This window comes from Achromobacter sp. MYb9, assembly GCF_002975275.1.
Lineage (GTDB): Bacteria > Pseudomonadota > Gammaproteobacteria > Burkholderiales > Burkholderiaceae_B > Achromobacter.
Window position 1 is genome coordinate 1 of sequence record NZ_PCOQ01000005.1, and the last position, 114,219, is coordinate 114,219.

A 114,219-nucleotide genomic window follows, 5' to 3' on the forward strand; every position below is an offset into this window, starting at 1 on the left:
GTGGAGGGGAAGTGAGAGGAAAGCTCGGCGGGTATTGAGGCCCTCGCGTAGGGAAATTCGCATTAAGGAAAGAGCCAGCGCAGACAACAGATCGGTATCTGCTTATGTGTGGCCGCTTGCATGCGGCTTTTGACCTGCCGTAGATCAAAGTTAGTAACTGAGGTAACATTTGGAATCTTTGGCCGACCTTGGCCCTGAAGTCTGGCTTCGGGGCGACGTAATCAGCATCGATTCGTTAAGCCAAGTTGTCATTTGCGGTTTGCTTGTGCATCAGCTTTGGCAAGGTCGGCGGGCATCACACCGCAAGAGCAGCCCAAGCACGGGACAGCACAATCCGCATCATCGGTCGGGACTCGGAGTAACGCGCGCATAAGCGCTTTCCGAGATAGAGAGTTTCTATCCTGCAACCTTAGAACGAGATGTTGATGTTCCGTATCGCTATCGCAGCAGCAGTTGTCCTCTCCCTCGGCGCTTGCACGACCGTCAAGCACGCACCGATCTCCCAAGATTCCCTGAGCAAGCTGGAAGGAAAATCCATCGTTTCCGCCCGCTATGGCCAGCCCGACTTCACTGCCTTTACCGCTGGTAAGGCGGCATTCGCGATGCTTGGCGCCGCCGCCATGGTCACGGAGGGCAATACCATCGTTAAAGAAAACGGCATCGAAGATCCAGCGATTGCGATCTCTGCCGGACTGCAAAGCAAGCTAGCCAGCTTGAAGAACACCACGGCTGTGAACGCATCTGGCGTAGCAGCTAAAGATGATGTCGCAACGGTAGTCGCCGCCAGTCCAGGCGGCGATTATGTTTTGGACGTGAAGACGCTGACGTGGATGTTCAATTACTACCCAACGGATTGGGCGCATTACCGGGTCAGCTATGCGGCTAGGTTGCGGCTGATTTATGCGGCGACGAAGACTGTGGTGGCGGAATCGTCCTGCGCTGGAGTGCAGGGGGATGATAAGAATCCACCGACGAAGGATCAGTTGCTGGAGAACGAGGCAGGGTTGTTGAAGGGGTATTTGGCGAAGCTGGGGGAGGCGTGCACTGACGTGCTGGCTCGGGACGTGTTGAAACTTTGAGAATGTATTTTTAGCTACGCCTCGTTCCGTACACCCGTATCGCGCAGTATTCGGCCCTAAAGATGCTCGCAGCGAAGTTGGGTATCGTAAGTTAGGGCCTAAATAGATTAGATTGATCTAACTCAGCGTTATGGTTGTCGCACACCACCAATTTTCTTCGAAAATGGACTTAATTAAGAGCCTTATCCGATTTCTGATCATGGTACCGCCAGTGTTCGTTTTGATTGGCGCTGTAACCCTTTCTTTGCTTGGATTCGGGGTCGCGCTCGCCATTGAGAGCGTGTTCGGTGTTCCTAGGGGAATGACCTATGACTCGCCCTTGGATCTCTTCAATTTGGGGGGGCATGTCATTGCGGGAGGGCTGGAGTTCCTAGATGGGTGGCGGAAGTCCGCGCAATTCAGGTTAACAGCGCTAAGCGCAATGTATGTTGGAATTGCAATTAGTGCTTTGTGGCTGGTTTGCCGGGGGCTTGCAGGGCAAAAAAGAACTCCAGAAGACGACGGAAACTGTCGATCGGCTAGTCGCATTCCCGGATTAAATACTGCACGCCGTTTCGGGTATTGGCTATTTAAAGAGAAACTGTGCCTGGTTCCGGTGCTGCTTGTAGGTTCGATTCCATGGTTGTGTGCTTTTTCGATGGCATTCGTGCTTGTTTTGTTTTCCTGGATACCTCTCATGGGTTACGACATAGCAAAGGAATACCTTCATGGCTGGATTGTCGGCGCGGAACATTGTGCGCCCGTAAGTAGCCGTCAGGAGAGGTTGAGTATGCACAATCGAAATGCAGGGGCGGAGCGTAAGTCATCTGAAGACGTAAGAATTACTCCGTGCTTATCTTTGTGGAAGGGCGGAACGATGATAGCCGAAGGTCGACATGTTGTTTCCACAGATAAGTACATTATTCTTTTTGATCCAGTGACCGGTGGTGTTCAGTTAGAGCCAACTGATGGAGTAACTGTGCGTGTAAAGGGGGCGTCGGTATCTGAGCTTTATCGGCTAATCGACAGGATAGATACAGAAGAGTGATTCTCGCAGTTGAAATATTAGAATGAAAAATCCCTCGTGTTCTGAGCGAGAGTTTCCCTCAATTCAATTTTTTCAAGAAACCGGGAGGGAGTGTGAGCAACGATTTTGAGACTGGCTTAGGAAAATTAGAGGCGATTAAGACACGCTTGGATGCCGCACCTCTTGATGTATTGGCTGAGTCGTCAAACGTGTCCCCAGCCGATTGCGAATTGATGGGGCGCTTTATACAGCAGTATTGTTTTGCTGATTTGAATGCGCGGCGAATTATCGATCTATTGCAGCATGCCGCTTTAGGGGAGTGCGCCCGGAACGCAGGAAACCTTCGAGATGCTCAGGTGTTTCAAAAACTTCGCGACGTGGCTAGCTCGTTATGGGCTTCTGATTTAAAAGATGGCCTATTTAGGGCTAGCGAGACAATAGAAATGCACCGAGTCCATCGCCATAATTTCGCCCACTGGGCCGCACGGCGTGTAAGGGGCGAGGATGCACTGATTCTATTTACTCTGAATGCAACTGAAGCTAGGCGGCGTACTGGAAGTCCCCCGGAATCTGGGGAACTTGTGTATGCGCTTGTTTCGACTATAGGTCTGCGGGAGGAGCTTGATAAGCTCGTTGGACATACTGAGTATCTTGCTATTTCAGCTGCCTATATCGATCAGAATTTTGAATTGTTCTCAAAAAAATATGCTGGCGATTTGGCAACTTGATTTTGTCTATGAAATAAGCTGACATGCGGCCATTTTCCAAGATTCGCTCGGCAAGCCGAAGGGAAAACCGATCGTATCCTCTGGATAAGGCCATCCCGACTTTACTGCCTTCGCTGCTGGTAAAGCGGCATTCTCGATGTTTGGCATAGCCGCCATGGTCACGGAGGGCAATACCATTGTGAAAGAAAACGGCATCGTAGACCCTGCGATTGCGATTTCTGCCGGACAGCAGAGCAAGCACGCTAGCTTGAAGAACACGACGGCTATGAACGCGTCTGGCGTGGGCACTAAAGATGGCGTCTCAACGGTAGTCGCCGCCAGTTAAGGCGGCGATTTTGTTTTGGACGTGAACATGCTGACATGGAGGTTCAATTACTACCTGACGGATTGGGCGCATTACCGGGTTAGCTATACGGCAAGGTTTCGGCCGATTGCTGCGGTGACGAAGACCGTGGCGGCGAAGTCGGATTGCGCCGCGGGGCAGGGGGAGGACACGAACCCGCCGACGAAATATCAGTTGCTGGAAAATGGGGCAGGGTTGTTGAAGGAATATTTGGCGAAGGCGGGGGGCTTGTACAGAAGAGCCGGCGCAGGACGCATTGAGGCTCTGAAGTGGGTTGGTATTAGCGAAACCTTTTCCGAGCGCGTCATTATTTTCAATCAATTGTAAAAAAGAATGCTGCAAATATCGACTCTTATTCTGCTAGGAGGCATACCGTATGTTGAAAATTTCAGCAGAGGTCTGATATTGAGCGGCGGGTGACGAATGGCCAGATTTGGATTCAGAGTGAAAGGAAATTCATGAAAATAATCTGCATAGAGATCAAAAATTTTCGGTTGTTGAAAAATTTTTCAATAGAACTGGAGCAGAATCTGTCCCTTGTTATCGGGAAAAATAATTCAGGTAAAACCTCATTTTTGGCTGCTTTAGATAAATTCCTTAATTCAAGCGAACGTAACAAAATATCGTATGATGATTTTAATGTCGATTTGAAAGATGAGTTGGTAAAAATTCTCACTGGGGAGATGTCAGTCGCTGACGCGAATCTGTACGAGCCGTTAGGGTTAAAACTGCGGCTGCATATAAAATATGAAGAGGAAGACGATCTAGGTTCTGTTGAAAATCTAATAATGAGTCTGGATCCCGCAGACGACAATATAATTCTCGAGTTCTCTTATGAGATTAACCGCGAGACTCTTCTGCGTATGTTGGCAATCTATAATAATGATAAAGTAAGTTATGACGGGGATCCCACGCTTTTCCTGAAAGATAAGCAGCACGATTATTTTGGTCAAATAAGAAGGAAGAGCGTAAAGCATAAAGAGGAAAGCGTTTTTATAGATCTAAATAAAGAGAGCATCAGCCTCCAAAATGTTTTGTCTTTCAAGAGCATCAGCGCAAAAAGAAATGTAACCAACAAAGAAAATGATAAAACACTATCGGCGCAGACATCCCAGATATATAAACGGACTGCTGAAAGCCTAGAGCAGGAAGAGGCCGTTGCAGATTTCAAGAAAGAGTTGCGAAGAACTGATGGGGAGTTGAGTGGAATATATAAAAAGATGTTTGCGGGGCTGCTGGATAGCGTCTCAAAATTCGGCGGTATAAAAGGAAGCGAGACACATATAAAGATCGCGTCCACCTTACAGCATCGAGAATTGCTAGATGGCAATACAACAGTGCTGTATTCACACGACGCGCACGATCTGCCTGAGCATTTCAATGGTCTCGGGTACATGAATCTCATCAGCATGATTTTCGACATCGAAATGCTGATGGCATCATTTAGACGAGCCCTCAACGAAAAGCCTGCAGCACTGAATTTGCTCTTTATTGAGGAGCCAGAGGCCCACACCCATCCTCAAATGCAATATGTGTTCATAAAAAATATAAAATCTCTCCTCCAGGAAAATCGCATTCGTGAAGATGGTCTTGTAATGAATTTACAGACAGTAATTACGACCCATTCTTCGCATATCGTGGCGGAATCAGATTTTGATGATGTTAAGTATTTGAAGAGGATCGCGACTACAAATGGTGTGGATGCAAGAAGTCTGAAGTCGTTGAAGGAAGAGTATTCGTTAGATGCGGACAGCAAGAAGCATTATAAATTCTTAAAACAGTATCTCACTTTAAATAGAGCTGAACTTTTTTTTGCCGACAAAGTAATTTTTGTTGAAGGAGATACTGAACGAATACTTCTTCCGGCCATGATGAGAAAACTGGATCAAGAATTCCCGGATGCCGAATGCCCTCCGCTGTTATCCCAGTACGTGTCTGTCGTTGAGGTGGGCGCGCATGCTCAAATATTCGAGAAATTTATAAATTTCATCGGCGTCAAAGCGCTGGTAATTACCGATATAGATAGTGGGTACACATCTCCTGTATTTGAAGATGATAATGTAACGCCAAAGCTACATAAAAATGGCAAACAGGTTATGGAGACGAATGTATGTCTCCCTAACGATCCTAGGGCTGATCACACTGCAAACTCTGCACTAGTTTTTTATCACCAGAAGGCGCGTACAGACCTGTCTTACTTCTTGGGCCTTCAACTAGCCGATAAGGTATTGTCGAAAACTTCTGGTTCCTGGGTGAGAACTCTTAACGGCCAAATGCTCTTGGTATTCCAGTCTGCCGAAAGCGGATATCACGGCAGAAGTTTTGAGGATGCATTTTTCGCCCTCAATAAAGATTTCTTGGGTTTAGAGGCGCATAGATTCCCCTCCTTGGCTGCGAAGTGGTTCGATCAATATGTCTCGGGAGATTGTGATGCGCTTACCTTCGCAGCGAAGGCGGTGGGCAGCAAGCCATCTCTTGCTATCGAGATATTGCTTAATAGCGCCGAAGAAGGCGTTCAGTCTTTCGCGAACTGGAAAATACCTGCGTATATAAGAGAGGGGTTGGAATGGCTGCGCAAACAGTAAATACCATGGTGTTGAGTGATGAGGCAACTACGATCCTTGCTGCCATGGAGCGAGGTCAATCCTTTCTGCTCAGTGGTGGTGCGGGGAGTGGAAAGACTTATTCGCTGGTTGAGATTATTTCATCTTTACTTCAAGCTTATCCTCTGAAGAAAATAGCGTGCATAACCTACACTAATGCGGCAGTCCGCGAAATCGAGGAGCGTGCAAACAATCCGAATCTTCGCGTATCAACTATTCATGATTTTCTATGGGATTCAATAAAGCACTTTCAAGTCGAGTTGAAAGAAACTTTGCTTGCCCTAATAAATGATCCTGAGATTACGCGATTTATTGTGACCAACCGGCGTGGTGAAGTCCAGACCTTGGACCGACTAGATGAGCCTGTAAGCTATAGGGAGTATGTGCGGCTCGCAGAGGGCGTAATTTCCCACGACGAACTCCTGCATGTAGCTTATGAAATGTTTAAGCGCCATGAAAAGCTATGTCGAATAACGGAATCTCGCTTTCCAATTATTCTTGTGGACGAATATCAGGATACTGACGAGAAAGTAGTGCAGATTTTGCTTAATTTCTTAGGCAAAAAACGGCGAGGTAACGTGGTGGGATTCTTCGGCGATGCAATGCAGGCAATTTATGAAGACGGTGTCGGCGATTTAAGTAACTTTATTGGTGACGGGCCGGGCAAGGTCGTTGAGATAAAAAAGGAACAAAATCGTAGGAATCCAGAGTCAGTAATTGCGCTTGCCAATTCTTTACGCAATGATGGTTTAGTGCAGCGCGCATCCCTAGATATAAAAGCACCGAATATGCTTCCGTATGGAACATTAAGGTCCGGGAGTATAAAATTCCTGCATTCAAAGGAGGCTAACGTGGATTTGGCTAAAGCATGCCTGGGATGGGATTTTTCTGACTCAAAATCCACGAAAGAACTGAATCTTACGCATAATCTGATTGCGGAAAAGGCTGGATTCCCCGAGCTTATGAAATTGTATGACGGGGACAAAATCATTGATTACGTAAAGAGAATTAAAAATTTCATAAAGAGTACGGTACCTGATCTGGCCGTTGAAGGGAAAACCCTCGGTCACGTGATCGACGAACTAACGGCCGGGAAAGATACGGCCGAGCTGAAACTCATTATGCCAACCAAAGGCATGGAGGCATATATCGCGCAATATCGAGATGTTTTTGATATTGCGCTTTCTATGCCGTACGAAGAGCTTGCAAGGATGTATATTGACAAAGATCAGTTGGTCGATGATAAAAAGAATGACCAAAAAGATACGGGTCGGCCAAGTTCGAGTCGAGACGATTTGATAAAACATCTTTTTAAGATCCAGCGCAATGTTCAATTGTATGTGACTGGAAACTTCAATGAGTTTCTTCGAATTACAGACTATAGAGTTTCCTCTCAAGCCGCGAAGAGAGCGTTGAGGGACAAGATGGAAGTTTTGTGTAATGCAGGCGAAAGAACGATTCAGGAGATTATTGAGCTAGCTGACTCAGAGGGGATAGTCAGAATTGACGACAAGTTAGAACGATTTAGAGTACAAAAGGAATATTTGTATAACAGAGTATCCAAGGTGGCATTCTCTGAGTTTCAAAGTCTATATAGCTATCTTGAGGGATATACACCATTTTCGACTCAACATAAGACCAAAGGGCTTGAGTATGAAAACGTGCTAGTTGTGCTAGATGGTGGAAATTGGAACAACTACAATTTCAATTATCTTTTCGCAGGCCGACAAGACAAATTAAGTGTTGTTGAAAGAACGCGGAAGATCTTCTATGTTTGTTGTACTCGCGCGAAAGAAAGCTTGGCTGTTTTTTTTCCTGCCCCATCAGCAGAGGCGCTTCAACAGGCCGAGATCTGGTTTGGCAGAGCCAACATTGTGGACCTGGATCAGCAGCAAAAATAATCAAGATGTGTTGATTGTCGACCGAAGGGGTTGGATGAAATTTTGCGGCGATTGGGTACTGATGATGAAGTTTGAAATTTATTCTCAGTATTGTCATCCTCTCGGCGGTTTTTTCGGCTACGCGATAGCACCGATAATAGAGTCTCTGCGTTGGACCTATAGGTGTGAGAATCTTGGTGCTGCAGAAGGCGATGGGAAAACTCGGCGATAAGTAAATTAAGGGGATTGGAGCAATGCAAGTTCGACAAGTCATCAGCCGACGGGTTTCTGTTTCGTTCGGCCGAAAACGTGACCGCGCAGATAATTGTGTCGACATAATTACTGGGCCTAACGGCTGCGGAAAAACCGAGATTCTTGAAGCGCTGCTGCAATATGTGACCACGTCGCCCGCTCACGTGGGGCACAGTCGATGGCCTGATGTCACCATGGATGGCATTCCAGATAAGGTTGTCGTTCAGACCTTCAGCCCTTTCTCACGTTTTTTGGCGCCGCTCGAAGACAAGACGTTACTTACAAGAAAGTACATCGAGGATGGCGTTTCTCAAGACAAGTATGTCTGTGTTGGACTTCATAAGTCGTCCCGAAATGTCGGGACGGGCCTATCGCGGAAGGTGCTAGAAGAAGCTCTGTTCAGGCTTAGCGAAAATCCTGAGTCGGCGGAAACTCTATTTTCCGTCCTGGAAGAACTTGGCTTCCAAAGCGAACTCAGCCTTCGATATAGGCCTAGAGCCGGGTTTGCCGAGGCGTTTAATAGTGAAGAGCCTCGCCACTTTATGGACGCGTATCTGTCCAATGCTCGATACCTCGAGAAATCTCTACAACGTGATAAATTGCTGCTCAGCGAGCTTAATTCAAGTGATGCCAGAAATTTTCTTGGAGTGCTGCACCATTCAATTGATGTCGTCGTAGAGCACCGCCAAAGTCACCGTAAAGACTACCAACTTTCGATTTCACTTCGCGACGTGCGACGGGATTTTCACACCATTCAGTCTTTCGCATTTCTACGTCGCCTTGGCCTTCTTAATCTGACATCTTGCGAACTTAAAACGAATGAGCATGAATCGATAGATGTGGCAAAGACTAGTTCCGGCCAACAGCAAATGTTATGCGGCGTTTTCGGCCTTGCCACATCTATATCAAGTGGTTGTATCGCATTACTGGATGAGCCTGAGCTAAGCCTTCATCCAGAATGGCAATTGAAGTTTGTGGATGCGATTTTCAGAATCGTCAGCACTGTGCAGGGTTCTCATATTATCGTGGCGACGCATTCCCCATTGGTGGTTCAGCAAGCGGTACTACGCGGAGCTGATGTTGTACAGATGGGAGAAAGAGCTCACGATTCAGCTTTGTCGTCGCGTTCTATTTCTGAACAATCGGTATCAGTAGAGGAAGCGCTTGTTGACATCTTCCACACCCCAATTGCTGGTAGCGCTCACGTTTCGAATGAAATATTCCAGGCTGTGCTCAAAGCGGAGACTGGCAGCATTAGCGAAAAGTATGAGGCGCTTGCGAGGCTTGAGCAACTCAACGAGTTGTATCAAGACGAGAAGGAAGGGAAGACTGGACGTCTCGTCAGAGATGCAATTCGACTTATAAATATGTCTGATAATTCGCCGCTTGGTGACAGTGCCGTCCGCAACGACGGGTGAGAATATTATGACGTTTAGAGATAAGGCTGCACGTTTGCTGCAACTTACTGAGATAAATGAGGCAGAGCATGGAACTATCAAGTCGGATGGGGCATTAAATCACCACCTTTGGTCGGATGGTGAGTATCTGCATAGAGATTTAGTTAATAGATTTCGGGCTGAAGTAAAAGATCATTATTTTTGGCACCAAGGATCGAGGTGTTGCTACTGCAGCATGGAACTTCAGTATCACGGTCGTGTTTTCGATGCCGAACACATCCTCGATAAATACGGTTTTCCGGAATTTATGTTCTTCCCAGATAATATTGCCGTTGCTTGTGTGATATGCAATACGCACAAGTCTACAAAGTCTGTACTCACCGGCAACGACGTGAGGCCTGTGACCATTCCAACACAATCTGAAGACTACAAGATTCTTCACCCTCATTTTGATGAGTGGAATCATCATTTACGGTTCGACGATATTGGCCGAATTTTGCCGGTTGAGGGTAGTGCTAAGGGTACTGAAACTATATCGATTTGTGCGATGGATGGCATTAACTTCTTGCGACTGGCGCAGAAGTTTTCTCCCGGGTCGCGCAAAGACGCGTATGAGTTGATGTGTAAAGTGGTTGGCTACAGGAGTCCTCGTAAAATTGAATACGCACTCACCCTTATGCAAGAGCTCGCGGAGCAGTCCCCTGATGCAATTGCTGTAGTTGAGACACTTAGGGAGAAGGTTACGCAGATGCAAGCTCAGAGGGCTGCGGAAGCCGCCGCTGCCATCGCTGGCTAATATCTAATGTCGGGGCTCTGCGTCAGCGTTATTTCACTACCATGCGAGCGTTCATGCTTAGTGCAATCCGGGGCACTTCTTATCCTTCGACCGTTGGCCGTGTCTGCCAGCTGCAATCATGTACCAACGAAAGCGATCTTGAAAGGTTGGAGAGGTAGGAGCACTAAGGTTCCGTAAAGCAGATTTAGCACTAAAGGTAAGAAAAGCTATGGTGAAAGGTTGGAGCAATGAAGAGCTCATCGCTTCTGTCGAGGCTTATCGGCGACTGGCTCAGCAGCGTGAGACCGAATTTGGCCAAACGAAGAAGCAGGTCTATGAGGAGTTGGCCATTCGATTTGGTCGTACCGCGAAAGCGTTCGAGTACCGAATGCAAAATATCTCAGCGGTGCTCGACGAACTAAATTTGCCGTGGATCCCCGGACTGAAGCCAGCCAAGAACGTCGGCAGCGCCATGAAGGCCAAGCTCATTCAATACGTTCAAGATACTGAGTTTATGAACGCTACTGCGATTGATGACCTAGAAGGCAGACTTGAATGGGAGAAGGTACTTGCGGCCGTGACGCAACTTGGGGGCAATGCTAGTCGAAGGCAGGTCGAGGATTGGATCCGCTCCCGTGACCCGGGGTACAACAAAAAGAATTTGGCAGACCTATATATGATGGCCGTCAATTCTCCAGCCCGCACTGGTTACTCGCAAAATCGTAAGCCTCGTAGAACTGATGAAGGTAGCCGCTACGACAAGCTCTTCAAGGTCGGCGAGGGAATCTTCGATATTTACGATCCGGCCAAGCATGGTATTTGGGAAATCTATTCCGACGCGTTATCGGGGAGTCGACAAGGGGTCTCAATTCGACGGATTTCGAGTCCTATGGAGGGCGCATTAGCCGTCGCGGAGAAGAATGCCGAACAAACAGCCGCCTTCGACCCTACCGATGTGGCCGATGCCAGAAGGCGCGTAAGCGCTGATATTGTTCGTCGTAGAGGACAGCCCGCTTTCCGAAAAGCTCTGCTAGACGCCTACGGCAACGCCTGTGCCATTACCGGGTGTAGCCTGCCTGCAGTGCTTGAGGCTGCCCATGTCCTTCCTTATAAAGGCGACCACACTAACGTTGTATCCAATGGGCTGTTGCTGCGGGCAGACATCCATACTTTGTTCGATCTAGGGCTGATCGCCATCCAATCTGAGGTGATGGTGGTGCGGGTTTCACCGGAACTGGAGAACACCGAGTACGGAAGGTTGGACGGCTCCCCGCTCCGGCTCCCAAAACAGAATTCGCAACGAGTAAGCCAGGATGCCTTGGATTGGCACTGGAATCATCGTAGCTGGTGGGACTAAGCGAGGAAATTTTTCTCGTCCCTTAGCGGGGTTGGGCATGAGCGTCCTGGCCGATGAGGCTAACCGTCGCATCGAAAAGGAAGCTTGCATATCTCGATACCCGACGCGACTATCCGGTTTGAATCTCTGTCCTACATCCTTCTGAATAGTTATACGAAGGCAGGTGGAGCCGACATTGGTTATCTGTCGGCTCCGTCGGATGGGCTCTAATGGACTGGCGTTGTCGTTTTTATTGTCTCTGTAAGGCTCGACAATGGTTCCTCGGGCACAACGGCTACAAGTCCCGCTAGGTGATCGCAAAGACTCTCGACGCCGCCCATCAAGTTCGACATTACCCAAGCATCGAGCGGTCGCTCACCCGAAGCCCCTGGTTCATTCACACTATTCCCCACAATCCGAGCAATCGCCCAGATCCCCTGGCAAGCACGCTCCATCTTCCGCAAATCATCAAACCGCACAACGCCAAACTCCGGATCATCCGGCGTGGCCCAACGGTCATATGTGAAAGGGTTGTCTTCCATATCAGCCTCCTGTTCAGTCAGACCCACTCCCCGCTGTCAATCGGGGTGGGCGGGCGCAAGGCCGGGTTGACAGACCGGTAACAGGAGCAACCGGCGCACGCGAGCGTGCCCCGGCCAAGGCCCGCCCATAGCAGGGACGTGCTTCGGCCTACGGACGTAAAAATGCCGCTATTGCAGCGGCTGTCCGCTTCCTGTTAGAACCGGCTGTCAAACCGGACGGTCATTGGTGTGACCGCAGGGCGAGTATACGGCGGAACTCTTCGGAAGCAGCAATCACCAGAGTGGCAGTTTTGTCTCATGCTGGATGAGACCCAAAAAACACAAAGGGCTCCGCAGAGCCCTTCGTCATCTTCATGCAGCCACCGGCACAAAAAACCGATCCTTCAACTCCTGCAACCCAATCCTCTCCAACATCTCCGTCAGCCTCTCCGCAGGCTTCCTGGTCGGCAGATTCTTATACTGCGCTACGATCAGCTCATTCTTCATCGAATGCTCCCACCCGACCAGCTCCGTCACGCTAACCTGATACCCATGCGCTTCCAGCTGCAAGCACCGCAGCACATTCGTAATCTGGCTTCCAAACTCCCGCGTATGCAGCGGATGCCGCCAAATCTCTGCCAGCGGATCAGCCAGCGCCTTGCCTTTATTCTTCCTAAGCACAGAAGCCACTTCCGCCTGGCAGCAAGGCACAACCACGATGTATTTAGCCTTCTTCTCCAACGCAAAGTGAATCGCGTCGTCCGTCGCCGTATTACAAGCGTGCAACGCAGTCACCACATCAATCGTCGCCGGCAACTTATCAGACGTGATCGATTCCGCCACAGAGAGATTCAAGAACGACATCCCGGCAAACCCCAGCCGTTTCGCCAGTTCCTCTGACGACTTCACCAGTTCTTCGCGAGTCTCAATCCCATAAATATGGGACCCCTTCCCGACGGCGTCTTTCTGTTCCTTGAAAAACAAGTCATACAGAATGAACCCCAGATACGACTTACCAGCCCCGTGATCCGCGAGCGTTACCGCGCCGCGTTCTTGTTGGACGTCTTTCAGCAGCGGCTCGATGAACTGAAACAGGTGATAGACCTGCTTCAATTTACGGCGGCTGTCCTGGTTCATCTTGCCGTCGCGGGTCAGGATGTGCAGGGCTTTGAGGAGTTCGACGGACTGGCCGGGGCGGATGTCGTGGGTTTTTTCTGACATGGGGGGAAGGCAAAGCGCCCCGCTAGTGGCGGGGCGCGTAGTGGCGCGGAAAGCGTCAGTTTAACGAAAACGCTGGCGCGCCCACAGGGCGGCGGAAAAGTGGGTCTTAGCCTACGGTGGCAAAAACCGGTTCGCCCAGGTTCAGCATCAAACGATTTGCCCAGGCGAAGATCGCGTCCGAGTGCAGCAGGTCCAGCACTTCGCCTTCGCTCAAGCCCGCATCCTTCAATGCCTGGATGCTGTTGGCGTTGACGTCGGCCTGGGCTTCGGTGATCTGGATCGAGAACTGGGCAATGGCCAGTTCACGCGCCGTGGTGCCGGCGGTGTAGGGGTCTTCGAACACTTGCGCGATCACTTCATTACGCTTGGCCAGTTGTTCGAAGCGCTGCGCGTGGACGGATGCGCAGTACACGCAGCCGTTCACACGCGAGACGACCGTGGAGCCCAGCTCGCGTTCGGCGCGCGACAGGCCGCCTGGGGCGTACATGATGGCGTTGAAGGCGGTGGAGCGCTGGCGCAGGATTTCCGGTTGGTGGACCAGGAACAGGTAGTAGTCCGAGACCTTGGCCTTGGGGTGGCTTTCTTCCAGGACGGCGACTTGTTCCGGGGTGGCGGTGTCGACGTTGACGACGTCGAGCCATGCCTTCCACTCCAGCACTTCGTTGGTGAAGCCGTGGGCCTTGATGACGGCGCCGGGTTCGGTGGCAGCGGTGTTGGGTTCGAAGGGCGCGGGCGGGACGGCGGCGGCGCGGGGGGCTTGGCCTTCCAGGTCTTTCATCGCGATCAAGCCCGCGACCAGACGGGTCTGGTACGACAGGAAGGCGATCAGTTGCGACAGGGTGACCACTGCGGGCGTGGTGACGCCTGCTGCGGGCAGGGTCTTCAGCGCGGCTTCGTCGCCCTCGACGGGGTTTTCGATCAGCTTGCGTGTGAATTCCAACACGGCAGCCAGGCGCGGGGTGGAGGCGTCTGACGGTTTGCCGGATTCTGCGACGGCGATGTCGGCGGGGGCTGCGTCGGTTTCCGCCAAGCGGGCGCGGTAGTGCGATGCCAGCAGCGGCGACAGGCTGATGCGGGTGGCGTACAGCGCGACCAGCAGGCGTTCGGCCAGCGACAAGCCGGGCAGGGCGGGGTCGAACAGGGCGTCGTAGCTGCCTTGCGTGGCGGCGGCGACTTTTTCGCGTTGGTGGCGGACCTCAAAAGTTTTGCTGCCGGGGGTCAGGCCGACGAGCTTGTCGACCAGATCATTGACGGCGTCATAGACGATGGGTTGTTGTGCCATGGGGATGTTCTCCTTGGTGTCTGATCAGCCGGCGTTGCCGGAAGTGCTTGCCGAAGGGGCAGCAGCCGAAGCCGCCCGCGCCTTCACCGCCGCGTCCAAAAACTTCTTCACGCCTTCCCACGATTCCTGGTCGGCGCGTGCGTTGTCTTTCGGATTCCCGCCGCTGGTGCTGATCTTGCCCGACACGGGGTGGGCGTAGACGAGCTGAGTGGTGGGCACGTACGGGAACAGGATCGAGTGGCCGCCGTTTTCGTAGTCGAGCCATTCGACGGGGTAGGGGTGTTTCACCTCGACCAGCTTGTCCTGCACCATCTTTGAATACAGGCTGGACGGCCACGAGCCATCGTCGGTGGCCGACAGCAGCATGACCGGGCCTTCGATGTCTTCCACGCGAATGCGGGCGCGGGCGACGGCGTCGGGGTCTTGCAGCGCGGTCAGGATGGCTTTCTCGTGACGGTGCGGCGATGGGCCTTCGTCAAACGGGGCCCACGTGGCGGTGCGGTTGTTTTCCCAGACGTGGGGGATGGGCTTGCCGCCCAGCAACCACGTGGGACCTTCGCGGCCGATCTTGGGATCGCAGGCGTTCTGGCCGCTGTGGACGACGGCGCCGGGTACGTAGGCGACGACGGCGGACACTTCCTTGGGGAAGGTTGCGCCCAGCAGCAGCACGAGTTCACCGCCGCGCGATTGGCCGCTGATGGCGACGAAGTCGTGCTTGGGCTGAACCTTTTTGCGCAGCCAGCGCAGGCCGGTCTGGAAGTATTCCAGCGGGGTGTTCGAGATGTAGTCGGACAGGCCCGGCGCTTTGAAGTACGCCAGCGCAAAGGCGGCATACCCGCGCGAGGCGTAAAGCGCCGCGCGCGGTTCGTTGATGCCGCCGCCCGAGCCGTTCAGGATCATGACGGCGGGGTGCGAACCGGGCTTGCTGCCTGCCGGCAGGTACAGCGTGCCGACCAGACCTTCTTCGCGGACCTCGTGGCGGGTAACGCCGTCCAGCGCCAAGCGTTGCGTGAACGTGGCTTGGGCCTGCATTTCGGCCACAGCGCCGGCTACAACGCCGGCATCAGCGCTGGCTTCCGCACCGCCTTCAACCGCACCCACACGTGCAACCACATCGGTGACCAAAGCATCGGTCACCGGGTGGTTGAAGTGTTCGCGGCTGGGCGAGTCCACGGGGGCTTGCGACCAGATCAAGCCCATCGGCGACAAACCGGTGTAGTCGCCCGAGATAGGCGCGTCGCGGGTCAGGTCGACAGCGCCGTCTTCGCCCGCCGTGTAGGCGGCCTGGGCTTGCCACAGCACGCCGTTGCGGCGGGTGCGCGCGGTGATTTGCACCGTTTGGCCGGGTGCCACGTTTTCCACCCGGATCTGGCGCGGCACGTCGATCAAGGCGTCCGCGGGGGTGATGGTCAGGGTCGGCGCCATGGCTTATTTACCGGCCGCGGCGGCGGGTTCTTTGGTGACCATCATGGCGGCCGTGCGGTCGCTGGTCATCGGCGTCACCTTCAAGCCCTTCTTGGTGGCCCAGATGTTCTTGTAGTGGAACAGCGGGATGATGCCGACGTCGTCGGACACCAGCTTGACCGAGTCGCGCAAGATGGCTTCACGCTTGGCCACATCGAATTCCGACGTGGACTGTTCCAGCGCGGCGTCCACCTTGGCGTTGGTGTAGTGGCCCCAATTGGACGCGCCCAGGCCCTTCTTGGCGTCGACAGTAGCCAGGATGTTGACCAGCGCGTAGCTGGCTTCACCCGTGCCGTTGCCCCACGCCAGCATGCTGACGGCGAATTCGTTCTTGTTGGCGCGGCCCGAATACACGGCCCATGGCACCACTTCCACCTGGGTCTTCACGCCGACGCGGGTCCAGAACTGCGCCACGGCTTGGGCGGTTTCCGGGCCTTGCGGGTAGCGGTCGTTCGGCACGTGCATGGTCAGCTTGAAGCCGTCGGGAAAGCCCGCTTCGGCCAGCAGCTTCTTGGCTTGCGCGACATCGTTGGGGATGTCTTTCACGTCGGGGTTGTAGCCGAAGGTGCCCTTGGGCATCCACTGGTTGGCTTCGGTGGCCGCGCCTTGCAGGATGCGGTCCGAAATGGCCTTGCGGTTGATGGCCAGGTTCAGCGCCTGACGCACGCGCAGGTCCAGCAGCGGGTTCTTGTCCAGCGGCTTGCCGTTGTTGTCGGTGATGTACTGGTTGGGCGCGGGGTTGAAGCTGGGTTGCAGGATCATGACGCGCAGGCCGTCGTACGGGTACACCGCGATGTTCGGGGCCTTTTGCAGCTTGGCCAGGTCCGACACCGAGACCTTGTCGATCACGTCCACGTCACCGGCCAACAGGGCGGCGGTGCGCGAGGCGGCGTTGTTGATGTAGCGGTAGTTGACCTTGTCCCACGTGGCCTTGTCGCCCCAGTAGCCGTCGTTGCGTTCCATGATGACGCGGTCGCCCGGCGTGTAGGACACGAACTTGTACGGGCCGGTGCCAACCATGGCCTTGCCCGAGTTGTAGTCTTCGGTGGTCGACTTTTCACCAACGTGCTTGCTGACGACGTGTACAGATGCCAGGTTCAGCGGCAGGTCGGGGTTGGGCGCCTTGGTCTTGACGATAAGGGTCAGCGGGTCCTTCGCGGTCATCGTGTCGATGGTGCGCAGGTAGCCGGCGTACGTTGCCACGCTGCCCGGCACGCCGCGCGCGCGGGTGTAGGAATAGATCAGGTCGTCGGCGGTAAACGGCGTGCCGTCTTGCCACTTGACGCCTTCACGCAGCTTGAATTCCCAGGTGGTGGGGTCCAGCGGTTTCCAGCTGACGGCCAGACCCGGCTGGAGCTTGTTCCACTTGTTTTCGATCAGCAGGTCCCAGAAGTGCAGGGCCACCGAGCGGTCGCCGGCGTGGTTGTTCAACTGCGGGTCCAGGGACGACAGCGGGTCGGCAAAACCGATCGTCAGGTTGTCGGCGGACGCCGCGGCAGAGGCGCTGAGGATGGCGGCGGTCAGGGTCGAAAGAATCAAGCGTTTCATGTTCGGGGTCCTTGGTAGGGGGGGAACGAGTTAAGTGTTCCGAAGGCTGCGTTGTCATTAGCGCCACTGAAGGCATTAAGGACACCGCGGCCAATTAGGTTCAGGCCATGTCGTTCAAATGACAGGCGCTTAAATGGTTGATGGCGATTCCCTTCAACGTGGGAACTTCGGTCTTGCAGCGCGGCATCGCATGCGGACATCGCGGATGAAAATGGCAGCCGCCGGGCGGGTTCAGCGGGCTGGGAATCTCGCCTTTGATCGCGGTAAAGACCTTGTGGCGCGACTTCAGGCTGGGAATTTCCGCTAGCAGGGCTTGTGTGTACGGGTGGTTGGGGCGCTGGAACACTTCGTCCACGGTGGCCGTTTCCACGACGCGGCCCAGGTACATGATGACCACGCGGTCAGACAGGTGTTCCACCACGCCCAGGTCATGGCTGATGAACAGGTACGTCAGGTTCAGTTCTTCGCGCAGGTCCATGAACAGGTTCAGGATTTGCGCTTGAATGGACACGTCCAGCGCGGCGACGGCTTCGTCGCACACCAGCATGGACGGCTGCACGGCTAGCGCGCGGGCGATGCCGATGCGCTGGCGCTGGCCGCCGCTGAATTGGTGCGGATAGCGTTGGCGCAGTGCGGGGTCCAGCCCCGCGCGTTCCAGTTGGGCGCTGACGTAGTCGTCAAAGCCCGCGTTGTCGACCAGGCCGTGGATGCGGGCCGCTTCGCCCACGATCTCGTCCACGCGCAGGCGCGGGTTGAGGCTGGCGTAGGGGTCCTGGAAAATCATCTGCACGGTCAGGCGCGCGGCGTGGGCGGCGGCCGAGTTCATGTCGGACGGGCGCACGCCGTTGATGCGGACTTCACCGCCCGATGGCGTCAACAAGCCGGCGGCGATGCGGCCCAGCGTGGATTTGCCGCAGCCGGATTCACCGACCAGGCCGACGACTTCGCCGGGGTTCACGATCAGGTCCACGTTGTCGACGGCGCGCGTGATGGCGGGCGGCTTGGACAAGCCCATGCGCTGCATGGCGCGGCCGGCTGCGCCGACCTTTCTTTCGCCAAAGCGCTTGCTGACTTGAGAAAGGTCAATCAGCGGAGTGGGGGCGGCGGATACAGTCATGCCGTCACCTCGTTGTGGATCTGGATAGTCGGATGGAAGCAGCGCACGTCGTGTTCGGGCAGGGCTTGAGTGATGCCGGGTTGCTGGCCACAGGCGGCGGTGGCGCGCGAGCAGCGCGCGGAAAACGCACAGCCGGCGGGCAGGTGCAGCAGGTTGGGCGTCATGCCCGGAATCTGGCGCAGGCGCTGGCCGCGCAGGTTATTGCTGGGCAGGCTGTCGATCAGGCCCACCGTGTACGGGTGCTGCGGGCGGTCAAGCACGTCGTCGACCTTGCCGTGTTCAACGATGCGGCCGGCGTACATCACGGCCACGTCATCGGCAAGGCCTGCCACCACGGACAGATCATGCGTAATCCAGATCAGGCTGGTGCCGTGCTGCTGCGCCAGCTTCTGCACTTCAGACAGAATCTGCGCCTGGATGGTGACGTCCAGCGCGGTGGTGGGTTCGTCGGCAATGATCAGGTCAGGGCGATGCAGCATGGCGATGGCAATGGCCACGCGCTGGCGCATGCCGCCAGAAAGCTGATGTGGGTAGGCCAGCAAGCGTTCTTCGGGGCTGGGAATGCCCATCATGCCCAGCGTGTCGCGGGCCAGCGTGCGGGCTTCGCGCTTGCTCATCTTGTTATGCGCGCGCACGGTTTCGATCATCTGCACATCCACGCGCAGGACTGGGTTCAGCGTCATCATCGGATCTTGGAAGATCATGGCGATGCGGTTGCCTTGCAACTTGCGCAGTTCACGCGGGGCCAGCTTGGTCAGGTCGCGGCCCTGGAACAGGATTTCTCCGCCGACGATGCGGCCAGGCGCGTCAACCAGACCCATGATGGAAAAGCCCGTCACGGATTTGCCCGAGCCGGATTCTCCGACCAGGCCCAGGATCTTGCCGCGCTCCAGCGTGAACGACACGTCGTCGACGGCGGGCAGCACGCCCGCGCGGGTATGAAAGTGCGTGCGCAGGTTGCGCACTTCAAGCGTGGCCGGCGCGCCGGTAGCGGTGCGGTCGGTCATTTGTGAGTCCTTGGGTTCAGCACGTCGCGCAGGCGGTCGCCCACCAGATTGATGGCGACGATGGTGATCAGCAGCGCGATGCCGGGGTAGAAGCTGATCCAGTATTCGCCGGACAGCATGTATTGAAAGCCGTTGGAAATCAGCAGGCCCAGCGACGGTTCGGTCACCGGCACGCCCAGGCCCAGAAAGCTCAAGGTGGCTTCCAGCGTGATGGCGCGCGCAATCTGCAAGGTGCCAATCACAATCAGCGGCGGCAGGCAGTTGGGCAGAATGTGCTTCAACATGATCCGCCAGTTGGGAATGTCCAGGCAGCGGGCGGCTTCCACGTATTCACGGCGGCGTTCCACCAGGGCCTGGCCGCGCGCGGTGCGGGCGTAGTAGGCCCATTCCAGAATCACCAGCGTCAGCACCACGTTGCCCACGCCCTTGCCCAGAAAGGCCAGGATCATCATGGCAACCAGGATGGACGGGAACGACAGGATCAAGTCGACCAAACGCATGATAAAGGCGTCGACCTTGCCGCCCGCGTAGGCGGCAAGCAGGCCCAGCAGCGTGCCGACGATGCCGGCGATAACGGCCGAGCCCACGCCCACCATCAAGCTGATGCGCAGGCCGTACAGAATGCCGGACAGCAGGTCGCGGCCCTGGCCGTCGGTGCCTAGCCAATAGTGGAAGGTGTCCAGGCCGTTCATGGAACCGGGCGGCATGCGGGAATCCAGCACGTCGATTTGCAGCAGGTCATACGGGTTCTGCGGCGAAATCCACGGCGCGAAGATGGCGGCCAGGATCAGCAGGGTGGCCACGGCCAGGCCGAACACCGCCGTCTTGGACGACAGGAATTCGGTCAGGTTGCGGCGCCAGGGCGATTCGCGGCGCAGGGCGGGAACCTTCTCAGGGGTTGCAGTGGTGCTCATGCCGAGCCCTCCAGCCGTACCCGGGGGTCCAGCACTTTATAAAGAATGTCGACGATCAGGTTCAGCGTCACGAACAGGCACACGACCACAATCAGGTAGGCCACGATCACGGGGCGGTCCAGCGCGTTCAGGCTGTCCAGGATCAGCTTGCCGGCGCCCGGCCACGAGAAAATGCTCTCCGTGATGACGGCGAACGCAATGGTCGAACCCAGCTCCAGGCCCAGCACGGTCACCAGCGGGATCATCGTGTTGCGCAGCACGTGTACACAGACCACGCGAAACGGCGACAAGCCCTTGGCGCGGGCGAACTTCACGAAGTCCAACGGCATCACGTCGCGCACGCCGGCGCGGGTCAGGCGGATGACGAGCGAAATCTTGAACAGCGACAGGTTCAGCGCGGGCAAGATCAAGTGGCGCCAGCCGTCGGCAGTCAACCACGACCACTGAAAACCCAGGAATTCCACCGTTTGCCCACGCCCGCTGGCGGGCAGCCAGCCGAGTGACACGCTGAACGTCATGATCAGCATCAGCGCCACCCAGAAGGTGGGCAGCGAGAAGCCGACGATGCTGCCGGCCATGATCATTTTGGAAAAGCGGCTGTCGGGGTACAGGCCGGCAATCAAGCCCAGCGGCAGGCCGACGATGACGGCCAGGCCCAGGGCGCTGATCGCCAGTTCAAGCGTGGCGGGCAGGCGCTGGATGACGAGTTCAATCGCGGGAATGTTGTAGACGAAGCTGTTGCCCAGGTTGCCATGCAGCGCCCCGTTCAGGAACGCCAGGTATTGCTGCCACAGCGGTTTGTCCAGGCCTAGCTCCGCGATGATGCGGGCGCGGTCGACTTGGTCTACGTCCTGGCCGATCAGGATGTCCACGGGGTTGCCGATGGCGTGCAGGCCCACGAAGACAATCAGGGTCATCAGCAACACGACTACCGCCGCTTGCGCGACACGGCGTATCAACCAACCAGTCATTGCGCGGTCTCCGCTTGGGAGGCCGGGGTGGCGACTGCCGCGGGGGGCGGGGCCGGCGTCCACTCATCGCCGAACACTTCCGGTTCCGAGAACGCTTCCATGTTGGCGTAGTACGTTTCGACGTCTTCGCGGTAGAACAGGCCGGCGATGCCTTGCGCCAGGCGCTTGGCGCCGTCGCTGATGGCCGGGATGTCGCCCGAGATCGTGCCTTGCGTCAGCGCGGCGGGGTAGGAAAAACAGTGCACGCGGTCCAGACCCGGGCAGGCGCCGGGGACTTTTTCCTGCAATTCAAAGACGGCGCCCAGGTCGGGCGAGTCATGCAGTTCCTGGTCTTCTTCGCCGGGGGGCGGGGTGAACCGGTCGCCCCAGTTGCGCACGTGAGGCGCCAGCGGCGCGAATTCCGGGCGCACGGTCCAGTCGATACGGAAGCCCGTGGAGAAGATCAGGAAGTCCAGCACGAACACGCCCTTGGGCGTGGTGACGTGGATGTCGTCGCCCACCATTGCCAGGTCTTGCACGCCACAGCCCAGGTTGAAGCGGGCGTTCGGGAAGCGCGACACGCGCAAGGTGCTGCCGCGCGGGGGCGGCACTTGCGCGGCGTTGATGTAGTGGCGGATCTTCCACTTCCATTCGTCGGGCAGGGTCAGGTGGCCGTGGGTCAGGCCGGGGTTGCCCGCGCCTTTGCCTTTGTTGACGCGCGGGATGTCATTGCGGCGGATCAGCAGGTCGACGCTGGCGGCGCCGGCTTCCAGCGCGGTGCCGGCGCTGTCCATGGCGGACGCGCCCGCGCCCACGACGCCGACGCGCTTGCCGGCAAGGGTGGCGTAGTCCATCACATCGGACGAATGCGCCCAACGGTCACGCGGCAGTTTCTTGGCAAAGTCAGGCACGTAGGCGCCGCCCAGGCCGTCGCGGCCGGTGGCCAGCACAACACGGCGGGCCAGCACGGTATTGCGGCCGGCGGGGGATTCTACGTCCAGCTGCACCAGACGGTCGGCACGCGGCTGCACCGACAGCACGCGGTGTTCATTGCGTATGTCCAGGTTCAGCACGCGGCGATACCAGCGCAGGTAGTCCATCCATTGCAGGCGCGGAATCTTGTCCAGCGCGTCCCATTCGGCCAAGCCGAATTGCGCTTCGAACCAGGCGCGGAACGTCAGCGCGGGCAAGCCCAGCGCGGGGCCCGTCAATTGCTTGGGCGAACGCAGCGTTTCCATGCGGGCGGTGGTGGCCCACGGGCCTTCGTAGCCTTCGGGCGCCTGGTCGAAGATCGGCGCGGCGATGCCCAGATGCGTCAGCGACGCTGCGGCAGCCAAACCGGCCATGCCGCCGCCAATGATGACGACGTCCAGCACTTGCTGGCCGTCCACGAGCCGGGGCGCGACCCAGCTCTTGGCGGGGATCTCCAGCCAGGACAGGTCTTGCCGCAGGCGCGCTTCCAGCGCGGCTAAGCCTTGCGGCGGGGTGGCAACGGGCAAATTCATAGTGCGGGGGTTTCCATAACAGGGGCGTCATCACCGTAGATCGACTGCAACAGCGCCGAGTGCTCGCACGCGTCGTGCAGCACAAAGCCGGGCAGCAGGGCGGCGGCGGCATCGGCCAGCGCGTCGGCCATGGCCTGGCAGGCCGGCGTCAGGGGTTGCGACTGCGGGGTGATGACCCCAAAGAAAAAGGGGATGTCCAGGTCGATAGGCCGGATCGCCACGCCCGGCATCGGGACGCCGTAAGCGGTGATCGGTTCCAGCACCGACACGCCCAGGCCGGCGCGCACGGCGGCCAGGGCGTTGACGGACGAATTGGTTTCGATGGTGCCCGGCGCATTGCCGTCCGGCGCCAGCGCGGCGTCCAGGCGACGGCGCAGCCGGTACGGGTTAGCCATGGTTATCAGGCGGCGGCCGGCCAGAAGATGAACGGGCACCACGTCGTGCGCGGCCAGCGGGTCGTCGTCGCGCAGTGCCACGACGCAGGGCGCTTGGGCAATCCAATGCACCGTCAGGCCGCGATGTTCCAGCGGCAAGCTGGTGGCGCCCAGTTGTGCGGCGCCGGTCAGCACCGCGTGCACGACGCGTTCGGGCGAGGCGCTGCGCACTTGCACGCGCGTGGCCCCGGTTTGAGATTCGATGCGCTTGAGCGCGTCGGGCAGCAGCCCGGCGGCCAGCGCCGACGTTGCCGCCAACAGCAGCGGCTTGGCTTGGCCACGCGCGATTTCTTCGGCGCGGCTGCGAATCTGCTGCAAGCCGGCCAGCGCGCGCTCTACGTCGTCATACAGCAGAAAGCCCTGTTCGGTAGGGGTGACGCGCGGCCCGCTACGGTTGAACAGGGCGTAGCCGATCTCAGCTTCCAGCTCTTGCAACAGGCGGCTGATGGCCGGCTGCGAGCGCCCAAGCAAACGCCCGGCAGCGGTGACGCTGCCCGTAGACATGACGGCCGCGAAGGCCTCGAGTTGACGTAATTCCATCTGCGTTGCTTTATGCTCAGGACGAATTCTTGCCCGGCAAGTATGCGCGCTGCAAATAGTTAAAAGGCATAAGCAAATTCCCTAATAGGGGATTTCCTGATGCCTTTTCATTACTTCCAGTTATTTCAAGGGTTTAGCGGGTTTTCCCTAAGGGCGTTTTCTGGCCGCGGGGAAACTGGGCGTGACCTTAGGGTGACTTGAGGAGGCTGCAGGCGGTTCGCCGGCATGCAAATCGGGGCCCCGCAGTATCTCGGGACCTGGGGCGGCGCCGTGCCGGCTAGATAAGAAAGGGCAGGAGGATGATGCCGTGCAGCAGTACGAATGCGCCGAATATTGCCATGTGGGGTCTCCAGGTTCAGACGAGTCGTCGCCACCTCAACGGTTGACGGGGCGCGCAGGATTGCCCACCACGGTTGCCCCAGCGGCCACATCGCGGGTGACTACGCTGCCCGCGCCGATGATCGCATCGTCTCCTACGGTTATGCCGGGCAAGATTAGCGCGCCGGCGCCGATCCACACATTGGCGCCGATGCGGACCGGGCGGCCGAACTCCAGCCCCGCGTTGCGGGTGGCCGCAACGCGCGGGTGGTCCGCGGTCAGGATCTGTACGCCGGGCCCGATCTGGGTCCGGTCGCCGATGGTCACCTCGACCACGTCCAGAATTACGCAGTTGAAGTTCAGGAACACCCCGGCGCCCAGGTGGATGTTGAAGCCGTAGTCGCAATGGAATGGCGGCCGCACCACGGCGCCTTCGCCCACTGATCCCAGGCGTTCCCGCAAGAGTGCAAAACGCTGCACGGACGGCTGGGCAAGGGCGGCGTTATATCGGGCCAGCCATGCCATCGTGGCCGTCTGTTCCTGCTGGATTTCTACGGCGTTGGGGTCGTACAGGGCGCCCGAGAGCATTTTCTCGATCTCGCCGCTAGCGTGTTTTGGGGGCATGGAATTCCTTTGCCAAATCGGCATGCGTGCTGGAGAGGAGAAGGGCTTGTTTGCGAACCCTTACATCGCTGTTACGACTCCGAAGATAGGATTCTCATAACTAAAAAACGGAACGCATAATGAATAGGAAAAATCCCCCGCCCGAACCCCCAAAGCGACGCTGGCCATTTGGTTATTGGGGAGACCAGTCATAAACGTGCTGCCGCTACCGCGCTCGAAAACCACAAATCAATAGTCATTCGGAGGCCTGATGGATTGCTCAGTCGAAGGAAAGGTTGCTTTTACCAACGGCCATTCGTACCACTTCGCCACCGTGGATGCTGCCTTGGCTTTTGCCGAGTGCGTGAAAAGCTCACAGCAGCCCGACCAGTGTGCCGCCACGCATGGCAGTACGCAAATGGTGAAGCTGGAGGAGGTCAAGTCGAAAGAGGAAGAGGAGGAGGAAGAGCGCGACCGGTAGGTCTGTTTCTCTCATCCTTATATAGCGGGGTGAGCGGCCGCAAGCGCTCTTGCGCCGCGCTATCCCGCCTCAGTGTTTGGGCAACACGAATTCCACCCGCCGGTTCTGCGCGCGTCCTTTCGGATTGTCGGCGCCATTTGCCAGCGTGTTGGGCTGTACGGGCCGGGCATCACCGTAGCCCTTGGCGGTTAAACGCCCCTTATCCACGCCGTGATTCGTCAGCCACTGCAATACGGCATTCGCCCGCTTTAATGACAGCGTCTGGTTATACGACGCGGTGCCCTTGGAATCGGTATGGCCTTCAATGGCCACACGGGCCGAGCCAGCCGGCGCCGCCTGGATCGCGCGCGCAATATCCTGCAGGGCGGGTTCGGCGGCCGGCCGGATATCGGCCTTGTCGAAATCGAACAGCACATCGCCCAGCATCGATACCGTGACGGCGTCCTTGTCCTGGCGCACGGATAAGCCTTCGTGGCGGCCGGCCAGGTCGCCTATCTGCGCAGACAGGTCAGAAACGCCGCCCCCCGTGTCGGACGGAAACCCTTTCAGGTCCAAAATCGTCGCGCGCAGGTCCAGTACTTCGGCTTTGTAGGGCGGCTCTTGCGCGTGGGCGCCGCTGGCTGCGAGCAGCAGCGCGGCAACGGCGGCCGACAGGTTCCGGGCGGCGGCCATGGGCTATCGGTCGGTGATCTTGATGGCGTCGAAGGTCTCGACACCCGGTATCGTCAAGGACACTTCAGTGATGTCTTTAGGCGGCGCGGGAAATTTTCCCTGCCAGGCGCCGGCGATGGGGGCGTCTTTAGAGGTCTTGAGCACCAGTTTGGGATTGGTCAGCGGTTTATCGTTGCTGTCTTTCAGCAGCAGGTGCTTTTTGTTGCCCGCAATGACATAGAAGCTGTCTTCGTAATCGTTTTGGGTGATCTGCGAATAGACCATCTCGGTCTTGCCGGGCACGATGGGTTTGAACCGGACCTTAAGGGTCAGGATATCGCCGCTGCGCACGGCTTCGACGACCTGGCCTTCGGCGCTGCCGGTCTCAGTCAGGCCCGTCGCCAACGGTTTGGCGGCCGTCGCATCGGCTGCGGCCTGGGCGTTGGCCGTATGGCCGAAAGTGGCTAGCGTCAGCATGGCGCCCAGCGCACAGGCCGCTACTGCGGGTCTGATCGGATTCACGATAAGTCTCCTTGATTCGCCCGGTCTAATCCAATGGGCGATGGTCGGCTTTCGTGTCACATATTTCAATGCGATTATTTTCCAAATCGTTACCGCGCTAAGCGTTGCGCGGCCGCTGTCTGCCAAGCGCGTTCAGGAAGGAAGCGCAGGGTCTTTGGCTCGTATAAAGGGCGCAGATCGCCACCGGCGAAAGAAACAAGTGGTTGTATTCTTTCGCCGTATTTCCGCAGTATTGCCGCAGCGGGGCCGATTATCTGGCTATCGGCCGTCAACCGCCGCGGTGTCCGCCGTGATAGCGCGGCGCGGATAAATTCCGCGGGCTTTCCTTGTGCTGGGTGTTGGCCAGCGCCTTGCGCCGGGCTTCTTCTTGCAAGTGGTCCGCTTTGGCGCGGTCTTTCTCGGCGTGCGGAGACGCCGCCATGTCGGGCGCAGACGGTCCGGCGGGCGAGTGGGAAGAGCGGGGCGTGTGGGACGTCATGGTGCGTACCTTTTCAGGCGACGCGGCATATGCCGTCCAACCACGTTACGCCCGGCTCGTCGGGGATTCCAGCGGTCAATTGCAACAGCCGCATTCCGCGCGTGCCCCTCGGGTTTGAAGCAAGCCGGTTAGACTGGCAGGCGCTTTCACGTGGGTGTCTCCACGCGCCCGCCCGGCGACAATGTCCGCGGCCGGCTTGCTAACCATAATCGGGGGATCCGAATCCATGAAAATAAGAAAACTCATCGAAGAACGACGCCAAGGCGAACGTGCCGCGGTCAGCGAACGCGTCGATCCTTCGGATGCCGACTTGCTTGCCGCGCTGGACCGCTTGGATGGCGCCGAATTCAGCTCCACCGCGTTCGTGACGGAAGATGAAACCGTCATGGCGATTGGCGGTGGCGGCGATGGCGGGTACGTGGTGTCGATCACGCTGGATGACGACGCGCGCATTTATACGCTGGTTGACCGGTCCAAATCCGAAGACCACGACCAGAACGTGGTGGTGGGCGGCCAGTCCGGCAGCTATCAGCAGTATCAATGCGTGTGCCGCGAACTGGCCAAAGAGGCCATCCTGTATTTCCAGCAGCAGGGCGCGCCGTCGCCCAAGCTGCAATGGGTCAGCGAATAGGCGCGGTCCGCCGCCGGATCAAACGACCCGCGTCAGCACCTTTTCATCCCGAAACCAGCCATCCAGGTTCGCGACCATCAGGTCGGCCATGGCGCGGCGGGTTTCGTGCGTGCCGCTGGCGATATGCGGCAGCAGCACCACGTTGTCCATGGCATGCAGCGCGGCAGGTGTGGCGGGTTCGTGTTCGAACACGTCCAGCCCCGCGCCGGCGATGCGTTTGTCTTGCAACGCGCTGACCAGCGCGGCTTCGTCAACGACCGTGCCCCGCGCGATGTTGATCAGCCAGCCTTGCGGCCCCAGCGCATCCAGTACTTCCGCATTCACCAAGTGGCGCGTCGCGCTGCCGCCCGGCACGGCCAGCACCAGAAAATCGCAGGCGGCGGCCAATGACGTGATATCGGGGCAATAGCGGTAGTCGGCGGGCGCGTCGGCGCGCGGTTTGCGGCTGGTGTAGAGAATTTCCATGTCGAAGGCGGCGGCGCGACGGGCGATCTGCAAGCCGATATTGCCCAGGCCGGCAATGCCGCAGCGCTTGCCGGTCATGCGCGTGCCCAGTGGGAAACCTTCGTTCGGCCAGCGTCCGGCACGCACGAAGCGGTCCGCTTCGGCGATACGGCGCGGCGCGGCCAGCATCAACGCCAACGCCGTGTCGGCCACGCACGCATCCAGCACGCCGGGCGTGTTCGTGACGACCACGCCGCGTTCTTGCGCCGCCGTCAGGTCGATGGTGTCGTAGCCCACGCCAAAACTGAAAATGCCTTCCAGCGCCGGCAAGGCGCTGATCAGTTCGCGGGTGGCGCCAAAACGCCCGCTGGTGGCAATGCCGCGGATGGCGGGGCCATGCTCGCGCAGCAGCGCGGCGGGATCGGCGGCTTCCCACAAGCGATGGACGTGGTAGCGGGACGCCAGGTCGGCCACCAGTTCGGGCAGCAGGGGGCCGACCATCAGCAGGTGGGGGGCGGAAGCGGGCAGGGAATCGGTCATGGATACGGCTTTAAGAAATGGCCCGGTGACCGGGCCGGATAGAGGTCAGTTCGTCTGGATATTGCGGGTCTTGATGATCTGCCCGTAGCGGGCGCGTTCGCTGGCGGCCAGCTCCTGCAACTGCTGCGGCGTGGAACCGTGCGCCACCGCGCCCTGGGATTCCAGCTTGGTCTTCATTGCGGGGTCGGCGGCGATGTCGCGGATCGCCTGCGACAGCTTTTCGATGACTGCAGGCGGCGTGCCGGCAGGCGCAAGCACGGCGGTCCAGGAGCCGGACTGCGCGTTCTTCACGCCGGCCTCGTCGATCGTCGGCACATCTGGCATGGCGGGCGAGCGCGTGGCGCCTGTCACCGCCAACGCGCGCAACTTGCCGCCATTGACGTACGGCATGGTTTCCAGGACGGAGGCAAACAGCATGTCCACCCGGCCCGCCATCAGGTCGGTCATGGCCGGACCACCGCCCTTGTAAGGCACATGCATCAGATCCACACCGGTGGCTTGCTGGAATATCTCGGCGGACAGGTGCGGAGCGCCGCCGGTGCCCGAGCTGGCAAACGTGTGCTTGCCCGGCTCCGCGCGCGCCAGTGTCACCAGTCCGGCGACGTCCTTGGCGGGCAATCCCGTTGGCACGACCAACACGAAAGGCAGGTCTGAAAACAGCGAAACGGGCGCGAACGCGGTGGCGGGGTCCGAATGCAGCTTATAGATCCACGGGTTGATGGCAAGCATGCCGGAATTGGCGAACAGCAACGTGTAGCCGTCGGCCGGCGACCGCGCCACGAGGTCGGCGGCGATCTGCCCGCCCGCGCCCGGACGGTTGTCCGCCACCACCGAAGACGCCAGCTTGTCGCCCAACGCAGCGGCCAGCAGGCGAGCCGAAATGTCGGTGCCCCCGCCCGGTGAGAACGGGACGATCAGGTTGATCGGGCGCTCGGGATATCCGGCGGCGCTGGCGTTCCAGGGCAACGCGGCGGTGGCGGCCAGGGCCAGCGCCGCGGCGATGAGCCGGACGCGTTGTCGGGCGATGGGGGTTGTCTCCATGTCTCTCTTCTCTTTTTAGGCGTGGGGCGGCAGCTGCCGCGAATGAAACGTGCTGCGAAAATGCTCCTTTTGATCCTGCGGGCCGGCTTTGCGGCCTTGTCGCCGAGTATAAAAACGGCTACCGATAGATAGCCGTTCGAGCTATAAATAGCATTGATCAATTCAAGGATTGAATCGATGGAATTTCGTCAGCTGGAGTGCTTCATCGCGGTGGCAGAAGAGCTGCATTTCGGCCGGGCGGCCGAACGGCTATGCATGACGCAGCCGCCCCTCTCTCGGCAGATCCAGCTGCTGGAGCAAGACCTGGGCGTGACGCTGTTTGAACGCAATAGCCGACAGGTGCTGCTTAGCGCGGCGGGCAGGCGGTTCCTGCGCGACGCGCGCCATCTGCTGGAGTTCTCGGCGCGCGCGGCTGCGACGGCAAGGCGCACCTCGGGTGGCGATGCCGGCCATATCACGCTGGGTTTCACTGCCGTCGCATCCTATCGGCTGATGCCGTCGATGATCATGTTGGCGCGCAAGCTGCTGGCGGGCGTCGAGATCCAGCTTCGCGAAACGGTCAGCACCGATCTGGCGCGGCTGCTGCTGGCGCGCGAACTCGACGTCATCCTGGCGCGCAGCGTGCCGCAGCAGGCAGGAATCGAATCCCGGCTGATCGAACGCGAACCGCTGGTGCTGGCGTTGCCCGCGGGCTCCCCCTTGTGCGAACACGACACCGTGCCGCTGCGCCTATTGCAGGGGCAGCCTTTCGTGCTGTATTCGCCGCGCGAAGGGAAGTACTTCTATGACCGTATCGTGGGCGCCTTCGGGCTGGCCGATGTGCAGCCGGACTATGTGCAGCGGGCAGGGCAGACGCACACCTTGCTGGCGCTCGTGCGGGCGGGGTTGGGCGTGGGCATCGTGCCGGATTCGGCGCGGGAGCTGCGGTTTGAAGGCGTGGAGTTTCGTCCCATTGGTCAGCGCAACCTGTATGCCGACATGTATCTGGCCTGGCATGCGCAGCACGACAACCCGGCGCTGGACGCCTTCCTTCAACGGGTGGTGGATGCCCCGGCGAAATGATTGCGCCTGGGGCGCCCGCCACGGCCGCGGCGGCATCACATCTGCATCTTCTTCTTGCCCAGCAAGGTCAGCGCCAGGCTCCTGCCCGTGCGCATGAAGGGGTAGAGCGCGTTCGACAGGCACGGGTTGCGGAAAACGGCGGCGTTGACGCTATTGAACAGGTCGTTGCCGGTGCTGATCAACGCCAGCCGGTTGATGCAGTCGGCGCCCCAATAGTCCTGGCCGTCCAGATGCAGCAGCATGCCCTGGTTCAAGTCGTAGCCTTGCGCCTTGTAGGCCACCGCCATATCCGGGTGGTCGCGCATATTCAGCAGATCGATCGGGCCCACGGCTTTTTGCAGTTGCAGCATCCGCACGTAATTCGAGCAGAAGGGGCAGTCTCCGTCATATAGCAGGAAGTTCTTGGCGATGGACATGGCGCACCCTATAGTTTGCGCGGGCGTGGAAAGCCCGCCCGTCTGTACCGATTAAAGCGCATTTCGCCCACGATAAAAAAGTGCCGGGGCGCCGTGTCCAGGGGCAGGCGCTCAGGCTTCGGGCCCCGGGCCGCGCAGGCCCTCGGCCGCTTGCGGGCGTTGTCCGCTAGCGCTACGGTCCTGGGCCCGCCAGCCCGCGCGAAGCTCGGCGATGTGGCGCAGTGCCTTCTGCGACATTTTCCACCAGCCGAACGGCCGCGGATCCGCCAACATGCTCATCGCGCGGGCATAGTCCAAGGTCAGTCCCGGCGTCCAGGCCATGGTGATGGCGCGCTTGCGGATCTGCGAGGCCACCCAAAGCTCGGGCGTCAGCAGTAGCCGGATCAGGACGCCCCATCCCGCCCGGCTGCCATGCAGGCGGCCGACCACGCCGTCCAGCGCGGCGTCAAGCGCGCGCGCCACCGAACTCGAACAATTGCGGTGGGTCAGGTTGTAGGTGCTGTCCTGCCGGTATTCCTCCCAGAATGCGGCCAGCTTTTCCGCGTCGTAATTCCGAATGCGCACGCGTGTGGTTGACGGGCACCAGGCCTTGGATTCGGTCGCGTAATCGGGCTGGTATACGCCGGGAATGTCGTTGTCGGGCGTCGCGCGCAGCAGGTTGCCGAACTCGTCGGGCGACCGGTCGATTTCTTCCTTGGGATACAGGCTGATGTAGATGCCTTCGGGGGACTCCATTGCCGCATGGCCGGTGGAGATCACGCCATTCACGTCGACGGCGGCGATATACCGGTCGACGAGCGGATAGTTGCGCGTTTGCGCCTTGGCCGACCCGGACGGCGTCCAGACGTGTACGGTAAGGGCACGTTCGGAATCGGCGGGCGGACCATCCCAGACAGGCGCCGGCGCCGCGGGTTCGGCGGGCAGATAGTCAGACGAGTCGTTGGCGGCAAACGCCGGGTTGGAGGCCAGGTATTTGACGCGCCGCGCCAGCCACAGCAATTTCAAACCTGCAATGGCCAGGAACAGCCCCAGGCAATACGGCACCGTGCCCACGTAGTTCGTGGGATAGGGCTGGAAGAAGAAAATAGCCAGCAGGATTTCGGCCACCCCGGCGCCGAAAGCGTAGCGCCAGCGGTCGTATCGCACGACATAGGCGGCCAGGCATTGCAGCACGCCGTCCATCAGGAACAGCGCGCCGAAAATCATCGACAGCACAAAGTGCCCGTGATGGTGCCCGATCAGAATCAAGGTGCCCGCCAGCAGCACGAAAACGCCCTTGGTGTAGCGCAGGACGCGCTGGCCGCCCACGCCGGAAGAGGCGATCAGCAGCGTCGCCAGCCCTTCAATGATGATGAGGACGGCAAAGGCGTTCAGGGGAAAGTACAGGGCGTCGTCAAGAGCGTCGATAAAGACAGCCACGCCCGCCACCAGGAAGACGATGCCCAGGACGAAGAGCGCGCGCCAACGCTTGCGCAGATAGGGGACGCCCAAAAGCAGCAGTACAAGTTGTGGCATGCCAGCGATCCGGAGAGTGGGGAAGGTAAATGCGAACTCAACGCAATGGTACCGAAACCGCCGGATGGTGAACACGTTAATGCGGCCTTCCTGTTCGTCGTATCCGCTTTCGCTTCCGCTTCTGCTTCCGGCTGCGGCAGGGCCGGCCAGCGGCGCGGCCTGCAACCTTTCGGCTTAAGCGGGCGCTGCCCAGGCCAGGCTCATTGCGTAGGCCCGCACGTCATGCGGCCACGTGGCAATGCACTGCGCAAAGCGCCCCTGGTCTTCCGCATAGAGCGCCCGGGTCGCTTCTTCGAAACCCGTCAGGTTGCCGGCGATGCTGGACATGAAGCGGTAGGCCGCTTCCTGCCGTTGGCGCTGTTGGTCGCGGGCGTCGTTCTCGCGGCGCGCCTGTTCCACCAGTTTGCGCAACGCCACGGACGCGCCGCCGGGCTGCGCGCCCAGCCAGTCCCAGTGCCGAGGAAGCAGGGTGACTTCCCGGGGCACCACACCCAGTTTCGGCCGGCCCCGCCCGCGCGGCGCGGCGTCCGCCACATCGGCCACGTCAGCGGCGTCGGGTTCGGCGGTCGGCGCGTCTGCATTCGGTGGCGGAGTGTGGCGCGCGATGATCTGCGCGTCGTCGCCGCTCAGGTCCAGGTCCGTTTGCAGACCGGTGCCGTCTTGAAACACCAACAACGCGTGGCCGTTCTGGTTGGCCAGCGCGCGTTTGACGGCCAGCGCCACCTCGGCCAAAGGCCCGGCGGCCAACATGCGGTGGCCTTCGAATGCGGTGTAGCGAGGAGAAGAGGCGATGACGTTCATGGTAATTAGGGTCCGATGCCCGAGCCGAGAAAGAAGTAGGTTCGAAGAAGTAGTGGTGGATTATGGTCCGGGTAAAAATAGCTGTCAATATTATCCGGGTAAAATAATTCATGCGGCGCGCAAAGCGGGGCACATAAAACGGGGCCGGATGGTGAGGCGATTTGCAGCTTTCTCCTGCGTGCCGAACCGCAAAAATTCCGTACAAACCTAGGGTGAACACCTAGTCAAAACATGCAGGCGGCGTATAATCTTGCTTTGCGCCCGGAGTTACCCATGCGTCTCGTTCAAAAAGCGCTCACCTTCGACGATGTGTTGTTGGTGCCTGCGTATTCCGAGGTGTTGCCGCGCGACACCTCCCTGGCCACGCGCCTGACTCGCAATATCAGCCTGAATATCCCCCTTGTGTCCGCCGCCATGGACACCGTCACCGAATCGCGTCTGGCCATCGCCATGGCGCAAGAGGGCGGCATCGGGATCATTCACAAGAATTTGTCCGCCGATGCCCAAGCCCGTGAAGTGGCTCGCGTCAAGCGCCACGAATTCGGCATCGTGATCGATCCGGTCACCGTCACCCCCCAGATGAAAGTGCGCGACGCCATTGCGTTGCAGCGCCAGCATGGCATCTCGGGCCTGCCGGTGGTCGAAGGCCGCAAGCTGGTCGGCATCGTGACCAACCGCGATCTGCGTTTTGAAGAAAACCTGGATCAGCCCCTGCGCAACATCATGACGCCGCAGGAACGCCTGGTCACCATGAAGGAAGGCGCCACGCTGGACGAAGCGCAGGCCCTGATGCACAAGCACCGTCTGGAACGCGTGCTGATCGTGAACGACGGCTTTGAGCTGCGTGGCCTGGCCACCGTCAAAGACATCGTCAAAAACACCGAACACCCGATGGCCAGCAAAGACGGCCAAGGCCAGCTGCGTGTTGGCGCAGCGGTAGGCGTGGGCGCTGGCACCGAAGAGCGCGTGGAGAAGCTGGTTGCGGCAGGCGTCGACGTCCTGATCGTCGACACGGCCCACGGCCACTCCAAGGGCGTGCTGGAAGGCGTGCGCTGGGTCAAGCAGAACTACCCCAAGGTTGAAGTCATTGGCGGTAACATCGCCACCGCCGCCGCCGCGCGCGCGCTGGTCGAGTACGGCGCTGACGGCGTGAAGGTCGGTATCGGCCCCGGCTCCATCTGCACCACGCGCATCGTCGCGGGTGTGGGCGTGCCGCAGATCCATGCCATCTCCGAAGTTGCCAAGGCGCTGGAAGGCACGGGCGTTCCGCTGATCGCCGACGGCGGCATCCGCTATTCGGGCGACGTCGCCAAGGCGCTGGCCGCCGGCGCGTTCGCCTGCATGATGGGCGGCATGTTCGCCGGCACGGAAGAAGCGCCGGGCGAAGTTGTGTTGTTCCAGGGCCGCTCGTACAAGTCGTACCGCGGCATGGGCAGCCTGGGCGCGATGACGGACGGCTCCGCCGACCGCTACTTCCAGGATCCGTCCAACAACGCCGACAAGCTGGTTCCGGAAGGCATCGAAGGCCGCGTCCCCTACAAGGGCAGCGTGCTGGCCATCATCTTCCAACTGGTCGGTGGCATCCGCGCTTCGATGGGCTATTGCGGCGCCGCAACCATCGACGACATGCGCACCAAGGCCGAATTCGTGGAGATCACCTCCGCCGGCGTGCGCGAGTCCCACGTACACGACGTGCAGATCACCAAGGAAGCGCCCAACTACCGCGCCGACTGATCCAGTACAGTCAACTACAATGTCATGCATCACGCACCGGCAGAATCGCATTAACAACAGCGGTTCTGCCGGTGCGGTTTTATTTAATCGGTAGAGCTCAATGCACCAGCGCATCCTCATTCTTGATTACGGCTCGCAAGTCACCCAACTGATTGCCCGCCGCGTCCGCGAAGCCGGCGTCTATTCCGAAGTGCACCCCGGCGACGTCGACGACGCCTTCGTGCGCGACCAAATGGCGCAAGGCCTGAAGGGCATCATCCTGTCCGGCAGCCACGCTTCGGCCTACGAAGAAGGCTCCATGCGCGTGCCGCACGCCGTGTTCGAGCTGGGCGTGCCCGTGCTGGGCATCTGCTACGGCATGCAGTCCATGGCGCAGCAACTGGGCGGCGTGGTCAGCTTCTCGGACCACCGCGAATTTGGCTACGCCGAAGTCCGCGCCCACGGCCACACCAAGCTGCTGGAAGGCCTGGCAGACTTCGACACGCCTGAAGGCCACGGCATGCTGAAGGTCTGGATGAGCCACGGCGACAAGGTCACCGAGCTGCCCCCGGGCTTCAAGCTGATGGCGTCCACGCCGTCGTGTCCCATCGCCGGCATGGCCGACGAAGACCGCCGCTTCTACGCCGTTCAGTTCCACCCCGAAGTCACGCACACCGTCCAAGGCAAGGCCATGCTTGCCCGCTTCGTGAACGAGATCTGCGAATGCCAGGGCGACTGGAACATGCCCGACTACGTCTCGGAAGCCGTTGCCCGCATCCGCGAGCAAGTCGGCACCGACGAAGTCATCCTGGGCCTGTCCGGCGGCGTGGATTCGTCCGTTGCTGCCGCGCTGATCCACAAGGCCATCGGCGACCAGCTCACCTGCGTCTTCGTCGACCACGGCCTGTTGCGCCTGGACGAAGGCAAGCAGGTCATGCAGACCTTCGCTGAAAACATGGGCGTGAAGATCATTCACGTCGATGCCACCGCGCAATTCATGGGCAAGCTGGCCGGCGTTGCCGACCCGGAAGCCAAGCGCAAGATCATCGGCCGCGAATTCGTCGAAGTGTTCCAGGAACAAGCCGGCAAGCAGCAAAGCGCCAAGTGGCTGGCCCAGGGCACGATCTATCCCGACGTCATCGAATCCGCCGGCGCCAAGACGGGCAAGGCCACGTCGATCAAGTCGCACCACAACGTGGGCGGCCTGCCGGACACGCTGAACCTGCAACTGCTGGAACCCCTGCGCGAACTGTTCAAGGACGAAGTCCGCGAACTGGGTGTTGCGTTGGGCCTGCCGCCGCAGATGGTGTATCGCCATCCGTTCCCCGGTCCGGGTCTGGGCGTGCGGATCCTGGGCGAAGTGAAGCATGAATATGCCGAACTGCTGCGCCGCGCCGACGCGATCTTCATCGAAGAACTGCGGAACACCAAGGATGAGGCCAGCGGCCTGACCTGGTACGAGCTGACGTCCCAAGCGTTCGCCGTGTTCCTGCCGGTGAAGTCGGTGGGCGTGATGGGCGATGGGCGGACGTATGAGTACGTTGTTGCCTTGCGTGCCGTCCAGACGTTTGACTTCATGACGGCCGACTGGGCGCCGCTGCCGCACCCGCTGCTGGCTCGCGTTTCTTCGCGGATTATTAATGAAGTGCGCGGGATTAACCGCGTGGTTTATGACGTCTCGAGCAAGCCGCCGGCGACGATTGAGTGGGAGTGATTTGACGTCCTTCGAGGACTATCGGTAAGAATCGAGGCCGGATTAAGACACTCTCGTTCACTATTGAGGTTTTTACCGTCTTTGACGGTAAAAATCTCGCCCAGCAGCTCTCTATCCCATCTCTCAACGAGCGCTATCGATTTATCGTCGCAGCGTACGCGGCTCAGTCAAGCCGCATCAACTGTCCCACGGCGCTTGCTGCCAGCGATCAAACAAAAAGTCGCTGAACGCCGTTAGCCGACGAGGCACGGGCTCTCGCCGCGCCCTCACAATGCTGATCTTCGAGGGCGTGGCTTCCCATTCCGGCAACACGCGCACCAGCCGGCCGTCGCGCAGTTCCTCGTGGATGTCCCAGGTCTCGCGCAGCGAGATACCCAACCCAGCCAGGCACCACGCATGCAGCACGTCACCGCTGTCGCTGCACAGCGTGCCGCTGACTGCAACAGGCTTCTCCCGGCGGCCTTTACGCAGCGGCCAGGTGCTTTGCAGCATGCCCGGATACGCGAACACCAGACAGTTGTGCCGCTCCAGTTCTTCCGGTTGCGCGGGTTGTTCGTGCGCTTTTAGGTAGGCCGGAGAGGCAGCCAGGATGCGCCGGTTGTCGGCCACGCGCCGCGCCACCAGCCGCGAATCCGCCAACTCGCCCATGCGGATCGCCAGGTCGAGGTCGCCGCTATACAGATCCTGCACCTGATCGGACAGGCGCAGGTCGAAGCCGACGCGGGGATGCAGGCGGCAGAAATCGTGGATCGCCGGGGCGACGAACTTGCGCCCGAACGGCGTGGGCGCGGTCAGGCGGATGGTGCCGCTCAGTTCCTGGCTTGCCCCGGTCGCCAGTTCCTGCACTTCTTCCAACACCGACAGGGCAACCCGTGCGCGCTCGGCGATGGCGCGGCCTTCGCCGGTGATTCGCAAGTTACGGGTGTTGCGCTCGAACAGCGTGGTGCCCAACGCCTGTTCCAGCCGGGCGATCTGCTTGCTGACCGTCTTAGGCGCGAGGTGCAGGTCGCGTGCGGCGGCGGAAAAGCTCTGGCGCTCCACCACGTGCACGAACACCACCAGGTCATCTAGGTTGCGCAGGGCCATTTGGGTCATTCCGGGGAAAGTGTTTGTCTATTTTGGTCATTTAAAGGATATACCGGATTCACCAAAATGAGGTTTCTTACTTCGCATGCCGCAACGCGCGCGCCTCCGCCGGAGGCGCTCGGCGGTGTGCTTGACTCGCTTGCAGGAGCCTCCGATGACCCATCGCATCCTTTTCGTCCTGACCCGCCACGATCGCAAGGGACCGGCCGGCGCCGCCGACGCCGCGCTCAGTGGTTCCTATCTGTCCGAGGTCACGCATCCGCATCGGGTGTTGGCCGAAAAGCGAGTCTGAACCATGAGTCCACGTATGCCGTTCGTCATCTACGTCTTCGCGCTTTGCGCGTTCGCCCTGGGCTTTACCGAGTTCGTCACCATCGGCCTGGTGTCTACTATTTCCGCTGATCTGCATGCCAGCGTTAGCCAGGTCGGCACGGCGGTTACGGCCTATGCGCTGGGTGCGGTGATTGGTGCGCCGGGCCTGACTGCGCTGGCGACCCGCTGGCCGCGCAAACGGCTGCTGCTGGTGGCGATGGGGCTGTTCACGCTGGGCAATGCGGTGGTCAGCTTGTCGGATGCACTGACGCCCATGCTAATTGCCCGCTTTGCTTCGGGCCTGGGGCATGGGGTGTTTCTCGCCGTGGCATCCAGCGTGGCAACCCAACTGGCGGGGCGGCATCGTGCCGGTGCAGCGGTGGCGGTGGTGTTCGGCGGCCTGACGCTGGCCCTGGCGCTGGGGGTGCCACTTGGCACCTACCTGGGCAGCGTGTTGAGCTGGCAGGTGATCTTCATGGCAGTAGCCGCGAGCGGCCTGATTGGCTTTCTGGGTCTGCTGGCCCTGATGCCGACGGATCGGAACGACGCCTCAGCGCAGGCCAACGCGATGGATGGCCTGATAGCGATGTTCAATCCGCGCCTGCTGGCCGGGGCCGGCATCACCGTGTTGGCGTATGCGGGGTCGTTCGCGCTCTACACCTACATTTCGCCGATTCTGCGGCAGGTGACGAACGTCAGCGAGAGCACGGCCAGCCTGCTGATGCTGGGCTACGGCGTGATGGCCGCCATCGGCAACATCTGGGGTGGACGCCTGACCGACCGCAAGGGCGCGGACTTCGCCGTGATGACCGTGCTGGTCGGCCTGGCTGTCGTGCTGTTGGCGATCTGGGCATCGGCGCCATCGCTGCCATTGATGGTGTTGTGGACGGGCCTGTTGGGTGCGCTGACCTATGCGGCGGTGCCTGCCTTGCAGGCGCGGGTGATCGGGCTGTCGCACATCCACGCGCCGCAGGCACCGGCAGTGGCGGCTGGGCTGAATATCGCCGGCTTCAATGGCGGCATCGCGCTGGGGGCGCTGCTGGGGGGTGTCAGCCTGGAAGCGATGGGGCTGACCAGTACAGCCTGGGTCGGTGCGGTGGCCGTGGGGTTGGGGATTGTCTGGATGCTCTGGCAGATGCGAGAGAACCGTGCTCAACGCACCGAAGTGCCTGGATGAGGGTATAGCGATGGAGTTTCGTCAACCACGAAAGCGCCGATCCGGGGCGGCACAGGGTCGCGCTGGACGTGCACTGCCTGGATGGGCGTCGCAGGTTCCGCCCATTCGGGCATGACGCGCACCAGGGCACCGCTGCGCAGTTCCTCGGCGGCATGCCAGGTCTCGCGTAGCGAGAGCCCCATGCCGGCAACGCTCCAGGCACGCAGGGCATCGCCGTTGTCGCTGCGCAGGTCGCCCATGATTTCCACCATCTCGGTTTTGCCGCCGCGGACGCTGTGCTTGTCGCAAGCCTGAATAGGCAAACAGCAGGCATGGGGGCCGATGCAACTTGCGGGGATGCGAACGAGCGCCCATGTCTCGCGGATAGGCCGGCGCCGCTACAAGAATGCGTCGACTGTCGGCTAGCTTGCGGCTGACCAGCCGGGAGTCGGCGAGCTGGCCGACGCGCACGGCCAGGTCAATATCGCCGCCGTACAGATCGACCACATGGTCGCTCAACTGCAAATCGAAGCCCGACTGGGGATGGCGCTCGCGAAAGGCAGTGATGACCGGTGCCAGATAACGGACTCCCAGCGGCACCGGCGCCGTCATGCGCAGCATGCCCGTCAGCGTCTGTGCACCTTGCCGGGCCACGTCGGCGGCCTCGTCCAGCAAGGCCAACGCCGGGCGGGCACGCTCAGCGACGGCGCGGCCTTCGTCAGTGATGCGCAGGTGCCGCGTGTTGCGCTCGACGCGGGGAGTTCGGACGGCTGCGCTGGTCGTCGGTAGAGTGATTTGACCCTTGTCCGATTTTCTTCAGTCGGCCGTTAGTCTGAGTTCCCATGCTTTGGCCCCCTGAGTGCGTGCCAGCGTCAACGCCTGCTGCAAAATCTCTGATTTCGATGCGCGTCCAGACGACTTATTCGATAGCGTCCGGGACTTGATCCTCATGAGCTCGGGGGCGTTCCAAAGCTGCCCTCTGGCGGCGCCACCTGTCAGGTAGGCATTGATGAGTTTGGCTGCTTCTCGGGTACGCCCCTGTTCGACCATCGCGTTTGCAAAGTCAGATAAAAAAACGGAATAAGTTGGGTCGAATCCGTGCGTTTGAAGCGTCTCGATTGCTGATTGAAGATCCAGGAAAGAGACAGCATTGGGTTCTTGGAACACTTGCGCCCAAAGCGAAAAGGCCGATCCATAGAGTCCCCAAAACTCCAGGCCGTGATTTCCTGCCACTTGATTGAGCTGCTGCGATACGCGCGCGACTTCTTCGACGTCTCCTGAAAGTGCCGCCACAGTACAGCTTCCCTCCGCAAGGGCACAGCATAAGGTGCAGGCGTGATCCAGCGCCATAGCCTCATCAATCGCTACTCGGGCGGCCCGTCGAGCTTTAGTCGCGTTCCCCATTAACCACAGAATGCGAGAAAGAAAGGCCCAGCCAGCCACACGCTGGTCCAATCCGAATCTGAAATGGGATCCATGACGTTCGTCGCGCGCATAACTGTCGAGCATGGATTCAATTTCAATCAAAGCTTCAGTGTGATTGCCCAAAAAATGATGAGATGTCCCGATCAGGCGACGTGCTGTCAGAAGTGCAGCTTGGTCGCGATGCCTCAGGGCTAAATCCGCCATGCTTTTCCCGTGCCGGAGGGCTTGTGCGTAGCGTCCGCTACGGAGATGAAAGAGCCATAGGCCATATTCAGCTTGGAGCTGTGTTTCCTTATCATCCAGTCTCAGGGCGAGATCGCCGGCCCTTGTCCAAGCCTGCCCGTTGGCCGGAATCGGTCCACGTGACCAGGTTAACGAAGTGGCCAGTGCAGCCTGAATCATCATCTCCTGCTGCTCCTCAATGGCAGGAGCTTTTGTTTCTTCCAGTACGTCCGTAATCCTCTCGCGACACTCGTCATGGAGTGATAGTTGTATCCAGAACGGGGCTGAGTTGGCCAGGATGCGCAGCCCTAGGGTGCGGTGCTGATTATCTAAGAATGCCCAGGCAAGAGCAGACCTGATGTCATCGATGTGGTGTTCGTATTGTCTCCTCCATTGTGTCGTGGGCAGAGACATCCAATCCCGTTGGGCTTGAGAAACTAATTCTTCAACAAAGCGTGCATGCTTCTCAGCCATGGCCGGCGCGCGGTCTGCAAGCTGCTCCAAGGCGTACGCCCGTAGCATGGTCAGATAGCGATAGCGAGTCGGCTGGGTTCCGGCCTGCAGCGTGATCAGCGATTTTTCGACGAGGCCGTAAAGAACATCGACCAGTCTGGAAGAGCCTTCCGGCTGGGCGCCTACGATCCGTTCTGCGGTGGTAATAGTGAAATCGCCAGGGAAAATGGCCAGTTCCTGGAACACCGTTTGCTCTACGGAGTTAAGTAACTGGTAACTCCACTTCAAGGCATCACCCAGAGTCCGGTGGCGACCCGGGGTCTGGCGTTTCTGAGCGGCAAGCAATCCGGATGAAAGGGCTAAATCGTCGGTGACCGCTGCGAGACCGAGCGATGGCACGCGAGCTGCGGCGATTTCCAATGCCAGTGGAACCCCATCGAGCGCCCTGCATAACGTCGTGACCTGCTCTACGTTCTTTTCCGTAAGCTCGAAATGATAGTCTGCGGAAGTTACACGGCGTACAAACAGTTCAACAGCACTGTAGTTTTGTGCGTTTGCTGCGTTGATGGTGTGCGGGGGGACGGTGAGAGGACTGAGCCGGTAGACCTGCTCACCGTCCAACCCCAATGGGGTCTGGCTGGTGAGTAGCACGGTCAGTCGAGAATCGGATTCCAGAAGCCGCTCGAGGGCTGCTGCACAGGCTGACGTAACGTGTTCACAGTTATCAACGACCAGTAATGCTCTTCTCGGGTGAGAGGCTAACTGTGTACCTGTTCCAGCAAGTCCCACCAACGCGCTCGAAATGGCTGGTGATACTGATGCAGCGCTGTCCAGTTGCGACAAGTCGGCGAAGTAAACCCCATCGGGAAAACAAGGGCTGGATTCTGATGCGGCCTCTATCGCCAAACGGGTCTTACCTATGCCGGCAGGGCCGGTGAGCGTACATAGGGTTTGGGTAGCCAACAGTCGGTTTAATTCAAGCAGTTCCTCAGCACGACCGATCAAAGGGGACCGCGGGCGCGGCAGACCGACCCGTGCATGATGTGCTCCTATGGACGACGTTACCGCCCGATGAGACTGCACTGAACCTGTAAATCGATAACCCCGGCCAAATTCCGTTGCAATAAGATCCCGATCGTCCCCAAGTATTTTTCGCAATGACGAGATCTGCGCCTGCAAACTGTTTTCTTCGACGACTTCTTTCGACCATATTCGGGAAAGAAGCGCATCTTTGGACACCACCTGGCCCGCTGTACCTACAAGTTGGACTAGCACCTCAAGCGCACGCTCACCCAACTCTAGTCGTAAACCATCTCTCAACAAGAGTCGCAGACGCGGGAACAGTTGGTAGCGGCCGAAAGCAACCATATCGTCGTCGCGCGAATCAGGGCTCTTCGACGGCCTTTCATGGCGAGTCTTTGTACCGGTAGGCATTTTCGTCACATGGCAGATCGCGAGAGTCGATCTGAATTTCAGACGTCTGAAATTGTAGACCAAAGACTTCGCCCGTGCGCTACGTCACGATGGCTGTCCCTGTACTTCCTTGTGAGACTGTCCATGTCCCAGACAACGGCAGATAGCGAATCTCGGGCGGGCTCTGCCGACCTTGAAGAGCCTGCATTGGCACCTCGGCTTGACACTTCCCTGCTGATGATGATGGCGGTAGCCTGCGGCGTCTTCGTCGCAAATGTTTACTACAACCAGCCAATTCTGGAGCTGTTACATCAGGCATTCCCGCAAGCGACTAGCCTGGTTAATTTGGCCCCAACGGCTACGCAACTGGGGTTCGCCTGCGGTCTGTTTTTTCTGATCCCGCTGGGCGACCGGATTGATCGGAGAAAATTGATTCTTGGGCAAGCGGCAGCTTTAATCGTGGCATTGGTATGCCTAGCTGCTGCCCCGAATGCCTGGATGCTTGTGATCGCTTCAGCCGTTGTAGGTATTTCAGCGTCAGTTGCCCAGCAAATCGTACCGTTCGCAGCAGAACTCGCCGCCCCTAGTCGCCGTGGCCAAGTCGTCGGCATAGTGATGAGCGGCGTGCTTTGCGGTCTTCTGCTGGGTAGGGCTGTCGGCGGGTTTACTGGCGATCATTGGGGCTGGCGTGCCACGTTTTGGCTAGGGGCCTTGATGACCGCTATTGCCTGGTTAATGTTGCTAGTCAAGCTTCCACACAGCAAGCCCCAGACAAACCACAGCTACTTTGGCCTTATGAAGTCACTCATCGTGCTGTGGCGGGAAGAACCGCTTTTACGCCGCGCGACGTGTATTCAGGCGGCGCTGTTCGGTTCCTTTATCGGTCTATGGACAATTCTGGCATTGCATCTGCATGAGGCATTCGGCTTGGGCGCTGATGTGGCGGGCCTCATGGGGGTTGTTGGTGCGGTCGGCATTTTGATTGCCCCACTCGCTGGCCGCGTAGCCGATCATCGTGGACCCCGTGTCGTTATCGGGGTTGGTTGCCTAATTATGCTGCTGTCATACCCAGTTCTTGGCCTCTGGGGCAGCCTTGTTGGCCTGATTGTCGGCATCATCCTGTTGGACCTTGGTGAACAGTTAGCTCTCATCTCCAACCAACATGTGGTTTACGCACTTCGACCAGAGGCTAGAAGTCGGCTCAACACACTGTTCATGAGCGGCATGTTCTTAGGTGGCGCAGCAGGTTCATGGGGGGCAAGCGTTAGTTGGCGCCTGGGTGGATGGCATACCGCGTGCCTATTCGGCGGCTTATTGGTGTTGCTCGCGTTTGTTCTTCACTTCACAGGGAGACTGGCGGCTTATGCAAATGCCAAGAGTTGAAACGTTGGCAGCGGTGACAAGGCTTGTGTGGAAAAAAGCGCCGTTAACGCTCGGCGGCTTGATGCCGTACAGAGCGATAGATGGTGACCTGGGAGCCTCCTCGTCCCTGCGGGGTTAACGTCACATCCACTGGTTGGCTTACTGCCGATATGCGCCGATCGCTGTCCTTGCTTATTGGCCCAGGCGAGAACTAGCAGAATCAAGTAGGCGCATGACTCCGCAAAATTCGCGGCGGTTCATTGCTCCCCACCTTCAATCAACATCGACCTTAATCGCTGACGTTGTCTCTCCAGCGCCGCTATCTGTTTCTCCAATATCGCCAGCCGCTTGCGCTTCGCATCCGTGATATCCGCGCATGCCTTCGCCCCTTCGATCAGCAACATGCAATCCGGAAAGCTGCGAATTTCTTCCAAGCTGAAGCCGGTGGCGATCAAACGCTGGATCTGTTTAACCTGCGTGACGGCCACCGCCTCGAATGCGCGGTATCCATTCTGGGCACGCGTCGACGCAAGTAAACCGTGCTGATCGTAGTGACGAATCGCGCGTACGCTGACGCCGGTTGCTTGCGCCAAGGCACCGATCTTCAGCAGGGTGGTGGACTCGGTCTGGTTCATGAGCCGAACCTTATCACCGGCGCTTGACTGTGACACTAATGTCAGGCTTTAGCCTGGGCTCTTTCCCTTTGAAGGAGCTTCAACATGTTGTCTTTCAATCTCTTTACCCAATGGCGCAAGGGTTTTGCCGCAGTGGTCTTGATGGCTGCATCCGCGCTGGCGCAGGCCGGCGTGGAACCGTACACCGTGACGGCGCCTGATGGGGTGCGCATCGCGGTACAAGAGGCCGGCGACCCGAACGGCCAGCCCATCATTTTCATTCATGGACTGCTGGGCAGCCATCTCAGTTGGGACAAGCAGGTCAACAGCCGGGAGTTGCAGCGCTATCGGCTGATTACGTTCGATATGCGCGGGCATGGCTTGTCCGGTCAGCCTGAGCGTGCCGATGCCTACCGTGATGGGCGACGTTGGGCGGATGACCTGGCAGCGGTGATCGCCGGCTCGGGAGCCCGCCAGCCTGTCCTGGTGGGGTGGTCGCTGGGCGCCGCCGTGACCACGAATTACTTGGCTGCCTATGGTGACGGGCAAATCGCCGGGGCGGTATACGTTGGAGGCGTTATCGAGCTGACACCGGAGCAAATCGTGTCGCATCCAGAGGTGTACCGAGGAATGGCATCGCCGGATCTCAAGACGCATCTCGATGCCGAGCGTGAATTTGTGGCGCTGTGCTTTGCCAACCCGCCTGACGCACTGACGTTCCAGCGTTTGCTGGCGAATGCGGCCATGGCCTCACAGAACATGCAGAACGCCGTGCATGGCATGTCGTTGGATGCGCCCAAGGGCTTGGGAGCCATGCACAAGCCGCTGTTGCTGATCTATGGCGCGGGTGACGCCTTGGTTCAAGCCCAACCGTCCTTCAACCGCGCCAAGGCTCTGAACGCCGGCGCCATCGGCAGGTTCTACCCAAAGGCGGGGCACTCGCCCTTTCTGGAGGAGACGCAGCGCTTCAATCGCGATCTGTCCGCCTTTGTGGATGCGGCGACACCGCGTTAGCCCTTCATCGGCGGACTAGAAAAATCAACGCTGGCATGTTTTATAGCAGTCGATATAAAATCCCCTGACATTGCACGGCGTCTGCAACGCAAGTGCCTCCGTCAACCAGCTTGCTCCAGGGGTGGTCACCGTATGACGCGATTTGCCGACCCCAGCCAGGACGCCGCCATCGGACCCGCTCCCGTATCCCAACTCCGACCACCGTCTCGCCAAACCCTTCGCGGGCTTGGCTGGGCGGCTCTTAGCGTATTGATCTTCGCCGGTTGGTTCGTGGTGACGCGCTTTAGCGTGACGCGGGAACTGCGCTTGTGGGATGTCACCGCGTTGCGGTTTGGCATCGGGGCCGTCATTCTCTTTCCAGTGCTGCTGCGTGGCGCAAGGCGCATTTCCGCCACGCAGTGGGCAGAAGGGCTGCTATACGCCTGCCTGTGGGGCATGCCCTTCGTCCTGGCGGTCGCACTGGGCCTGCAGCTCACGTCCGCCGGCCGGGCAGCGGCGGTTGCGCCGACGCTCATGCCCGTCTTCGTCGGGCTATTTGCCTGGGTCTTCCTGAAAGAACGGCCGGGCAGGGGGCGGTGGCTCGGCTATCTGGCCATCGTCATCGGGTTGGTGTGCATGGTTGCTGGCGGAGCTTCGGCCCATGGCGTCGCGAATCCGGTGGGGTTGCTGGCGCTGGTCACTGCCGCCGCAATGTGGGCCGTGTATACGCTGCTGTTTCGGCGCAGTGCATTGACGCCGGTGCTGGCGGCGGCGCTGATCTGCTTCTGGTCGGCCGTGCTGTTCCTGCCGGTCTACCTGTTTGCCGGACTTAGCCGTCTTGCCTTGGCATCGCCCGGCGAAATTGGTTTGCAGGCTTTCTATCAGGGCGTCTTGATGAGCGGCGTGGCTATCGTGTCCTTCAACAGATCCGTCGCGCTGCTGGGGCCATCCGCCGCGACGGCCATCATTGCCTTGATACCGGCGGTTGCCGCGCTTGCCGCCATTCCCGTTCTGGGTGAGTTGCCGTCGTGGGAAGAGGGCGTTGCGCTTCTTGCCGTCGTCGGCGGCGTGCTTATGGCAGCCCGTCCCAAGCGCCAGGTAGCAGTCCCATCGACCACCACGACAGCGAGACAACAGCCATGATCCGTTTCTACTTTCATCCGACGCCTAACCCTGCCAAGATCGCGCTCTTTCTGGAAGAGACCGGGTTGGCATACGAAGCCGTGCCCGTCGACACCAGCAAAGGCGAGCAGCACGCACCGGCGTTTCGGGCCATCAATCCGAATGGCAAAGTGCCGGCCATCGTTGATACCGACGGCCCTGGCGGCAAGGAAGCGCGCGTCTTTGACTCGACCGCCATCCTGATCTATCTGGCCGACAAGACCGGCCAGCTTGCGGGCACGCCCGAGGATCGGCCCGAATTGTTGTCGTGGCTGCTGTTCATTGCCTCGGGGCTGGGGCCGTTCTCTGGCCAGGCGGTGCACTTTCAGTTTGCCGCACCCCCTGGCCTGGACTACGCCGTTAACCGTTATCGCCGGGAGGCCGAGCGGCACTATCAGGTGCTGGACCAGCATCTGGCGGGACGCGAGTTCATCGTCGGCAACAGCTTCACGATTGCGGATATTTCGGCGTGGGGCTGGCTTGACCGGGCCTCGCGCGTGCGCAAAGGTGCCGAAGATCCGCTGGCGCCGTTTTCGGAACTGAAACGCTGGTTTGCCAGCGTGGATGCACGCCCGGCCGTCGCACGCGCTCGGGCGCTTAGTAAAAGCCACCAGTGGAAAACGGTGAACGACGACGAGACCAAGCGCGCGTTGTTCCCGTCGAATTTTCCTCCTGCGTCGGCGCAGGAAAGTTGATATGGCGCGCCCGAAAGCGTTTGACGAAGCGGCGGCGCTCGACGCCGCCATCGAGTGCTTCTGGTCGCGCGGCTATGAAGCGACCTCGGTTCGCGATCTGGCTGCTGCGATGGGTATCGTGGGTCCCAGCCTGTACAACACGTTTGGAGACAAGCGCGCGTTGTACCAGCGGGCGCTTGCCCATTATGTCGAACGCGGCTTTTGTGAACGGGTCAGGCGCTTCGAGTCCCAGTTGGCGCCTCGGGCGGCTATCGGTGCATTCTTTGACGAGATCATCGAATTGTCGCTGGCGGACGAGCAGCGCAAGGGCTGCATGATCGTGAATTCGGCGCTGGAGCTGTCGCCGCACGATGCCGAGTTTCGCGAGGCGCTGGCGCTTGTGCTGCGGGATATGCAGGCCTTTTTCCTGCGTTGCGTGAAGGCGGGTCAAGAGGCAGGCACCATCAACGCCGGGCAGTCGGCGGAGGATCTTGCACGCATGCTGCTCGGCTTGCTGATGGGCCTGCGCGTACTGGCGCGGGCACGGCCAGAAGCGGAACTGCTGCGCGGCTTGGTGCGGCCCGCGCTGGCTTTGCTTGATGATGCCGGCGCCGGAAAACTAGGGTTATCCGGGATTCTTTATGCTTAAACTTTTGTGAAGAATAAGCGCCAGATGCAGGGCACCGCCGTGATGAGGCATCAAGGCGGTTCACCGGGGTGCGGCACCTGACGCACCGTACGCAGGATCGCGCGGTGGCGCCCCAAAGGAGAATCGCATGCTGCTGCGTAGACATTGCCTTGCCATGATGATGCTGGCGCTGGCTGGGTGGGCGACGGGCAGCCAAGCGCAAACGGCGCCTCAGGCCTGGCCCACCAAGCCGGTGCGCCTGGTCGTGGGGTTGGCCCCTGGCGGGCTGGTCGACGTGCTGACGCGCACGGTACAGCCGCATTTGGCCGAGGCCTTGAAGCAGACCGTTATCGTGGAGAATCGGGGCGGCGCGGGCGGCAACCTGGCGGGCGCCGAGGTCGTGCGCAACGGCGGAGACAACCATACCTTCTTGCTCAATCCGTCGACCACCGAATCGGTCAACCCGCTGATGTTCGCCAGCATGCCATTCGATCCGCAGCGGGATCTGCGGCCGGTCGCCTTGTTGGCCAACAGCCAGTTGTTCCTGTTTGTCCGGTCCTCGCTGGGCGTCGATACGCTTGAAGCGTTCGTCGAATACGCCCGCAAACAGCCGAATCCGCTCAACTACGGGTCGGCGGGCAACGGCACGACGCCGCATCTGGCTGGCGAGCTGCTCAAGCAGGCTACCGGCATGCAGGCCACCCACGCGCCATATCGCGGCGTGGCGCCGGCGATTCAAGACCTGGCCGCGGGCCAGATCGACTTTGCGTTTGGACCGGCCACGGTTTTTCCCATGGTGCAAGCGGGCAAGCTGAAGGTGCTGGCGGTGGCAAGCCGGCAACGGGCTGCCGTGGCGCCCGACATACGAACCTTTTCCGAGGCCGGCATTGACGGCGTTTTCGCGGACAGCCTGTTCGGCGTGTATGCCGCCGCCGGCACCCGCGATGATGTGGTCGATCGCATGAACGGCGAAATCAATAAGGTACTGGCACGGCCTGAGATCAAGGCGCGGTTCCTGGACGCCGGCGCCGAGGCGCTACCGCTGAGTGTGGCCGACTACACCGCGCGTGTGCAGGACGAGAAGAAATTGTTCGCCCCATTGATAAAGTCGTTGGGGCTGAAGGAACAGTAGAGAAATAAGGAGTCAGACTGCAATTTCGCCGATGCCAGCGCAAAAATGCAGTCTGACTCCATGGCGCATCAGCCCAACAGTTCCTTCCGAACAATCTCCGCGCCTTCGCTCAGCGCCAGCAACTTGCCGTGCGCAATGGCGCGCGACAACGGCGCCATGCCGCAGTTCGTGCACGGATACAGCTTGTCGGCATCCACGAACTTAAGCGCCTTCCGCAGCGTGTTGGCGACTTCTTCCGGCGTTTCAACCTTGTCGCTGGCTACGTCAATGGCGCCGACCATCACCTTCTTGCCGCGAACCAGTTCGAGCAGATCGATCGGCACGTGCGAGTTGTGGCATTCCAGCGAGATGATGTCGATACTGGATTGTTGCAGTTTGGGGAAAGATTCCTCGTACTGACGCCATTCCGAACCCAGGGTCTTCTTCCAGTCGGTATTGGCCTTGATGCCGTAGCCGTAGCAGATGTGCACGGCGGTTTCGCACTTCAGGCCTTCGATTGCGCGTTCCAGGGTGGCGATGCCCCAATCATTCACTTCGTCGAAGAAGACGTTGAAGGCCGGCTCATCGAACTGGATGATGTCCACGCCTGCGGCTTCCAGTTCGCGGGCTTCCTGGTTCAGGATCTTGGCGAATTCCCAGGCCAGCTTTTCGCGGCTCTTGTAGTGGGCGTCGTACAGCGTGTCAATCATCGTCATGGGACCCGGCAGCGCCCATTTGATGGGTTGCTTGGTCTGCTGACGCAGGAACTTTGCGTCTTCAACGAACACCGGCTTTTGGCGGCTGACGGCGCCCACCACCGTCGGCACGCTGGCGTCATAGCGATCACGGATTCGAACGGTTTCGCGCTTTTCGAAATCGACGCCGTCGAGATGCTCGATGAACGTCGTGACAAAGTGCTGACGGGTCTGCTCGCCGTCGCTGACGATATCAATGCCCGCGTGCTGTTGCTCTTGCAGCGCCAGGCGCAAGGCGTCTTGTTTGCCCTCGATCAGCGCTTCGTCTTGCAGTTTCCAAGGCGACCAGAGTTTTTCGGGCTGTGCCAGCCACGAAGGCTTGGGCAGGCTGCCGGCGGTGGAGGTGGGCAGTAGTTTTTTCATGATCAGGCGGTCTCGTGTGTTTTTTAAGTGATCAGTGCGCGTAGCTGGCGGCCCAGCTTTCCAGCACGTGCTTGTAGGGCTTGATGAAGTGCTCTTCCGTGAACTTTCCCTGCTTCACGGCGAGCTGGCTGCGCTCATCGCGGTCATAGACAATCTGCGTCAGCGAGTAGTCCTGATTATTCAGGCTCGGTTGATAGACCTTCCCCGCGGCGGAATTGGCGTTGTAGATCTCGGGACGGTAGATCTTCTGGAACGTTTCCATCGTGCTGATGATGCTGATCAGCTCAAGGTTCGTGTAGTGGCCAAGCAGGTCGCCCTGAAAGTAAAAGGCCAACGGCGCGGCGCTGCCCGGGGGCATGAAGTAACGGACCCGCAAGCCCATTTTTTCGAAGTACTGGTCCGTCGGCGAGAATTCGTTTTGCTGATATTCAACGCCCAGGATGGGGTGCTGATTTTCCGTGCGCAGGTATGTCTTGCTGCTTGAGGCGCTGATGCAGATGACAGGCGGCTTGCTGAACCGCTCTTTGTAAGCGCTGGAACCGACAAAGTGCTTGAACAGCTTGCCGTGCAAGTCGCCGAAATCGTCAGGCGAGCTGAAGGTGGCTTTGTTCTTGTTGTGCTCTTGCAAAAGCACGCTGAAGTCGTAGTCGCGCACGTACGAAGAGAAGTTATTCCCGACGATCCCTTCGATGCGTTCGTTGTTGTGGCGGTCAACGATATTGGTCTTCAAGATTTCAATCAGCGGAAACAGATCACTGCCACCGTTGGCGGCGATGTTCATTTCAACGGAGATGATTTCGAGTTCGACCGTGTAGCGATCCGCCTTGGGGTTGTCCCAATGCGCCAGATTATTGAAGCGCCTGTCGATCATCTTCAGCGTGTTGCGAAGATTCTCCTGGCGACTCGCGCCCCGCGCCAGATTGGCAAAGTTGGTGGTTATGCGAGTGCCGTCGGAGGGCTGATAATTTTCATTAAAAGGAATGCTCTTGATGTTGAATGTGAACGCGTTGCTCATGGGGTGTGCTGATTTTGGCGAAAGAAATGCGGAGTCCGGCTGCCGCTTGGCGACGGACGCTATCGCCGCTCCGGGCGGCGATTGAATTGGCTTTGCGTCAGGCTGCTACCGCTTCTTCTGCGGCGGCGGTGCTTGGATGGCGCATCAGTTCGATTAAGGGCAATGCCCGTTGGACCGCCAGTCTGGCCCTTTCGATCAGGGCCTCGTCGTGCAAGCGGTAGTCGGCAAAATCCTTGTCGGTCGCGTAGACGCCCAGCGGCAATGTGCGCGCCTGGAAGAAGCTGAACAGCGGCCGCAGTTGGTGATCGATCATCAGGGCATGGCGTTCGCTGCCGCCGGTGGCGGCCAACAAGACGGGCTTGTCAATCAAGGCGTCGTGATGGATAAAGTCGAAGAAGTGCTTGAACAGTCCCGTGTAGGAGCCCCGATAGACTGGGGTTGTCACCACCACGATGTCAGCTTGCTCAACGACGCCAAGTTCCCGCTCTACCGCGTCGGGCAATTGAGAGCGCCAGACCGCGCCAGCAAGTTGCGGGGCGAGCTGACCCAGTTCGACCAGGTGTTGTTCGCACGGGATGGCTTCGGCAATCAAGTCCAGCAGGTGCTCTGCCAGGGCCGCAGATTTGGAGGGGCGCTGCAGTCCTCCGGAAACGGCGACTAGACGGAGTGGACGTGTCATTTTTGTGCTTCACATGTATGGATCTACGCGCTGCCGCATCTGTTTTTTTGTGCAGTTGCAGCAACAAGCCGGGATCGCATACTAGGGTAGGGTGACGATGAAGTAAAATGGTTTTATTTCACAAATCCATGAGCGGAATTCATTTGAATGCTTGAACGCATCCACCTCAGCATCGTCCAGCAGGTCGAGAAGCAGGGGTCGTTGACGGCCGCCGCAGGCGTGCTGAATCTGACCCAGTCGGCCCTGAGCCACAGCATGAAGAAGCTGGAGCAGCAACTGGGCACCGACGTCTGGCTGCGCGAAGGCCGAAGCCTGCGCCTGACGCAGGCAGGCCAATACCTGCTGGCGGTGGCGAACCGCGTGCTGCCGCAACTGGATCTGGCCGAAGAGCGGCTGGGCCAGTTCGCGCAGGGCGAGCGCGGTGCGCTGCGTATCGGCATGGAATGCCACCCTTGCTATCAGTGGCTGCTTAAGGTGGTTTCACCTTATCTGACCGCATGGCCCGACGTGGACGTGGACGTCAAACAGAAATTCCAGTTCGGCGGGATCGGCGCGCTTTTCGGTTACGAGATCGACTTGCTGGTCACGCCCGACCCGCTGTTCAAGCCGGGGCTGAAGTTCGAGCCGGTGTTCGACTACGAGCAGGTGCTGGTTGTCGCCAAGGGCCATGCCCTGGCAGCGGCCGCGTACGTAAAGCCCCAGCAGTTGAACCAGGAGGTGCTCATCAGCTATCCCGTGGACATCGAGCGTTTGGACATCTACAACCAGTTCTTGTTGCCGGCCGGTGTTACGCCCAAGCGCCACAAAGCCATTGAAACCACCGACATCATGGTGCAGATGGTAGCCAGCGGACGCGGCGTGGCCGCTCTGCCGCGCTGGCTGGTCGAGGAATATGCGGCCAGGATGGACGTGGTGCCGGTGCGGCTGGGTGCGCGCGGCATCGCGAAGCAGATTTTTCTTGGGGCACGCGAGACAGACACCGCCATCGACTACGTGCGGGCCTTCATCGAACTGGCTCGCCATTCAGCTACCGCCACCGCCGTTGCACAAGACGCCAATGGATGAACCCCATCGTCGAACGCAACCCAGGCATGACGCCCTTGATCGTCACGCAGTTTGGATGCGATGCCGACATCGTGTTGGCTTGGTTGAAAACGCTGCGCGAGCGCGGCATTGAACATCTCGTACGCGTGGGTGTGCCGGGTCCGGCAGGTATCGCGGTGCTTGCTCGGGATGCCTCGTTGTGCGGCGTCAGCGCATGCGCGTCAATGTGGTCCAAGTACGGCATCTTGCTTGGCAAGCTGTTCGGCACGGCCGGCGCGGATATTTTTGTGGATCGCCTTGCCGCCGGACTGACGCCAGCACATGGAAAGGTAAGCCTGCATTTCTTTCCATTCGGAGGCGTCGCACAGTCCGTGAGATGGATCGCGCAGTATCGCGCTCGCGCCGAGCGTCCGCGCGACGAGACGATTGATCATTTGTATTGATGTACCATCGTCCAGCCACTTCCCAAAGAAAAAAGGAAAAAAACTGATGCGCTTAAAGGCTTTTGCTCTCTGCTTGATGACCGGATTTGCGACGTCTGCCGTCGCACAAGACAGCACCCAATCCTTGCAGCATGCCTTGAAGCAGATACCGCAGGCGGTGCTGAGCGGACCTGAAGCGATGCAGATATTCTTTGTGGACACGCAAGCCTGGCGAGGGCTTGAGAAAGCCGGCCCGTCAGCGGACGGCATGCGCAGATTGACCATGGGGCAATGGATCAGCCCGCTTCAATCGATGGGGTACGGGCTGGACCAATGGTCGGCGAACGCGAAAATCCCTTTTGATGAACTTTCGTATTTCGCCGCATTCGGCCCGCCGCCCGGCAATATCACCTATTGGGGTTTGAAGGATTCGAAATCCTTGGGAACGTTGGTTGATCATCTTAAGCAGGCCGATTTCTCGGCGGTTGATGGCGACGTTCCAGGCGTTCTCGCGAACGGCGAGGCCAATAAGATGGATATGAAAAAGGCCAATCCAAGAGACCCTTGGAGAGGCACGATGGGCAAGGCGAGCTTTGTTCTACCTTTGGATACCGCGTTGGTTCAAGCGGCGGCCCCCACGGGTATGCAACGACTGGCGAAACCGTCGCCGTCGGTTGCAGACAGTGAAGTCATTGGCGCGTCCGTCGCCGGGTTGAAGGACGCCGTTTCTTCTGGCCGTGGCCAAATTGTGCAAGCTGCGGTCATCTCACCTGTTTTGGGTCTTGAAGGCGTTGATCCGGCAAAGGTCCTACCCGCTAACCCCCAAGACATCGAAGCCGCGAAACGCAATCTCCAGGCGGCGGTTGAATCGAGCCGGCGCGGTATTCCTCCTTACTTCTCCGGCATCATCGCGGACGCCCAGATCAACAATCTGCCCGCTGTGGTCATTTCCCTGGCTTACGCAGATTGTGCCACCGCCAAGCAGGCCGTCGACGGCATCGACGCTGCGTGGAAAGAAAGCATGGCTGGCGCGGTGCAAGCCAAGGTTTCGGGGCGTACCGTCCAGGCCGGCAACTTGTGTGCCGCAGTTGTCAGCATGGTGTCGCCCAAGGCAGAGAACGCGGGTAACCCGATTCTGTCGCTGGTGATGGATCGCTATATGCAGCGCGATTTCAGGGTGCTGCAAATAGGTTCGCCGCGCTGAGCGGGGCAAAACCCCAGATTCCACACCGGCGGGGCCGGGAGGCTTGACTCCAATATTGAACATTGTCTAAGATTGGACAATGTTCAATAAGGTGTCTGTCGTGTCTGATCGAGCCCTGCGTAAACAGCAACAAACCCGCGACCATCTGGCTCAGGCGGCAATCGGGCTGTTCGACCAGAACGGCTATGCCGCCACGACCATGGACCAGATCTCGACGGCGGCGGACGTCGCTCGGGGAACCCTCTACAACCATTTCGCGGACAAGGACGCGATCGTGGCGTATTGGGTAGACACCCAGCTTGCGCAGGGCATCCCGCAGTTGCTGCACCACGTCATGACGCTATCGTCGTTCGAAGAACGGGTGACAGGCGTATTCGAGGCGTCGGCCCAATGGTGGCAAGGCCACTGGGTTTATATCGCTCCCTATCTCAGGCATCGATTCCAACAGGTACAGAGCAACGACGCGGCATCTGGCTCCGACATGCTTGCCGTATACGAACGGTTGATTGCCGACGCGCAGGACGCACAAGAGATTATCGCGACCACGCCCGCGCCCCAGTTGGCGCGCTATTTGCATTTTTTGTATCTCGGCGCAGTGATGCACGCGCTGGGCAATGCCGGCGTCTCGCTGTCGCATGAACTCAAGCAGGCGGCCGCGTTTTTCCTGGCGGGCTGTCGTGCGCCATCCGCCATCCCGACGCATGCGGACCAGCCCGCACGGCGCCATCCATCCAAGACCAAGGCCTGATCGATCATGTCGCTAAGACCGCTATTGCAGATGCTGTGGAATGGGCAACTTTTTCCAGCCTTGGCCACCAATGCGCTGTACAAACCGTTCTACAAACTGACCTTTCTGGCGGCGCTGAAAACGTCCGGGCTGATGGAAAAACTCGCCCAAGGACCTGTCCCATTTCAGCAATTGGCCGGTGCCGGCGCAGCCGATGGCAAAGCGGTCGAGGCCTTGCAGGCCTGGCTGCGGATGGGATGCCGGTTAGGGTTGTTGGAACTGGGGCGCGATGGCTACAAGCTGAAACGGCTGGCCAGGAAATTGGCGCGGCCTGAAAACGATGCCGCTTTGGCGTTGGCCCAAGAGGCGGCAAGCATGCATCACCGCTTGATCACCGAAACGCCCGCGAAGCTTCGCGACGGCAAGCTGTGGGACCTGGACAATCAGGACGGCGAGTTGACCGCCCGGTCATCCCGCGCGCTAGAGCCGTTTTTGGTCGAAGCCATCACGCGCTTCATGCCGCGAAATGCGCCGTGCAGTCTGCTGGAAGTGGGTTGCGGTTCGGCGGTCTACATTCGGCATGCTGCCCGCCATAACCCCAGACTAACGGCGACGGGGCTGGAATTACAGCCACGGGTGGCGCAGGTCGCGCAAGAGAACATCACTGCATGGGGCCTGCAAGACCGCGTCACCATCGCCACGGGCGACATCCGCCACATGGAAGCCGGGCAGGCCTTTGACTGGGTCACGCTGTACAACAATATCTACTACTTTCCAGTGGATGAGCGCGTGGCGCTCCTGGCCAGGATCAGGCAATTGCTCAAGCCACACGGCGCGTTGCTATTGGCGACCTGCTGCCAGGGCGGCAACCCCGGCATGGAAGCGCTGAATCTGTGGGGCGCGTCCAATCGGCATGGCGGGCGGCTGCCGGGTGTTGATGAAATGCAGCAACAACTGCGCGAGGCCGGCTATTCCCATGTGGAGACGATGCGGCTGATTCCCGGTGACTGCTTTTTCGCCTTCCGCGCCGCAGTCCAGGCCTAGGCCTCGAACAACGCCCGCTCATCGTCGAATACCTGGATCAGGTAGTCGACGACGGCGCGGATCGGCAGGTCCTTGCGGTCTTGCCGCCGAGTCAGCAGCATGATCTCGCGCGGTGGCGGGGCTTGTTCCAGCTTGCAGGGCGCAAGACCTGGCGTCGTGCGTCCGATGTAATGAGGCAGCAGCGCAATGCCGACGCCCGATTGGGCGGCCGTGGCTTGAGCCACTTGGTTATTGGCTCGAAATGCCACACGCGATCTTGGAAAATGCCGAGCCAGCCACGCCGCTTCCGGCAGATACGCGTTGGCCTCGTCGAACCCTACGAACACCGGCGCGGCGCCTTCTTCGATCCGTCCGCAAAGCGTCGGCTCGCCGTAGAAACCAAACCGGCGACGGGAAGGGAGGTGGTCGCGCAGGCGCTGGCCCGCTTCGGGCGCGTGGACACGCTGATCAACAATGCGGGCATTTTCATTGCCAGTGCATTCACGAACTACACCGGGCAGCAGTATCAGGACATGCTGTCCACCAACTTGAATGGCTTCTTCCATACGACGCAACCCGAGGTGGAAGCAATGCTCGAGCAGGGCGGCGGCCATATCGTGCAGATCACCACGACATTGGTGGACCATGCGAATTCGAACGTGCCATCGGTGCTGGCTTCATTGGCCAAGGGGGGGCTGGCCGCTGCAACGCGCAGTTTGGCGATCGAGTATGCGTCCCGCAATATCCGCGTGAACGCCGTGTCGCCGGGCATCATCAAGACGCCCATGCACGCAGCGGAAACGCACGGCGCGTTGGCGGCATTGCACCCCATGAAGCGATTGGGCGAGGTCGCCGATGTGACGCAGGCGGTACTCTATCTGGAGGACGCCGGTTTCGTGACGGGCGAGATCCTGCATGTCGACGGCGGACAGGTGGCAGGCGTCTGATCGTCTGGTCGGTAACCCTTATGGCGCAGGCCGAAAATGGAGCATTGAGATGCCTTACGTAAACATCAAAGTCACCCGAGAAGGAACGGAACCCGGTGCGACGGCGACCACGCCGGAGCAGAAGCGGGCGCTGATCAAAGGCGTCAGCGACCTGTTGTTTGACGTCCTGGGAAAGCCACATGCATCAACCTTCGTCGTCATTGACGAGGTCGATATGGAGAACTGGGGCGTTGGCGGCGTCACCGTGCCTGAATATCGGGCAAAGCACGCCAAGCCCGACTAGGCGCGCTTCACCGAGCCGCCGCGGCAACCGCGGAAATCGCTTGGGACTGCGATTTCCGCCACCATGCCTCACCCGCGTGGGGCGTACTCAGATCCACGCGCTCGCCCATTTCCGGCGTGGTCAACGACACGCCCTTTAAGGCGGCCAGTTCCGCGACGCGTTCGAAAGGCTCCTGCCAGGCATGCATTGCCAAGTCGAACGTGCCGTTATGAATCGGCAGCAACCATTGGCCGCGCAGGTCCAAATGCGCCTGCAGCGTCTGTTCCGGCTGCATATGCACGTAGGCCCAGCGCTTGTCGTAGGCGCCGGTTTCCATCAGCGTCAGGTCGAACGGGCCAAAGGCGTCGCCGATGGCCTTGAATCCGTCGAAATACCCGGTATCGCCGCTGAAGAACACGCGCAGGTCGGCGTCTTGAATGACCCATGACGCCCACAGGCTGCGGTCGCTGTCGGTCAAGCCTCGGCCCGAGAAGTGCTGGGCGGGGGTGGCCGTCAGCCGCAATCCCTCAACCTCGGTCGACTGCCACCAGTCCAGTTGTTCCACTTGTTTCGCGTCAATGCCCCAGGCGATCAATTGATCGCCAACGCCTAGCGGCGTGATGAAGCGGCCGGTCTTGGCGGCCAGTTGCATGACGGCGGCATGGTCAAGGTGATCGTAATGGTTGTGGGACAAGATGATCCCGGCAATCGGTGGCAGATCTTCGATGGCGATGGGGGGCGCATGAAAGCGCGCGGGGCCCGCCCATTGCACGGGTGACGCGCGTTTGGAGAAAACCGGGTCGGTCAGCCAGTACTTGCCGCGCAGCTTCAAAAGTACGGTGGAATGGCCAAGTCGATACAGGCTGCGGTCGGGGGCGGCTTCAAGTTGGGCGCGATCCAGGGCGCGCACCGGAATCGGTTGGTCGGGCACGGTGCCGGTCGGCTTGTCGAACAGGAAAGCCCAGGTCAGTTTCAGTCCCTGCCAAAAGCCCATTGACGGGCGCGGCGATACATTGGCGAAGCGCCCGTCTCGGTGCTGGGGCGAATCCGGATAGCTGGGTGGGGTGCAATGGACGTAGGCAGTAGTGGCGGTCACGGCAAGAATTCCAGGCAGGAGGAGGGCAAGGGCAAAGACGTGGAGACGCTTCATGGAAGCCATCAAAAATGTAGACTGCACAGTGTAGTTTTGTTTGGGTAAAAAGTACACCGCGCGGTGTAAAATTAGATTTCTTTGTCTTGGGCCCCGCCATGTCGACTTCGTCACAACGCCTGACTGATCGCAAACGCGAGGCCATCATGCGCGCGGCGGTCGATGAATTCCGCACGGCGGGATACGAGGCCACCAGCATGGACCGCATTGCTGCCGCTGCGGGGGTGTCCAAGCGCACCGTCTACAACCATTTCCCCAGCAAAGACGCGCTGTTTGGGCAGATGCTCGAGCAGTTGTGGGATAGCAGCGCGGACAGCGTCGATATGGCCTATCGCACCGACGTGCCGTTGGATCAGCAACTGAAGCAGCTGCTGAAGCAGAAGCTGGAATTGCTGAGCGATCCGAGCTTCATCGATCTGGCGCGCGTGGCGTTGGCCGAGATCATTCATTCTCCCGAGCGGGCGCAGCGCATCGTGTGCCGCATGGGGGAAAAGGAAAGCGGCGTAACCGTCTGGATCCAGGCGGCCATCGCGGACGGGCGTCTCATCGAAGTCGATCCCGACTTTGCTGGCCATCAGTTGCAGGGGCTTGTGAAGAGCTTCGCGTTTTGGCCGCAAGTCACGTTGGGGCAGCCGCCGTTAAGCCCGGAAGCGCGCAAGCGCGTGGCGGATTCGGCGGTGGCGATGTTCCTGGGCTGCTACGCGCGCGCGCAGTAGGGGCCGCGCACGCAGCGGGTCACTTGGGAGACCCCGCCGAACCGCTGCGTCGCATTGGCAAACCTCAAGGTAAACCTCAAGGCAAGCCGGTCTATCCTTGGCTCATGATGCTCAAGGCCACGGCCTCGGCGATCTTGATGCCATCCACGCCGGCCGACAGGATGCCGCCCGCGTAGCCGGCACCTTCGCCCGCCGGGAACAGGCCTTTGGTGTTAATGCTCTGCAGCGTCTCGTTGTCGCGCTTGATGCGAATCGGTGAAGACGTGCGCGTTTCCACGCCCGTCAGCACGGCGTCGTGCATGCCGTAGCCCTTGATGGTCTTGTCGAAGGCGGGCAGCGCCTCGCGGATGGCAGTGATGGCAAAGTCGGGCAGGGCGGTAGCCAGGTCGGTCAGATGCACGCCCGGCGTGTAGGACGGAAGCACCGAGCCAAACGCCGTCGATGCCTTGCCCGCGATGAAGTCCCCAACCAGCTGGCCCGGCGCGCTGTAATCGCCGCCTCCCAGTTCAAACGCCCGCGATTCCAGGGCGCGCTGAAAGTCCACGCCGGCCAGCACGTGTTCCGGGTAGTCCTGCTCGGGCGAAATCCCCACCACGATGCCCGCGTTGGCATTGCGCTCGTTGCGCGAGTACTGGCTCATGCCATTGGTGACGACACGATTGGGTTCGGAGGTGGCGGCCACCACCGTGCCGCCCGGGCACATGCAGAAGCTATACACCGACCGCCCGTTGCTGGCGTGGTGCACCAGCTTGTAATCCGCGGCGCCCAGAATCGGGTGACCGGCGTTCGGGCCAAAACGTGCCTTGTCGATCAGCGATTGCGGGTGTTCGATCCGGAAGCCGACCGAGAACGGCTTGGCTTCCATGAACACGCCTTGGTCGTGCAGCATCTGGAAGGTGTCGCGCGCGCTATGGCCGATGGCCAATACGACGTGATCGGCTTCGATGTGCTCGCCGTTGGCAAGGGTCACGCCCGTGATCTGGCCGTTTTCGCGCTGCAGGGTTTCCACTTTGCTGGAGAACCGGACTTCACCCCCCAGTTTTGTGATGGTGTCGCGCATGACTTCCACCATGCCCACCAGGCGGAACGTGCCGATGTGCGGCTTGCTGACGTACAGAATTTCTTCCGGGGCGCCGGCCAGCACGAATTCCTTTAGCACCTTTTCGCCGTAGTGCTTCGGGTCTTTGATCTGGCTGTAGAGCTTGCCGTCCGAGAAAGTCCCCGCGCCGCCTTCGCCGAATTGCACGTTCGATTCTGGGTTCAGCACGCGCTTGCGCCACAGGCCCCACGTGTCTTTGGTGCGCTCGCGCACTGCCTTGCCGCGCTCCAGGATGATGGGCTTGAAACCCATCTGCGCCAGCACCAGGCCGGCAAACAGACCACAGGGCCCCGTGCCGATGACGATAGGGCGCTTGGCCAGGTTGCCGGGCGCTTGGGCGACGAACTTGTATTCGGTGTCGGGCGTCGGCTTGACGTGGCGGTCGTCATGAAATCGCTTGAGCAGCGCCGCTTCATTTTCGACGTCGATATCCAGCGTGTAGGTCAGCAGGATATTGTGCTTTTTACGTGCATCGTAGCTGCGCAAAAAGATGGTGAAGCCGTGCAGATCGCTGGCCGGAACACCCAGTTTTTTCAGAATCGCGGCGGGCAATTCCTCGGGGGTATGGTTCAACGGCAGCTTGATTTCAGACAGTCGCAACATGCTTGGGTCCAGATGGATGGGCGATCACAACGTCGCCAAACCGGGAATTGTACTGGACGGCAAGGGGGCGGCGGGGGAACGACCGGGCGCATCCCGCCGGGTGCGGCCGGCGGGATGCGCGCAGAGGAGCCGAGAGGATTCGAACGAATACGACGCGATTTTGCACCGTTTCCTAGGGATCTGATGGGGCCGTATCACTAAAGTAATACCTGTCGATCGCATTTGTTGTGGCGGCAAAAAAAAAGATGGCAAAACGATGCCTGCACTGAATAAGCGGTGCGCGCATGGTGGATGCTTGTTCACTGCAAACCTTTACGGTCGTGGCAGTTAATCCCTCAGTATCAGGAATCAAAAATGAAACGTAGCACTCTCGCATCCTTGTCCGCAGTCGGCGCTTTGGTGGTGGCGTTGGCGCCGGGCGTCTCGCACGCCCAATGGGATGGCCAAGTCAAATTCGTGGGTAAGGTCAGCGACGTCACTTGCCTGATCAATGGCAACGCGCCTGGCATGAACAACATTCTGGAAGTGCCCATGGGTGAACACGCACCCAGCGACTTTACCGGTATTGGTGTCAAAACCTCGCCCGTCTCGTTCGATATCAACTTGACTGCCGGTAGCGGGGCAGCGTGCTCAAGCAGTGCGACCGCCCGCGTCGCCTTTGACAACGATTCTGTCCACGTTGACAAGAGCTCTGGCAACCTGAAGATCTCCAGCTCGGCGCCCGCTCAGGGCGTGCAGATCGAGATCAATGATGCCGGCAACAGCCGCTCGGGCAAGATTCATCTGGGCGCGGCCCAACAGAATCCCCAAGAAGTAGTGCTCACTGCCGCGGGTGGCACCCTGTACTACACGGCCAATTACGTTTCGACCGCAGCGGCCGTCCTGCCGGGCACGGCAAATTCGATTATTCCGTTCATGGTTGCGTACGAATAATCGACGGCTGAGTCAGTAGGGGTATCAATCATGACGCTAGTTGTGCGTAGTGTTTTTTCTGCTGTGGTGGCTGGCGTCATGGCCTGGGCAGCTTGCGCCGGTCCGGCGCAAGCTGCCTTGGTGCTGATGGGAACCCGGGTCGTATATCCGTCCGATGCTAAGGATGTTTCCATCCGGGCACGCAACGAGGGTTCGGAACCCATGCTTACGCAAGTGTGGGTGGACGATGGCAGTGCGGGCATCGCGCCGGCAAATATGGTGGTCCCATTCACGGTGTCGCCGGTTCTGACTCGAATTGACCCGAACTCCAGCGCCCTGATCCGCTTGACCTATACCGGCGGTCAACTGCCGGATGACCGGGAATCCCTGTTCTACCTGAATGTGCTGGAAGCGCCGCCACGCAGCGATTCCACCACGTCGGCGATGTTCACCTTCAGGACTCGTATAAAGATTTTTTTCCGGCCCGCTGCGCTGCGTGATGGCCTGGACGACGCACCCTCCATGCTCGAATGGAAGCTGGTCAGCTCGGGTACAAGTCGGGCGCTAGAAGTCAAAAACCCGACGCCATTTCACGTGTCCATGTCTTCCATCGAATCGGTGGTTGGCGGAAAGCGCACAAGCGTTGGCAAAGGCATGGTCGAGCCCTATGGCACTCAGCGCTTCAAACTGCCCCAGGGCATCGGCGCCGGCAAGATTCGCGTGGACTACGAAGCGATCAACGATTTCGGCGGCCGTCATACGTTGACGCGCGAGTTGACGCGCTAGACCCATCTGGTCGCGATGCTTCAGCGGCCAGACCACTAAAGCATTTGTATCTGGATGGTTGGCATGTACGCTTCACTGCGGGGAAAGACACGTCTTGTGATTGGCCGGAGCAGGGACGAGCATTGTTGCAGTAACACAGCATCGCAACTGAAACCCAGGCGATTGTTCGTAGCGTTGGCCCTGGCTTGCTCTTCCGGAGCCCAGGCCACGGAGCCCACGCGGCACGTCCAGTTTGATCCCCAGGTTCTTATGCCTGGGGTCGGGGGAGACACCATTGACCTTTCCCGCTTTGAGCGCAGTGGCTTTGTTGCGCCAGGGCAGTACCGGCTGGAACTCTACGTCAACGGCAAGTGGCGCGGCACGCAGGATATCGAGTACCGCGGTTCGCAGGCGCTTGGCGGGCAGCCCTGCTACGACGTGGGATTTTTGCAGCGCGCGGGCCTGGATGTTCAGCGCAGCGCCCGCTATGCCGCCGAGCAAGGCCGGGTGCCGCTGGGCGACAACCCGGTTTGCGAGGCGCTGGACCAATTCGTGCCGGGCGTTTTGGTCAAGACTGATTTGGGTGAGCAGCGGCTGTATCTGACCGTGCCGACCTACTACCTGCGTACCGAATTGGCCGACAACTACGTGGATCCAAGCTATTGGGACAGCGGCATCACGTCGGGCAGGCTGAACTACAACGCCAATGCCAACACCGTGGAAAACCGCGGGAATCGCTACACGCGGGCCTATGCAGGTTTGAATGCTGGGCTGAACGTGGGCGCTTGGCGCTTGCGCCACGTGGGTTCATTGACGTGGGGCTCCAGGGGCGCCGGCGCGGACTATCAGCGCGGGCAGACCTATCTCAGTACCGACATCCCGGCATGGCGTTCGCAGCTGCGCATCGGTGAAACCTCCACCAATGGCGATTATTTCGACGCAGTATCGTTTCGCGGGGTGAATGTGAGCAGTGACGAGCGCATGCTTCCACGAAGCCTTCGCAACTACGCGCCGGTGATTCGCGGCACGGCGGCCACCAACGCTTCGGTATCGGTTTATCAGCGCGGATTCCTCATCTACGAGGTCACGGTGCCGCCGGGGCCGTTTGCCATCGACTCTCTACAGGCCGCAGGTTTTGGCGGGGATCTCGAGGTCAAGGTCGTCGAAGCCAATGGCGAGGAGCGCCGATTCATCGTGCCCTTCGCAACGGGCGTGGAGCTCTTGCGTCCGGGGACGATGCGCTATTCGGTCTCGGCGGGTCGCGCGATGTCGTCGGTCAACCGCAGCAGCGGTCAAAACATATTCGAAGGCGTCATCCGGCGAGGCCTTAGCAATATGGTGACCGGCTACGGCGGCCTGGCGGCCAGCGACTATTACGGCGCGGCCATGGGTGGGATGGCGCTCAATACGTCTTTGGGCGCATTTGGCGGCGATGTGACCGTGGCCAGCGCGAACCTGCCGGATCAATCCAGCACTTCCGGTTCCAGCTATCGCTTTGCCTACAGTAAGAACCTTCCAAACAGCGGAACCAACTTTTCGTTGGCGGCCTACCGGTACTCCACCAGCGGCTATGTTGGTTTCAACGAGGCGATCGCCTTGCGCGATGCGGGGCGTGGCAGACACTATGGCGACCTGGGCCGGCCTCGCAATCGTTTCGACCTTAATGTCAGCCAGCGCCTGGGGGCATCCGGGGGAACGCTATACGCCAGCGGAACCGCCACGCAGTACTGGAAGCGCTCTGGCAGCGCCGTGAACTACAGCATGGGGTACTCCAACCAGTGGCGCGATGTGTCCTATTCGTTCAGCGTGCAGCGATCGCAAAGCATATGGCCTGGTAGCTCTGTATACAGGGCGGGCCGTGAAAAGAACACGGTGCTGGCGTTCAACATCTCTTTTCCATTGGGCCGCTCCGCACGTGCGCCTGTGATGAATACGTTCGTCAGTCGCGATAGCCGCGCGGGCACCAACGTGACCACGGGCGTCGGAGGAACCCTGGATCAAGCCGGTGATCTTTCGTATTCCTTGTCCGCTTCCCGAGACACCCGTGCCGGCAACAATTCGGTCAACGGCAACCTGGACTACCGGGCGCCGGTGGCCAGCCTGGGTGCCAGCGTGTCCCAGGGAACGGGCTACCGCCAAGGCACCTTGCGGGCCAACGGAAGCGTGCTGGCGCACCAAGGCGGGCTGACTTTCGCGCCCATGATGGGCGAAACCGTGGGGCTGCTGTATGCGCCGGATGCCGAGGACGCTCGAGTCGGATTCGGGCAAAGCAAGATCGACAGCCGTGGGTATGGCCTGATTTCAAGCCTGTCCCCCTACCAGATCAATACCGTCGAGCTGAACCCGGGAGACATGTCCGATGACGTGGAATTGATGAACAGTTCCCGCACCGTGGCGCCGCGAGCGGGGGCGGTTGTGCTGCTTTCTTATCCCACCCGGCGTGCGCGGCCCGTGCTGATCGACAGCACGCGGCCCGATGGCAGCACGCTTCCGTTTGGCGCGGAAGTATTTGATGTTGCCAGTGGCGAGTCCATCGGAGGGGTGGGCCAAGGCAGCCGCATTGTCATGCGGGCGGCGCAAGACCAGGGTTCGATTCGCGTGGAGTGGGGTAGCAAGCCCGAGCAGCAATGCCAGATCGAGTACGAACTGCCGCAACGCGCCAAAGGCGCCAAACAGGACGGCTTCGACACGCTGCAACAGACCTGCCACCCGGTGCCCGTGCAAGCACAGCCGATGTCTCCGTTGGCGCGCCGATGAGCACATTCAACCGCGTCTTCCCCAAGCGATGGTCGATCGGATGGCCGCTATTGCTTCTGTGTCTGCCGATGGCAGCTGCATGGGCCGACCTGGCCGTCAGCGGCACGCGCTTCGTCTACCGCGAGGGGGAAAAGCACGTCTTGGTTCCTCTTAGCAACACCGGCAAAGCCCCCATTCTTGTGCAGGCCTGGCTAGACCACGATGGCGCTGAAGCGGACCTTAGCCGCCTGCAAGTGCCATTCGTGCTGATGCCCACGCTGTTCAGAATCGACCCCGGCGAACGTAGAGCGTTGCAATTGCGGTATACGGGCGAGGCGCTGCCGCAAGATCAGGAAACGGTCTTGCGGATCAACCTTCGGCATACGCCATCCACCGGCCAGTCAGAGAACAGGCTGCAGGTGGTGTTGAGCTACGTGATGAAGGTGCTGTACCGCCCCAAAGGCCTGTCGGGCACGCCCCAGGATGCGCCAGGGCAGGTGCGATGGACGTACCACCCTGGGACCGCGCAGGCCGCGCCCTACCTGCAGGCCGAGAACCCCACTCCGTTCAGCGTGTCCCTGGCGACCGTGCACATTCGCGGCAGACAGGGATCCACCGAATTGAAGGGCCTGACCCTCATGCCGAAGGCGGTTGAACGGTTTTCCCTTCCCTTGGACACGGCCGCGCCGCCCCCGGCGGGCGACACGCTGGAATTTGAGGCAGTCGACGACCTGGGCCTTGTGGTGCCCGGTACGGCAACGCTGCGCGCCGCACCCCCTCGCTAACGATTTCTATGCGTCCCGGCCCAGCGGGAAAGGGGCGGACGCCACCTCTTGGAGTACATCAGCGATGAAATCTGTCTCAATACTTCCTCGCCTTGGACGGCACGGCCGGCAATTGGGCTTGGGCGCCGTGCTTATTGCGGCTTCGGTAGGAGCGGCGCAGGCTCAACCCCGCGATTACTACCTACGCACTTGCTCGCTATTCCAATTTTCCGCCAGCCCGGTCGGGGGGGCGACCCCTTGGGTCAAGACAGGCCTGGACACGTCCACGGTTGACAACGTGATCGCCACGCGCACGTTGAGCCTGAGCTCCGAGGGGACTTTCGTGCGTCGAGACGACACGGGGGCCAAGCCCAAAATGCTCATCGGTGGAAGGTGGTCGGGAGGGCCTCCGTATGCGGGTGCCCTTGTTCCCACCAACGTGAAAGGGTTGGGCATTCGCGTCAAGAAAGGCTCCGCCGTGGTCAAGGCAGAGCGAATGGATGATTTTTTGACGCTGTATACCGCCAGGATCACGTCCTCGCTCCCGCCGTTGGTAGTAGTGGGCAACAAAGAGCAATATGGCACTTCGATCGAGATAGAGCTGGTGGTGATAGGGGATGTGGCGCCAGGCACACACACTGTGACGGGTCTGGATCCCGGGTGGAGCAGCACCGTGTTTGAAGCCGTGACGCTGCAGCGGCCCGAGGCATTGGCACCGGACGTGGGTGCACATTTGGTTGCGCCCCTTGACGATGGACCCGTGCCGCCGGGAGGGGGCGTCCAGTGCTACCAGCGCCTGGAATACGACGTCTCGGATATGTTGACCCTTGAGGGTGGGGGACCGGTTATCGAGGCCACGTGTACGGTGGACGCCAAATTCACAGGCGCGGGGTTCACGCTGCCGATGACCACCCACCGCGTCAGCGATTTTCCGAACGATGGAGATGTTGGCCGGCAGGTTCCCTTCAGTGTGTCGGTAAATAGTTGCGCGGCCGGGGCCAAACCCAGGATTGCGTTCAATGCGCAATACGGCTTGGTGCCGGGCGCCTCGGGTAGCGTCCTACAGCTCAAAGACGCGGGTCACGTGGGAGTCGCAAAGAATCTTGGCATTATCCTTACCCGGGCTGGTCAATCTTCTGCGTTAAGTATTGGTGATGGCCCTGGCACCGTCGGCACCAGATACGATTTTGACAACATTCCTGCCTCGGGCGTTGCTGCCAATGCCATGGCTGAGATCGCCTTGGAAGCCCGTTACAAGCGGGTAGATCAGTCCGGCGTGCGCGGTGTCCAGCCCGGTGCCGCCATTAGCCAAGTCAATTTCAAGATTTTCTATGATTGAAGACTGGACGCATACCGGCTGAGCGGTAAGCGCAACTTGGCCGCCGCGTTGTCGCGGCGGCCAAAGCGTTCATGCCGGCGCAACCGCGCCGGCCGGTCAACCCGCCTTTGTCACCAAGACATATCGATCATGCCGTAGTTGGCGCCCGCCAGCGGTACCTGGCTAGCAGATGCAGACACGGTGTTGCCCAGCATCGCGCCAGCGTTGACCCCCACAAGCGCCCCGAAGGTTTGGCTTTGGCCGGGGGCGAAGTCTACCTGGGTGGATGTTTGGGAATAGGTGGCTTGGCCTTCGTTCAAACCGACCAGCCCGCCCATTGTCATGCCATACCCCCAATAAGAAGACCAGCCCGATTGCGCGCCTGTGACGCGGCCGGCGGCGGAAGAGTAGTCGATTATGCCTCGCAGCAGATTGTGGCCCACCAGGCCCCCGACGGTGGCGTAAGAGTCGCCCGCCACGATGCCGCTGGCGTATCCGGCCGTTATCGTTCCCGAGTTTTGCCCCACCAATCCACCTGCCACGCTGTAACTACCGGCTTGCACCGTGCTGGCCGAGCTAGAACCCGAAATGCGTCCGCGGTTCTCTCCTACCAGACCGCCTATCGTGGCGTACTCGCCCGCGCGGACATCGGCGACGCTTGAGACACCATACTCAATGGTGCCGCCGTTGGCCCCTACAAGGCCCCCGATGCGGGTGCCCGAGTTGGGGTAATAGGCGTTGACCGTGGCGCTGCTGGCCACGCCGTTCTGGATCAGGCTACCGTCGCCGTTGTAGCCCACCAGGCCGCCGATGTTGCCGGCATTCCAGTTATCTTCGACGCCGTCGCCACTGGCCTGAACATTGCGCAAAGTGCCGTTGTGGTTGGCGCCGACCAACCCGCCTGTGTTTGCGCCGTTGTAGTTGTCGACCTTGCCGGAGGCTGTGGAGTCTGAAACGGTGCCACCGGTATTCAGGCCAATCAATCCGCCGATGGTGCTGTTTGTAGTGCCCACGACTTGGCCGCTGCTATGGCCTTGGGTGATAACGCCGCTGTTGATGCCGACCAAGCCACCCGCATTGTTGGCGTTCGACGCGGACACCATTCCCGAACTGTTGACGTTGTCGAGCTTACCGCTGTTGTGGTTCACCCCCACCAGCCCGCCGATATTGCGCTTGGCGCTGTAGGAAACGACCGACGATGTACTGCCCGAATTTTGGATGACGCCGCCGTTGTTGGCGCCAGCCAGCCCCCCCATTCCGCCCAGGTCGTTAGTCAGCAGGTTTCCGCTGACCGTGCCGGACGTATGGCTGTCGAGGATGGTGGCCAGGGAGGACAAGCTTGCCTGGTTGATACCGACCAATCCGCCCAGGGTGTGGGTTGCCGAACCACTGTAGACCTCCCCCGCGAACGTCGAATTACTGATGGTGCCGCCGTCGTTGGTGCCGACCAGGCCGCCCGTGACGTTGAAACGATAATTGTCGCCATAGACGGTGGTGGCGGAGACGCGCACGTTGTCGATCAGGCCGGCGTTGCGGCCAGCCAGGGTACCCACGGACAGGGGCATGGCGCCGGCGTTGGATGAATTGACGGTCATGGAGGTCAGGGCCAGATTGCGAATAATGCCGGCCGAGGACGAAAATAATCCGACGTTGCCGCCACCATTGACCACATTGAAGCCGGTCAGTGTGTGGCCCAGGCCGTCGAAGGAACCGTTGAAGGTGGCGTAGGCGCCACCGATCGACTGGAACATGTCCGTGCCGTGCAAATCCACGCCCAACACGTAGCGACCGTTAAGGTTGCGGTTGACGGCTTGCAGATCTTGCTGATTCTGGATGATGTTGTGAGGGATGTCGTTCGACAGGAAAACGGTGCCGTCCCCGTTCAAGGTGATGTTGGCCTGGGATCCGCCCAAGAAATAATTGGCGGATGCCGGGTTTGAGGCGCTTGGACCGGTGCCGTTAGCGGCAGTGGTGGTGTTCAACGCAAGGCGGTTGCCACTGCCGCTTAACTGGATCTGGTCGTTGATCTGGATGCGATCGTTCGCCTTGAGGAGCAGCGCGCTTCCCGTGCCGTTCGTTGCCACGGTGCTGTTCAGAACCGTCTTGCCCGAGGCGCCGTGTTGCGCGTTCAGCGTCAGGCTGTTGCCGCTGCTCCAGTTGACGGGCGCGTTGACCTCCACGTCGCCGGCAGTGCTGGCCAGTTCGAGGTTGTTATCGGCCAGGTTGCGGTTCAGCGTGTTGGCGTGAATCGTCGCGTCGACGATGGCGGGGGTGTCTTTTTCGACCTTGACTTCGCTAGCGGCGATCTTGACGTTGCCGGTATAGCCATTGATGGCGCGGGTATCGAAGGTGGTGCCCAGGCGCACACGAACACGCTGACCGGAGGCTTCAATGGCGCCGCCGTTGCCAGGGCCGGTGAACGCATTCGCGGTGAGCCGGCCGGCCACGTCCACGACGCCTCGAGCGCCCCCGTCCAGCACGATTTTGCCAGAGGTGTTGTTCAGCATGTTGGCTTCGATGATGCCGGTATTGTTGACGACCGTCGTCAAGGGCGAGGCATTTGCGTGCCTGGCCTTTAGCAAGACTTGCCCGTCGCTGGCCTGGATCATCCCCGCATTCTGCGCCAGGGCCTGGGTGGACGCGGCATTGACTTCCAGCTTGAGCAGGCCGCTTCCCATGCGGACGGTGAAGCGGTCTCCCGCGCCCAGGGCGACCGTGCCGCCATTGGCGCGGATCATGCCGCTGTTGAGAGCGCGCGCGCCCAGAAACACCACGTCACCGCCCTGGGCGGTGATCCGCGCGCCGTTGTTCTCGACGAAGTTCGTCCCACCGCCTTCGAAAACGAATTCGCCGTTGGTGTTGTTGTAGAAAAGATCGGGGTTGACCGATCGTGTCGAGGCCACCAGCCCGCCCACGTTCACCCGAGCTGCGCCGTTGAAGACAATGCCCTGGGGATTGACGATGAACACCTTGCCGCCCGCGTTGAGGCTGCCATTGATGAAGGAGCGGTCATTACCCGAAACATAGTTCAGCGCCATGTCGCTAGCGCGCTGGTTGAAGGTGAGCCGTTCGCCGTGGCCGACACCAAAGCTGTCCCATTTGATGACGGCCTTGGATGTGGTCTGGCCGACGACCATATCCTGGCCGATGGTCTGGATGTTGGCCGTGCCATGGGTGACGACGCCGCCGGTGGGCAGCGCGTGCGCCGCCGGCATCAATGCCGTCAGGCCGAGCGCGACTGCTGCCATGACGCCGGCGCGCACCCCGGAGCAACTGGACTTGCCGCGTTGCTTGGCGGATTCGCCAGCGACGCTCCAGCATCCCTTCGATTCGTTCCACACCACGGTATAGGACTTGTTCATATCTTCCTTTCTTGCAATTGACGCACGGAAGAAGTTCCGTGCTGGGTTGAAAAACGCGTACACGCGTCGGGGTCAGAAAAGACGGGTAGCCTGGAACCACAAGCGCGGTTCGCGTTTGGGGCCTTCTTGTCGATAGTTGTTCTGCTCCAGCGGCCATGCCGCGGTCAGCGTGATCTGGTGCTGGCGGCCGGTCTGGATCAGGCTCACGCCCGTGGCCGACAGATGCTGGCTGTTGCGGCCGCCGATCCACGGGCGCTTGTTGAGCCGCACGGCTCCCTTGTCCACGAAGGCAGCCAGTTGCAGGCCGGGAAGCGGCAGGTAGCGCAGGTCCAGACTGCCTTGCCAGCCTTCGTCGCCGCTGGCGGCGCCGTTGGGAAAGGCGCGTACGCCGAACGGGCCGCCCAGGCTGAACTTCTCGGAGCTGTCCAGGTTCTTCGATGCCAGCTGGCCGTTGAATTGCGCGGACAGCATGAAAGGGCCCGGCAGGTTTTGCAGCCGCAGCAAGGTGATGTTGGCCTTGCCGAACCGGCCGGCCGCGCGGCTGTACAGGCGGTCGCCCTGGCGGCTGATGGCGTCGCGCAGCTGCAGCGAACCGATACCGTAGGACAGGTACATCGCGCTACGGCCGCCGCCCCAAAGGCCATCGTCGCGGCTGCCGTTCAGGGACGCCGTCCACAGGCCGACATGCTTGCGGTTGACGACTTCAAACAAATCCATGGCGTCGCGCATGGTTTTGTCGTCATACTGCAGCTGGGCCTGCAGCGTGAGGTTGCGGCTGCGCAAGAGCGGCTGCTGCACGAACAGGCTGACGATCGAGGCCTTGCCGTGCGCTTCCAAGAGGTCGAAGTCCCGGCCTAGCTGATAGCGCATGTTGGAGACGCTGGCGCCGAGTCGCGTCAAGCTGGATCCGACCGGCACCTGGTAAGCCGCGCGGTAGTAGCGCTGCTTCTTGTCGCTGCTCAGCAGCCGCAGGTTCAACTGATCGCCCAGACGCAACGGGCTGTTGATATCCAGCGTGCCGGCCAGGCGGAACTCGCCGGTGTAGTAGCCGCCGAAGTTGTCGACGTCAAGGCTGCCGGCCGCTAAGGGGCCAGGCTCGGCATCGATGAACAATTCCGTTGAGCCGGGCGTCTTGCCGGGCCGCAGTGTGCCTTGGACCTGGATGCCGGGGATATCATTCACGAGCATCAGGCGGCTGTCCAACGCTTCGAGGTGGACTGCGTCGCCTTGGCGCAAAGCCGAGAGCGCCCGGAGCAGGACCGAGTCGCTGACGCGGGTCTGGTTGTTGAGCGTCACGTCGTCGTAGACGCCTTCTTGGATGGCGATCTGAACCACGCCGTCGACGATTTCTTGTGGGGGCAGGTAGGCGCGGGCCAGCAGATAGCCATGGCCTTGATAGAACGTGGTGATGCGGTCGGTGGCGGCGCGCAAGCCATCAAGGCTTTGTTCTGTGCCGGGCAGGTCCGCCAGCAGTTGCAGGAGTTCCGTATCATCGAAAACCCGATTGCCGCGGAGTTGAAATTTGCTGACCGGCACGCCGGGGCCTTCGGACAGGCCGGTGGCCGAGGGCAAGGAGGACGGGGCGGTTACGTCGAGGCTCGGCTGCGAAGCCGAAGGCGTGAAGGCGGGAAGTGTTGACTCAAGCTCTCTGAGCGCCCGGCCGGCGTCGGGGGTTTGGGCGAAGGTAGCGATCGGCGGGAGCGCCAGCAGCAGGCTGACCGTCAGTCGCCAGCGCAAGCCAGCGGTGGGGGAATATGGCGGCAGGGTGTAAGCACGGCCAGGACGAATCCCCCGGCGTATTGCCGTCATTGCATTGTGGAATATCACTTGGTTCTACCCGCTGTGTGCAGCGGCCCTTTATTGATTTTGTTGTCATCGTCGTGAGCCGCTCAGGAGCGCGTTTGCCCTGAGTGCGTGATGCCCGGTGAGCGCATGGGACACAATGCAGGGCTCGGCTTTTTTTCGGGCGTCGGGCGTGTCGCGAGGCCGTCGCCACGAAGAACGACTATAGGTTTTTGTAGGACTAAGAGAACTAGGAAAAATACGAAATTGAAGGGATAGTTATTCGAAACTGAGTTCGTTTAATTAATGGCCTGACTGATAATTTTTATAAAAATGAATGGATTGGTCTCGCTTTTGTCGTAAAGTGGACGAAGTTTGCCCATTCCGCGGCGAATCCGTAGTGTGGAACTGGTCCTGTTTTTAGTATGTGTTGCCGGTTCGGTCGCTGTGTCCCAATATTCTGAAGGCGTGGCTCTCGTCTACAATAAATTCGAACGATTGGGTTCCTCCCTTGATATGGAAGAGTGTGTTGGCGTCTGAAACCGATATATATGTCGCGCTTGTCGATGATCACCCCGCAGTGTCGCTGGGTGTGGTGTCGGTACTAAGCGAGAGACCCGAGTTCGTGATGGTGGGACAAGCCACGGACTCAACGGGCCTGGTGGCTTTACTGAACGAAAATCCGTGTGATGTGCTGATTTCCGACTTCTCGATGCCGGGAGGGAAATACGGCGACGGCCTGGCGCTTGTGGCTTATCTGGAACGCAGCTATCCGACGCTGCGTACCGTTATTTACACCATGTTCGATAGCCCGATACTGGTATGGGCGATGGTGCGCCAGAATGTCCTGGGAATCGTCAGTAAATGCGATTCCCCCAGCCATTTGATTAGTGCGGTGCGGGCGGTCCATGCTGGGCGGCAGTATTATTCGCCAGTTATAAAAGAACTGTTGCTGAATAATATGCAGATGGGCGGAGAAAGTCGCCTGACGCCACGCGAGGCAGAAGTGGTTCGATTATTCTGCGCAGGCGGCACCATTACCCATATTGCCGAGATGGTGCATCGGAGCGTGCAAACGATCAGCACCCAGAAGCGCAGCGCAATGAGAAAATTGGGCGTGACAACAGATGCCGATTTAATCCGCCATGTGCTGGGCAATGGGGTACATACGTCCATGGACATGGCCAGCGCGATAGGCCTGCGGCCACCAGGCTAACGCTGGGCGGGCTCGCCGCCCGAGTTGTGGCCGGCATTGGCCTATTTGCGCGCTAGAAGAATTCGTCCAGCAGGCAATAGAAGTTGATGCGCTGCGTATCGGGCGCAATGCCATATTCGCGAAAAAAGGCGGCAACCCATTCCTTGCCGACATTGCGGGCAATGCTTCGCGCCGCCAGCGCCAGGTCTTGAAAGCGGTCGGCGATGCCCAGACGGCCGCAATCGATGAACCCCGTGAACTGGTGGCCGTCGATCATGAGGTTGGGAAGGCAGGCGTCGCCGTGCGTCACTACCAGATCGTGCGCCGGGGGGCGGCTTGATAGCAGTTCGGCCAACACCTGGTTGGCCGATTGCCCCAGCCGTTCATCGTCGAAATCCGCTTCGTCGACAAGTCCGGCGTGGACGTGGCGCTGCGCTTGCGCAATCCGCGCTTCCAGCCGGTGGTCGAACGGGCAGGCTGCAATGGGCAAGCGGTGCAAGTCGCGCAATGCCGTCGCCAACACGCCGATGACTTGCGCGGGAGGCAGGGCGGCGCTGGCCAGGTCGGCACCGCGAAGCGCCGTCATCAGAAGCCAGTGGCGGCCGCCTTCCATCGCGGTGTCAACTACGTGGGGGGCAGGTTGGCCAACCTGCTGCAGCCAGCGAAGCCGGTCGATCTCGTCCGGCAGCTCGCTTTCCGCACCCGCAAGTTCCGACTTCAGAAAAAGATCAGGCTGCTTGGGGCGCCGCACGCGGAACACGTCCGCGCGGGATTCGCCGATGGATTGCGGTTCCAGGGATGCGTGGGCGAAGTCTTCGCGCCATTTGGCGGGAAGGGCGATGCTGTGGCTTTCCGTTGCGTTGGACGATTCCATTGGCTTACCGATTCACGTGGGGGCTCAGGAGCGAGCTTCGACATGATAATCAGGCTGGGCCAACGCGTGGCGTTACCCATGGCGGGATTCGCTTTCGTATTGCTGCCATGCTTCGCGCGCGCTGGCGCCCTGGTGGATCATCGCCATCAGTGCGCGCACAACCGCCGAGGGGGAAGCGTGCTGGTAGACGTTGCGTCCGTACACGAGGCCCACCGCGCCTTGGTCCAGCAGTTCCCATGACCGACCGAAGACGCGTTGCAGGTCTTCGCGGCCGCCTCCCCGCACCAACACCGGGCAACGCGCCGCCTGGACCACGCGATGGAAGTCGCGGGTTTCGGTGGTGGGGTCGGCCTTGATGATGTCGGCGCCCATTTCGCGCGCCAGGCGGACCAGCGTCACGATTTTTTCGGCGTCGCCGTCCACCATGTAGCCGCCGCGGGCGGAGTGGGGCGCCATGACGAGCGGTTCGATCATCAGCGGCATGCCATAACGGTCGCAGTCGGCGCGCACGCGTGCGATGTTCGAGACGCATTGGCGGAAAAGGTCGGGTTCGTCGGGCAGCATGAACAGGTTGACGACGACGCAGGCGGCGTCCATCTGCACGGCCGGCAATACCGGATCTTGCGTGTTCTGCAATACGGCCCACATCACGCGGTGCGTGGTGGCGTTGTAGGGGTTGCCCATGTCCAGGCGCATGACCAACGCGGGTTTATCGCGCCCCGGGCGTTGCTGTAGCAGACCGGCCTGGCCGTAATTGAGCTGGATGGCGTCGGGGCGCGCCGCTACCAGTTGATCCATGACGGCGGGCATGTCCTCCAGGCCGTCGAGGAATCCGGGTTCGTTGCAGACGCCGTGGTCGACGGCGATGTCCAGGCAGCGGCCGGCGGTTAGCAGGCGGTTCAGGCGCGCTTCTTTGTTATGCGTCATGAAGAGGTTTCCTTGTCCTTTCAGTCCAGCGTTTCAAGATGGAGGGCGGCGGCCGTGTCGATGGCGGCAAGGGCGGTCGGGTCCAGCGTGAGGTTCGCGGCACGGGCGTTTTGAATCGCTTGCGCCGGCGTGCGGGCGCCGCACAAGGCGGTGCTGACGCCACCGTTGCGCGTGGTCCAGGCGATCATCAGTTGCGCGTAAGAGCAATCCAGGCGCTGCCGCAACGGCGCCAATGCGTCAAAGAAGGCTTTCAGCTTTGCGCGGTTGGCGGCGGAGAAGCGCGGATTGCCGGCGCGCTGGTCGTCGCCGGTGAATTGCCGGCTGGGGTCGATCGGGCCGGCCAAGAGGCCAAGCGCCAGCGAGGAGTAGCCAAGCGAGGCCACGCCGTGTTCCTGGCACGGAGGCAGCAGCGTGGACTCGATGTCGCGGTCGATCAGGCTGTAGCGTTCCTGGATGGCGTCCACCGGGCCGTGGCGCAGGTATTCGGCCAGCGTTTCGGGCGTGGCGTTGCTGATGCCAATGGCGCGGATCTTGCCCTGGCGCTTCAGGTCCAGCAGCGCGCCCATGGTTTCCGCGACGGGGGTGCCGCTGTCCTGCCAATGCGTGATGTAAAGGTCGATGTAGTCGGTTTGCAGGCGGCCCAGGCTCTGTTCCACTTCATGGAAGATGGACGCGCGCCCCAGGTGGCGGTGCACCGGTTTGCCGTCTTCGTCGAAGAAGTGCGTGCCCTGTTGCGTGTGCCATACCAGCCCGCACTTGGTCGCGATGACGGCCTGATGCCGGCGCCCTTGCAGGGCGGTGCCGACCAGGCGTTCGGCGTGCCCCAGGCCGTAGGCGGGCGCGGTGTCGATCAGGCGCACGCCGGTGTCCACGGACGCGCGGATGGCGTCGATGGCTGCCGCATCGTCGCCGCCGCCCCACATCCATCCGCCCATGGCCCAGGTGCCCAGGCCGACGGTTTCGCATTCGATGCCGGACGCGCCCAGTGTTGTGATGTTCATCGGTGTCCTTTCTTGACGTTCATAAGATGGTCGACGGTGACGGCGGCCAGCAGGATCAGGCCTTTGACCACGTCCTGCCAGTAGGGCGAGACATCCAGCAGGATCAGGGAACTGGTCACGACCGACAGCAGGGCCAGCCCCAGCACGGCGCCCAGGACCGTGCCGGAGCCGCCCTTCAAGCTGGCGCCGCCGATCACCACGGCGGCGATCACGTTCAGTTCCATGCCCATGCCGAAGGTGGGCGTGGCGGCGCCGAAGCGGGCGGTGTAGACCACGCCCGCCAGCCCCGCCAGCGTTGAACACAGCACGGTGACCCAGAATTTCACGCGGCCCGTGCGGATGCCGGAATACAGCGCGGCCTTTTCGTTGCTGCCGGTGTAGAACACTTTGCGCAGCAGCGCGGCGCGGCGCAGGGCGAAGTCGCTGACGATGACGATGGCGGCGAAGATGAGGATGACGGCGGGGATGCCGCCAATGACGCCCTGGCCGATGAACTTGAACTGCGCGGGCAACGAAAACAGCGACTGCGGCGTGCCTTGCGTGATGGCCAGCGACAAGCCGCGCACGATCACCATGAAAGCCAGCGACGCGATGAAATGGCTGAGCCCGATGCGCGTCACGCACAGGCCGATCAGCGCGCCCACGACGCCGCTTGCCGCGATGGCCGCCAGGCTGGCGGTCCACGGGTCGACGCCCATCAGGAACAGCTTGCCGGTGATTACCATGGCCATGCAGACGACCGAGCCCACCGATAGGTCGATGCCGCCCACGATCACCAGCAGGGTCATGCCAACCACGACAATGCCCTCGATGGAGAACGACAGCAGCATCGCGCGGATGTTCTCCCAGGTCAGGAAGTGTGGCGACGCGAAGCTCATGCCGATGGCAAGCAGCGCGATGATCAGCAGCAGGCCGGCCTCGCGCATGCTGGCCAACCGGTGCCGCAACGGTAGCCCGGTGGCGGGGCGCGCAGCGGCCAGGCCGCCGTCGGGCGCCAGGACGGCGTCGGTCGCGGAGGAAGGTTTGAGTTCGGACATCAGATCGTCTCCTGGGCGCTGAGGCCAGAGGCCAGCCTCAGCAGCCGTTCTTCGGTCATTTCGCTGGCGGCCAGTTCGCCGGCCAGCCGGCCGTCGCGGATCACCAGCGCGCGGTCGCACAGGCCGATGATTTCCGGCAGTTCGGACGAGATCACGATCACGCCCACGCCCTGGCTGGCCAGGTCGCGCAAGATGTGGTGGATCTCGGATTTGGCGCCGACGTCCACGCCGCGTGTGGGTTCGTCCATCAGCAGCACGGCGGGATGCGTCGCCAGCAGCTTGGCGATCGCTACCTTCTGCTGATTGCCCCCCGACAGGCTGGCGGCGTCGATGGCCACGCCGTTGGACTTGAGTTTGAGCCGGGCGCCCAGCTCGGTGGCCAGACCCCGTTCGGCGCGCCTGCGCAGCAGGCCGAAGCGCGAACTGATACGCGCCAGCGCCATGGAAGATATGTTCTGCTCGATGGGCAGTTCCAGAAATAGTCCGGCGGCCTTGCGGTCTTCGCTGAGGTAGGCGATGCCATGGCGCAGGGCGTCGCCATAGCGGCGTATGCGCAGGGGTTTGCCGCGTAGCCGCACCTTGCCGCGGCGCGCGCGCCGCAGGCCGCACAAGGTCTCGGCCAGTTCGCTGCGCCCCGCGCCCATCAGGCCGGAGATGCCCAGGATCTCGCCGCGTTTCAGCGTGAAGGAGACCCCGTGCACGCATAGGCCGTCGGCGATGCCGTCGACCTCCAGCAAGGGCGTGGCGTCTTCGTCCGCTGCCTGTTTTGGCGGGTAGTAGCAGCCCAGGTCGCGCCCGACCATGCTGCGCACCAGCGCATCGGGCGTCAGGCCGGAAAGCGGGGCGCAGAGTACGTCGCGGCCATCGCGCAGGACGGTGACGCGGTCGCAGTGCTGGAAGATCTCGGCCATGCGGTGGCTGATGTAGATGATGCCGATGCCTTGCGCTTTCAGGTCATGCAGCACGCGGAATAGGGCGGCCGATTCGACCTCGGTCAGCGCCGCCGTGGGTTCGTCCAGGATCAGGACTTTGCAATCCAGCGTCAGCGCCTTCGCGATTTCGACCAGTTGCTGGCTGGAGATGCCGAGGTCGTCCACGCGCAGACCCGGATCGATCTGCTGGCCCAGTCGCGCCAGCGCCTGGGTTGCGCGCGTGTTCAAGCTGGCGAAGTCCATCCAGGCGCGGGGCCGGGTGGCGATTTCGGGCATGAAGATGTTCTCGGCGACCGTGGCGTCGCCGCACAGCGCGATTTCCTGGTGGACCAGGCCGATGCCCAGCCGCATGGCGTGGGCGGGGCCGTCGATGACTACGCGTTCGCCATTCAAGCGGATATCGCCTTCGTCTGGCGCGTGGATGCCGTCGATGATCTTCATCAGCGTCGACTTGCCGGCGCCGTTCTCGCCGCACAGGGCGTGGATTTCGCCCCGCTGCAGCGAGAAATGCACGCCGGCCAGCGCGCGCGAGGCCCCGAAACGCTTGGCGATGCCGTGCAGTTCCAGCAGGGGCGGTTGCGCGGTCATTCGTTGATGCCCTTGGTGCCGCGGCGCGCCAGGTATTTGTCCCAGTAGAAATCGTCGGCATTGGCTTTGCTGACGATGGACAGGCCGTTGTCCAGGAAGGGCACGGCCATCGGGTTGGTGCCGTTGCGCTTGGCGTCGTTCATGGGGTCGATCAATTGCTGGTTGCGCGCCAGAAACAGCAGCATCATGCCCATATAGCCCTGCACGCCCTGGTTCGGATTGACGGACCCGTAGACTTCGCCCGACTTGATCATGTCCAGGATCTTGGCGTTCACATCGCAGCACAGCACCTTGATGTTCTTCTTGGTCTCGATGCTGGCCTGCGCCGCACCCAGCGCGGAGTTGGCTTCCGGCATGAACAGCGCGGCCAGGCCCGGATTGGCCTGCGCCAGGCTCAAGGTGGCTTGATACGCCTTGTTGGGATCCTGGTTGCTGGCCGCGCGGCCCACCAGCTTCATGCCCGGGTGCTTGGTCTTCATGCGGTTGATGAAGGCCGCGATGCGGCGGTCATGGTTGTCTTGCCCCGGATTCTCCAGCACGGCGTAATCGCCTTTGCCGTTCAATGCGGCAGCGATCGCATCGGCGGCCTGCGCGCCTTCGCGTTCGTTGTCGGACGTGACGAACGACACCCGCTTGGAATTGGGGGAGTCGGCGGCGAAGGTGACCACGGGAATGCCCATCGCCGCGGCGCGGTTGATGGGTTCAATGAACGGATCGGGGTTCATCGGATGCAGCAGAATGCCAGCGGGCTTGCGGGCAAGCTCCTGTTCGAACGACGCCAACTGTTTGTTGACGTCGTACTCGGGCGTGCCCGAGTAGCGCGTTTTGACGCCTAGCGTCTGGCCAAGCTGCTTCATCATTTCATAGACCGGGAACCAGTACTCCACCCCGGACACCATGACGTTCATGACATAGACGTCGGTGGTGGCGCCTTTCAGGCCCGTGCCCGGCGAGGCCGTCGCGCTTTGCGCAAAGGCATTGGCTCCTGCCAGGCTGGCGCCCGCAGCGGCTACGGTCTTCAAGAAATCTCTTCTCATGTTGCGCTCCTTTTCCTCGCATTGATCCATTGCCTGTTGGCGTGGATACCCGGTGGTGGGCCTGAATTGGCTCAACTCGTTGTTATGACATCGATTGAACTATATGGCAGCGGAATTATTTCTTTTACTAGGGGAAACACTGCTATCCTGCGGAAAATATCTGTAGACAATGTCATAACATGAAAGCAGACATCTTCCTGGGTATCGACATGGGGTCCACGGGCTTGAAGGCAGTTGCCTTCGAAGCCGGGACGGGAGCCACGCTGGCTGCGTCGGGTAGCGCAATGCCTTACCGGCATCTACCTGGCGGAGGCTGCGAGCTGCGGGCGGACGCCATCGACGCCGCGTTGATGCAGGCCTTGCGTGGCGTAGCCGAACAGCTGGGGCCGCGCGCGGCCCAGTTGCGCGCGCTGTGCTGCACCGGGCATGGGGCGGGGCTGTACGCGCTGGACGAGCGGGGCGGGCTGCTGGCCGAGCGTGCCGTGGCTTCCACCGATCAGCGGGCGGCGGGCCGCGCGCGACGGCTGGCGCAGCAGTATGGGGACGCCTTGTATCAAGAGGTGGGCTGCCGGCCATGGGCGGGTCAGCCGAGCCTGGTCGCGGCGGAACTGTTCGGCGCGGAAGGTGGCGGGCAGCAGGTGATACGCCGCCTGTTGTTCGCCAAGGACTATCTGGGGTTTTTGCTTAGCGGAGAGATCGCGACCGACGCCAGCGATGCCAGCACCGCTGGCCTGCTGAGCCTGGAAGCCGGGACGTGGTCGGGGTTGGCGTTCGAGGCGGCCGGTTTGGCGGCATTGATGCCCGGAGCGTTACCGCCGATCGTGCCCACGGGAACGGTGATCGGGCACCTGTTGCCCGCGCGCGCGGCGGCCTGCGGATTGCCCGCCGGCCTGCCCATCGCCATGGGGGCGATCGATCTGCTGGCTTCGCTGTCTGCCGTGGGCGCCGTGAAAAGCGGCCATGCCGTTGCCGTGTTCGGGACCTGGTGCGTGAACGCGGTGGTGGCGCCCGAGCACGAGCCCAAGCCGGAAGTCGGCGCGATCGTGCGCTACGGCCCGGCGGCGTCGCGGCTCTATCTTGAGAACAGCCCGTCATCCATGGCGAATGTGGCGTGGCTGGCGCGCACGCTGCAGTTCGACGACGCGGCCGCCGCGGTGGATGGCGCGATGTCGGTGCCGTTGGGCGCCGAGGGCCTGCGCTTCCTGCCGTTCATCAACGGGGGCGGCGTGGCGGCCGGCGCCGCGGCGGGGTTCATTGGGCTGAAAGGGCATCACGGCCGCGCGCACATGGCCCGGGCGGTGATCGACGGGGTGGCGGCATTGCATGCCTGGCACCTGAAGCGTCTGGCTGCGCGTGGCCTGGGCGTGCCGGGGCGGGTGGCCGCCTTGGGCGGCGGCGCGCGTGATCCGCGGCTGGTGCGATTGCTGGCGGACTTCATGGGGCATCCGGTGGAGCGTTGCGGCGATGATGAGACCGGGGCGCGTGGGGCGGCTGGTTATGCCGCGATGTCGCAAGGGGCTTGCGCGGATGAGGTCTTGCCGGTGCGGTGCGTGGCAGAAGCGCCTGACGCCGCGACCTTGCAGGCCCATGCGGCGTTCTATTCGGAATTTGAAATGCTGATCGGCAATATGGCGCCGGTGTTCGGGCAAATGGCGGGGCGCGCGCCATGACGACGGACGCCTTGCCCTATGTGCGCCCATCGGCGTTGGCGGGCCGCCATTTTTCAACGGTGATTGTTGGCGCCGGCATCAACGGCGTGGGCGTGTTCCGCGATTTGTCCTTGCAGGGCGTGGACTGCCTGATCGTCGACAAGGGCGACTTCGCGGCGGGCGCCAGCAGCGCGCCGTCGCGGATGATCCATGGCGGTCTGCGCTACCTGGAAAGCGGCGCATTCGCACTGGTGGCCGAAGCCACCCGCGAACGCAATCTGCTGCTGCGCAATGCGCCGCATCTGGTGCGTCCGCTGGAAACCGTCGTGCCGTTGTCCAGCCGGTTCGGCGGTTTGCTGGGCAGCATGTTGCGTTTTGCGGGGTTCACGGCGTCGCCCGGTGCGCGCGGCGTATTCGTGGTGGCGCTGGGCCTGCGCCTGTATGACCGGTTGGGGCGGCGCCAGCGAGTGATGCCCGAACATCGCATCGCCCGGGCGTCGGCCGCGGACGGCGCCTTGTTTCGGGATACGGTTGGCTGGACGGCCACCTATTTCGACGCCTGGATCAGCCATCCTGAATGGTTGATCATGGAACTGATGGCCGACGCGCATGCGGACCAACCCGCCTCGTTGGCCGCCAATTATTGCAATGTGACCGCTTGTCGCGGCAAGACGTTGAGCCTGCGCGATGAGATCACCGGCGAGACCGCCGAGGTCACCGCCGACACCGTGGTCAATGCCACGGGTGCCTGGCTGGACCGGTCGGCGGGCGTGCTTGAAGGGGCAGGCTCCCGCGTCATGGGCACGAAGGGGTCGCACCTGATCCTGGACCATCCCGCGCTACGCGCGGCGCTGGATGGGCGCATGGTGTATTTCGAGGCGTCGGACGGCCGCGTCTGCATTGTTTATCCCTTCATGGACCGCGTGCTGGTCGGTTCCACCGACATTCCGGTCGACGATCCTGACCAGGCGGCGACCGAACCCGCCGAGATCGATTACCTGCTGGAAGTGTTGGGCGAGGTCTTTCCGCGGTTGCGTTTTGCGCGGGGGGACGTGGTCTACACTTACGTCGGCGTGCGCCCGCTGGCGTACTCCGATGCCGACAAGCCTGGCCAGATATCGCGCGATCACGCCGTGGTGGTGGACCCGCCGAACGCGGTGCGTGATGTGCCGCTGGTGTGTCTGGTGGGCGGTAAATGGACCACGTTCCGTTCGCTGGCGGAAATGGCCGCGAACCAGGTACTGACGCAACTGGGCCGGCCGCGCCTGCGCCTGACCGAGACGTTGGCCATCGGCGGCGGCGCGGACATGCCTGCGGACGGGAAAGCCAGGGAACAACGGGTCGATATGATCCAGCGCCGGTCCGGCTTGCCACGCGAGCGCATCGACGAACTGATGGGTCGCTACGGTTCGCGCGCGGGCGCGTTGGCGCGGTCCTTTGCCAGCGCGGGCGATGTTCCGCTGCGCCATGCGCCGGATTATTCCGAAGCCGAGATCCGCACGCTGTGCCAAGAGACCGGCGTGCAGCATCTGGCGGATCTGGTGATCCGCCGGACCCTGCTGGCGATACGCGGCCGGGTGACCGACGGCTTGCTGGCCGAACTGGCGGATCTGGCCGCGGCGGCGCTGGGGTGGACAGACACGCGCCGGCGCGACGAATGGCTGGCTTGCGCCGCTATCCTGCGCGACCGGCATTTTGTAGATATTGATTCGACTTCTAGCCTTATCACGACATGAGCAGCCCCATTCCGACCCAAGACGTATTGGACCGCAGCGCCGGCGCCCCGCTCTGGACACAGTTCCGCGATGTGGTGCGCAGCAAGATCCTCCTGGGCGAGCTTGCCGTGGGGGCCAAGCTGCCCACCGAGGCCGAATTCGGCGAACAGTACGGCATTTCCCGCATCGTCGTCAGGGAGGCGTTGGCGGACCTGGTGCGCAATGGCCTGATCTACAAGATCCGCGGGCAGGGCGCTTTCGTGTCGGCGCGCGAACGCGACGAAGATTTCGTGTCGACGGTGCTGGGCTTTTCGGACGAAATGGCCCGCAAGGGCCGTACGGTCCGCACCCAAGTGCTGGTGCAGGAGCTGCGCGCGCCCACCGCGCAGGAAGCCTCGGCGTTGGCGCTGGCGGATACCGACATGGTGGTGGGGCTTAAGCGGCTGCGCAGTGTGGATGGCGAATTGCAGTTGCTGGTGGAAACCGCCGTGCCGGCGGATCTGGCGCCCGGCCTGCACCGCACGCGCCTGGAGAACCGTTCGCTGTATGACGTGCTGCGCCGGCAATACGGATTGCGCATCGTGCGCGCCGAGCGTTGGATCGACGCCGTGGCGCCTGACGCGCCAACGTGCGAACTATTGGGCATGGCCAGCGCGGAACCGCTGTTGCGCATTGAGTCCATTGCCTACGGATCGAATGGACGGCCGCTGGAATACTACCGGGCGTTGCACCGGTGCAAGTCCAGCCGGCTGCACGTCCAGACGACGACCTAGGCCCGGCCTGGATCAGAATACATTCAGCGCTCGCGCCACCCATAATGCCAGTCCGATGGCGATGCCGATCAGCAGCGTGCGTCGCAATCCCCCACCCGGGCGTACCGCGCCTGGCGATACGGACGGGTCGGCGGCGGCCATGCGCACGGCATCGTCCGCGGGGGCGGAGGGCACCGCGCCCGAGGCTTCCCGGTCCGGGTTGTCGGTTTCTATCGTGAATGCCGGCTTGCCTGAGGCGTCGGGCAGATCCTTGACGTCGATGCCGGCGTTTTTCAGCATATCCCACAGGCCGCTCAGGTCGTTGCCGCTGCGCAGCGCGTCGATGCGTTCGCGATCGGCGCGCGGGACCTCGTCCAGGCTGTCGTACTTGCGGCCGTTCACCGTGACGGCACCGTCCTTGATCTGGACTTTGAAGACTTCGCCGTTTTCAAGACCCGAGTAATTCCATTCCTGGCTGACGCTGACGCCGTCCATCCTGCTGTCCAGCAGGTCTTCGATGTGGACGCGCTGCTCGGGCGTGAGATCCGTGGTGGTGCTCCAGCTGCGCGTGGTTGTCGAACTGCGCCAAGTCTTCGTCTTGTCGTTCATGGGGAGGGATCCGTTGCTGTTCCTGCCGCGAAATATACAGAATCCGTTAATCCGCTTGTCAGGAAAGTCCGATTTTTCGGACTTCTTACATTGTCCTTAATGCAAAAGATATTTTCATGTCAAGAAAATTGAACTGATATGGTCTTTGGAGCAGATCAGATGCGCGAAAAGGCGCATAATGCCGGCACCTTCTCTTACGTCCCTTTTCAAGAGCAGGTCCAATTTTCTGTAAGCAAAGAGCGTGTTGTCACTAGCTCGGCAGTTCGTGTTTCCAGGTTTCATGTTCGGTAGCGCGCTAGGACAACTTGGAGTATTCACGGAGATGTCTATGACGGAAGATGCAAAGCCGCGCCGGCGGTTTCTGCAAGCGCTGGCCATTGTGCCGGCGTCGACGTTGGCGGTAGGCGGCTTGACCACGGCCTGTACCAGCGGCGATGACGGCAAAACCGCCCAGGCGGCCAAGCCCTACGCACCCACCTATTTCACCCAGCCCGAATGGACCTTCATCGTGGCGGCCGTGGATCATCTGATCCCCGCCGACGATTACGGTCCGGGCGCCATTGCCGCTGGCGTGCCCGAGTTCATCGACCGCCAGATGGAAACGCCTTTCGGCCACGGCAAGCTCTGGTACATGGAGGGCCCGTTCCATACGGATCAGGTGCCGGAACTGGGTTACCAGCTGAACCAGAATCCCCGCCAGGTCTACCGCCACGGCATCGAGGCCTGCAACGCCTGGTGCGTGAAGACGCATGGCAAGGTATACGCCGAGCTGGACAAGGCGCTGCAGGAACAGATCCTGAAGGATCTCCAGGGCGGCAAGATCCGGTTTGATACCGTGCCCGCCACGACGTTCTTCAGCTTCCTCCTGTCCAACACCAAGGAAGGGTTCTTTGCCGATCCGATCTACGGCGGCAACAAGAACATGGTGGGTTGGAAGATGGTGGGCTTTCCCGGCGCGCGCGCCGACTATATGGACTGGGTCGACCAGCCCAATGTGAAGTACCCCTATGGCCCCGTGTCGATCTCTGGGGAGAAGGGTTAATCATGGCGATCAAAAAAGACAAAGTGGATGCAGTGCTGGTCGGGTTTGGCTGGACCGGCGCGATTCTGGGCCAGGAGCTGACCGAAGCCGGCCTGCATGTGTTGGCGCTGGAACGCGGCGGCATGCAGGACACGCCGAAGGACGCCGAGTACCCCAAGGTGGTCGACGAGCTGGCGTACTCCGTGCGCGGCAAGCTGTTTCAGGACCTGTCCAAGGAAACCGTGACGATCCGCCATGGCGTGGACGACGTGGCCGTGCCGTACCGCCAGAATGGCTCGTTCCTGCTGGGCACGGGCGTGGGCGGGGCGGGTTTCCATTGGAACGGCATGCACTACCGCGTGTTGCCGGAAGAGCTGGAACTGCGCACGCGCTATGAAACGCGCTACGGCAAGAAATTCATCCCGGAAGGCATGACCATCCAGGATTTCGGCGTGACCTACGACGAACTGGAACCGTATTTCTCGAAGTTCGAGTACGTGTGCGGTACGTCCGGCAAGGCGGGCAACCTGAACGGCAAGATCGTCGAAGGCGGCAACCCGCTGGAAGGCAAACGCAGCAAGGAATTCCCGTTGCCCGCGCTGCCCAACACCTATGGCGCGCAGCTGTTCGAGAAGGCCGCGCGCGAGGTCGGCTTCAATCCGTATCCCGCGCCTGCCGCGAATGCGTCCGGCCCGTACACCAACCCTTATGGCGTGCGTCTGGGACCCTGCAATTTCTGCGGTTTCTGCGAAAACTACGGGTGCTACATGTACTCGAAGGCGTCGCCGCAGACGACCATCCTGCCGGTGTTGCTGAAGAAGCCGAACTTCGAGCTGCGCACGCACTCGCAGGTGATCAAGGTCAACCTGGATTCCACCGGCAAGAAGGCGGTGGGCGTGACGTACATCGACGCCGAGGGGCGCGAGATCGATCAACCGGCCGACCTGGTGATCTTGTCCGCGTATCAGATGCACAACGTGCGCCTGCTGCTGCTGTCGGGCATCGGCAAGCCGTACGACCCGAAGACCAATGAAGGCGTGGTTGGCAAGAACTACGCGTACCAGATGAACGGCGCGGTGAACGTGCTGTTGCCCAAGGGCACCCAGTTGAACCCCTTCGTGGGCACCGGCGCGGGCGGCGTGGGCATGGACGACTTGAACGGCGACCAGTTCGACCACGGCCCGCTGGGCTTCGTGGGCGGCGCCAGCATCCGTCACGTGCGCTACGGCGGCCGCCCGATCAAGCAGACGCCGACGACGCCGGGCACGCCCACCTGGGGCTCCGCGTGGAAGGCCGGCGTGCAGGACGCGTACCAGCGCTTCATGACCATCGGCATTTCCGGTTCGGTGATGTCGTACCGCGACGCGTATCTGTCGCTGGATCCGACGTACAAGGACGCCTATGGCCAGCCGCTGCTGCGCATGACGTTCGACTGGCACGACAATGAATTCGACATGCTGGGCTACATGGGCAAGCGCATGGAGACCGTGGCGAAGGCCATGAACCCCGAGAAGCACTTCGTGGCGGTGCGCAAGAAGGGCGCGCGCTATGACACGCGGGTTTATCAGAGCACCCACAACACGGGCGGCGCGATCATGGGCTCGAACCCCAAGGAAAGCGTGGTCAACAAGTATCTGCAAAGCTGGGATGTGCCGAACGTGTTCGTGATGGGCGCCTGCGTGTTCCCGCAGAACATGGGCTACAACCCGACCGGGCTGGTGGGCGCCTTGGCCTTTTGGGCCGCGCAGGCGATTCGCGACCAGTATCTGAAGAACCCCGGCCCGCTGGTCCAGGCTTAAGGAGACGCACAATGTTGAAGCAAACCATTGTTGCGGCCTTCTCGGCCCTGGTGGCCAGCGCCGCGTTCGCCGCCGACGGCACGCCGGCCGCGGCCGATGCGCAGATGATCAAGCAGGGCGAATACCTGTCGCGCGCGGGCGACTGCATCGCCTGCCATACGGCCAGGGGCGGCAAGCCCTTCGCCGGCGGATTGGGCATCGAATCCCCGCTGGGCACCATCTATTCGACCAACATCACGCCCGACAAAGAGACGGGCATTGGCAATTACACGTACGAAGACTTCGACCTGGCCGTGCGCCACGGCAAGGCGCGCGACGGCCATTCGCTGTATCCGGCCATGCCGTACACGGCGTATGCCAAGGTCACGCCTGATGACGTGAAGGCGCTATATGCCTACTTCATGCATGGCGTGGAACCCGTCAAGCAGGAAAACAAGGACACGGATATTTCGTGGCCCATGTCGATGCGCTGGCCCTTGACCGTGTGGCGCTGGATGTTCGCGCCGGACGTCGTCAGCGGCCCGGCGGCCAGCGACTTGAAGGGCGCCGACCGCGAAGCGCTGTTGCGTGGCCAGTACCTGGTCGAAGGCCTGGGCCATTGCAGCACCTGCCATACGCCGCGTGGCTTTGCCTTGCAGGAAAAAGCGCTGAGCGACACGGACGGCTCGGCCTTCCTGTCGGGCGGCGTGGTCGAAGGCTGGCTGGCCAAGAACCTGCGCGGTGACGTCGCCGATGGGCTGGGCAGCTGGACGAAGGAAGACATCGCCGTGTTCCTGAAGTCGGGCCGCAACGGTCATTCGGCGGCGTTCGGCGGCATGGCGCAAGTGGTCGAGGACAGCACGCAACACCTGTCCGATGCCGACTTGAACGCGATTGCGGTGTACCTGAAGAGCTTGCCGCCGGTCAATAAGGACGCGACCAAGCCGCTGGCCTATGACGAGTCCGTGGCGCAAGCGCTACGCACCGGCCGCGACAAGAGCGATGGCGCAATGGCGTTCCTGAACAACTGCGCCGCCTGCCACCGCAGCACTGGCAAGGGTTACACGGAAACGTTCCCGCAGTTGGCGTTGAGCTCGACGGTAAACTCCGCCGATCCTGCCTCGCTGATCCACATCGTGTTGAAGGGGGCGCAGATGCCGGGCACGACGGCGGCGCCGACCGCCTACGCGATGCCGGGCTTCGACTGGCGCATGACCGACAAGGAAGTCGCGGATGTGGTGACTTTCGTGCGGTCCAGCTGGGGCAACAAGGGCGCGGCGGTCAGCGCGTCGGATGTCGCCAAGGTGCGCAAGGACGTGGGGGCGGCCGCGCAGCCCGCGCGATAACGCGCCCGGCGGTTCCACCTGACGGCGGCGCCGGAAAGCCCAGGCTTTCCGGCGCCGCTTTTTTATTTGACCGTCGGCCCGTGTCGGACGGGAAGCGCGCCTTCATATCGGGCAATTTCCGCAGTCAAAGCGGAAATAAATTCTGCACGATGAAGTCCACGAACACCCTGATTTTGGGCGACAGATGTCGGCTGGAGGGCCACAGGATTCGGAACGTGGTGCGGTCTTGGTTGTAGTCGTCCAGCACAGTGATCAGTTTGCCTTCGTCCATTTGACGACGCACGGCGATGTCAGGGACACAGGCAATACCGAGACCTTGTTCGGCAAAGCAGATTTGCGGGTCCAGAGAATTCGTCACCATGCTCGCTGAGAGATCCAGGGCAAGGGGCTGTCCGTCCATGCTCAAAGGCCATACATCCGTTTTGCCGGTGGTGGGATACCGGTACAGCAGGCAGGCGTGGCCGGCCAAGTCTTCAGGGTGCTGGGGGAGTCCGGCCCGCTGGAAATAGTCGGGAGTTCCGACGATGACCCTTCGGTAGGTGCCGAGTACCCGCGCCATCAATCGGGAATCGCCGGGTTCCCCAGTACGGATCACAGCGTCGAAACCCTCTTCGATCACTTCCACCAACCGATCCGAGCAGTCGATGTCCAGCGCGACGTCGGGATAGCGCCGTTGGAAGGCCGCCAGCTTGGGCATGAACAACGTGCCGACCGAGGGCAGGCTGATGCGCAGCTTGCCCTGAGGGGCGCTTTGCGTTTGCAGGAGTTCGGCTTCGGCCGACTCGACCTCGCAAAGGATACGGCGGCAGCGCTCCAGAAACAGGGCACCTTCCGGCGTCAGGCTGATGGTACGCGTAGAACGGTGGAACAGACGAACCCCCAAGCGTTCTTCCAGCCGCGCGATCGCTTTGCTGACTGCCGATGCAGAGATCCCCAACTGTTGCCCGACCGCCGTAAAGCTGCGGGACTCGCCCGCGCGTACGAAGACATCAAGAGAACCAAGACTTTCCATTTGAGCCCATCAATTGATGACATATGTGTCACATATATTTTTCACTGTAGCCTATTTTTCTTTTGTTCGTCTCCCGGCACCATGGATCTCAATGCTCGGCAAAGAGCCCGAACGACTTCCATTTGAGGAATTGTGTTTATGAATCAGACCACCGCATCTGCTCTGCACAAGAGCACCGAGCGATTGCCCTTAGGTGCACTGCTTGCCTTGGCAATGGCAGCCTTCATCACGCTGCTGACCGAGATCATGCCGGCTGGATTGCTTTCTTCTATTGCGCAAGGCTTGAACGTCTCTGAAAGCCTCGCGGGTCAGTTCATTACGGCTTACGCGGCGGGCGCACTGGTCGCAGCCATCCCGGTGACCAGCCTCACACAAGGCATGCGGCGGCGTCCATTGCTATTGACTGCAATCTTCGGTTTTGCGGCGGTCAACCTCGTCACCGCGCTTTCCGACAGCTATGGTGTCTCACTGGCGGCACGCTTTTTCGCCGGCGTGTTCGGCGGCATCGTCTGGTCGCTGCTGGCCGGCTATGCGATGCGCATGTCGCCGTCGCATCTCAGTGGTCGGGCAATTGCGATATCTGGCGCCGGTGCGACCATCGCTTTGGTGCTGGGTGTACCGCTTGGAGCGTTGCTTGGCCGCGCCATCGGCTGGCAAGGCGCGTTTGGTCTGATGAGTGCCCTGGCACTCCTGCTCATCGTGTGGATCGTTGCCATCGTCCCCGACTTCCCTGGTCAGACCAAGGCGCAACGCCAAACGCTCTCCAGTGTGTTTTTGAAAACCGGCATTCGCGCCGTGCTGTTCGTTGTTTTTACGTTCGTTGTCGCCCACAACATTCTCTACATCTATATCGAGCCGCTTCTCGAACCTGCTGGCTTGTCCGCGAAGGTGGATGTCGTCCTGTTCGTCTTCGGGCTGGGTTCGATCATCGGCTTGTGGTTCGTCGGTGCAATGGTCGATCGGCGGCTGCAATTCCTTGCCGTGGCAAGCATCATGATTTTCGCCGGTGCGTCCCTGTTGCTAGGCCTTTGGGGCGATCTTTCGCAGATGGTCTATCCGTCTGTGGCGGTCTGGGGGCTCGCTGTCGGCGGCTTTGCCACGATCACTCAAACAGCCTTGTCTCGCTTTGCCGGCAAGTCGGTTGACGTGGCGCAATCCATGTACACCACGGGCTGGAACACCGCGGTGGCCAGCGGCGGCGTTGTTGGCGGAATTCTGCTTGATCGGTCAGGCGTGGCGTCCTTTGCATGGATCGTTATCGGAATTCTCGCGGTCTCGTTGTTGGGCATCGTCTTCGCCATGAACAGGGCCTTGACGGCCAAGAACTGAGATTGCTTGCCGGTCCATCCGGGGAGTGCGCAGGCAGGCGCTGGCCGCGGCCGCCTGCTATGATTACTGGATAAAACCCCAGTTATCCGGCCCAGCCGATGTTTCCCCCGCACCGTTACTACTACCTGCACAATTTCCAGCGCGCGCTTGCGTGGGTCTGCGACCGCTACGCCGACCTGCTGGATGCGGACGAACGCCGTTTCCTGGATGACTTCCAGGCCTTGCCGCAGGCGTCCCAGGCACTGATGGTGCGCATGCTGATGCGGCGCGGACCGTGGTTCCGCGCCAGCCGGCTCGTCTACGAAGAAATCGCCAGCACGTCGGATGCCGCCGCGCCGTTGCGAGCGCTGGGCTGGCTGGACGCCGATGCGCCGATGACGCTTGACGAACTATTCAGCCTGCATACCAAGCCCGAGCTTTGCCGCATGTTCGCCAGTGAGCCGGTCAAGCCTGGGGCGCGCAAGGCAGAACTGCTGGAAGCCGTGCGTGCCCGGCTGGGGGGGCCGCACCCGGATGCGGGCCGCAATTATGCCGCCTGGAATCCCGACGCCGGGGAAGCGGTGTGGCGCGTGATGGTGGGCGGGCTTTGCGAACGCTTCCGCCTGATGTTCTTCGGCAATCTGCACCAGGATTGGTCGGAATTCGTGCTGGCCGACCTGGGCGTGTTCCAGTACGAGACCGTGCCGTTCGAGGCGTCGTCGCGGGCGTTCCAGACGCGTGCCGACGTGGATGGCTATCTGGCCTTGCATGCCTGCCGCGCGGCGCTGGACGAAGGCGCCGAGCTTGATGCCCTGTTGCAAGCAGTGGACGGGTGCGCCAGCCAGAACCCCTGGCTGGAAAAGCGCCGCGCCAAGGTGCTGCTGCGCATCGGGCAGGCGTGCGAGCGGGCCCAGGACTGGCCGGCGGCGCAACGCGTCTATGAACGCTGCGCGTATCCGGGCGCGCGGCATCGCCGGATCCGCGTCCATGAACGCATGGCGCGGTTCGACGAGGCTTTGGCGCTGGCCTTGCAGGCGCAAGCTGCGCCGGAAAGCGAGGAAGAAAGCCAGCGCCTGGCGCGCATGTTGCCGCGCCTGTACCGAGGCGCCGGGCAGGGCGCGCCCGCGCGGGCGGCAGCGCCCGCGTTGCTACGCACGGATCTCGCACTGCCGCGACCGCCAGTGCCCACCGCGGTGGAATACGTCACCCGCGATCATCTGCATCAGGACGATGCGCCGGTGCACTATGTTGAGAACGCGTTGATTAATTCGCTATTCGGTCTGCTGTGTTGGCCGGCGGTTTTCGCGCCGTTGCCGGGGGCGTTCTTTCATCCCTTCCAGCGTGGCCCCGCCGACCTGGACGCGCCAGATTTCCACGAGCGCCGCAAGGCCCTGTTTACGGACTGCCTGGCGCAGCTGGATACCTCGGCCTATCGCGATGTGATCCTGCGGCGCTATGCGGAAAAATCGGGCGTGCAGTCGCCGTTCGTGTTCTGGGGCGCGTTGTCGGACACGCTATTGGCGCAAGCGCTGGATTGCCTGCCCGCCGCGCATCTGAAGTTGTACTTCACCCGGCTCTTGCGGGACGTCAAGACCAACCGGTCCGGGTTGCCGGACCTGATCCGTTTCTGGCCGGCAGAGCGCCGCTATGAACTGATCGAGGTCAAAGGACCCGGCGACAAATTGCAAGACAACCAGATCCGCTGGTTGCAGTATTGCGTGTCGCACGGGATGCCGGTGCGTGTCTGCCATGTCAGTTGGCGCGAGGAGGGGGCATGAGCTACGCCGTGGCGGTGCGCGCGCTGTGCGAATTCACGGCGCGGGCGGGCGATCTTGACCTGCGCTTCACGCCGGCGCCGACCGGGCTGGAAGGGATGGCGGGCCATGCGGTGGTGACGGGCCGGCGCGGCCCCGATTACGAGACCGAAGTGGCGCTGTCCGGCCAGCATGCCGACCTGCTGGTGCGCGGGCGGGCCGACGGCTACGACCCGGTGGCCAATCAGCTGGAAGAGGTCAAGACGTACCGGGGGCAACTGGAGAGCGTGCGCGACAACCACCGTGTGGTGCACTGGGCGCAGGCGCGCGTCTACGGCCATCTGCTGTGCCAGTCGCGCGGGCTGGCGCAGGTGCGCGTGGCCTTGGTGTATTTCAATGTGGTCACCGAAGAAGAGACCGTGCTGGTGGAAACGCACGACGCGCCGGCGCTGGCTGCCTTTTTCCGGGAACAATGCGAACGCTTTCTGAGCTGGGCCAAGACCGAGCTTGCGCATCGCCAGTCACGCGATGCGGCGCTGGAAAAGCTGGCATTCCCGCATGGCGCGTTCCGCGCCGGGCAGCGCGACCTGGCCGTGGCCGTATACCGCACGGCGCGCGACGGCCGCTGCCTGATGGCCCAAGCGCCAACCGGTATCGGCAAGACGCTGGGCACGATCTTTCCACTGCTCAAGGCCAGTCCGGGAACCGGCCTGGACAAGATATTCTTCCTGGCGGCCAAAGGGTCGGGACGCGGATTGGCGATCGACGCGCTGGATACCGTCAATGCGCAGCCTGCGGCGCCCGGGCTGCGGGTGCTGGACCTGCAGGCGCGCGACAAGACCTGCGAGCATCCAGACCTGGCGTGCCACGGAGATTCCTGCCCCTTGGCGCAAGGCTTTTACGACCGCCTGCCGCAAGCGCGCGAGGCGGCGCTGCAGCATTTCCGGCTGGATGCGCCCACCGTGCGCGCCACGGCCCGCGCGCATCAGGTATGCCCGTATTACCTGTCGCAGGAGCTGATCCGCTGGAGCGACGTGGTGGTGGGCGACTACAACTACTACTACGACGCCACGGCGATGTTGTACGCCATGACGCAGGCCTATCAGTGGAAGGTGGCGGTGCTGGTGGACGAGGCCCACAACCTGGTGGATCGGGCGCGCCGCATGTACACGGGAGAACTAGACCAGGCGTCATTGTCCGCGGCGCGTTACGCCGCGCCCAAGGCGCTGAAGAAGTCGCTGGATGGTTTGCAGCGTTCATGGAACGCGCTGAACAAGAAGCAGGCCGACCGGTATCAGGCCTATGACATGGTGGCGCCAGGCGTGCTGGCCGCCGTGCAGAAGGCGGTAGGCGCGATCATGGAGTACATGGCCGAGTCGCCGTTGCCGCAGGACGATCCGGTATTGGCGTTCTACTTCGAAGCGCTGCAGTTCATGCGCCTGGCCGAACAGTTCGGTTCGCATGCGCTGTTTGACGTGACGCTGTCCGACGTGGGCGTCGCCAGCGCCAAGACACGGCCGTCCACCTTATGCGTGCGCAACGTGATTCCGGCACCGTACCTGGCGGCGCGCTATGCGGCGGCGCACGCGACCGTGCTGTTTTCGGGCACGTTAAGTCCGCAGCAGTTCTACCGCGACACGCTGGGGCTGCCGAAAGACACGCCATGGATCGACGTGGCGGCACCGTTTCAGGCCGAGCAATTGGCGGTGCGGGTCGTGGGCAACGTCTCCACGCGTTATCGGGACCGCGAACGGTCGCTGGCGCCCATCGTCGACCTGATCGCCACGCAGTACGCCGACCGGCCCGGCAACTATCTGGGGTTTTTAAGCAGTTTCGACTATTTGCGCCAGGTGTCCGACCTGATGCGCGAACGTCATCCGTCGGTGCCGATCTGGTTGCAGACGCCGGGCATGGACGAACCCAGCCGTGCGGCGTTCCTGGCCCGGTTCACCGAAACCGGGCAGGGCGTGGGCTTCGCGGTGCTGGGCGGCGCGTTTTCAGAAGGGGTGGACCTGCCGGGCAAGCGGTTGATCGGCGCTTTCATTGCCACGCTGGGGTTGCCGCAAGTGAACGCCGTGAACGAAAACATGAAGCGGGCCATGGACTTGCGTTATGGCGAAGAGAACGGCTACGACTACACCTACCTGTATCCGGGCATGCAGAAGGTGGTGCAGGCCGCCGGTCGGGTGATCCGCACCGAGCATGATGTGGGAACGGTTCACCTGATCGACGACCGCTATCGCCGGGCCAAAGTGCGGGGCTTGCTGCCCCGTTGGTGGCGCGTGGACTGATCCGGCTATTGCGCCACTGGCACGCTGTCGTGATGGGCTGCCGGACGTCGCCGGCCCAGCAGCGCATAGACGGCCAGCGCGGTCAGCACCGCGATGCCAGCCAAGGCGTGCAGCACATGGCGGAACGCGTCGTTGTAGCTTTGCTGCAGCAGCGCGGTGGCGCCGGGCAACAAGGCTGCGGCCTCGTGCAGTTGGCCTAGCGCCGCGCGGTTCGCGGCCATCAGGATGGCCTTGCCGTCCATCGCGGCAGGCAGCGCGGCCGTCAAGGGCATCTGGATCAGCAAGGCCAGCAGCGCGCTCACGACGGCGATGGCGATGCCGTCCGCCGACACGCGCACCGTGTTGAAGATGCCGGTAGCCATGCCGACGTTGCGCGGCGCCACCACGCTGACAGCCATTGCATCCATCAAGCCCCATGGCACACCGATGCCGACGCCGATCAGACCCATCGGTAGCCATAGGCCGGTGGCGCCCGTGGCCATGACGTCGGCCAGCCAGACCAGACCGGCCGCTACCGCCAGCAAGCCGGCCGCGGACAGGACGCCGGGGTTGAACCAGCGCGTCAGCAATGCGGCCAGGAACGGCACGATGAGAAGGGGCGCGGCCAGGCCGATCATCAGTTGGCCGGCGGCAAGCGCGCTATAGCCGTCGATGCCGATGAAACGCCCTGGCAGCATGGCGATCAGTACGATGAACAGGAATGCCGGCGACGCGGCCAGCACTTGCACGCCCACGAAACGCGCGTCGCGGAACAGGCTCAGGTCCAGCATTGGCCGGGCGGCGCGGCGCTCCACGCGCACGAAGACCATGGACAGCACGGCGGACGCCAGCAGGGCGCCAATGACATGCGCGTCGGCCCACCCGGCTTCGGGCGCTAGCAGGATGCCGTAGGTGAACAGGCCCAGCGCGCCGGTGAAGCTGATGGCGCCGGGCCAGTCCAGCCTGCCTTGGGCGACGCCTGCCGTCGGCCGCACGCTGACGGCCACCATGACGGCGCCCAGCACGCCCACGCCGCCGGTCGCCAGGAATACCCATTCCCAGCTGGCTGCCTGCACCATCCATCCGGCTATCAGCGGCCCGAACGACAGTCCGATGCCGAACGTGGTGCCCAGCAAACTGAAGGCGCGAGTGCGCGCCACGCCATGGAACAGCGGGGCCAGCGACGACATCGCGGCGGCGAACGCGGCCGCGCCGCCCATGCCCTGCATCAGACGCAGGAAGTCGATCGCGCCCGTGGTGGGCATATAGGGAATGGCGAAGGTGGCGGCGCAGAACCAGGCCAGACCCCACAACCAGATCCGGCGGGGGCCGTAGAGGTCGGTCAGGCTACCGGACACCATGATGACGCTGCCGTAGGCAAGGATATAGCCGTTGAGGATCCAGTTCAGTTCCACCGGCGTACCCCCTAGCGCCTGGCTGATCGAGGGCAGGACCACGGCGGGGCCGGTGAAGCACAACGGAATGAGCAGGGCCGTGAGGCAGGCGGACAGCAGTTGCAGCCAGCGATGGCTGTGGGCAGGAGGTTGGGATAGCGGCATGGGCGTGGGGTTGAAACAAGGGCGCCGCGTGGCGGAATTGCGGGAGCGGCGACAGGATGACCGCAAGCTTAGGGGGCCACTGATAAAAGAAAAATAGGCTAGGATTCTGAATATTCTGGACATAACTGTCCGCAATTGGGGGAACGGAATGGACAGCCTTGGAGGCATCGGGGTTTTTGTGCTGGTGGCGGACACGCGCAGCTTTTCCGAGGCGGGCCGCGTGCTGGGCGTGTCGCCGTCAGCGGTGGGCAAAAGCGTGGCGCGCATGGAAGAGCGCCTGAAGGTGCGGCTGTTTCATCGCAGCACGCGCCATATCGCGCTGACGCCCGAGGGCGAGAAATTCCTGGAGCGTTGCCGCCGCATCCTGTGCGAGGTTGAAGCGGCCGAGCTGGAATTGTCCGAAGCGGCCGACGCACCTCGCGGCAAGCTGCGGGTCAGCCTGCCGCGCTATAGCGGGCTGTTTGAATCCACCATCGCCAGCTTCATGCGCCAGTATCCCGACGTGGAGCTGGACCTGGAGTTCACCGACCGGATGGTGGACGTGATCGGTGAAGGCTACGACGCCGTGGTGCGCTCCGGCGACATGGACGATTCCAGCCTGAAGCGCCGCCGGCTGGGGCCATTCCGGCGCGTGCTGGCCGCGTCACCCGACTACCTGCGCCAGCATGGCACGCCCAAACGCGCGAGCGACCTGCAACGCCACGCTTGTTTGCACTACCGATATCCGGCTACGGGCCGGCTGGAGAAATGGCCGCTGAAGCTGGGGCCCGAGGCGCAATCGCCTGATTTGCCGCTGACCCTCGTCTGCAACAGCGTTGAAATGCGGATATCGCTGGCGGTAGGCGGGCAGGGCATCGTCTGCCTGCCGGACTTCACGATCCGCCGGGAACTGGCCTCTGGCCAATTGCAGATCGTGATGGAAGACCGCACGCGCGGCAAGGGCACGATGTGGGCGTTGTGGCCCGCCAGCCGCCATGCGTCGCCGAAGCTGCGGGTGTTCATCGACCATCTGGCGCAGGGTCTTTTTCCCTGAATCCGTGTCGGCCGGGCTTGTAGCATGATGCTCGTCATATTAATATGACGAGCATCATTTAATGCCGGGGCCGGCCATGCGCTACGACAACGGACACAAGCGGGAAACGCGGATTCGCATTCTGAAAACGGCCGCTGACGCGGTGCGTGCCGAGGGTCCCGAACGGATCGGCGTGGCGGCGGTGATGCGCCAGGCCGGCATGACGCACGGCGGCTTCTACGCGCATTTTGATTCCAAGGATGCCCTGGTCGAAGCCTCTATCGCGCACATGTTCGACGAGGCCCAGGCGCGTGCCGAAAAACACCTGGACGGGCGCACGCCGGCCGAAGGGCTTGCCGCTTACGTGGACACCTACTTGTCGCCCGCCCATTGCGAGGCGCGGGCGCTCGGCTGTCCGCTGGTTGCGTTGGCATCCGATCTGCCCCGCCAGTCGGAAGCTTGCCGCCACGCTTACGCCACCGGGATGCGCCGCCTGGTGCAAGCCCTGGCGCGCCGGTTGGCCGCAGGCGGCTACCCCGATCCGGAACCGCTGGCCCGTTCGGTATTGTCCGAACTGGTGGGCACGGTTTCCCTGGCCCGTTGCGAGACCGATGCGCAACAGGCGAATGCCATGCTGGCGGATGCCCGCCGGCTCTTGAAGGCCCGGCTGGGCCTGGAGCAATGCCAATGACTTCCCCCTCGACCCCGCATCGCGAACCCAGTCTGGTCGACGAGACCGGCGCGGGCCTGGATGGCCTGGCGCAACTGCGCGCCTTGCTGGCTTCCGGCCGCAAGCCCGGCATCATGGTGACGCTGGACTTCGACTTCGTGGAAGTGGAAACGGGCCGCGCCGTGTTTGCGGGCACGCCCGGGCCTCAGGCGTACAACCCGATCGGCACGGTGCACGGCGGGTACGCGGCCACGCTGCTGGATTCGGCTTGCGGCTGCGCCGCGCACTCGCAGCTGACGGCCGACCAGGCCTACACCACGCTGGAGCTGAAAGTGGCCTATCACAAGGCCATTACGCGCCATAGCGGGCTGCTGCGCGCGGAAGGCCGGGTGTTGTCGATGGGCCAGCGCGTGGCCTACGCCGAAGCCAAATTGACGGACACGCAGGGCCGCTTGCTGGCCTCCGCCACGTCCACGTTGCTGGTGTTCGCGCGGCCGGCTGCTGCCGTTGCCGCAGGGTGAATAAAGCGCCGCCAGGATCATGGCGGTGGCGATAGAACGGGTTTGATCGGGCAGCGGACAGCGGGCGGTAGACAGCAGGCAACAGGCAGCGGGCCGAGGGCCTGGGCAGGCAGGCGCATTTCTTGCGGTTTGCGTAGTATGTCGGGTGCGCCGGGCGGTTTGCCCTGGGCGCCCAAAACGACCTACCAGGAGACCGCATGCCCCCCGCCACGCCGGCCGCGCCCGCCAGCCTGAATCCCATCGTCGCCATGCCGGCGCACGCGTTGTCGGATGCGATCCGGCGGCGCGAGGTGTCCTGCGTCGAGGTCATGCGCGCCTATCTGGCGCATATCGACCACGTCAATCCCAAGATCAACGCCATCGTCGCCCGCCGGGACCCGGACGCCTTGCTGCGCGAGGCCGCTGAACGCGACGCCCAACTGGATGCGGGTCAATGGCTGGGCTGGATGCACGGCATGCCGCAGGCGCCCAAAGACCTGACGGCCGTACGCGGCATGGTCACGTCGATGGGGTCGTTGGTCTATAAGGATCTGGTCACGCCGCACGACTCCATCATGGTCGAGCGGATGCGGGCATCGGGCGCGCTTTTCATTGGCCGCAGCAACGTGCCGGAGTTCGGGTTGGGTTCGCATACCTACAACCAGGTCTACGGCACCACCGGCAATCCCTATGATCCCTCGAAGACGGCCGGCGGCAGCAGCGGCGGCGCGGCCGCCGCCCTGGCTGCCCGCATGCTGCCCGTGGCCGACGGCAGCGACTTCGGTGGATCGCTGCGCAACCCCGCTGCCTTCTGCAATGTTTACGGCATGCGCCCGTCGGCGGGGCGCGTGCCCTTTGGCCCGTCGCCCGAAGTGTTCTTGAAGCAGCTGTCGTACGAGGGACCGATGGGCAGAACGCCGCGCGACGTGGCGTTGCTGTTGTCGGTGATGGCGGGGTACGACAAGCGTTCTCCGCTGTCGTTGCGCGACGACCCGGCGCAGTTTGCCGCCCCGCTGGACGCCGACATGCGCGGCAAGCGCATCGGTTGGCTGGGCGACTGGAACGGTTATCTGGCGATGGAGCCGGGCATTCTTGACCTGTGCGCCCAGGGCCTGGGCACGCTGGGTTCCGCGGGTTGTGACGTGGTCGACTACCAGGTGCCGTTTGCCGGCGACCGGTTGTGGCGCATCTGGCTGGCGCACCGGCACCTGATGGTGGGCGGCCAATTCCATGCACTGGTCGAGAACCCCGAGACCCGCAAGCTGCTGAAGCCGGCGCTGATCTGGGAAGTCGAGGGGCTGGAAGGCATGACGGCGCGGCAGGTCTACCAGGCAACGGAAGAACGCAGCGCCTGGTATCAGACGGTCCTGCGCATGTTCGACGAGGTGGATTTCATGGCCGTGCCGTCGGCGCAGGTCTTTCCGTTCGACGCGTCGCTGGATTGGCCCAAGCAGATCGCCGGGCGCCCCATGGACACCTATCACCGCTGGATGGAGACCGTGACGCCCTGGACGCTGGCGGGTTGCCCGGTGATCAGCGTGCCGGTGGGCTTCAATGCGCAAGGTTTGCCGATGGGCATGCAATTGGTGGGGCCGCCGCAGGCGGATTTGGACGTGCTGCGCCTGGCGCATGCCTATGAGCAGGCCAGCGACTGGGTACGCGCGCGGCAGCCCGAAACGCTGTGGCGCGGCGCCGCTTGATAGGCCGGCGCGGTACGCACTGTCACCATAAAACACAAGGCCTTGTAAGCGGACTTTGCATTTTTCCGACGAACAGGCCTTTCCGCCGGGTTTCCCTTGCATTTTCATGGCTGCCAGGCCAAGCCTTTGCAATAATTGGTGAACTTACCCACATTCCGTCATAGACGGGCGTGGACGCGCATCCAAATGATCGTTCAGGGGCGTCCTTTGGGGCGTTGACGCGTTGAACCAGCACAAAGGGCTCCCGGCATGAAGAATCTGACACTCCGCCAGCGCATCCTGGCCAGCTTCCTGGTCATTCTGGCCATCATGGCGTTGATGGTGGTGGTGGATTACCGGCGCTTGCTGCATGTCGAGGCGGAAGTCGCCATGATCAATACCGACGCGGTGCCGGGTATCTACTACAGCACCTCGATCCGGTCTTCATGGTTCGCGGGGTTCGTGGTGGTTCAGGACGCCTACAACTCGGACACCGATCAAGAACGGCGCACCGCGTTGGAAGCGTTGCCCAAGAACGACCAGCAATTGGAAGAGAACATCGCGTCGTACCGCCGCACGATCTCGCGCGAGGACGATCGCACGATGTTCGAAGATTTCGAAAAGGAATTGCTGGAGTACAAGCATATTCGTACCGAAATCCTGGCGGGGGCCGCGGCCGGCGATGTGGCCCGCACGCAGGCGCGCATCAAGTCCGAGCTTCGGCCGGCTTTCTACAAGGGCCGCGACATCCTGGCCAAGATGGTGGCCGAAAACAAGAAGCAGGCGGACGAGGCCGCGGTCAGCATCCAGAACGCCGTGCAAACGGCCGAGGCCGGCATGCTGATTTCGCTGGCGCTGGCGATCGCCGCCGCCATCGTGTGCGGTTTTCTGCTGATGCGGGCCATCGCCAATCCGATGCGCGATATCGTCTCGACGCTGGAGTCCACCGGCGGGGGCGACCTGACCCGCCGCCTGTCGCTCGCGCGCAAGGATGAATTCAACGCCATTGAAACGGGTTTCAACGGCATGGTCGACGAGTTGAAGGGACTGGTGGGCAAGACGCAGCGATCGGCCGTGCAAGTGGCCACCTCGGTCACTGAAATCGCGGCGACGTCCAAGCAGCAGCAGGCCACGGCCTCCGAGGTGGCGGCCACCACGACCGAGATCGGCGCGACCTCCCGCGAGATCTCGGCGACCTCGCGCGAACTGGTCCGCACCATGACCGAAGTGTCTGGCGCCGCCGAACAGACGGCTTCGCTGGCGGGCAGCGGCCAGGTCGGGCTGGCACGCATGGAAGACACCATGCGCAATGTGGTCGGCGCGGCGGGTTCGGTCAACGCCAAGCTGGCCATCCTGAACGAGAAGGCCAGCAATATCACGCAAGTGGTCACGACTATCACGAAAGTGGCGGACCAAACCAACCTGCTGTCGTTGAACGCGGCGATTGAAGCCGAGAAGGCGGGCGAGTATGGCCGCGGCTTCGTCGTGGTGGCGACCGAGATCCGCCGCCTGGCCGACCAGACCGCTGTCGCGACCTACGATATCGAGCAGATGGTGCGCGAGATCCAGTCGTCGGTGTCGGCGGGCGTGATGGGCATGGACAAGTTCTCTGAAGAAGTGCGCCGCGGCATGGCGGATATGCAGCAGGTGGGCGACCAGCTGTCGCAGATCATCCAGCAGGTGCAGACGCTGGCGCCGCGTGTGCAGATGGTCAACGAGGGCATGCAGGCGCAGGCGACCGGCGCCGAACAGATCAACCAGGCTTTGCAGCAACTGAGCGATGCCGCCCAGCAGACGGTGGAATCCCTGCGTCAGTCCAGCCTGGCCATCGAAGAATTGACGCTGGTCGCCAACGATCTGCGCAGTGGCGTGTCGCGCTTCAAGGTGTGAACCCCGCCATGGCAGCGCTTGCCCCTTCTTTATCCAAGCCGGACGCCGCGTTTGCGGCGGCCCGGCGGCTGTACCTGCTGTTTCGCATCGGCGAAGACCGCTATGCCCTGGATGCGGCGGATGTGGTCGAAGTGTTGGGCCTGCGCGCGTTCAAGCAGGTGCCGGGCACGCCGCCCTGGGTGGCCGGCATGCTTGACCGGCGAGGCGTGCCTGTGCCGGTGATCGACATGAGCGCGCTGGCCGGCCGCGCAAGCGCGGTCATGGTGACCAGCACGCGTCTGGCGCTGGTGCGTTTTCGTCCTGATGCCGGCGGAGAAGGCCGTTTGCTGGGCCTGATCCTGGAACATGCGACCGAGACGGTCCATTACGACCCGGCGGCGTTCCGGCCATATGGTCTGGACAACGCTGGCGCGCCCTACCTGGGGCCCGTGTTGAGTGACGCCGGCGGCTTGGTGCAGGCCGTCAATGTGGGCGACCTGTTGCCGGCCTCGGTCCGGGCGCTGCTGTTCCCGCCCGTCGGCAGCGGCCAGGGCGGCGAGGCGTCGCCATGACTCTGGTCGATGATTTCAGCGCCTTGCTCAAGCGCCAGATGGGGCTGGACAGCGGCTCCATCGGCAAGGCCGCGGTCGAACGCGCCGTGCGGCATCGCATGGGCGCCGTGAACGCGGCGGACGAACGCGATTACCTGATGCGGGTGCAGGCTTCGCCTGCCGAAATGCAGCAGTTGATCGAAGCCGTGATCGTGCCCGAAACCTGGTTTTTCCGGTATCCGGAATCGCTGGCCGCGATGGCGGCGTTGGCATGCGGACGTTTGTTTGCGGCGGACGTGGCCAACGACCAGGTGCTGCGAGTGCTGAGCGTGCCGTGTTCCAGTGGCGAAGAGCCGCATTCCATTGCCATGGCCTTGCTGGACGCCGGCGTCCCCGCCGCCCGCTTTCAGGTGGATGCCGTGGATATCAGCGAACGCATGGTCGAGTTCGCCCGGCGTGGCGTGTACGGCCGCAATTCCTTTCGGGGCGACGATCTGACGTATCGCGATCGCCATTTCACCGAGACCCCCGACGGTTATCAGCTGTCGGCGCTGGCGCGGGAACGGGTGCGCATCCAGCAGGGCAATCTGTTCGACCCCAATTTGCTGTTGGGCGCCGCGCCCTATGACTTCGTGTTTTGCCGCAATTTGCTGATCTACTTTGATGCGGCTACGCAGGAACGCGCGGTACAAGTGCTGCGGCGCTTCACACGCGGCGATGGCGTGCTTTTCGTGGGGCCCGCCGAGACCAGCTTGATGACGGCGCGCCGGCTGCCCGCCGTACCGATCGCGCGGTCGTTCGCCTTTTCGGCGCAAGCGATGCCGCCGCCCGCGGCGACCTATTCGCCGCCTAAGCCCATCGTGCACGCCTGGACGCCGCCACGGCGGCCGGTCGCGCAGCCGCCGGCAGCGCGCCTGCCGTTGCCGCACGCGGCCATTGCCCCGGCCTTCGCCACGCCCGAGCCCGCGCCCCCCACGGGCAGCGCCGCTGCGGCTTTGCGCAAGATCGAGGCGTTGGCCGACCAGGGGCGCGTGGGGGATGCGCTGGCCCAGTGTCGCGCACACCTTGAAGTTCATGGCGCCAGCGCCGATGCACTGCATCTGATGGGTCTGCTGCAGGACGCGGCGGGCGACGCGCGCGAGGCGCAGGCGGCCTACCGCAAGGCGTTGTACCTGGACCCGACACACCGCGAAGCGTTGCTGCATCTGGCCGCGCTGATTGCGTCGGCGGGCGACGTGGAAGGCGCCCGCCGCCTGCAAGCGCGCGCGGCGCGACAGGAGGCCCGACGTGAATGAGTCCATTGCGCTGCTGTCCGATGTGGACGACTGCTGGAACCGCATCGGGATCCGGGGCGACAAAAGTTGCGGGCAGCTGCCCGGGCATGTGCATTGCCGAAATTGTCCGGTCTACGCGGCAGCGGCCAAACGCATCCTGGACCGGCTGCCGCCCCAGACGGACGTGCAGGATCATGAACCGGAAGCCGTCCAGGGCACGCAGTTGTCGTCGCTGCTGGTGTTCCGCCTGGGCCGGGAGTGGCTGGGGCTGCCCACGCGGGCGCTGGACGAAGTGGCCGGCACGCGCCCCGTGCTGACGCTGCCGCATCGCCGTGATCCGGCCGTGATGGGGGTGACCAACGTGCGCGGCACGCTGACCGTCTGTGTTTCGCTGGCGCGCCTGTTGGGCCTTGACGCCGCGGTGGCGGACACGCGCGAACGGGCTGCGGCCCGCATGCTGATTTTCGGTGGCGCCGGTCGCGCGCTGGTGCTGCCGGTGGATGAAGTGGAAGGCATCCATGCCGTTGACCTCGAGGCGCTGGAACCATTGCCGGCAACCGTGGAGGGCGCAACCTTGAAGTATTCGCGCGGCTTGGCCCGCTGCGGTAGCCGCAGCGTGGGCGTATTGGACGAAAATCTCCTGATGCAAGCTCTGGAACGGAGTCTGGCGTGAATCCGGATGAGATGCGCGACGCGTCGCTGCTAGAGCTGTTCCAGCTCGAAACCCGCACGCAGGTGCAGGTGCTGAACAACGGTTTGCTTGCGCTGGAGCACGACCCGACATCGGCGGCTCATCTGGAAGCCTGCATGCGCGCGGCGCATTCGCTGAAGGGCGCGGCCCGCATCGTGGACCTGCACCCGGCGGTGCGCATCGCGCATGCCATGGAAGACTGCCTGGTGGCCGCCCAGGAAGGGCGCTTGCGCTTGCAGGCGACCGACATCGATGCCCTGCTGTTGGGCACGGACTTGCTGCAGCGCGTGGCCACGCCGGGCGTCGAACTGGGGGGCGAGATCGACGAACTGGTCGTCCGCCTGAGCAGCGCGCCCAACGCGCCGCCCGCCGTGCCGCCGCGTCCAGCGCGACCTTCTGATTTCCTGCCACCGATTCACCGGCCCGACGATCCGCCGCCTGTGCCGTCCACGCCGCAGCCTGCGGCGGTCAGGTCCGCCATGCCGCCGCAGGCGATGGTGCGCCGGAGTTCGGACCAAGGCATATCCGAAGGCGAGCGCGTTTTGCGGGTGACTGCGGACACGCTGAATAAGCTGTTGGGCCTGTCCAGCGAAACCCTGGTGGAGTCGCACTGGATTGGCCCCTTCGGCGCGTCGATGCTGCGTCTGCGGCGCATGCAGTCCGGCGCGGCGCAAGCGCTTGACGGGGTGCGCGCGGCGTTGGCCGGCCAACAGGTGGACGCGCGCGTCCAGGCCGCGCTGGACGACGCCCAACGCATTGTCGCGGAGTGCCAGCAAGAGCTTGTGCAGCGCACGAACGAGGTCGATGAGTTTGGATGGCGCATGAGCCATCTGGCGAAGCGTCTGTACGACACGGCGCTGGCTTGCCGCATGCGGCCTTTCGGCGACGGGCTGGCCGGCATGGCTCGCATGGTCCGGGACCTGGGCCGTTCGCTGGGCAAGCAGGTGCGGCTGGAAATCGAAGGCGACGCGACGCAGGTGGACCGGGACATCCTGGAAAAACTGGATGCGCCCCTGATGCATCTGCTGCGCAATGCCGTGGACCACGGCATTGAAATGCCGATGGACCGCATGGATGCCGGCAAGTCGCCGGAAGGTTTGATCAAGCTGTCGGCGCGCCATGCGGCCGGCATGCTGCTGATAGAACTGAGCGATGACGGGGCGGGCATTTCGCTGGATCGCCTGCGCGTCGAAGTCGTGCAGCGCAAGCTGACGAACGCCGAAACCGCGGCCCGGCTGAGCGAGGCCGAACTGCTGGAGTTCCTGTTCCTGTCAGGCTTCAGCACGCGCGGCGAAGTCACCGAAATCTCGGGCCGCGGCGTGGGCCTGGACGTGGTGCAAACCATGGTGAGGCAGTTGCGCGGCGCCGTGCGCATTCATCAGACGTCCGGGCAGGGCACGCGTTTCGTGCTGGAAATGCCTTTGTCGCTGTCGGTGGTGCGCAGTTTGCTGGTCGAGGTGCAGGGCGATATCTACGCGTTTCCGCTTGCCTATGTCAGCCATGCTTTGCAGGTTCGCTCGGAAGACATCGAGCAACTGGAAGGCCACCAGCATTTCCGTTTCATGGACAGGCAGATCGGCCTGGTGTCGGCACGCCAGATTCTGCGCGCCGGCGAGCCGGCGCCGTCGGCGGAATCGGTGGCCGTCGTGGTCGTGGGCGACCACGACAAGCTTTACGGGATCACCGTGGACCGCTACGTCGGCGAGCGCACCCTGGTGGTGCAGCCGCTGGACTCGCGCCTGGGCAAGGTGCAGGATGTGATGGCCGGCGCCCTGATGGACGACGGCACGCCGCTATTGATCCTGGACGTCGAAGACATGCTGATGTCGGTCCAGAAGCTGATCGAAGGCGGACGCCTGACGCGCGTGGACGGCGGGGGGGCGGTCATTGAGGCGCGCCGCCGCAAGCGTGTGTTGGTGGTGGACGATTCCCTGACGGTGCGCGAGCTGGAACGAAAACTGCTGTTGAACCGCGGGTTCGAAGTGGCGGTGGCGGTGGACGGCATGGATGGCTGGAACATGCTGCGCGGCGAAGATTTCGACCTGGTCGTGACCGACGTCGACATGCCTCGCATGGACGGCATCGAACTGGTTTCCCGGATCAAGGCGGACCCCAGATTGCAAAGCCTGCCGGTGATGGTGGTGTCGTACAAGGACCGTGAAGAAGACCGGCGGCGCGGCCTGGATGCCGGCGCCGACTACTACCTGGCCAAGGGCAGCTTCCATGACGATGCGCTGCTTGATGCCGTCGAAGACTTGATCGGAAAGGCACTCACGTGAGAATCGGGATCGTCAACGACCTTCAAATGGCGGTCGAGATCATGCGGCGCGCGATTGCGCTGGAGCCAGGGCTGGAAATCGCCTGGGTGGCGTCCGACGGCGAACAGGCCGTGGCGCTGTGCGCCCGGGATCGGCCCGACGTGGTGCTGATGGATTTGATCATGCCCGTCATGGACGGGGTCGAGGCCACGCGCCGCATCATGGCGGAGTCACCGTGCGCCATCGTCGTCGTGACGGCCGATGTGGCCCGGCATACGGCGCGCGTATTCGACGCGATGGGGCATGGCGCGCTGGACGCGGTGGATACACCGGTGGTGGGCGATGCCGACATGCGCACCGCTGCGGCGCCGCTGTTGCGCAAGATCCGCAATATCGGCTGGTTGATCGGCCGCTACGGCAATCGTCCGGCGTTGAGCCCCGTGGATACGCTGACGCCCCGGCCCACCTCGCAGCGTTTGCTGGTGATTGGCGCCTCGGCGGGCGGCCCGGCGACGCTGGCGCAGTTGCTGCGCGACCTACCGCTGGATTTCCCTGCCGGGATCGTGCTGGTACAGCATGTGGACGCCTCGTTCGCGGCGGGTATGGCGGATTGGCTGAATGATCAGGTACTGTTGCCGGTACGGCTGGTGCGCGAAGGCGAACGGCCGCTGCCCGGGCAGATACTGCTGGCGGGCACCGATGACCATCTGCATTTGCTGGCTGATGGCACGCTGCGCTACACCGAAGAGCCGAAGGAAAGCCTGTACCGGCCATCCATCGACGTGTTTTTTCACAGCGTGGCGCAACATTGGCGCGGTACCGCGGTGGGCGTGTTGCTCACCGGCATGGGGCAGGATGGGGCGCGCGGCTTGAAGGCCATGCGCGAACGCGGATGCCTCACCATCGCGCAAGACCAGGCCACCAGCGCCGTGTACGGCATGCCCAAAGCGGCCGCCGCCATGCAGGCGGCCGTGGAAATCAGACCATTGAATCAGATCGCTCCCCGCTTGGTCCAGGCGTTTGCCTGAGCGGGCTGACATTGGCAGACATCAAGGATCACTATGCACCCTCCCATTGACAGCTCGGCTTCCGCGGACCTGAATTCGCATGCGGCCATGGTGCTGCTCGTCGACGACCAGGTGATGGTTGGCGAAGCGATCAGGCGAGCGCTGGCCACGGAGGGCAATATTGACTTTCACTATTGCTCAGACCCCTACAAGGCGCTTACGGTGGCGATCCAGACGCGGCCCACCGTCATCCTGCAAGATCTGGTGCTGCCGGGCGTGGACGGCTTGAGCCTGGTGCAGGAGTACCGCGCCCACCCCGTCACGCGCGACATCCCGATCATCGTGCTGTCCACCAAGGAAGATCCGGCGATCAAGAGCGCGGCCTTCGCGGCGGGCGCCAATGACTATCTGGTGAAGCTGCCCGATTCCATCGAACTGGTGGCGCGCATTCGCTACCACTCACGGTCGTATCTGGCGCTGGTGCAGCGTGACGAGGCTTATCAGGCCTTGCGCCAGAGCCAGCAGCAGTTGCTGGAAAGCAATATGGAATTGCGCCGCCTGACAAACTCCGACGGTTTGACCGGTCTGGGCAACCGCCGCTATTTCGACGAATACCTGAACGCGGAATGGCAGCGCGCGCGTCGCGACGGCCGCGAGATCAGCATGTTGATGATCGACGTGGACCACTTCAAGTCCTACAACGATACCTACGGCCACATCGCGGGCGACGAAGCACTCAAGCGTGTGGCCAACACCATTTTCGCCAGCTGCGACCGGTCTACCGACCTGGCGGCGCGATTCGGCGGGGAAGAGTTCGCGCTGGTGCTGCCGGGCACGCCGGCCGGCAGCGCAAGGCTGGCCGCCGAGAAGCTGCGCCGCGCCGTCGAAGCCATGCAGATTCCGCAGAAGGACACGGGCTCTGGGTGCTGGCTGACGGTCAGCATTGGCACCGCCACGGCCGTGCCGGCGGGGGAGCAGCCGTGCACCGACCTGATCCTGGTGGCCGACCGGGGGCTGTACCAGGCCAAGCGCCAGGGGCGCAATCGCGTCGTGCCGGGCCAGATGCCGTCCGCGACGGAGTAGGCCGGCGGCCGGCAGTGGGCCGGCAGGGGCGGCGTCCCGATGCGCCGCCCGACCTGTTGCCGCGCTCGGCGCCAAACCGGCGAGATCTACAGATGCAGTTTGGTCGACGACTTCACTTCATGCATCGACAGCGTGCTTAGCAGTTCCTTCACGCCGGGCAGCGTCCGCAGGCGGTTGCGCACGAACTCGGAATAGGCATCGAAGTCGCGCGCCACGATGTGCAGCAGGTAGTCGTGCTGCCCGGTCGTGTTATGGCAGGCCAGCACCTCAGGCATGGCGGCAACAGAGGCCTCGAACGCGTGGCACAGTTTTTCCGTGTGGTTTTCCAGCGAAATGCTGACGAACGCCACCACCCCCATCCCCAGCGCGCGACGGTCAAGAATGGCCTGGTATCCGCGAATGACGCCCGACGTTTCCAGCCGCTTCAACCGTTTCCAACAAGGCGATGCCGACAGCGAGACGCGCTCGGCCAGTTCCGCATTGCTGACGCGACCATCTTCTTGAAGGATTTTCATGATTTTCCAATCGATCGCGTCAAGTTGATGTAACAAAGCAGTGTCTTTCATGGATAGGCTATAGCGGGAAACAATATTTCCCATTATCGCAGTCCTGTGATTGAAATGAAAAGAATATTGGCCCGGCCTGCGCCCATACTCCAAGACATCCCGCGGCGGCCGGCGCTATCGTCTTCGAATGCGAAACGCGCCTGCCCGGTCGGCCGGTACTCCAGAGCAAGAGGCACCCCATGACCTATTCGACCTATCACAAGAAAGAATTTTTCGGCCGTCCCCTCCATGCCGAGACGCAGATGATGTCGTACGGCTACGACCCCTTTCTGTCGGAAGGGGCGGTCAAGCCGCCCGTGTTCCTGACGTCCACCTTCGCGTTCCGCTCGGCCGAGGACGGCGCGGCGTTCTTCGATCTGGTATCCGGGCGCAAACCGTTGCCGCAGGGCGAATCGGCCGGGCTGGTGTACAGCAGGTTCAACCATCCCAACCTGGAAATCGTGGAAGACCGACTGGCCTTGCTGGACGGATCCGAGGACGCGGCGGTGACCTCGAGCGGCATGGCCGCGATCAGCGCGGTGCTGATGGCTTTCCTGCGCCCCGGCGATCAACTGGTGCAGTCGCTGCCGTTGTATGGCGGCACCGAAACCTTGATCGCGAAGATCTTTCCGGAATGGGGCATTGGGTCGCATCCGATCCACGACGGCTTGTCGCCCAAGCACATGCGCGCCGCGCTGGAAGCCGCCGCGGCCAAGGGGCCGGTGCGTGTGTTCTATGTCGAGACGCCCGCCAACCCCACCAACACCCTGATCGACTTCGAGGCCATGAAGAACGAGCTGGACGCGTTTGAAACGCGCCATGGCTACCGGCCGATCTCGGTGTGCGACAACACGCTGCTGGGCCCCATCTTCCAGAAGCCCGCCGAGCACGGCGTGGACCTTTGCGTCTATTCGCTGACGAAGTACGTGGGCGGTCATAGCGACCTGGTCGCGGGCGCCGTGACGGGCACCAAGGTACTGATCAAGAAGGTGCGCGCGATTCGCAGCGCGTTCGGCTCGCAACTGGATCCGCATTCGTGCTGGATGATCACGCGGTCGATGGAGACCTTGGTGCTGCGCATGAAGCAGGCGGCGCGCACGGCCACCAAGGTGGCGCAGTGGCTGGCGGGCAACCCGTATGAAAAAGTGCGCATCTTTCACCCGGAGGTGATGGCGGACCGTGCGTATCAAGAGGTCTACAAGCGTCAATGCACGGGGCCGGGGTCGACGTTCGCCTTCGTGCTGGACGGCGGGCGCGAGCGCGCTTTCCGCTTTATCAATGCGCTGCACCTGTTCAAGTCGGCGGTCAGCCTGGGCGGCACCGAATCGCTGGTCTGCCATCCGGCGTCGACCACGCATTCCGGCGTGCCGGCGGCCGAGCGCGACGCGGCAGGGGTGTCGGAAGGGCTGATTCGCGTCTCGATCGGGCTGGAGCACGAAGAAGACCTGATCGCCGACATGGACAACGCCTTCCGCAAGCGCTGACCCGCCGGTACGCTACGCGGCTTGCGCGGGCCGGCGCGTGCGGTTCAGCAGCACGAAGGCGGCGGTCGCCAGCAGCATCACCGTGGCGGTCGCGATCACCGCCGCGTAGCCGGTATCAAACGCCGACTTGGCGACTTGCGTCAGCGTCACCGCCAGATCCGCCGGCAGGCCCTCTGCCACCATCAGGGCATCGTCCAGGCTGTCGCGCACCGTCGCGGCCTGGGTGACGCCCGCCGGCACGTCCAGCGCCTGCGCATAGACGCCGGTCAGGATCGACCCCATCAACGTCACGCCTAGCGCGCCGCCCAGTTCGTATGAGACCTCTTCGATCGAGGCGGCCATGCCTGCGCGTTCCGGTGTGGCGCTTTGCATGATGGAACTGGACGCGGCCGTCATGGTGGCGCCAATGCCCAGACCCAGCACGGTCAGGCTGGCCATTTGCGCCGCGAACGAGCCGTCATAGCTCAACAGGTAGCCGCCCATGCCGGCGCCCGAGACGGTCAGCGCCAGGGACATCAGGCGGGGGCCACGTACGTAGGCAAGCAGCCAGCCGGCCAGCGGACCCGCCACGAACGCGGCCAAGGGCAGGGGCAGAATGTAAAGCGCGGCCTGGATCGGCGACATACCCAGCACCAGTTGCAGGCGTTGGCTGAACACCAGTTCCATGCCGAACAGGGCGGCGCCCGCGAACAGCGCGGCGGCGACGCCCGAGCTGAATGTGGCGTTGCGGAAAATGGCGAAGTCGATCAGCGGGTACGGGCGGCGGCGCTGGCGGCGCACGAACACGGTCAGCATGACGACGCCTGCCGCGCACGCCACGCCGGCGTGCAGCCAGGACGTTTCGGCCTTGCCCAGTTCTTTCAGCGCATAGGCGCACAGGATCAGTCCGGCCATGATTTGCAGTGAACCCGCCAGGTCCCAGGGGCGGGCGGCGTCGGGCCGGCTGGCGGGGATGCAACGCCAGGCCAGCGGCAGCGCCAGCAGCACAATGGGCACGTTGATCAGAAACACCGACCCCCACCAGAAATGCTCCAGCAACACGCCGCCCACGACGGGGCCCAGCGCCGCGCCGCCCGAGGCGACCGAGGCCCAGATGCCGATGGCGACAGCGCGTTCGCGTTCGTTGGCGAAGGTCAGGCGGATGATGGACAGCGTGGCCGGCATCATCATGGCGGCGCCCACCGCCAGCAACACGCGCGCCGCGATCAACGCGGCGGCGGCGGTCGAGTAGGCGGCGGCAAGGGAGGCCACGCCGAACACGGCCAGGCCCATCATGAACAGGCGCTTGTGTCCCAGGCGGTCGCCCAGCGTGCCCATGCCCAGCAGCAACCCGGACACGACCAGCGCGTAGACATTCACGATCCACAATTTGGCCGACGCGCCGACACCCAGATCATGCGTGAGCCGCGGCAAGGCGGTGTACAGCACCGTCATGTCCACCACGATCAACAGCAAGGCGATCGACACGATGGCCAGCACCAGCCAACGGCGGGGATTGGCTGTGGCGACAGCGTTCGAATGCATCCGCTGCATGGTTCTACTCCTGTGAGGCAACTGAAAACGGGGGCCGCCAGGTGGCTGCGCCGATTTTCGAGGTAGGCATTATCCATCTGTATATTTGCCAAAAAAAGTTTGATTCCATCTATAAAATTGATGGAAACAAGGAGACGCCATGCAATGGACCCTGGATCAACTCCGCCACTTTGTCGAGGCAGCCGACGCCGGCTCGTTTTCGGCCGCGGCGCGCGCGCTGGGTCGCGCGCAGTCCGCCGTCAGTACGTCGCTCGGTTTGCTGGAAGCGGATCTGGGCGTGGAACTGTTCGACCGGTCGCGCCGCAACGCCGCGCTGACCCCCGTGGGCGAAGTGATGCTGCAAGAGGCCCGCGAACTGTTGCGCCAGGCGGGCGGCCTGAATCAGCGCGCGCTGTCGTTCGCCGCGGGCCAGGGCGCGCGCCTGTCCATCGCGCTGGACGAGGCTCTGCCGTCCCAGGTGTTGGGCGCGCTGGTGCTTGAGCTGGCGGCGCGCTTTCCGGCGCTGGAACTGACGCAGTTGAATGGCACGGCGACCGAAGTGGCCGACTACGTGCTGCAGGGCCGCGCCAGCATCGCTTTCCACTTTGACCGCGGCGACCCCGGCAGCGC

Annotated in this window: 101 protein-coding genes and 1 pseudogene (1 of these 102 only partly in view); 59 read left to right on the forward strand and 43 right to left on the reverse strand. The window is 61.7% G+C overall.

Annotation, left to right across the window (positions count from 1 at the left end; translation table 11 throughout):
• Positions 1–425 precede the first annotated feature (425 nt).
• The 9 genes from CQ050_RS09760 to CQ050_RS09795 all read left to right on the forward strand — a co-directional run bounded on the left by CQ050_RS09760 (position 426) and on the right by CQ050_RS09795 (position 11,420).
• Positions 426–1,079 (forward strand): hypothetical protein, encoded by a 654-nt coding sequence (locus CQ050_RS09760; protein WP_146121010.1) that lies wholly within the window; start codon positions 426–428, stop codon positions 1,077–1,079.
• A 130-nt stretch (positions 1,080–1,209) separates the two neighbouring features.
• Positions 1,210–2,106, forward strand: coding sequence for a hypothetical protein (locus CQ050_RS30675; protein ID WP_146121011.1), 897 nt, complete (start codon positions 1,210–1,212; stop codon positions 2,104–2,106).
• Positions 2,107–2,198: 92 nt separating this feature from the next.
• The gene (locus CQ050_RS30680) at positions 2,199–2,813 is read left to right on the forward strand and encodes a hypothetical protein (protein WP_146121012.1); all 615 of its coding nucleotides are present in this window, start codon (positions 2,199–2,201) and stop codon (positions 2,811–2,813) included.
• Between the two features lie 346 nt (positions 2,814–3,159).
• Positions 3,160–3,483, forward strand: coding sequence for a hypothetical protein (locus CQ050_RS09770; RefSeq protein ID WP_146121013.1), 324 nt, complete (start codon positions 3,160–3,162; stop codon positions 3,481–3,483).
• Between the two features lie 131 nt (positions 3,484–3,614).
• The gene (locus CQ050_RS09775; RefSeq protein ID WP_105556637.1) at positions 3,615–5,741 is read left to right on the forward strand and encodes an ATP-dependent endonuclease; all 2,127 of its coding nucleotides are present in this window, start codon (positions 3,615–3,617) and stop codon (positions 5,739–5,741) included.
• Complete coding sequence (locus tag CQ050_RS09780) at positions 5,723–7,660, forward strand: ATP-dependent helicase (protein ID WP_105556638.1); 1,938 nt, start codon at positions 5,723–5,725, stop codon at positions 7,658–7,660. The genes CQ050_RS09775 and CQ050_RS09780 overlap by 19 nt, the downstream gene beginning before the upstream one ends.
• Positions 7,661–7,893: 233 nt before the next feature.
• Positions 7,894–9,309: an ATP-binding protein gene (locus tag CQ050_RS09785; protein ID WP_105556639.1), complete on the forward strand. Its 1,416-nt coding sequence runs from the start codon at positions 7,894–7,896 to the stop codon at positions 9,307–9,309.
• 7 nt (positions 9,310–9,316) lie between these two features.
• Positions 9,317–10,084, forward strand: a complete 768-nt coding sequence (locus tag CQ050_RS30685; RefSeq protein WP_146121014.1) for a hypothetical protein — start codon at positions 9,317–9,319, stop codon at positions 10,082–10,084.
• Positions 10,085–10,292: 208 nt separating this feature from the next.
• The gene (locus CQ050_RS09795) at positions 10,293–11,420 is read left to right on the forward strand and encodes an HNH endonuclease (RefSeq protein ID WP_105556641.1); all 1,128 of its coding nucleotides are present in this window, start codon (positions 10,293–10,295) and stop codon (positions 11,418–11,420) included.
• Between the two features lie 872 nt (positions 11,421–12,292).
• On the opposite strand, the gene CQ050_RS09800 is transcribed toward CQ050_RS09795, so the two are convergent.
• The 11 genes from CQ050_RS09800 to CQ050_RS09850 form a co-directional block, all read right to left on the reverse strand.
• Positions 12,293–13,141 carry an SAM-dependent methyltransferase gene (locus CQ050_RS09800; protein WP_105556642.1) on the reverse strand — a complete coding sequence of 283 codons (849 nt, stop codon included), beginning with the start codon at positions 13,139–13,141 and terminating at the stop codon, positions 12,293–12,295.
• Between the two features lie 106 nt (positions 13,142–13,247).
• Positions 13,248–14,423, reverse strand: coding sequence for a CMD domain protein (locus CQ050_RS09805; RefSeq protein ID WP_105556643.1), 1,176 nt, complete (start codon positions 14,421–14,423; stop codon positions 13,248–13,250).
• Between the two features lie 24 nt (positions 14,424–14,447).
• Complete coding sequence (locus CQ050_RS09810) at positions 14,448–15,848, reverse strand: acyl-CoA thioesterase/bile acid-CoA:amino acid N-acyltransferase family protein (RefSeq protein WP_105556644.1); 1,401 nt, start codon at positions 15,846–15,848, stop codon at positions 14,448–14,450.
• Between the two features lie 3 nt (positions 15,849–15,851).
• Positions 15,852–17,435, reverse strand: a complete 1,584-nt coding sequence (locus CQ050_RS09815) for an ABC transporter substrate-binding protein (protein ID WP_105556645.1) — start codon at positions 17,433–17,435, stop codon at positions 15,852–15,854.
• 100 nt (positions 17,436–17,535) lie between these two features.
• Complete coding sequence (locus tag CQ050_RS09820) at positions 17,536–18,552, reverse strand: ABC transporter ATP-binding protein (RefSeq protein ID WP_105556646.1); 1,017 nt, start codon at positions 18,550–18,552, stop codon at positions 17,536–17,538.
• The gene (locus CQ050_RS09825; RefSeq protein WP_105556647.1) at positions 18,549–19,559 is read right to left on the reverse strand and encodes an ABC transporter ATP-binding protein; all 1,011 of its coding nucleotides are present in this window, start codon (positions 19,557–19,559) and stop codon (positions 18,549–18,551) included. Before CQ050_RS09825 ends, CQ050_RS09820 begins: the two co-directional genes overlap by 4 nt.
• A complete protein-coding gene (locus tag CQ050_RS09830; protein ID WP_050449686.1) occupies positions 19,556–20,473 on the reverse strand; it encodes an ABC transporter permease in 918 nt (305 codons plus the stop codon). The genes CQ050_RS09825 and CQ050_RS09830 overlap by 4 nt, the downstream gene beginning before the upstream one ends.
• Complete coding sequence (locus CQ050_RS09835; RefSeq protein ID WP_105556648.1) at positions 20,470–21,444, reverse strand: ABC transporter permease; 975 nt, start codon at positions 21,442–21,444, stop codon at positions 20,470–20,472. Before CQ050_RS09835 ends, CQ050_RS09830 begins: the two co-directional genes overlap by 4 nt.
• A complete protein-coding gene (locus CQ050_RS09840) occupies positions 21,441–22,928 on the reverse strand; it encodes an NAD(P)/FAD-dependent oxidoreductase (protein WP_105556649.1) in 1,488 nt (495 codons plus the stop codon). Before CQ050_RS09840 ends, CQ050_RS09835 begins: the two co-directional genes overlap by 4 nt.
• A complete protein-coding gene (locus tag CQ050_RS09845; protein WP_105556650.1) occupies positions 22,925–23,902 on the reverse strand; it encodes a LysR family transcriptional regulator in 978 nt (325 codons plus the stop codon). Before CQ050_RS09845 ends, CQ050_RS09840 begins: the two co-directional genes overlap by 4 nt.
• 375 nt (positions 23,903–24,277) lie before the next feature.
• Positions 24,278–24,844, reverse strand: a complete 567-nt coding sequence (locus CQ050_RS09850; RefSeq protein WP_199196778.1) for a sugar O-acetyltransferase — start codon at positions 24,842–24,844, stop codon at positions 24,278–24,280.
• Positions 24,845–25,094: 250 nt separating this feature from the next.
• Between CQ050_RS09850 and CQ050_RS09855 the strand changes: the two genes are divergently transcribed.
• A complete protein-coding gene (locus CQ050_RS09855) occupies positions 25,095–25,304 on the forward strand; it encodes a hypothetical protein (protein ID WP_105556652.1) in 210 nt (69 codons plus the stop codon).
• A 69-nt stretch (positions 25,305–25,373) separates the two neighbouring features.
• On the opposite strand, the gene CQ050_RS09860 is transcribed toward CQ050_RS09855, so the two are convergent.
• The 3 genes from CQ050_RS09860 to CQ050_RS09870 form a co-directional block, all read right to left on the reverse strand.
• Positions 25,374–25,976, reverse strand: a complete 603-nt coding sequence (locus CQ050_RS09860) for an OmpA family protein (protein ID WP_105556653.1) — start codon at positions 25,974–25,976, stop codon at positions 25,374–25,376.
• A 3-nt stretch (positions 25,977–25,979) separates the two neighbouring features.
• A complete protein-coding gene (locus CQ050_RS09865; RefSeq protein WP_233213926.1) occupies positions 25,980–26,477 on the reverse strand; it encodes a hypothetical protein in 498 nt (165 codons plus the stop codon).
• Between the two features lie 268 nt (positions 26,478–26,745).
• Positions 26,746–26,955 (reverse strand): hypothetical protein, encoded by a 210-nt coding sequence (locus CQ050_RS09870; RefSeq protein ID WP_105556654.1) that lies wholly within the window; start codon positions 26,953–26,955, stop codon positions 26,746–26,748.
• Between the two features lie 226 nt (positions 26,956–27,181).
• Here CQ050_RS09870 and CQ050_RS09875 point away from each other — a divergent pair, with 226 nt between their 5' ends.
• On the forward strand, positions 27,182–27,586 hold the full coding sequence (locus CQ050_RS09875; protein WP_105556655.1) for an Imm1 family immunity protein: 405 nt from the start codon (positions 27,182–27,184) through the stop codon (positions 27,584–27,586).
• An 18-nt stretch (positions 27,587–27,604) separates the two neighbouring features.
• Here CQ050_RS09875 and CQ050_RS09880 read toward each other — a convergent pair whose 3' ends face one another.
• Both CQ050_RS09880 and CQ050_RS09885 read right to left on the reverse strand, forming a co-directional pair.
• A complete protein-coding gene (locus tag CQ050_RS09880; protein ID WP_105556656.1) occupies positions 27,605–28,570 on the reverse strand; it encodes a 2-hydroxyacid dehydrogenase in 966 nt (321 codons plus the stop codon).
• A gap of 45 nt (positions 28,571–28,615) precedes the next feature.
• Positions 28,616–29,611, reverse strand: coding sequence for a tripartite tricarboxylate transporter substrate binding protein (locus tag CQ050_RS09885; protein WP_105556657.1), 996 nt, complete (start codon positions 29,609–29,611; stop codon positions 28,616–28,618).
• Between the two features lie 177 nt (positions 29,612–29,788).
• On the opposite strand from CQ050_RS09885, the gene CQ050_RS09890 reads away from it, so the two are divergent.
• Positions 29,789–30,673, forward strand: coding sequence for a LysR family transcriptional regulator (locus tag CQ050_RS09890; protein WP_105556658.1), 885 nt, complete (start codon positions 29,789–29,791; stop codon positions 30,671–30,673).
• Positions 30,674–30,708: 35 nt separating this feature from the next.
• On the opposite strand, the gene CQ050_RS09895 is transcribed toward CQ050_RS09890, so the two are convergent.
• The 3 genes from CQ050_RS09895 to CQ050_RS09905 form a co-directional block, all read right to left on the reverse strand.
• Entirely contained in the window at positions 30,709–31,089 is a 381-nt protein-coding gene (locus tag CQ050_RS09895) for a DCC1-like thiol-disulfide oxidoreductase family protein (protein ID WP_105556659.1), read from the reverse strand.
• Positions 31,090–31,200: 111 nt separating this feature from the next.
• Positions 31,201–32,604: an HdeD family acid-resistance protein gene (locus CQ050_RS09900; protein WP_105556660.1), complete on the reverse strand. Its 1,404-nt coding sequence runs from the start codon at positions 32,602–32,604 to the stop codon at positions 31,201–31,203.
• A gap of 174 nt (positions 32,605–32,778) precedes the next feature.
• Positions 32,779–33,405 carry a DUF2239 family protein gene (locus CQ050_RS09905; protein WP_105556661.1) on the reverse strand — a complete coding sequence of 209 codons (627 nt, stop codon included), beginning with the start codon at positions 33,403–33,405 and terminating at the stop codon, positions 32,779–32,781.
• 273 nt (positions 33,406–33,678) lie between these two features.
• On the opposite strand from CQ050_RS09905, the gene guaB reads away from it, so the two are divergent.
• Together guaB and guaA are read left to right on the forward strand one after the other, a co-directional pair.
• On the forward strand, positions 33,679–35,139 hold the full coding sequence (gene guaB, locus CQ050_RS09910; RefSeq protein WP_006224233.1) for an IMP dehydrogenase: 1,461 nt from the start codon (positions 33,679–33,681) through the stop codon (positions 35,137–35,139).
• A gap of 100 nt (positions 35,140–35,239) precedes the next feature.
• Positions 35,240–36,832: a glutamine-hydrolyzing GMP synthase gene (guaA, locus tag CQ050_RS09915; RefSeq protein ID WP_105556662.1), complete on the forward strand. Its 1,593-nt coding sequence runs from the start codon at positions 35,240–35,242 to the stop codon at positions 36,830–36,832.
• 177 nt (positions 36,833–37,009) lie between these two features.
• Here the strand turns inward: guaA and CQ050_RS09920 are convergent, their stop codons facing one another.
• Positions 37,010–37,918 (reverse strand): LysR family transcriptional regulator, encoded by a 909-nt coding sequence (locus CQ050_RS09920; RefSeq protein ID WP_233213928.1) that lies wholly within the window; start codon positions 37,916–37,918, stop codon positions 37,010–37,012.
• Between the two features lie 154 nt (positions 37,919–38,072).
• On the opposite strand from CQ050_RS09920, the gene CQ050_RS09925 reads away from it, so the two are divergent.
• On the forward strand, positions 38,073–38,210 hold the full coding sequence (locus tag CQ050_RS09925; RefSeq protein WP_199196779.1) for a hypothetical protein: 138 nt from the start codon (positions 38,073–38,075) through the stop codon (positions 38,208–38,210).
• A gap of 3 nt (positions 38,211–38,213) precedes the next feature.
• Positions 38,214–39,407: an MFS transporter gene (locus tag CQ050_RS09930; protein ID WP_105556664.1), complete on the forward strand. Its 1,194-nt coding sequence runs from the start codon at positions 38,214–38,216 to the stop codon at positions 39,405–39,407.
• On the opposite strand, the gene CQ050_RS31245 is transcribed toward CQ050_RS09930, so the two are convergent.
• Both CQ050_RS31245 and CQ050_RS31295 read right to left on the reverse strand, forming a co-directional pair.
• Positions 39,383–39,658 carry a LysR substrate-binding domain-containing protein gene (locus CQ050_RS31245; protein WP_105556665.1) on the reverse strand — a complete coding sequence of 92 codons (276 nt, stop codon included), beginning with the start codon at positions 39,656–39,658 and terminating at the stop codon, positions 39,383–39,385. The two genes, CQ050_RS09930 and CQ050_RS31245, sit on opposite strands and share 25 nt — an antisense overlap.
• 88 nt (positions 39,659–39,746) lie before the next feature.
• A pseudogene (locus CQ050_RS31295) lies at positions 39,747–40,007 on the reverse strand (LysR substrate-binding domain-containing protein); the annotation flags it as partial.
• Here CQ050_RS31295 and CQ050_RS30825 point away from each other — a divergent pair.
• Positions 39,894–40,175, forward strand: coding sequence for a hypothetical protein (locus CQ050_RS30825; protein ID WP_158266042.1), 282 nt, complete (start codon positions 39,894–39,896; stop codon positions 40,173–40,175). The pseudogene CQ050_RS31295 and the gene CQ050_RS30825 sit on opposite strands and share 114 nt — an antisense overlap.
• Before the next feature lie 27 nt (positions 40,176–40,202).
• On the opposite strand, the gene CQ050_RS09945 is transcribed toward CQ050_RS30825, so the two are convergent.
• Positions 40,203–42,920 carry a winged helix-turn-helix domain-containing protein gene (locus CQ050_RS09945; RefSeq protein WP_146121016.1) on the reverse strand — a complete coding sequence of 906 codons (2,718 nt, stop codon included), beginning with the start codon at positions 42,918–42,920 and terminating at the stop codon, positions 40,203–40,205.
• A 123-nt stretch (positions 42,921–43,043) separates the two neighbouring features.
• Between CQ050_RS09945 and CQ050_RS09950 the strand changes: the two genes are divergently transcribed.
• The gene (locus CQ050_RS09950) at positions 43,044–44,282 is read left to right on the forward strand and encodes an MFS transporter (RefSeq protein ID WP_105556667.1); all 1,239 of its coding nucleotides are present in this window, start codon (positions 43,044–43,046) and stop codon (positions 44,280–44,282) included.
• 236 nt (positions 44,283–44,518) lie between these two features.
• Here CQ050_RS09950 and CQ050_RS09955 read toward each other — a convergent pair whose 3' ends face one another.
• Positions 44,519–44,896 carry a MerR family transcriptional regulator gene (locus CQ050_RS09955; RefSeq protein WP_105556668.1) on the reverse strand — a complete coding sequence of 126 codons (378 nt, stop codon included), beginning with the start codon at positions 44,894–44,896 and terminating at the stop codon, positions 44,519–44,521.
• 84 nt (positions 44,897–44,980) lie between these two features.
• On the opposite strand from CQ050_RS09955, the gene CQ050_RS09960 reads away from it, so the two are divergent.
• The 5 genes from CQ050_RS09960 to CQ050_RS09980 all read left to right on the forward strand — a co-directional run bounded on the left by CQ050_RS09960 (position 44,981) and on the right by CQ050_RS09980 (position 49,463).
• A complete protein-coding gene (locus tag CQ050_RS09960; RefSeq protein ID WP_105556669.1) occupies positions 44,981–45,889 on the forward strand; it encodes an alpha/beta fold hydrolase in 909 nt (302 codons plus the stop codon).
• A 132-nt stretch (positions 45,890–46,021) separates the two neighbouring features.
• Positions 46,022–47,011, forward strand: a complete 990-nt coding sequence (locus CQ050_RS09965) for a DMT family transporter (protein WP_105556670.1) — start codon at positions 46,022–46,024, stop codon at positions 47,009–47,011.
• The gene (locus CQ050_RS09970; protein WP_105556671.1) at positions 47,008–47,724 is read left to right on the forward strand and encodes a glutathione S-transferase family protein; all 717 of its coding nucleotides are present in this window, start codon (positions 47,008–47,010) and stop codon (positions 47,722–47,724) included. Before CQ050_RS09965 ends, CQ050_RS09970 begins: the two co-directional genes overlap by 4 nt.
• Before the next feature lies 1 nt (position 47,725).
• Positions 47,726–48,352: a TetR/AcrR family transcriptional regulator gene (locus CQ050_RS09975; RefSeq protein WP_105556672.1), complete on the forward strand. Its 627-nt coding sequence runs from the start codon at positions 47,726–47,728 to the stop codon at positions 48,350–48,352.
• Positions 48,353–48,479: 127 nt separating this feature from the next.
• Positions 48,480–49,463 carry a tripartite tricarboxylate transporter substrate binding protein gene (locus tag CQ050_RS09980; protein WP_105556673.1) on the forward strand — a complete coding sequence of 328 codons (984 nt, stop codon included), beginning with the start codon at positions 48,480–48,482 and terminating at the stop codon, positions 49,461–49,463.
• 68 nt (positions 49,464–49,531) lie between these two features.
• On the opposite strand, the gene CQ050_RS09985 is transcribed toward CQ050_RS09980, so the two are convergent.
• The 3 genes from CQ050_RS09985 to msuE all read right to left on the reverse strand — a co-directional run bounded on the left by CQ050_RS09985 (position 49,532) and on the right by msuE (position 52,254).
• Positions 49,532–50,560 carry a methionine synthase gene (locus CQ050_RS09985; protein ID WP_105556674.1) on the reverse strand — a complete coding sequence of 343 codons (1,029 nt, stop codon included), beginning with the start codon at positions 50,558–50,560 and terminating at the stop codon, positions 49,532–49,534.
• Between the two features lie 31 nt (positions 50,561–50,591).
• Positions 50,592–51,575: a DUF1852 domain-containing protein gene (locus CQ050_RS09990; RefSeq protein WP_105556675.1), complete on the reverse strand. Its 984-nt coding sequence runs from the start codon at positions 51,573–51,575 to the stop codon at positions 50,592–50,594.
• Between the two features lie 97 nt (positions 51,576–51,672).
• Positions 51,673–52,254 (reverse strand): FMN reductase, encoded by a 582-nt coding sequence (gene msuE / locus CQ050_RS09995; protein ID WP_105556676.1) that lies wholly within the window; start codon positions 52,252–52,254, stop codon positions 51,673–51,675.
• Positions 52,255–52,401: 147 nt separating this feature from the next.
• On the opposite strand from msuE, the gene CQ050_RS10000 reads away from it, so the two are divergent.
• From CQ050_RS10000 to CQ050_RS10020, 5 genes are all read left to right on the forward strand, one after another.
• On the forward strand, positions 52,402–53,319 hold the full coding sequence (locus CQ050_RS10000) for a LysR family transcriptional regulator (protein WP_105556677.1): 918 nt from the start codon (positions 52,402–52,404) through the stop codon (positions 53,317–53,319).
• On the forward strand, positions 53,316–53,741 hold the full coding sequence (locus CQ050_RS10005; RefSeq protein WP_233213930.1) for a hypothetical protein: 426 nt from the start codon (positions 53,316–53,318) through the stop codon (positions 53,739–53,741). The genes CQ050_RS10000 and CQ050_RS10005 overlap by 4 nt, the downstream gene beginning before the upstream one ends.
• Entirely contained in the window at positions 53,725–54,924 is a 1,200-nt protein-coding gene (locus CQ050_RS10010; protein WP_233213932.1) for a hypothetical protein, read from the forward strand. The genes CQ050_RS10005 and CQ050_RS10010 overlap by 17 nt, the downstream gene beginning before the upstream one ends.
• Positions 54,925–55,024: 100 nt before the next feature.
• Positions 55,025–55,672 carry a TetR/AcrR family transcriptional regulator gene (locus CQ050_RS10015; protein WP_158266043.1) on the forward strand — a complete coding sequence of 216 codons (648 nt, stop codon included), beginning with the start codon at positions 55,025–55,027 and terminating at the stop codon, positions 55,670–55,672.
• 6 nt (positions 55,673–55,678) lie between these two features.
• Entirely contained in the window at positions 55,679–56,695 is a 1,017-nt protein-coding gene (locus tag CQ050_RS10020) for a cyclopropane-fatty-acyl-phospholipid synthase family protein (protein WP_105556680.1), read from the forward strand.
• On the opposite strand, the gene CQ050_RS31070 is transcribed toward CQ050_RS10020, so the two are convergent.
• Positions 56,692–56,919 carry a LysR substrate-binding domain-containing protein gene (locus CQ050_RS31070; protein WP_233213933.1) on the reverse strand — a complete coding sequence of 76 codons (228 nt, stop codon included), beginning with the start codon at positions 56,917–56,919 and terminating at the stop codon, positions 56,692–56,694. The genes CQ050_RS10020 and CQ050_RS31070 overlap by 4 nt on opposite strands.
• Here CQ050_RS31070 and CQ050_RS10030 point away from each other — a divergent pair.
• Together CQ050_RS10030 and CQ050_RS10035 are read left to right on the forward strand one after the other, a co-directional pair.
• Complete coding sequence (locus tag CQ050_RS10030) at positions 56,911–57,621, forward strand: SDR family NAD(P)-dependent oxidoreductase (protein WP_233213934.1); 711 nt, start codon at positions 56,911–56,913, stop codon at positions 57,619–57,621. The two genes, CQ050_RS31070 and CQ050_RS10030, sit on opposite strands and share 9 nt — an antisense overlap.
• Before the next feature lie 49 nt (positions 57,622–57,670).
• On the forward strand, positions 57,671–57,904 hold the full coding sequence (locus tag CQ050_RS10035) for a 4-oxalocrotonate tautomerase family protein (RefSeq protein ID WP_105556681.1): 234 nt from the start codon (positions 57,671–57,673) through the stop codon (positions 57,902–57,904).
• Positions 57,905–57,911: 7 nt separating this feature from the next.
• Here the strand turns inward: CQ050_RS10035 and CQ050_RS10040 are convergent, their stop codons facing one another.
• A complete protein-coding gene (locus CQ050_RS10040; protein WP_233213935.1) occupies positions 57,912–58,979 on the reverse strand; it encodes an MBL fold metallo-hydrolase in 1,068 nt (355 codons plus the stop codon).
• Positions 58,980–59,131: 152 nt separating this feature from the next.
• Between CQ050_RS10040 and CQ050_RS10045 the strand changes: the two genes are divergently transcribed.
• The gene (locus CQ050_RS10045; RefSeq protein ID WP_105556682.1) at positions 59,132–59,749 is read left to right on the forward strand and encodes a TetR/AcrR family transcriptional regulator; all 618 of its coding nucleotides are present in this window, start codon (positions 59,132–59,134) and stop codon (positions 59,747–59,749) included.
• Between the two features lie 91 nt (positions 59,750–59,840).
• On the opposite strand, the gene CQ050_RS10050 is transcribed toward CQ050_RS10045, so the two are convergent.
• Positions 59,841–61,451, reverse strand: coding sequence for an NAD(P)/FAD-dependent oxidoreductase (locus CQ050_RS10050; RefSeq protein ID WP_105556683.1), 1,611 nt, complete (start codon positions 61,449–61,451; stop codon positions 59,841–59,843).
• 354 nt (positions 61,452–61,805) lie between these two features.
• Here CQ050_RS10050 and CQ050_RS10055 point away from each other — a divergent pair, with 354 nt between their 5' ends.
• From CQ050_RS10055 to CQ050_RS10075, 5 genes are all read left to right on the forward strand, one after another.
• A complete protein-coding gene (locus tag CQ050_RS10055; protein WP_158266044.1) occupies positions 61,806–62,384 on the forward strand; it encodes a fimbrial protein in 579 nt (192 codons plus the stop codon).
• Between the two features lie 30 nt (positions 62,385–62,414).
• A complete protein-coding gene (locus tag CQ050_RS10060) occupies positions 62,415–63,149 on the forward strand; it encodes a fimbria/pilus periplasmic chaperone (RefSeq protein ID WP_105556685.1) in 735 nt (244 codons plus the stop codon).
• Positions 63,150–63,212: 63 nt separating this feature from the next.
• Entirely contained in the window at positions 63,213–65,885 is a 2,673-nt protein-coding gene (locus CQ050_RS10065; protein WP_233213937.1) for a fimbria/pilus outer membrane usher protein, read from the forward strand.
• Positions 65,882–66,649, forward strand: coding sequence for a molecular chaperone (locus tag CQ050_RS10070; RefSeq protein ID WP_105556687.1), 768 nt, complete (start codon positions 65,882–65,884; stop codon positions 66,647–66,649). The genes CQ050_RS10065 and CQ050_RS10070 overlap by 4 nt, the downstream gene beginning before the upstream one ends.
• Positions 66,650–67,124: 475 nt before the next feature.
• Positions 67,125–67,967: a fimbrial protein gene (locus CQ050_RS10075; protein WP_146121017.1), complete on the forward strand. Its 843-nt coding sequence runs from the start codon at positions 67,125–67,127 to the stop codon at positions 67,965–67,967.
• Between the two features lie 110 nt (positions 67,968–68,077).
• On the opposite strand, the gene CQ050_RS10080 is transcribed toward CQ050_RS10075, so the two are convergent.
• On the reverse strand, positions 68,078–71,371 hold the full coding sequence (locus tag CQ050_RS10080; protein ID WP_146121018.1) for a GLUG motif-containing protein: 3,294 nt from the start codon (positions 71,369–71,371) through the stop codon (positions 68,078–68,080).
• Positions 71,372–71,380: 9 nt separating this feature from the next.
• Positions 71,381–73,045: a ShlB/FhaC/HecB family hemolysin secretion/activation protein gene (locus tag CQ050_RS10085; protein ID WP_233213938.1), complete on the reverse strand. Its 1,665-nt coding sequence runs from the start codon at positions 73,043–73,045 to the stop codon at positions 71,381–71,383.
• A gap of 574 nt (positions 73,046–73,619) precedes the next feature.
• Between CQ050_RS10085 and CQ050_RS10090 the strand changes: the two genes are divergently transcribed.
• Positions 73,620–74,306, forward strand: coding sequence for a response regulator (locus CQ050_RS10090; RefSeq protein WP_105556690.1), 687 nt, complete (start codon positions 73,620–73,622; stop codon positions 74,304–74,306).
• Between the two features lie 52 nt (positions 74,307–74,358).
• On the opposite strand, the gene CQ050_RS10095 is transcribed toward CQ050_RS10090, so the two are convergent.
• The 6 genes from CQ050_RS10095 to CQ050_RS10120 form a co-directional block, all read right to left on the reverse strand.
• Positions 74,359–75,159 carry an APH(3')-II family aminoglycoside O-phosphotransferase gene (locus tag CQ050_RS10095; protein ID WP_105556691.1) on the reverse strand — a complete coding sequence of 267 codons (801 nt, stop codon included), beginning with the start codon at positions 75,157–75,159 and terminating at the stop codon, positions 74,359–74,361.
• A 72-nt stretch (positions 75,160–75,231) separates the two neighbouring features.
• Positions 75,232–76,086 carry a class I fructose-bisphosphate aldolase gene (locus CQ050_RS10100; protein WP_105556692.1) on the reverse strand — a complete coding sequence of 285 codons (855 nt, stop codon included), beginning with the start codon at positions 76,084–76,086 and terminating at the stop codon, positions 75,232–75,234.
• Positions 76,087–76,106: 20 nt separating this feature from the next.
• Entirely contained in the window at positions 76,107–77,087 is a 981-nt protein-coding gene (locus CQ050_RS10105) for an aldo/keto reductase (RefSeq protein ID WP_105556693.1), read from the reverse strand.
• The gene (locus tag CQ050_RS10110) at positions 77,084–78,124 is read right to left on the reverse strand and encodes an ABC transporter permease (RefSeq protein ID WP_105556694.1); all 1,041 of its coding nucleotides are present in this window, start codon (positions 78,122–78,124) and stop codon (positions 77,084–77,086) included. Before CQ050_RS10110 ends, CQ050_RS10105 begins: the two co-directional genes overlap by 4 nt.
• Positions 78,124–79,644 carry a sugar ABC transporter ATP-binding protein gene (locus CQ050_RS10115; RefSeq protein WP_105556695.1) on the reverse strand — a complete coding sequence of 507 codons (1,521 nt, stop codon included), beginning with the start codon at positions 79,642–79,644 and terminating at the stop codon, positions 78,124–78,126. Before CQ050_RS10115 ends, CQ050_RS10110 begins: the two co-directional genes overlap by 1 nt.
• Positions 79,641–80,681 (reverse strand): substrate-binding domain-containing protein, encoded by a 1,041-nt coding sequence (locus CQ050_RS10120; RefSeq protein WP_105556891.1) that lies wholly within the window; start codon positions 80,679–80,681, stop codon positions 79,641–79,643. Before CQ050_RS10120 ends, CQ050_RS10115 begins: the two co-directional genes overlap by 4 nt.
• A gap of 179 nt (positions 80,682–80,860) precedes the next feature.
• On the opposite strand from CQ050_RS10120, the gene CQ050_RS10125 reads away from it, so the two are divergent.
• The 3 genes from CQ050_RS10125 to CQ050_RS10135 are packed head-to-tail and all read left to right on the forward strand — an operon-like array spanning position 80,861 to position 84,818.
• The gene (locus tag CQ050_RS10125; protein WP_105556696.1) at positions 80,861–82,351 is read left to right on the forward strand and encodes an FGGY family carbohydrate kinase; all 1,491 of its coding nucleotides are present in this window, start codon (positions 80,861–80,863) and stop codon (positions 82,349–82,351) included.
• A complete protein-coding gene (locus CQ050_RS10130; protein ID WP_105556697.1) occupies positions 82,348–84,066 on the forward strand; it encodes a glycerol-3-phosphate dehydrogenase/oxidase in 1,719 nt (572 codons plus the stop codon). The genes CQ050_RS10125 and CQ050_RS10130 overlap by 4 nt, the downstream gene beginning before the upstream one ends.
• Complete coding sequence (locus tag CQ050_RS10135; RefSeq protein ID WP_105556698.1) at positions 84,063–84,818, forward strand: GntR family transcriptional regulator; 756 nt, start codon at positions 84,063–84,065, stop codon at positions 84,816–84,818. The genes CQ050_RS10130 and CQ050_RS10135 overlap by 4 nt, the downstream gene beginning before the upstream one ends.
• Before the next feature lie 12 nt (positions 84,819–84,830).
• Here CQ050_RS10135 and CQ050_RS10140 read toward each other — a convergent pair whose 3' ends face one another.
• A complete protein-coding gene (locus tag CQ050_RS10140) occupies positions 84,831–85,406 on the reverse strand; it encodes a hypothetical protein (RefSeq protein ID WP_105556699.1) in 576 nt (191 codons plus the stop codon).
• Positions 85,407–85,734: 328 nt separating this feature from the next.
• Here CQ050_RS10140 and CQ050_RS10145 point away from each other — a divergent pair, with 328 nt between their 5' ends.
• The 3 genes from CQ050_RS10145 to CQ050_RS10155 are packed head-to-tail and all read left to right on the forward strand — an operon-like array spanning position 85,735 to position 89,551.
• A complete protein-coding gene (locus CQ050_RS10145) occupies positions 85,735–86,448 on the forward strand; it encodes a gluconate 2-dehydrogenase subunit 3 family protein (protein WP_105556700.1) in 714 nt (237 codons plus the stop codon).
• A 2-nt stretch (positions 86,449–86,450) separates the two neighbouring features.
• Complete coding sequence (locus CQ050_RS10150; RefSeq protein ID WP_105556701.1) at positions 86,451–88,226, forward strand: GMC family oxidoreductase; 1,776 nt, start codon at positions 86,451–86,453, stop codon at positions 88,224–88,226.
• Between the two features lie 11 nt (positions 88,227–88,237).
• A complete protein-coding gene (locus CQ050_RS10155; RefSeq protein WP_105556702.1) occupies positions 88,238–89,551 on the forward strand; it encodes a cytochrome c in 1,314 nt (437 codons plus the stop codon).
• A gap of 124 nt (positions 89,552–89,675) precedes the next feature.
• Here CQ050_RS10155 and CQ050_RS10160 read toward each other — a convergent pair whose 3' ends face one another.
• On the reverse strand, positions 89,676–90,563 hold the full coding sequence (locus CQ050_RS10160; protein ID WP_105556703.1) for a LysR family transcriptional regulator: 888 nt from the start codon (positions 90,561–90,563) through the stop codon (positions 89,676–89,678).
• 138 nt (positions 90,564–90,701) lie between these two features.
• Here CQ050_RS10160 and CQ050_RS10165 point away from each other — a divergent pair, with 138 nt between their 5' ends.
• The 3 genes from CQ050_RS10165 (at position 90,702) to CQ050_RS10175 (ending at position 95,916) form a co-directional block, all read left to right on the forward strand.
• Complete coding sequence (locus CQ050_RS10165; RefSeq protein ID WP_105556704.1) at positions 90,702–91,892, forward strand: MFS transporter; 1,191 nt, start codon at positions 90,702–90,704, stop codon at positions 91,890–91,892.
• Between the two features lie 98 nt (positions 91,893–91,990).
• Positions 91,991–93,649, forward strand: coding sequence for a VRR-NUC domain-containing protein (locus CQ050_RS10170; protein ID WP_105556705.1), 1,659 nt, complete (start codon positions 91,991–91,993; stop codon positions 93,647–93,649).
• On the forward strand, positions 93,646–95,916 hold the full coding sequence (locus CQ050_RS10175) for an ATP-dependent DNA helicase (protein WP_105556706.1): 2,271 nt from the start codon (positions 93,646–93,648) through the stop codon (positions 95,914–95,916). Before CQ050_RS10170 ends, CQ050_RS10175 begins: the two co-directional genes overlap by 4 nt.
• A 5-nt stretch (positions 95,917–95,921) precedes the next feature.
• Here the strand turns inward: CQ050_RS10175 and CQ050_RS10180 are convergent, their stop codons facing one another.
• Positions 95,922–97,454: an MFS transporter gene (locus tag CQ050_RS10180; protein ID WP_105556707.1), complete on the reverse strand. Its 1,533-nt coding sequence runs from the start codon at positions 97,452–97,454 to the stop codon at positions 95,922–95,924.
• Between the two features lie 148 nt (positions 97,455–97,602).
• Between CQ050_RS10180 and CQ050_RS10185 the strand changes: the two genes are divergently transcribed.
• The 11 genes from CQ050_RS10185 to CQ050_RS10235 all read left to right on the forward strand — a co-directional run bounded on the left by CQ050_RS10185 (position 97,603) and on the right by CQ050_RS10235 (position 110,048).
• Entirely contained in the window at positions 97,603–98,487 is an 885-nt protein-coding gene (locus tag CQ050_RS10185; RefSeq protein ID WP_105556708.1) for a LysR family transcriptional regulator, read from the forward strand.
• A gap of 76 nt (positions 98,488–98,563) precedes the next feature.
• Entirely contained in the window at positions 98,564–99,157 is a 594-nt protein-coding gene (locus CQ050_RS10190; protein ID WP_105556892.1) for a TetR/AcrR family transcriptional regulator, read from the forward strand.
• Positions 99,148–99,657, forward strand: coding sequence for a PaaI family thioesterase (locus tag CQ050_RS10195; RefSeq protein WP_105556709.1), 510 nt, complete (start codon positions 99,148–99,150; stop codon positions 99,655–99,657). Before CQ050_RS10190 ends, CQ050_RS10195 begins: the two co-directional genes overlap by 10 nt.
• Before the next feature lie 197 nt (positions 99,658–99,854).
• Positions 99,855–101,336, forward strand: a complete 1,482-nt coding sequence (locus CQ050_RS10200) for an amidase (protein ID WP_105556710.1) — start codon at positions 99,855–99,857, stop codon at positions 101,334–101,336.
• Positions 101,337–101,585: 249 nt separating this feature from the next.
• Positions 101,586–103,205: a methyl-accepting chemotaxis protein gene (locus CQ050_RS10205; RefSeq protein WP_105556711.1), complete on the forward strand. Its 1,620-nt coding sequence runs from the start codon at positions 101,586–101,588 to the stop codon at positions 103,203–103,205.
• Between the two features lie 8 nt (positions 103,206–103,213).
• Positions 103,214–103,756 (forward strand): chemotaxis protein CheW, encoded by a 543-nt coding sequence (locus tag CQ050_RS10210; protein ID WP_105556712.1) that lies wholly within the window; start codon positions 103,214–103,216, stop codon positions 103,754–103,756.
• Positions 103,753–105,030, forward strand: a complete 1,278-nt coding sequence (locus CQ050_RS10215; RefSeq protein ID WP_105556713.1) for a CheR family methyltransferase — start codon at positions 103,753–103,755, stop codon at positions 105,028–105,030. The genes CQ050_RS10210 and CQ050_RS10215 overlap by 4 nt, the downstream gene beginning before the upstream one ends.
• The gene (locus CQ050_RS10220; protein WP_105556714.1) at positions 105,023–105,682 is read left to right on the forward strand and encodes a chemotaxis protein CheW; all 660 of its coding nucleotides are present in this window, start codon (positions 105,023–105,025) and stop codon (positions 105,680–105,682) included. The genes CQ050_RS10215 and CQ050_RS10220 overlap by 8 nt, the downstream gene beginning before the upstream one ends.
• Positions 105,679–107,979, forward strand: a complete 2,301-nt coding sequence (locus CQ050_RS10225; RefSeq protein WP_105556715.1) for a hybrid sensor histidine kinase/response regulator — start codon at positions 105,679–105,681, stop codon at positions 107,977–107,979. Before CQ050_RS10220 ends, CQ050_RS10225 begins: the two co-directional genes overlap by 4 nt.
• Complete coding sequence (locus CQ050_RS10230) at positions 107,976–108,986, forward strand: chemotaxis response regulator protein-glutamate methylesterase (protein WP_105556716.1); 1,011 nt, start codon at positions 107,976–107,978, stop codon at positions 108,984–108,986. Before CQ050_RS10225 ends, CQ050_RS10230 begins: the two co-directional genes overlap by 4 nt.
• Before the next feature lie 33 nt (positions 108,987–109,019).
• On the forward strand, positions 109,020–110,048 hold the full coding sequence (locus tag CQ050_RS10235; RefSeq protein WP_105556717.1) for a PleD family two-component system response regulator: 1,029 nt from the start codon (positions 109,020–109,022) through the stop codon (positions 110,046–110,048).
• Positions 110,049–110,134: 86 nt separating this feature from the next.
• On the opposite strand, the gene CQ050_RS10240 is transcribed toward CQ050_RS10235, so the two are convergent.
• Positions 110,135–110,614: an Lrp/AsnC family transcriptional regulator gene (locus CQ050_RS10240; protein ID WP_105556718.1), complete on the reverse strand. Its 480-nt coding sequence runs from the start codon at positions 110,612–110,614 to the stop codon at positions 110,135–110,137.
• 179 nt (positions 110,615–110,793) lie between these two features.
• On the opposite strand from CQ050_RS10240, the gene CQ050_RS10245 reads away from it, so the two are divergent.
• The gene (locus CQ050_RS10245) at positions 110,794–112,077 is read left to right on the forward strand and encodes a cystathionine gamma-synthase family protein (RefSeq protein ID WP_105556719.1); all 1,284 of its coding nucleotides are present in this window, start codon (positions 110,794–110,796) and stop codon (positions 112,075–112,077) included.
• Positions 112,078–112,089: 12 nt separating this feature from the next.
• Here the strand turns inward: CQ050_RS10245 and CQ050_RS10250 are convergent, their stop codons facing one another.
• Entirely contained in the window at positions 112,090–113,610 is a 1,521-nt protein-coding gene (locus CQ050_RS10250) for an MFS transporter (RefSeq protein ID WP_105556720.1), read from the reverse strand.
• Between the two features lie 139 nt (positions 113,611–113,749).
• Here CQ050_RS10250 and CQ050_RS10255 point away from each other — a divergent pair, with 139 nt between their 5' ends.
• On the forward strand, positions 113,750–114,219 hold the 5' portion of the coding sequence (locus tag CQ050_RS10255; protein ID WP_105556721.1) for a LysR family transcriptional regulator. 415 nt of this gene lie beyond the right edge of the window; 470 of the gene's 885 nt are visible here — the first part of the coding sequence; it begins with the start codon at positions 113,750–113,752; its stop codon lies off the right edge, out of view.

Bases quoted from the DNA above. Each gene is read 5' to 3' on its own strand.
- CQ050_RS09760 (WP_146121010.1), top strand. From the start codon at position 426: ATGTTCCGTATCGCTATCGCAGCAGCAGTTGTCCTCTCCCTCGGCGCT.
- CQ050_RS30675 (WP_146121011.1), top strand. From the start codon at position 1,210: ATGGTTGTCGCACACCACCAATTTTCTTCGAAAATGGACTTAATTAAG.
- CQ050_RS09775 (WP_105556637.1), top strand. From the start codon at position 3,615: ATGAAAATAATCTGCATAGAGATCAAAAATTTTCGGTTGTTGAAAAAT.
- CQ050_RS09780 (WP_105556638.1), top strand. From the start codon at position 5,723: ATGGCTGCGCAAACAGTAAATACCATGGTGTTGAGTGATGAGGCAACT.
- CQ050_RS09785 (WP_105556639.1), top strand. From the start codon at position 7,894: ATGCAAGTTCGACAAGTCATCAGCCGACGGGTTTCTGTTTCGTTCGGC.
- CQ050_RS30685 (WP_146121014.1), top strand. From the start codon at position 9,317: ATGACGTTTAGAGATAAGGCTGCACGTTTGCTGCAACTTACTGAGATA.
- CQ050_RS09795 (WP_105556641.1), top strand. From the start codon at position 10,293: ATGGTGAAAGGTTGGAGCAATGAAGAGCTCATCGCTTCTGTCGAGGCT.
- CQ050_RS09800 (WP_105556642.1), bottom strand. From the start codon at position 13,141: ATGTCAGAAAAAACCCACGACATCCGCCCCGGCCAGTCCGTCGAACTC.
- CQ050_RS09805 (WP_105556643.1), bottom strand. From the start codon at position 14,423: ATGGCACAACAACCCATCGTCTATGACGCCGTCAATGATCTGGTCGAC.
- CQ050_RS09810 (WP_105556644.1), bottom strand. From the start codon at position 15,848: ATGGCGCCGACCCTGACCATCACCCCCGCGGACGCCTTGATCGACGTG.
- CQ050_RS09815 (WP_105556645.1), bottom strand. From the start codon at position 17,435: ATGAAACGCTTGATTCTTTCGACCCTGACCGCCGCCATCCTCAGCGCC.
- CQ050_RS09820 (WP_105556646.1), bottom strand. From the start codon at position 18,552: ATGACTGTATCCGCCGCCCCCACTCCGCTGATTGACCTTTCTCAAGTC.
- CQ050_RS09825 (WP_105556647.1), bottom strand. From the start codon at position 19,559: ATGACCGACCGCACCGCTACCGGCGCGCCGGCCACGCTTGAAGTGCGC.
- CQ050_RS09830 (WP_050449686.1), bottom strand. From the start codon at position 20,473: ATGAGCACCACTGCAACCCCTGAGAAGGTTCCCGCCCTGCGCCGCGAA.
- CQ050_RS09835 (WP_105556648.1), bottom strand. From the start codon at position 21,444: ATGACTGGTTGGTTGATACGCCGTGTCGCGCAAGCGGCGGTAGTCGTG.
- CQ050_RS09840 (WP_105556649.1), bottom strand. From the start codon at position 22,928: ATGAATTTGCCCGTTGCCACCCCGCCGCAAGGCTTAGCCGCGCTGGAA.
- CQ050_RS09845 (WP_105556650.1), bottom strand. From the start codon at position 23,902: ATGGAATTACGTCAACTCGAGGCCTTCGCGGCCGTCATGTCTACGGGC.
- CQ050_RS09850 (WP_199196778.1), bottom strand. From the start codon at position 24,844: ATGCCCCCAAAACACGCTAGCGGCGAGATCGAGAAAATGCTCTCGGGC.
- CQ050_RS09855 (WP_105556652.1), top strand. From the start codon at position 25,095: ATGGATTGCTCAGTCGAAGGAAAGGTTGCTTTTACCAACGGCCATTCG.
- CQ050_RS09860 (WP_105556653.1), bottom strand. From the start codon at position 25,976: ATGGCCGCCGCCCGGAACCTGTCGGCCGCCGTTGCCGCGCTGCTGCTC.
- CQ050_RS09870 (WP_105556654.1), bottom strand. From the start codon at position 26,955: ATGACGTCCCACACGCCCCGCTCTTCCCACTCGCCCGCCGGACCGTCT.
- CQ050_RS09875 (WP_105556655.1), top strand. From the start codon at position 27,182: ATGAAAATAAGAAAACTCATCGAAGAACGACGCCAAGGCGAACGTGCC.
- CQ050_RS09880 (WP_105556656.1), bottom strand. From the start codon at position 28,570: ATGACCGATTCCCTGCCCGCTTCCGCCCCCCACCTGCTGATGGTCGGC.
- CQ050_RS09885 (WP_105556657.1), bottom strand. From the start codon at position 29,611: ATGGAGACAACCCCCATCGCCCGACAACGCGTCCGGCTCATCGCCGCG.
- CQ050_RS09890 (WP_105556658.1), top strand. From the start codon at position 29,789: ATGGAATTTCGTCAGCTGGAGTGCTTCATCGCGGTGGCAGAAGAGCTG.
- CQ050_RS09895 (WP_105556659.1), bottom strand. From the start codon at position 31,089: ATGTCCATCGCCAAGAACTTCCTGCTATATGACGGAGACTGCCCCTTC.
- CQ050_RS09900 (WP_105556660.1), bottom strand. From the start codon at position 32,604: ATGCCACAACTTGTACTGCTGCTTTTGGGCGTCCCCTATCTGCGCAAG.
- CQ050_RS09905 (WP_105556661.1), bottom strand. From the start codon at position 33,405: ATGAACGTCATCGCCTCTTCTCCTCGCTACACCGCATTCGAAGGCCAC.
- guaB (WP_006224233.1), top strand. From the start codon at position 33,679: ATGCGTCTCGTTCAAAAAGCGCTCACCTTCGACGATGTGTTGTTGGTG.
- guaA (WP_105556662.1), top strand. From the start codon at position 35,240: ATGCACCAGCGCATCCTCATTCTTGATTACGGCTCGCAAGTCACCCAA.
- CQ050_RS09920 (WP_233213928.1), bottom strand. From the start codon at position 37,918: ATGGCCCTGCGCAACCTAGATGACCTGGTGGTGTTCGTGCACGTGGTG.
- CQ050_RS09925 (WP_199196779.1), top strand. From the start codon at position 38,073: ATGACCCATCGCATCCTTTTCGTCCTGACCCGCCACGATCGCAAGGGA.
- CQ050_RS09930 (WP_105556664.1), top strand. From the start codon at position 38,214: ATGAGTCCACGTATGCCGTTCGTCATCTACGTCTTCGCGCTTTGCGCG.
- CQ050_RS31245 (WP_105556665.1), bottom strand. From the start codon at position 39,658: ATGGTGGAAATCATGGGCGACCTGCGCAGCGACAACGGCGATGCCCTG.
- CQ050_RS30825 (WP_158266042.1), top strand. From the start codon at position 39,894: ATGGTCGCTCAACTGCAAATCGAAGCCCGACTGGGGATGGCGCTCGCG.
- CQ050_RS09945 (WP_146121016.1), bottom strand. From the start codon at position 42,920: ATGCCTACCGGTACAAAGACTCGCCATGAAAGGCCGTCGAAGAGCCCT.
- CQ050_RS09950 (WP_105556667.1), top strand. From the start codon at position 43,044: ATGTCCCAGACAACGGCAGATAGCGAATCTCGGGCGGGCTCTGCCGAC.
- CQ050_RS09955 (WP_105556668.1), bottom strand. From the start codon at position 44,896: ATGAACCAGACCGAGTCCACCACCCTGCTGAAGATCGGTGCCTTGGCG.
- CQ050_RS09960 (WP_105556669.1), top strand. From the start codon at position 44,981: ATGTTGTCTTTCAATCTCTTTACCCAATGGCGCAAGGGTTTTGCCGCA.
- CQ050_RS09965 (WP_105556670.1), top strand. From the start codon at position 46,022: ATGACGCGATTTGCCGACCCCAGCCAGGACGCCGCCATCGGACCCGCT.
- CQ050_RS09970 (WP_105556671.1), top strand. From the start codon at position 47,008: ATGATCCGTTTCTACTTTCATCCGACGCCTAACCCTGCCAAGATCGCG.
- CQ050_RS09975 (WP_105556672.1), top strand. From the start codon at position 47,726: ATGGCGCGCCCGAAAGCGTTTGACGAAGCGGCGGCGCTCGACGCCGCC.
- CQ050_RS09980 (WP_105556673.1), top strand. From the start codon at position 48,480: ATGCTGCTGCGTAGACATTGCCTTGCCATGATGATGCTGGCGCTGGCT.
- CQ050_RS09985 (WP_105556674.1), bottom strand. From the start codon at position 50,560: ATGAAAAAACTACTGCCCACCTCCACCGCCGGCAGCCTGCCCAAGCCT.
- CQ050_RS09990 (WP_105556675.1), bottom strand. From the start codon at position 51,575: ATGAGCAACGCGTTCACATTCAACATCAAGAGCATTCCTTTTAATGAA.
- msuE (WP_105556676.1), bottom strand. From the start codon at position 52,254: ATGACACGTCCACTCCGTCTAGTCGCCGTTTCCGGAGGACTGCAGCGC.
- CQ050_RS10000 (WP_105556677.1), top strand. From the start codon at position 52,402: ATGCTTGAACGCATCCACCTCAGCATCGTCCAGCAGGTCGAGAAGCAG.
- CQ050_RS10005 (WP_233213930.1), top strand. From the start codon at position 53,316: ATGAACCCCATCGTCGAACGCAACCCAGGCATGACGCCCTTGATCGTC.
- CQ050_RS10020 (WP_105556680.1), top strand. From the start codon at position 55,679: ATGTCGCTAAGACCGCTATTGCAGATGCTGTGGAATGGGCAACTTTTT.
- CQ050_RS10035 (WP_105556681.1), top strand. From the start codon at position 57,671: ATGCCTTACGTAAACATCAAAGTCACCCGAGAAGGAACGGAACCCGGT.
- CQ050_RS10045 (WP_105556682.1), top strand. From the start codon at position 59,132: ATGTCGACTTCGTCACAACGCCTGACTGATCGCAAACGCGAGGCCATC.
- CQ050_RS10050 (WP_105556683.1), bottom strand. From the start codon at position 61,451: ATGTTGCGACTGTCTGAAATCAAGCTGCCGTTGAACCATACCCCCGAG.
- CQ050_RS10055 (WP_158266044.1), top strand. From the start codon at position 61,806: ATGAAACGTAGCACTCTCGCATCCTTGTCCGCAGTCGGCGCTTTGGTG.
- CQ050_RS10060 (WP_105556685.1), top strand. From the start codon at position 62,415: ATGACGCTAGTTGTGCGTAGTGTTTTTTCTGCTGTGGTGGCTGGCGTC.
- CQ050_RS10065 (WP_233213937.1), top strand. From the start codon at position 63,213: ATGTACGCTTCACTGCGGGGAAAGACACGTCTTGTGATTGGCCGGAGC.
- CQ050_RS10070 (WP_105556687.1), top strand. From the start codon at position 65,882: ATGAGCACATTCAACCGCGTCTTCCCCAAGCGATGGTCGATCGGATGG.
- CQ050_RS10075 (WP_146121017.1), top strand. From the start codon at position 67,125: ATGGATGATTTTTTGACGCTGTATACCGCCAGGATCACGTCCTCGCTC.
- CQ050_RS10095 (WP_105556691.1), bottom strand. From the start codon at position 75,159: ATGGAATCGTCCAACGCAACGGAAAGCCACAGCATCGCCCTTCCCGCC.
- CQ050_RS10100 (WP_105556692.1), bottom strand. From the start codon at position 76,086: ATGACGCATAACAAAGAAGCGCGCCTGAACCGCCTGCTAACCGCCGGC.
- CQ050_RS10105 (WP_105556693.1), bottom strand. From the start codon at position 77,087: ATGAACATCACAACACTGGGCGCGTCCGGCATCGAATGCGAAACCGTC.
- CQ050_RS10110 (WP_105556694.1), bottom strand. From the start codon at position 78,124: ATGTCCGAACTCAAACCTTCCTCCGCGACCGACGCCGTCCTGGCGCCC.
- CQ050_RS10115 (WP_105556695.1), bottom strand. From the start codon at position 79,644: ATGACCGCGCAACCGCCCCTGCTGGAACTGCACGGCATCGCCAAGCGT.
- CQ050_RS10120 (WP_105556891.1), bottom strand. From the start codon at position 80,681: ATGAGAAGAGATTTCTTGAAGACCGTAGCCGCTGCGGGCGCCAGCCTG.
- CQ050_RS10125 (WP_105556696.1), top strand. From the start codon at position 80,861: ATGAAAGCAGACATCTTCCTGGGTATCGACATGGGGTCCACGGGCTTG.
- CQ050_RS10130 (WP_105556697.1), top strand. From the start codon at position 82,348: ATGACGACGGACGCCTTGCCCTATGTGCGCCCATCGGCGTTGGCGGGC.
- CQ050_RS10135 (WP_105556698.1), top strand. From the start codon at position 84,063: ATGAGCAGCCCCATTCCGACCCAAGACGTATTGGACCGCAGCGCCGGC.
- CQ050_RS10140 (WP_105556699.1), bottom strand. From the start codon at position 85,406: ATGAACGACAAGACGAAGACTTGGCGCAGTTCGACAACCACGCGCAGC.
- CQ050_RS10145 (WP_105556700.1), top strand. From the start codon at position 85,735: ATGACGGAAGATGCAAAGCCGCGCCGGCGGTTTCTGCAAGCGCTGGCC.
- CQ050_RS10150 (WP_105556701.1), top strand. From the start codon at position 86,451: ATGGCGATCAAAAAAGACAAAGTGGATGCAGTGCTGGTCGGGTTTGGC.
- CQ050_RS10155 (WP_105556702.1), top strand. From the start codon at position 88,238: ATGTTGAAGCAAACCATTGTTGCGGCCTTCTCGGCCCTGGTGGCCAGC.
- CQ050_RS10160 (WP_105556703.1), bottom strand. From the start codon at position 90,563: ATGGAAAGTCTTGGTTCTCTTGATGTCTTCGTACGCGCGGGCGAGTCC.
- CQ050_RS10165 (WP_105556704.1), top strand. From the start codon at position 90,702: ATGAATCAGACCACCGCATCTGCTCTGCACAAGAGCACCGAGCGATTG.
- CQ050_RS10170 (WP_105556705.1), top strand. From the start codon at position 91,991: ATGTTTCCCCCGCACCGTTACTACTACCTGCACAATTTCCAGCGCGCG.
- CQ050_RS10175 (WP_105556706.1), top strand. From the start codon at position 93,646: ATGAGCTACGCCGTGGCGGTGCGCGCGCTGTGCGAATTCACGGCGCGG.
- CQ050_RS10180 (WP_105556707.1), bottom strand. From the start codon at position 97,454: ATGCCGCTATCCCAACCTCCTGCCCACAGCCATCGCTGGCTGCAACTG.
- CQ050_RS10185 (WP_105556708.1), top strand. From the start codon at position 97,603: ATGGACAGCCTTGGAGGCATCGGGGTTTTTGTGCTGGTGGCGGACACG.
- CQ050_RS10190 (WP_105556892.1), top strand. From the start codon at position 98,564: ATGCGCTACGACAACGGACACAAGCGGGAAACGCGGATTCGCATTCTG.
- CQ050_RS10195 (WP_105556709.1), top strand. From the start codon at position 99,148: ATGCCAATGACTTCCCCCTCGACCCCGCATCGCGAACCCAGTCTGGTC.
- CQ050_RS10200 (WP_105556710.1), top strand. From the start codon at position 99,855: ATGCCCCCCGCCACGCCGGCCGCGCCCGCCAGCCTGAATCCCATCGTC.
- CQ050_RS10205 (WP_105556711.1), top strand. From the start codon at position 101,586: ATGAAGAATCTGACACTCCGCCAGCGCATCCTGGCCAGCTTCCTGGTC.
- CQ050_RS10210 (WP_105556712.1), top strand. From the start codon at position 103,214: ATGGCAGCGCTTGCCCCTTCTTTATCCAAGCCGGACGCCGCGTTTGCG.
- CQ050_RS10215 (WP_105556713.1), top strand. From the start codon at position 103,753: ATGACTCTGGTCGATGATTTCAGCGCCTTGCTCAAGCGCCAGATGGGG.
- CQ050_RS10235 (WP_105556717.1), top strand. From the start codon at position 109,020: ATGCACCCTCCCATTGACAGCTCGGCTTCCGCGGACCTGAATTCGCAT.
- CQ050_RS10240 (WP_105556718.1), bottom strand. From the start codon at position 110,614: ATGAAAGACACTGCTTTGTTACATCAACTTGACGCGATCGATTGGAAA.
- CQ050_RS10245 (WP_105556719.1), top strand. From the start codon at position 110,794: ATGACCTATTCGACCTATCACAAGAAAGAATTTTTCGGCCGTCCCCTC.
- CQ050_RS10250 (WP_105556720.1), bottom strand. From the start codon at position 113,610: ATGCAGCGGATGCATTCGAACGCTGTCGCCACAGCCAATCCCCGCCGT.